This window comes from Paenibacillus thalictri (assembly GCF_004307995.1).
GTDB lineage: Bacteria > Bacillota > Bacilli > Paenibacillales > NBRC-103111 > Paenibacillus_AF > Paenibacillus_AF thalictri.
Map to the genome: position 1 here is coordinate 57,672 of NZ_SIRE01000018.1, position 115,343 is coordinate 173,014.

Sequence of the window (115,343 nt, forward strand, 5' to 3'; positions counted from 1 at the left end):
TATGTATCCAGTTCTCATCGATTTGCGGTACGCGACAGGTATAGTATGAACATTACTCCTCATAAAAAATCATCAATTAAAAGCAAAAAAAACCGCCGGCCGCCGCGGCCCGACGTTCCTCGGACCGCAGTTCCCGCGGGAGAGAAAAGCGTTATTCCAATGGCTGCCCGGATGCTTTGCGCAGCTCGTTCGCCAGCCAGTGCAAATAATCTTTCGATTGCTGATCGGTCGCTTCGTGCCATGCCGGACCAATCCACGTATTGATAATGGTTTGCGCTACTCCCGCATCAAGAGCCGTTGCTTGTTCAATGGCCATCCCTTTTTGCCACCCCCCGGCGTCTCCATTCGACTCGTCCAGATCAACACCGATTCCATTTACGACGATATCGTTCTGGTACTGGTACAAGTTGGCTCCGGTCAATCTGGCCCCTTGGCTCCAAGCATACGTCTGCCAAACCTTCTTGACGACGCCGCGGTCGAGCATGGCTTTGCAAACTTCGTATTCGCCGTACACTGCGCATTCATATCCCTTTATTTGCTGATCGAAAGCGCGCAGATATGCTTCAATTGCGTTATAGTTGGAAGCGGTAGCGTCAAAATCCACCGCGGCGTAAATGACTGAGCCTTTGGGCTGTCCGACTTCTTGTGCGTACTGCAGCGCCATAGCGCCGTCTTCAGCGCCGTTTGCGGCGCCGCCCAACGCGCGGTCCGCGGTGCGTTCAAAAACGGAAACGAGATACAATCCGGCATCGGTGCAAACCTGCGCTTCCGCAGCCGTCAGACGTTTCCCCGATCCGGGAGGAGCAAGATAGCGGCATACAAAAGCATAGCCATCCGCTTTGAATTTTCGGGCGAGCGCGGCTGTAAGCGGGGTTGCACAATCAAACCCTTTGGACATCGTTATCACCCCCATGATCGTACAGTATATTCACCTTCGTATGCAGCCCGTGCGGGCACTCAAGGAAGAGGAATTGTCCGGCCTGACGCCCCTTCATTGCTTTTACAGTTCTTTTGCGCTTCGCGCAGCGACTTGTTAAAATAGATACATTACGAAAATGGATGGGAGAGACGGGATTTTGAACTCAGCTATGCGCAGCGCCTTTATTGATATCGGTTCCAATACGATCAGACTCGTCATCTATGAACAGAATCCGTCCGGCGCTTTCCATGTTATTCACGAATGCAAGGAATCGGCGCGGCTTAGCCAGAAGATCGGGGACGATCAGGTGTTCACGGCCAAAATGATCGACGGGATCGTCCGAATCTTGCTGCAGTTTAAGGAGATATGCAAAGCTTATGAGGCAGCCGGCATTCGCGCTGTCGCTACGGCTGCGATCCGGAACGCCGCCAATACGCAGGACATTATCGCCGAACTGAAGAACCGGACCGGAATCACCGTTGAGCTGCTCTCCGGGGCGGATGAAGCACGAATCGGGTTTATCGGCGTCATACATACGCTGGACATTGACAGCGGCATTTTGATCGATATCGGGGGAGGCAGCACCGAAGTTTCCGTATTTCGCAATCGCCGGCTGCTGAACAGCGTTTCGTTCCCTTTCGGAGCTGTGAATACGGCAAAACGCTTTGCCGTTGACGGAGTTCTTTCGGCTGCTGCAATGAACGGGATCAAGTCAATGGTAACCAAGGCGCTGGAGGAACATCCGTGGCTTCAAGAGCATCACGGCCTGCCGCTGATCGGCCTTGGCGGCACGATCCGCAGCTTGTGCAAAATCAGTCAACGCCGCAGCAAATACTCGCTTCCGCTGACTCATCACTATATGATGAAAGCAGCCGAAGTCGATGAAATATATGCTTCGTTAGGCGTTATGTCCGCGGAGAAACGAAAGAAAGTCGACGGCTTGTCCAAGGACCGCTACGACATTATCATCCCGGGCCTTGCGATCCTTCACAGCTTGTTTCATGCCGCGCGCGCCTCTCATTATATTGTCAGCGGTTCAGGTCTGCGGGACGGGTTATTTTTCGAAAGTCATCCGCCGGACGAGCGTCTGTCGATTGCCGAGCGCAGCGCCAGAAATCTGCTGCTGCTCCATAATGCCGCGCCTTTGCCGCATGCGGAGCGTGTCAGCGGTTATACCGCCATTTTATTTGACGCATTGCAGGACAAGCACGGACTACCGCCGCGTTATCGTCTCCTGGCTTCCGTGACAGCGCTGCTTTACCGCATCGGGGTAGCCGTGAACTATTACAAGTTTCCGGTTCATTCCGCTTATCTTATCGCCCATTCACGGCTCGACGGCATCACACACCGCGAAACGCTGCTGTGCTCGCTGGCTGCCGATTATAAAACGAAAAAACGCACCCATCAATCTTATTTAAAACATAAAGATATTTTGCAGGAGCCGGATCTTGAACGGATCGCCCGGTTGGGAAGCCTTATTCAGCTCGCCGCGGCGCTTGATTGCGGACATACGATGACCGTCGAGGAGATGACTGCCTTAGCGGACAACAAAAAGCTGAATATCCGCCTGAAAGCCAAACAAACCCCCGCACTCGAAATTCGAGCAGCGGAGGCGCTGAGTAAAGATTTTAAAAAGATGTGGGGGTTGTCTCTTGTGATTCATGCCGATCCGCTCGAGCATGACCGCCATGTTTCCATGAGCTGATCTTCATAGCCGCAAATTGGCTGCGAAGCAGCTCTTCTTTTTGCTCTACACGCGTGTACAACCCGTTGGATTGAAGCAGACGGGCCTTGACGTTATCGTGCAGGCTCAGCTTCAAAATACGGGTCAGAATGCGCTGAAGCTTCTTATCGAATACCGGACAGAGCAGCTCGATGCGCCGCGTCAGGTTGCGTGTCATCCAATCGGCGCTGGATATGTACACTTCCGACTCTCCGCCGTTCTCGAAGTACATGAGCCGCGAATGCTCCAGGAAACGATCCACAACGCTGCGCACCGTAATCCTGTCGCTGAGTCCCGGCACTCCCGGACGCAAACAGCACACCCCGCGGACAATCAAGTCGATATGCACCCCGGCCTGGGAAGCGGCGTACAGCTCGTCGACCATTTCCTGGTTGGAGACCGAGTTCATTTTGGCGATGATATGAGCTTTTTTCCCGGCGAGGGCATGTTCCGCTTCCCGGCGTATCAGCGAAAACAGCTTGTCCTTCATGTCTGTCGGCGCGACGGCAAACGCCTGCCAATCATGCGGGGCCGAATACCCCGTAATTTCGTTAAATAGCGCCGAGGCGTCTTCACCAATCACGGAATGGGCCGTAAGCAGCCCCACGTCGGTGTACAGTCTGGCCGTGCTGTCGTTATAATTGCCTGTGCCCACATGCACATACCGGCGTAAGCCTTCCTCCTCTTGACGGACGATAAGCGTAATTTTGGCATGTGTTTTCAAACCGACAAGACCGTAGACGACATGGCAGCCTGCTTGCTCCAGCTTGCGCGCCCAAGCGATGTTCCGTTCCTCGTCGAACCGCGCTTTCAGCTCTACGACAACCGTAACCTGCTTGCCGGATTCGGCTGCCCTGGCCAGAGCTTGAATCATCGGCGAATTGCCGCTGACCCGGTACAATGTCATTTTGATCGCAAGCACCTGCGGATCGTAAGCTGCCTGACAGATGAAATCGGTAATTGCGTCAAACGACTCGTACGGATGATACAGCAGCACATCCGATTGCCTGATCCTTTCGAACATATCATCGGTTTCTTCGAATTCCTGCGGATATTCCGGTTCGATCGGTTCGTATTTCAAGTGCTCACTTCGCGGCAGCGCTCCAGCCAGCTTCATGCAATACGTCAAATCAAGCGGGCCGTCAATTTCGAAAATGTGCTCCGATATTTCGAACTCGTCTTTCAACTGCTCCAGCGCATAAGGATGAATGCCTTCCTGCACTTCCAGCCGGACCGGGGCCCCCCATCTTCTGCGGCGCAGCTCCTTTTCGATTTCCTCCAGCAGGTCTTCCGCGCCTTCTTCGTTTAAGGTCAAATCCGCATTGCGCGTAATGCGGAAGCCGTGTACGGCGACAGGGATATATCCGCTGAACAAAGTCTGGATATGCTGGGTAATCAAATCTTCCATTAAAATATATTCCTGCTTCTTGCTGTTTGTCCGAGCCGGAACGAGAATATACCGCGATAAGTTGGAAGGCACCTTAACGATTGCAAAATAAGCATCCTCGTCATCGTGTTCTTCGCCTTCACGATCCAATATGACCGCCAAATACAGCGCCTGCGAATGAACAAGCGGAAAAGGCCGGCTCTGGTCCACCGCCATCGGGGTAAGCACCGGAAAAATAATATCGTGATAATACGCATCCATCGTCTTTTTCTGCGATGCGTTCAAGCTTTCGTAATCTGTGTAAATAATGCCTTCCCTGGCCAGTACCCGGGAAATTTCGCGGAATGCCTTGTACTGCTCCGAAACCATCTTGGCAGTACGCTTCATAATCCGCTTAAACAGGCCGGCCGGAGTGTAGCCGGTAAAATCTTTTTTGGTGTAACCCGCTTTCAATTGATCTTTCACACCTGCGACACGGACGCTCATAAATTCGTCCAGATTGGAAGACACGATAGAAATAAACTTCATCCGCTCCAGCAGCGGGGTGCTCTGGTCTTGCGCTTCCTCCAGTACACGCCAGTTGAATTCGATCCAGCTTAAATCGCGGTTAATATAAATCGACGGCGACTCCCGGGGTACATGCTCTTTTACCGCGTTGGTCATGGAAACCTCCACTAATTTTGAGACGATAACCGACAGGTCTCGACGTTTTTTCACAAGCTTCGCTTTTATTTTACTATGGCAGCTTCAAGGCTTGGCGTTAAGTTTATGTAAACGATTATGAAAATGAATGAAAAATCCGATTCCCCGAGCATCTACCATCGCTTGAACATATGCACCTGGCCGTTTGCGATTTTTTTGCGGATATAAGCAAGCACAAGGGCTTTAAAAAAGGGGCGGGTCAGCGGAAATACGAGCAAAAATCCGACGATATCGGTAAAAAATCCGGGAGACATGAGCAGTACCCCGCCGGCAAAAATACAGATTCCTTCGACAATCGAGTCTCCTGGAATTTGCCCCTGCCTCAGTTGAACTTGCGCATACTCCCATACCCGGCGCGCTTCCCTTCTGGCAATAAAAGCGCCGACAAATCCGGTCAGCAGCAGCAGGGCGACCGTTTCCCACGCCCCGATGATTTTGCCGACGGTAATGACACCCCAAATTTCAATCGCAGGTACTATGATCATTAACGCAACCAGTGCCTTAAACATCGGTTTCGCTCCCTTTTTCTTTGTTCGCATTCAACAAAGCAAACAAATCCGGCGCTTCCTTATCGATACGCTGCGGCTTCCAGTTCCTTCCGACCCATACATGCCGGGTGCCGCCGCTGACAAGCAATTCCCCTTCCTTGCCGATCTCCGCATCCGCGATCCGAATCGCCGAATCTTGAACGGCAGGCAACCGCCTGATTTCCGAAGCGAACTCCAAGCGCACATTCGAATGGCTGACGATCCGCGTATAGATGCCAACTACATCGTCGTAACGCGCAGGTTGTCTGAAAGCCATGTTCGCCTCGGTTACAGGCAGCAGCAGCCCCCGCTCCTCCAGCGACTGATAAGTCATGCCCAACGCCCGGATGAGCTCGGTACGCCCAATCTCAAACCAGTTCAAATAATTGGCATGATAGACGACGCCCATTTGGTCCGTTTCCTGATAACGCACCCGTATCGTATGCTTGTGCCACATGCGCTGTCCTCCTTATGAAAATGGGGGGGCAAAACTTGCCGTCCCCCAGGCTGCTGAAAAGTGAAATCGCTCACCCTTCTTACAAAAAAAGAGCGAAACCGGAAATCCCGCTTCACTCTTTTATGCTTACACCGTATAACCAAACAGCCGTTTACAGCACTCTTGAACGACCGGAATAAATGACGCCGACTTCTGGATAAATCGACACTTCCGTGCCATCCGGAATCAGCTCCAGCACGCGATCGACGCCGACGATAACCGGTTTGCCCAGACTCAGGCCAACTACTGCAGCATGCGAGGTGATGCCGCCCGCCTCGGTAATCAAAGCCGCCGCCTTCTCGATGGCCGGGATGTAGTCCTTGTCCGTCGATACGACGACCAGAATGGATCCTTCGTTTACTCTTTCGATCGCTTCCTGCGCGCTTTTGGCAACAACCACTTTGCCTGTCGCTGTCTGCGTTCCGATGCCTTGGCCTTTGGCGATCATTTCGCCGATATGGTGCACCTTGATCAGATTTGTCGTTCCGGAGCGGCCAACCGGCACTCCTGCCGTAATAACGACCAGATCGCCAAGGCTTACATGGCCTGTTTTTACCGCACTGTCAACAGCCGCTTCGAACAGCTCGTCCGTCGAATTGCATTCTTCGCCCTTAACGGGAACAACTCCCCAAATCAGGCTGAGGCGGCGCATCACTTGCTCATTCGGAGTGACGGCGATAATCGGAGCTTTCGGACGGTATTTGGACACCATACGTGCCGTATAGCCGCTTTCGGTTGCGGTCAGAATCGCCCTTGCGTCCAGATCAAGCGCCGAGCTCGCTACCGCTTGGCTGATTGCTTCGGTGACTGTTTTTTGCTGCACCGCGCTTTGACGCAAGAAAATCTCGCGATGCTGCAGCGCCGTTTCGGAGCGCTCGGAAATGCGGGCCATCGTCTGTACGGATTCTACCGGATATTTGCCTGCCGCCGTTTCGCCGGACAACATCACCGCATCGGTGCCGTCGAAGATCGCATTGGCCACGTCGCTTGCTTCCGCCCGCGTCGGACGCGGATTGCGCTGCATCGAATCCAGCATCATCGTTGCCGTAATAACCGGCTTGCCGACTTGGTTACATTTTTTAATCATCGCTTTTTGCACGATCGGCACGTCTTCGGCCGGAATTTCCACGCCAAGGTCGCCGCGCGCAACCATCAGGCCGTCCGACACTTCCAAGATTTCGTCCAGGTTGTCGACGCCTTCTTGGTTTTCGATCTTGGAGATGATTTGAATATGGGAAGCGTTGTGGCGCTCCAAAATTTCGCGGATTTCCAAGACGTCCGCCGCTTTACGCACAAAAGAAGCGGCGATGAAATCGACGCCTTGCTCAATGCCAAACACGATGTCGGCGGCATCTTTTTCGGTAATGCCCGGCAGATTGATTTTCACGCCCGGCACGTTAACGCCTTTTTTGCCTCCAAGCAGACCGCCGTTTTTAATCAAGCAGTTGATTTCGCTGCCGCGAATGTCGACTACTTCCAAACCGATCAAACCGTCGTCGATCAGAATCGTGGATCCGATCTTCACGTCGCGCGGCAAATTGTTATAAGTTACGGAAACACGATCGGCATCGCCTTCGATTTGTTCCGTCGTTAACACGATGTGCTTGTCCTGAACGAGTTCGACCTTCTGGTCGCCTTTCAGCTTGCCTGTGCGGATTTCCGGACCTTTTGTATCCAGCAAAATCGCTACCGTCTTGTCAAGTTCTCTGCACGCCTGGCGTACGTTGTTGATCCGGTTGCCGTGTTCTTCGAAATCACCGTGGGAGAAGTTCAAACGAGCGACGTTCATTCCGGCTGTGATCAGTTTTTTGAACATGTCAACGGATTCGCTGACAGGTCCGATGGTACATACAATTTTCGTTTTACGCATGATTGCCCTCCTGAATATAAGTAAATCTGCCAATGTCTCTAAACTTCTTATATCTATCTTCGACCAACTCTTCTTCCGTTAATCGAAGCAATTCCTCTAAATGCCGCCAAATTGCTTGTTTGATCGCTTCCGCCTGCACAGTCGCGTCGCGGTGAGCGCCGCCTTTCGGCTCGGGCACAATCTCGTCGATGACGCCAAGCTCTTGAATATGATTTGCGGTAATTTTCATCGCTTCCGCCGCTTCCATCGATTTGGAAGCGTCCTTGTACAGAATGGAAGCCGCACCTTCCGGACTGATGACCGAATAAACGGCATTTTCCAGCATCAGCACGCGGTTGCCTACGCCTAACGCCAGCGCGCCGCCGCTGCCGCCTTCGCCAATGACGACACAAATGATAGGCACGCGAAAACCGGCCATTTCCAGCAGGTTTCTGGCAATCGCCTCGCCTTGGCCGCGTTCCTCGGCTGCATTGCCGGGAAAAGCGCCCTTGGTATCGATAAACGTAATGAGCGGACGGCGGAACTTGTCCGCTTGACGCATAAGCCGCAGTGCTTTGCGGAATCCTTCAGGGTGCGGGCTGCCGAAGTTGCGGGCGATATTGTCTTTGGTGTCCTTGCCTTTCTGATGGCCGACAACAGTCACAGGGATCCCGTTCAGCTTGGCGATGCCGCCAACGATGGCCAAATCGTCGCCGTACAAGCGGTCTCCGTGAAACTCAAGAAAATCGGTAAATATTTGCTGAATGTAATCGGATGTCGTCGGACGCTGTGGATGACGGGCGATTTGCATTTTTTGCTGGGTCGACAAATCGTTGTACATCTCATCTTCCAACTGCTTAAGCCTCTCCTCCAGCCGGGAGATTTCATCGGAGAAATCGATGTGTTTATCGGTGCCGAATTTACGCAGCTCGTCGATTTTGGCACGAAGCTCGATCAGCGGTTGTTCAAAAGGCAGTTCACCCGCCATAAGAGCTCGCCCCCTTTACTGAATGCAAGTCGAGAATTTTGGTCAGCATGCTGCGCATGTCCTTGCGTGCCACCACTTTATCGACCTGTCCGTGCTTCAAGTTGAATTCGGACGTCTGGAAATTGTCGGGCAGCTTCTGGCGGATCGTCTGCTCGATGACACGACGGCCAGTAAAACCGAAGGCTGCGCCAGGCTCGGCCAAAATAATGTCGCCCAGCATCGCAAAACTTGCGCTTACGCCGCCGAATGTCGGATCGGTAATGATGGAAATAAATAAACCGCCCTGGTCCGACAGCTTTTGAATGGCTGCGCTTGTCTTGGCCATCTGCATCAGACTGAGGATGCTTTCCTGCATACGCGCTCCGCCCGAAGTCGAAAATACGATGACCGGATAATTTTTTTGCATGGCGGTTTCGATCGCTTTAGTTACTTTCTCGCCGACAACGGAACCAAGAGAGCCGCCCATAAAATCAAAGCTCATCACGGCAACGACGGCCGGGAAGCCGCCGATTGTGCCTTCGCCGGTAATCACAGCATCATTAAGCCCCGTACCTTCGACCGCTTTCTCGTATTTCGCGGAATAATCCGGGAATCCAAGCGGGTCTTCGGACATCATATCGGCGTCGTACTCAAAAAAGCGGCCCTCATCCATCGTCATTTGAATGCGTTCCACCGCGTTCAATTTAAAATGATAGCCGCAAGCCGTACATACTTTTAAATTTTTGTCCAGCTCTTTGCTGAATTGAATGGTGCCGCAAAGCGGGCATTTATTCATCAAACCTTCGGGAATATCCCTTTTGGTCCGTTCCGAAGGAATGGTTGCATATTTGCGTTTTTTCTGAAAAAAATCTTTAATTGCCACGGATACACCTCACAGACATTTCTTTTCTTCGGGAAAACGGTCAGTAATCGGATGACGTCCTATGCAGAATCGAGTTCAGAACCTCCTGCGCTTCCTCAAGTTCTCCTTCAGGAACCAATATTTCAAATTGGTTTTTCGTCATGCTGATCGCTCTCACTTGAACGAGAAAGCCTTCTTCCGTCATCTTTTCTTTAATTCGTTCTGCAATTTTGGCCGTCGGTGCAATGTAAATCACCGTCCACATGAAAAAAGACCTCCTGTCCTGCAAATCGGAACCGTTACCCTAACGCCCGGTTGCCGCCGACATCAGTGCCAAATAGCCTGTCTTATAGACAGACTCATGCCATACAATGGATCAATGATATCACAACTTGCCTTTTTCCCGCAACAAAGCGCTTTATGCGTGACAACCGGGATATCGCCGATTTCTAGGTACAAATTCAAAAAGTCGGCTTTTCAGCACCAAGAAGGTTGCAAGAAGCTGAAGAAGGAGGAGCGGAGTTTATTAAGGGATGCTGTCCAAAAAATCTTTCTCATCCTCATGATCGTGTGCGATTCTGGCTGAAGCCGCCGCGGCAAGTCCACATACCAAATCGTCCAAAAATACATGAATGCCGTTCGCATGATCGTTTAAATCGCGGATGACGCCCATCTTCATCTTGTCCAAGTAGCCAAAGCTGGTGAGTCCAATCATGCCGTATACATGGACAATGCCCAGCGCCAGCGTTTCGTCGACTCCGTACAATGAAGCGTCCTGCTCCATGATCGTTTGCAGCGGCTGCGGCAGCAAACCTTGCTCCGCCAGCTCGTCAAGCGCAATGCCGGTGTACAGCGAATATTGAACCTCGCGTTTTTTCAACACGATCAGCACGCTGTCGGTGCATGTTTGCATAGTCAGCTTCGGGTTGTACGGTTTTTGCAGCTTCATCACGATATCTGCGACTTGATCTATGGTAACCCCGCGTTTTCGAAGCAGCTCAATGATCGGTTGAACGGACACCAGGAACGCCTCCTCCGGCACTTGCTTTTTATAGGTTCTATCATCATATGCCGGAGGGCTTGCCATTATTTCACTTTTACGGTTTCCTTGCCAAGCAGCGCTTCAATTTCGTGAAACAGCTCGGGAGACGGTTTTACGGCGTACATCTCGCTTAATCCGAGCATTTTTTGGCTGCTTTCATAAAATAAAATGACGTGTAGCGGGCCTTTGGCCTTCAGCAGCTGCTCTTTTAGCGCGGTCAGGACGGACGGCTGCTCGCGGTCGGCGGGGATCTTCACGAACACCCGCTGCGCGGATCGCGCCGCGGCCGCCGCCCGGGCTGATACGCCGGCGGAATCGGCAGCCGGCTGGCCGGTGCGGTAACGCGGCGGCGTGGGCGCACCGGCTGCGGGCCGCTCCGTGCCGCCAGGCGTGGCAGCGCCCGCTTGCGGGTCGCGGGCCGGCGGCTGTTGCGCGCGGGACGCCGCGTCCGCTTGCGAACCGCGAGCCTGCGCAACGCCCGGCTGGACACGCGCCGCTCCAGATTGCGCGCGGGACGCCGCGTCCGCTTGTGGGCCGCGGGCCTGCGCAACGCCCGGTTGGGGCCGCGCCGCTCCCGATTGTGCGCGGGACGCCGCGTCCGCTTGCGAACCGCGGGCCTGCGCCGCGCCCGGCTGGGGCCGCGCCGGAGCTTGCAGGCGCTTCGCTTTATCCAGCAGCTCCGGATCATCCAGCGACAGCGCGGTATCCGCCAGCAGCTTGACGTCCTCGTCGCCCGTTTGCACTTTGGCCCGGACCAACAGCAGACTGCCTTTTTGCACAAGCGAGCCGCAGCGTTTCCACGTTTCCGGGAAAAGCACGACTTCCACTTTGGCGATCCGGTCCTCCAGTTCGATAAACGCCATCGGCTGGCCTTTTTTGGTAACGATCGTTTTCAGCGAAACGACCATGCCGGCGACCGTTACATCGCTATGGTCGGGTTTCTCCGCCAAATAATGGATCGGCTCCGCTTCCAGCCGGTCGATAGTTTCCATGTAAGCGTCAAGCGGGCTGCCGCTAATATATAAGCCGACCAGCTCGCGCTCCAGTTCAAGCCGCTGAAGTGTCGTCATCGGAGCGATATTCGGGTATTCGACCTCCCAATTCGCCTCCTCGGTAAAACCAAGCAAAGTCAGCTGCAGATCGTCGCGTTCCTTACGCCACTTGACCGCCGCTTCGATTGTTTCATCGAGCATAGCGAGCAGCTGCGCCCGGTGTCCTGGCAAGGAATCCATCGCGCCCGCTTGAATAAGCGACTCGATCACACGTTTATTGCATACGCGCAAATCAATTCTGCGGCAGAAATCGAGCAGGCTCTCAAAAGGGTCCTCTTCCCTTGCTTTCATAATCGCTTCAATCGCATGGGTGCCGACATTTTTGACCGCAGCGAGCCCAAAGCGGATGGCGGAGCTTCTCCCTTCTTCGCGCCGGTCGCTATCGGAAGCAGGTTGCGCTGGGGAAAGCGAACCCGCAGCAGAATGAACCGCAGCTGTCGCTAATCGGTCCGTGGAGCCTTCGACCGCTCCATCCGAACCGCCGACCGGCTCGCCGGAGTTGTTATTCGCTGTTGCCGAGTCGCTACCGCCGGCAGCTTGCTTGGCCGGGGTAAATACAACGCCGCTTTCATTGACGTCCGGAGGCAGCACGGCGATTCCCATTCGACGGCATTCGTCGACATATTCCGCCACTTTGTGATGGCTGCCCATCACGGCCGTCAGCATCGAAGCCATGAACTGTACGGGATAATGCGCTTTTAAATAAGCCGTCTGAAATGCCAACACCCCGTATGCCGTCGCATGCGCCTTCGGAAAACCGTAATCGGCAAAACGGACGATCATATCGTACACCCTGTTGGCTTCTTCTTCCGAATATCCTTCCGAGATACTGCCCTTCACAAAATGGGCGCGCTGCTCGTCCAGCACCTCCCGTTTTTTCTTGCTGACCGCACGGCGCAGCAGATCGGCTTCCCCTAAGCTGAAGCCGGCCATTTTAGAGGCAATCTGCATGATCTGCTCTTGGTATACAATGATCCCGTATGTATCGGAGAGCAGAGGCTCCAGGCTGGGATGCGGATACTCCACCTCTATCCGGCCATGTTTACCCGCGATATACTTAGGAATAAACTCCATCGGCCCCGGACGATACAACGCAAGCACCGAGATGATGTCGGTAAATTCGTTAGGCCGTAAGTCTTTTAATACCCTTCGTACCCCCGACGACTCCAACTGAAAAATCCCCGTCGTATCGCCGCGTTCCAGCAACTGATACGTCGGTATGTCGCCGTCCATCGGAATTTGATGAAAATCAATCGCCTTGCCATGCTGCTCGCGTATCCACTGCAGCGTTCTTTCAATAATAGAAAGCGTGCGCAGTCCAAGAAAGTCCATCTTCAAAAGCCCGATCGATTCCAGATGCTCCATCGTATATTGCGTCAGCGCCGTCTGCTCGCCGCCTTCCTGCAGCGGCACATATTGCGTCAGCGGCTCCCGGGAGATGATGACGCCGGCTGCGTGCGTGGAAGCATGGCGCGGCATCCCCTCGACTTTCATGGCAATGTCCAGCAACTCGGCCGTTTTCGGCTGCTTTTCGTATAATATTTTCAACTCGGGGCTGATTTCGAGCGCCTCGCGTAATGTCACGCCAAGCTGATGCGGAATCAGCTTGGCTGCCTTGTCCACCTCATTGTATGGCAGCGCCAGCACACGCCCGACGTCGCGGACGGCGGCTTTTGCGGCCATCGTACCAAACGTAATAATTTGCGCTACATGTTCTTTGCCGTACTTGCCGACCACATAATCGATGACTTCGTCGCGTCGAAGGTCGCTGAAGTCAATATCGATATCGGGCATCGTTACACGTTCGGGATTCAAAAATCGCTCGAACAGCAGATTGTATCGTATCGGATCAACATCCGTGATCCTCAGCACGTACGCCACCAAACTGCCTGCCGAGGAACCGCGTCCCGGTCCGGTGGCAATGCCTTGCTCATGCGCGAAACGGATAAAATCCCACACGATCAGGAAATAATCGCTGAAGCCCATACTTTCGATGACGCCCAGCTCATATTGCAGTCTTGCCGTCACACGGCTGCGGAACTCCTCATCTTCCCATTCCGCCGATGCGCCGTAACGCTTGATTAAACCCTCACGGCAAATTTCGCCAAGGTATTGGCCTGCCGTCAAATGCTCGGGAATCGGCTTGAATTTTGGCAAAATGGAGCGGCCGAATTCGAGTTCGAGCTGACAACGATCCGCCACGATTCGCGTATTTGCGATAGCTTCCGGCACATGGGCGAACAGCTTTTCCATCTCTTCGCCGCTTTTCAAGTACAGCTGGCTGGAGCTGAACTGCAGGCGATCCTTGTCTTCGACCGTTTTGCCCGTGCCGATGCAAATCAATATATCCTGAACGGCGTGATCCTCCTGGCGGATATAATGAACGTCGTTTGTGGCAATAAGCGGGATGCCCGTATCAGCGCTCAGCTGGATCATCGATTGCATCACTTTTTTCTGCTCGATCATGCCGTGATCTTGTATTTCCAGGAAAAAGTCGTCGCCGAATATACTCCGGTACCTCAGCGCCGCCTTCTTGGCTTCATCATACCGGTCATGCACCAGGTGCTGGGAAATCTCGCTTCCCAAGCAGGAACTCAAACAAACCAGCCCTTCGGCATACTGCGCCAAATGCTCATGATCGAGGCGAGGTTTATAATGGAAGCCTTGCAAATGCCCGATGGAGACCAGCTTCATCAGGTTCTGATAACCCTGCATGTTCTTGGCCAGCAAGATCAGATGGTAGATCGGCTGCTCCTGCCGGGTCCCTTTGTCCCTGATCGACCCCGCCGTGTAATACACCTCGCAGCCGATAATCGGCTTGATGCCATGCTGCAAACAAGCCTTGTAAAAAGACACAGCCCCGTACATGACGCCGTGATCGGTCAGCGCTAAAGCCGACATCCCCAGTCGGGCGGCTTGCCCGACCAGATCCTCGATTCGTGCCGCTCCGTCGAGCAAGCTGTATTCACTGTGCACATGAAGATGGATAAACTCGTTCAATATGACCGCCCTCCCGTATCCAACGTCGCTTATGGCCGCACCCGGCCGCTTTTTTCTTCTATTTTATCATAATGGCGGCAGGGTGTCCCATACATTAGTAGTAATGGACGACCTTTGGACCTACATTTGCGGAAAGGATGTGCCGCATGTCGCTGTTTTGGATTAAAATGACGGAATGCTTTTTTGTAGCTTTCGGTGCGGTTGTCGGCGGAACGATGTTGTCCGGGATCGGCGCAGTGTTGATCTTGGAACCGCCCAGCAACACGATGCTGCGCATCTCCGAGAATATTAAAATATGGGCCCTCGTCGCCGCAGTAGGCGGTACGATCGATCCGCTGCGCGTCATCGAAAGCCATTTTCTCGACGGGCACATTTCCCCGGCCATCAAGCAGATCTTATTTTTTGTCAGCGCCTTTACCGGAGCTCAAATGGGGACATCGTTAATTCAATGGATTTGCAAAGGCGGGGGGGCGAGTTGAGAGTCCCACCTTTTGAATATTACTCCGGGCTGCTGAAGGGGCTTGGTCTGGTCATCTCCGGCGCGATTATCGGGAGCGCCTTATTTATGAACATTTATCAGCATAACCTCAACCTGGTCATCGAGCACAACCGGGAGCTGAGTAAAGAACGAGCCGAGCTGCTCGAAAAGGTGGAAACCAACAACAAGCTTCGCAACAAGCAAAGCGTTATCGGCGATATTAAAGTGATCGTCACGTCAGGTGACGCCGCGGAGATCGATAACATTGCGATGGGGGAGCTGGAAAGAAAAATCGAGCAGGATTTAAAAATCGTCATCGGCCAAAAAGTTTCCAGCTTCGAGGAAAACCCGCTGCTTTACGAAAAACTCATTTCCCAACGGATTTATCAAAATGTCTCCCAAAAGGACTACGCCGTTTCGGTCAAAACGATGGTGCTTACGCAAACCGAATTAAAGGTGTGGATCGTCGCCAAAATATGGAAAAATATCCCTTTAAGATAAACGCTTTGCCTGCTCCATATTGATCCCGCTTCCGTCAGTTCTGCGCTAATACACTCAGATCACTCCTCTTCCAAAACCTAAAACGCAAACAGCCGCCTCTTGCGAACAACGATCCTCTGTGAAAATCGCTGTTCAACAGAAAGCGGCTGCTTCTGTTAATATTTGCGCACCAAATCGGTGTATTCCGTCCAATGCCCTTGGATACGGATCGTTTGAACATCCGTTTCCTTATGTCCGTTTGCCCATATGCCTGTGAACGAAAAGGTATAGCTGCCGTCCGCAAGCTTTTCGAAATCTTCGCCCCTCAGTTCCCCGCTCCACTGCACTTTATCTCCGCTAGTTAAAGAGGCGTCCCGATTTGTGCGGCTCATGACGACAGTCACGGACACCGCGGGCACATTGGTTTTCGCTTCGAGTCTGAAGCCTTCTCCCGCCCAGAACATATCGTATGGACGCGGCCGCTCCGGATCCCCGCTTTTTGCGACGTTATAGCTTTGCCGGTGTTCATTCCACTTGTCAAAATGCTTCACAAATCCTTGCAGCGTCAAATCCCCGACAGGGATAGACTTGACCGCCGTATTGCATGCGCCGGAAGGATCACACACGGTCAGCGTTACGACATAACTTCCGGGTTGGCCGTCCGTATCCGAGCCGGAAAGGCCGGCATTTGGGGTGCTCTGGGTACTGCTGTAACCGCCGGGTCCGGAGATACTCCATGCGGCCGTCAACGGATCTCCGTCGGGATCAGTCGAACGATTCACGATGGCTATAACGTCGCCTTCGTATGCCGGATTGGGCGACCAGTCAAAATCTGCAACCGGCGCCCGGTTGATGTACATCCATACTTGCGGAGACCATGGCGATGCCGAGCCATATTGATCCCACACCATCACCCGTACTCTCAGCTTCTGTCCTGCAGGCAGGTCCTGCGCCGCCAGCCAACTGCCGCCGTTTGAAGTTGTGCCTTGGAATTGAACCCCGCTGTCCAACAACATGACGTTATTTGCTTCATTTGTTACCTGAATCTGAAAATACATAAATACCGTACCCGGATCGGGATCCGTTTGTGCCCAAGTGAACGTCGGCCGCTGCGTATTGACCAACGTCGGACTGCTTTCCGTGCCATAAGGGTACGACATATAAGCTGCCGGCGGGCTGTTGGTAGCCATCCATCCGATACCGCTCCATGGCGACCACATCTCTCCGTCGCTGACGCGAACTTGAACCTGGTATTTTTGCCCCATCGCCAGCAAATTGTCCAAGGTCCATGCCCAGCTTGTGTTGTAAGTGCTCATGTTTTGATTGAGTTTGCATTCGACACAACCTCCCCATTCGTTTTTCACGTTGAGGTCGAATACGCTGAACTCTGTACCCGGATCGGGGTCCGATTGATTCCATGCAATCGTCGGCTGCAAACTGACCGGGGTCGGATCACTGTAACTGCCCGTCGGGAACGTCAATTGCACATTCGGCGGATTATCCGGCGGCACTGCCGAATCGATGGCGATGGTTTGCTCGTACCAATCCGACCATGCCCCGTATTCGTCGGCTACAGCCATCGCTATGGTGTACGTTCCGGATTCCTGCGGACGTTCCAGTTTGCTCTGCGTCATATTGCCCGATGGTGTGATGTAGTAAAATTTTTTCTTGTAAATGCCATGGTTCGTAGCGTATCCGCTTTGGCAATTACCTACGTTATAGCAACGGTCCGGATCATACGAATAATCGGTCCACTGGATTAAGTGAGTAGTTGTATTGACGGCCAGCGTGAAATTAGATACCGGTCTGCGATGCACGATCAAATATTGCGTGTACCAATCCGCATATTTTGAATAGGCAGCATAGGTATTGTCGCCATAGGCCAGACGGTGATCCGGATGAGGGTCGTCGGGTACACGGTAATCTACCTTGTACACCCCAACTTTATCAAAACTTAATATCGGTGTGGTGAGCGTTTGGCCGTGGTGTGACGATAAACCTGACTTTCCATCGCCAATGTCTAAAAACTTCGTCGTATCCACGTGCTGGTACTGCCACTGTGTTGCCGGGTCGAAACGCGGATCGCTTTCCGGATCGGTGTAAGTTGTTTCGTAAGTGACTTCTGTATCAACGATAGCGACACCCGGGGTCTCCGTGAGAAGATCGGCATCACTCCACATATAGCTGATGCCTTTAAACTCCGTATTGTCGGCGGTTGAAAATACGCCCACTGTCCCTTGGGAAAACGTTCCGTCATAAGCGTCAATTGCAAGTCCGTTGTTCTCGTACACTTTGACATGCGTTCCAGAAAGCTTGACGCTGTAAGAAACCCATTGCTCATTCAGCATGGCGCGTGATGCTGAACCAAGCAGCGTTTTGCGGCCATTCACGATTTTCACAAGGCTAATCGTCTTTTTGTCGGCTTCGACGCGATACATATTTTTGTAATCTTGGATCCGGAAAGCTGCGCCTGCAGCCATGTCAACATAATCAAAATGATGATATTTAGCTGTCCATGATACAGTGCCGTTTGTGACCTGCTGAGACGCCGGATTTACTAACTGACCGAATGTGTAATACTCGTTGGTGACAGGGGTCTGTCCAGTTTCCGGGGTAAAAGTATAAATATTGTTCTTGTATTTCAAATAGCCGTCATCAAAAATATTGCGGTCATAAGGCGACGTCCAAATCGATGAAAGAGTATAGTCCATTTTGTTGCCGGCTACAGCATACTTGGCCCCCACATCGCCCATAGCCGGACTTGTTTGTGTAAATGTGTAGGCGCCATATTTAATGCAATTATCATTCGCATCTGACTGTAGGCACCAATTGGGATAAGTTATCTGTTCTTCATAATTGGTGATACCCCAGCCATTATTACCGACAAGAGGTACGTAGTAACTGCTTGGAAACTCTACACCGGCTGGCGCATTGCTCTGAGTAAGTCCGGTTTCCAGACTTACATATCCAAGGTAATTATTGCACCCATCCTCACTTGTAGAACAAAATGGGTCCGGGTTTGAATAGCTGGCACGCAACCAAAGCCCGTCAACGGATTGCACCTGACCTGCATTGGCGGGGATAACATTAGGCCGCACCATACTGGGTTGACCGGTATCGCCATCCCATTTGATCAGCGAGCCATTCATTATAGACATATAATCTCCGTATGGCGTAAGGAAAGGCGTTAAATATTGATCTATCAGCGGCGGGCCGTTCACACAGCTGGTCCATTGAACATGACACCAGCCGATTACATCGACCTTGCCGAAAGCTGGGATAATGTCATATGTTTCGGTTTTATAAGGGACAGTCTTGTTGTCTGACTTATATGACCTTATTGTACGAGTTGTCACATTGATATCTTTGTACTCCCCGTTAAACTCCAGCAACTTATAACCAATAAAACCTCCGGTTGAATAAGAAGGGTATGTGCCGGAATAAGTGGTGCAGCATCCATTTCCGTTATTTGTAACGCTGCCGCTAAAGCTTCCCGAGGCTTTTACTGTTACCGCACCATTTGCTAAGTCCGACAACTTATAACGAGACCAGCTCACACTTCTGCCTGCTGAATTATACCCGTTGCCGTAGACGTATGAACTATAAATGATTAGTTCTCCCAAGTCTCTGTCGTAAGTTGATTGTGTAGAATAACCTGTTGTGTTTTCCTGAAAGGAGCCAATCTTGATCGGCATATTGTAGGGACTCAGCAAGTAATAATCGATGTAACCATAACTGCCTGTTGATGCTCTGCCCAAAAACCAGTTGTTCCCTATATACATGCCAACAGAACAATTCGCGTCCGCCGGCGGGCATTTTATAAGTACCGGTGCGGATAACGCCGGAGTGCTAGGGAACGAATACGGAGCTACGGCAATTGGCCTTTTAGATGATACCAACGAGCCTGAGCTATTTACACGCCAATAATTTTTGATGGATGACTTGTCCAAGCTTGTGTTTGTCCAGGAAACCATCTGAGCAGGGGTGTAAGTCACAATGTTCATCGGGCTAGGTTCTGATGTGATGCCTTTCGCCGTAAAGGTAACTTCCGGATTGTCATTGATGACCTCAATGGTGTAGTCTTTGTAAGCGTCTTTTCCAAGACCGTCCTCTTTTGCATACACCCGGAAGCAATAGGTGCCGATTCTGGGCGGCTGGAATGCAAAATAATTGTTATCGTTTGAGATTAAATTTACGGTCGGATCGCAAGCACCGTTGTTCCAGTAGTCGTAACCCCACGTTGTTGTGTATACAGCAATATTGTCGCCGTCGGGGCTGTATGATGTGTTCCGGAAATACTTCGGCACCCGTGTAATGGGCGTACTGAACTCCAAATCAGGAATGGGCGGTATGTCCGGATACACGGTAATTTTATGCGTGGCTGCGAATAACGATTTTAACCCGGTGTTGTCGAATACGCTCAATGTGGCGGTAACTTCCCCCGGCGTATAATAAATGTCCTGCTTGTTCGTCCACTCGTCCCTGTTGTGATCGATCGTTCTGCCCGGTGCGGGAGAATAGCTGTTTTCGCCGCTTAACGCGGGTGTGAGCGTTTTTCCTTCTTTGACCATCGTGCCGCCGGTAATGACCGGGATGGGCTCGGGACCGATAACGTCGAGATACGTACAGGAGTTTTGCGACTTTGCCCCGAAGCTGTCCTTGGCAATTGCGCACACTTTAAAATAACCAACCTGATCGGCGGAAATGCCCGTATATTGCAGTTTGTTATAAGGGCTCGGCCAATTGTATTTCGTCGGCAATGCCTGCGTCCAGCTGTTGTGCGAGAAGTCCCACGTAATCGTTGTAGAATCGCCGTCCGGATCACTCATGCTTACGACTTTTAAATAGACGCCTTGACCTAAAACAACCGATGAGGTTTGGTTGCCCGTTGATGTGCTGTTCCACGCAATTTCCAGCAGCGGCGGGCGGTTTGACGGATCGGGTAAAATTTCGAATGTATGGGTCACTTCCGAATATGTGCTGCAATCGGTCAATATGGTCATTGTGACAATGACGGTTCCGGAACCAATACCACCGTCATACGATCTTGAGCCAGGATTGTAAAACAATGTGCGGGTCATAGATTCGGGACTTAATATATCGGACGTATAACCAAAAGTATCTTGAAGGAACTTGAATTTATGTCCTGCATAATGACAAGAGCCAGTCACTTCGATGTCCACAGGTGTCACGACTTGAGGGTTTCCCCAAGTAATCGTTGAGCCGCGGGAAAAGATAAAATCGCCTTTAATGCCCGGAGTTTCTGGAGGAGGTGCGCAGGACGCCGCTTGAGCTGTAAAGTATTCGTTCCGTGTGTTGTTCGCTTCGTCGGCTTCCAGAACGGTATTGGTTGAATCCGCAACGACGGTAAACGCTTGTGCAACAGTGGACGTAAATTTAAAATTGAACGTTTTCCCCTTCTCGGCTCCCGCGCTAAGACCATTCACCATCAAATAATCGACTTCGGTTCCGTCTCTCCGGAGTGAAACCCGGAATGTCGTACTTGTGGACCCTCCCTGATTTTTGACTTTGTAGGAAATCGCCACGGTATCCCCAACGCCATAACACCCGTTGATTAAAAGCTCAGAGACAATTAAATCCGGGTCGCCGCCTGTGCCGCTGCAGTTTTTGACGGTTATAATATGTATGGCCGTTAGGTTTAACCCTTGACCGGTGTATTTGGCGGTAATCGTGGCGTTCCCGGTGATGCTTCCCGAGCTGACGAGACCCGAACTGCTTACGTCGGCAATAGTCGGGCTTGAGCTTGACCAGATCAGATTTGCGTCTTGCCTTAACGTTATCACACTGCCGCTGTGCATTAGTAATGCATCAAGCTGCAAAGTGCCGGCGGTGCAGAGCTCGGAGCCACCGGTGATCGTTAAGTTGTCGGTGGCCGGAGCGTCTTTGTAGGTTACTTTGATGGAGTCGGGGTATTTGTATGTTTTGGCGGTAATGTCTACTGTGAATGCAGCGAAATAAATGATGATCTTTGCGCCGGGAAGGCCCAAATCTTTCGAATACAGGGAATTAGCATGGTCAAAGTCTTGACTATATATAACGGTGAAGTTATCAGCATCATCTACTTTTACCTTTTGTATTGTAGTTGTTGGATCAGATTTTCCTGGACCTATTTCTTCCGTACCGGGGATATCAGAAGTAGCATCCACATTTGGGTCAAATGTAATTGTAGAAGTATCTACCACAGAAGAAGGAATTTCTGTTCCTGTTCCTTCAAATTTATAGGGCATTTCTCTTATTGCACTTAGGGTTAGTCCTTTATCCGTCACATATGGAAACTTCGGCATATTAAAGCCATTGATGTTTTCATATAGAATCCCACCAGTCGGAACACATAAGCTGGTTCCAGATGTAGCAGGACTTGCTGGACACGAACCTCCATTCTCATACCATAGTACTCCGTGGGTGGAATCGCTTGGAGTATAACGATACCAAACGTAGTAACCTTGAGCTGTTGTATTCCCTTTAGATGAAACATTAATTATCTCACCGTCTAAACTTAATGTATCCTGCCATGATGACCTATCTGATGCTAGATTGATTTTTTTGAATTTTACACCGTCTTTTTGCAACCAAGCTTCATCGATTATTTTTCCATTAAGAGCAGGAATGATTATGGAGTTCGTGGTCATCGTACTCTCACTGCTATATATAGCCTGATAACCTGCTGAGGCATGGTTTGAATTGTACGCTAAAGTTATTTGTTCTTCATTGATTTCACTGGCTGCAAAGACTCTTTGAAGCAACGAATCGAGAACTTCTATCGGCCATAACTGGATTAACATAATAAATAACAACATAAAGATACTAATACTGCTGCTCTTCCTATATCTATTTATTTCAAGCCCCCCCCTTTTTTAATCATGTTGAATTTAATTAATATGTTCTAGGGGCTAATACATTTAAGATTGTTTTCATATAATTCGGATGGGGTGGACGTGCAGGTGCATATGTTTTTATTGCAATTTCTCCATTTGTCGTTAATCCTTTTTTAGGAAATAGATAAGCAGTTAGGAAGCCTGAATCAGTAAGAAGTTGTGCAACGGTGTTTAACTCTCCCTTATTAAAGGCTTTTAAATTTTTTGTACCAATACCTACGAATGTGACTGGCAAATAGTTCATGTTTTTGCTGTATATTTGTTCGTCTTTGTTGTATATAACTATACTTTTAATAAGCAATACATAACTATTCATAAAGTCCTTCACGGGATAGCTATTACCTAATCCATCCCATTTCAACTCCTCAATCGGCGGCAGCAGCTTCAAATTCGGGTCGTTTGGGTCCTCCAAGTCGATGGCAATCACTTGATCCAATTCCCCGCGATAATTTCCATCCGGTGTTTCCACAAACAAATTATCGGGGTCCCAACCGGTGATAGCGCCACCTCCGAAAAACTCGGGCATGACCGTAAACATATTGGTTTTTTTCATCAGCAGCTCCGCGTTGCCGACGGCGTATTTATCCACTTCCAGCCTCTCACCGGCGTTTTTCCTCAATATGCGATCAACAACCGTAACGGATTGCGCTCTTGTTGTCGCCTCACCCAATCCAAGCTCTCCACCGTTCAGCCCTTGAATTAAGCCTTGCTTCGCGGCATTAAAGACAAACGCTTTGTCATCCATGTACACTTCCGGTTTTTGCAGTTCCTTCATCGTAGCGCGGACGATGATTCTGGACATTTCTTGCCGAGTGATTGGCCCGTTAATGTCCTGGTTGAAATCCTCATACCGGTGAATCCCGGCTTGCACAGCCGTATTCAAGTATGGTGTATACCATTCATTGCTTGGACTGCTGTCGATTGGCAGCTTTAGCGCCGAAACGGCAAGTTTGATAAATTCGGCACGGCTGACAGTCCGATCCGGCTTAAACGTTCCATCTTCGTACCCATCGACATATTTGGCTTGTACAGCTTTCATAATTGAATCTTTGCTCCAATGATGATCGATATCCGCGAATGTGGCTGCACTTCGTACGGAATCAGGCTTCACCATGTATCCGGTAACCATTGCAGCGGCAAAAACAATTGCCAGCCATTTCTTCATGCAAGTAATCCTCCCCAATTTTGCGCTAGTGTCATTTGCTTTTTAGCCGGTTTTCCCCAATCCTCTACCCTTTACCTATACTTCCGTTTACTGGCGATAGGTTCGCAAACCACGCCATACAGCAGCTCCACAAAATCCATCCGCAGCGCGCCGAGCTCCCCGCGAAGCATGCGGTCAAGCACCTTTTTGTTGCCCATCGAAGGTTTATAATCGCGCGGCTCGGACATCGCATCGTATACATCGCAGACGGCCACGATCTGCGCCAGCACCCCGTTTCGCCTCGTTCCCGCCGGATAACCGCTGCCGTCTTCTCGTTCATGATGTCCGAGCACGGCGTCGACAATCAGCGAATCGCAGCCAAGCTCCTTTAACATAACGGCCCCGCTGTTGACGTGGCCTTTCACCCTATCGTATTCGTCTGCGGACAAACGGCCCGGTTTGGCCAAAATCGATTCCGGCACATGCAGTTTGCCGATATCGTGCAGCAGACCCGCTCGTACCGCTGCAAGTCTCGTCCCCAAATCGGTGCCCGCATGACAAGCCAGCTGGAACGCCAAATGGGAAACACGCAAGGAGTGGTAGTATGTTTCCTCATGATGCCGCCTTAAGTTTTTCATCAGCATATAATCGGGCATGAATACCAACCTTTCGATCCGTAAACAAAGCAGATCTTACAGCTTAGAAACAATATTACATAATTTTACCATTATGGTCTAGCATTTCCTTTGCCGTTAAAGAGCATTAAAAAAACCGCCCATCACACGATCAATTCGTGAATTGGACGGTTCTTCCGTTCATATTTTAACTTGTGAGTAATAATTTACCACATCATTTGATCTATGGCAAGCTCCAGCATTGATTTTTCATTACAAAATCGATACAGTTAAAAGAACGGTTTGCGCCAAAAAAGTACAAAGGAAGTGCCTTCATCCGATTATGGAAACAATACGGACCATTTTATTTGCGCTCATCATCGTCTCACTGGTCATATCGGTTTATTTCAGCTTTCGTTATCGGAGAGAAGCCGATCCGAAACGGCGCGGCATCTACGCCTCGAAAATGAATATTGCGATGGGGATCATGCTGATGATTATTGCGATCACTCAGCTCTTCTTTTTCACAGATTCGATAACACGAAGAATATTCGGGACGGTGTGCCTGCTGCTTGGCTTGTTTAATCTGTTCTCCGGCATCCGCAACTATTCGTTATTCTCCCGGAGCAAATAACTGCGCTGACTTAAGGCTGATCGATCACCTGGGCAGTCAGCAGCGCTTTGCACACAAGCGATTGGGCGTGGAAAATTTCCACGTCCATTTTGCTGAATTTACGGCTGACCTCGATAATTTTCGGCCGTATTTCCACGATACTGTCGATCTGCAGCGGCTTGACCATATAAAAGGACATGTTGTCCATCACCAGGTCGCTCTTTTTGATATCTTGCACGACACGGTAGGCCGCTTGCGACATCAGTGTGGTCAGCACCCCTTCCGACACCGAGCCGAAATGGTTGGTCATTTGCGGCGTAACCGTCCCGCGGAACACCAGTTGCCCCTGATTGTCCCTATCTTCGGCAAAGCCGCTCCAGATCAAATCTTCGAACGTCTCCCCGTTTTGCGGCTGTTTCTGAATATATTGCATCGCTTTGAGCACATCTTTGCGGCTGATGACACCGACAATTTTGCGGTTGCTGTCCACAATGGGCAGCAGTTCGATGCCTTCCCAAACCATCATATGCGCTGCAGTCGCGACGGAAGTCTGAAGCATGGCGGTGACCGGATTTCGCGTCATCAGCTTGTCCAGAGACTGCCCGGGAAGCGCTCCGACCAGATCCTTGGGCGCAACCATGCCAATCAAGCGGTTCCATTCATCAACAATGGGAAAACGGCTGTGTCCTGTCTTTTCACAAAGCCGCTGCCAATCTGTCAGCGTGTGGTGGCCTTTAAGCGTATATAGCGGCATCTCTTGTCCCATGATATCTTCGATCATGAGGATCTTCTTTTTGATAAGACGGTCGTAAATCGCACGGTTGATCATAGAGGCGACGGTAAATGTGTCATAGGTGCTGGAGATGATCGGCAAATTCAATTCGTCCGCCAGACGCTTCACATTGTCATCTGTGTCGAAGCCGCCCGTGATCAGCACGGCTGCGCCATGCTCCAATGCCCCGAGATGCGCCCCGCTCCGGTTGCCGACGATCAGCAAGCTGCCGGCATCGATGTACCGCAGCATCGCGTCTTGCTCCATCGCGCCGATAACAAATTTATTGAGCGTTTTTTCAAGCCCTTCGCTGCCCCCAAGCACGATGCCGTCCACCATATTGACGACTTCGGAAAAAGTCAGCTTATCGATGTTGTGACGCTGCTTTTTTTCCACCCGGACCGTTCCGATACGCTCCTTGGTGCTGACAAGCCCTTGATTGTCCGCTTCTTTAATGGCCCGGTACGCCGTACCTTCACTGACCCCAAGCGACTCGGCGATTTTGCGCACCGAAATTTTACTGCCGACCTTCAAACTCTCGATATATTTGATGATTTGCTCATGTTTAGTTGATGATGCGGTAAGCTCCTGGTCCATACCTGCTAACACCTCTGTTCGTCTCGTACAGTGAAAAACTGTAGTTCCATCATACCATAATAGGACTTTGAAGTAATATCTCTCCTACTTAACAACCAGGCTTGATGCGCATTATGTAAAAATAAAATAATATTTATGTAAAAATATGTTGAATCATACAGTTTATTGCTATATAATGGGCTCAAGCGACAAATTATACATAATATTCCATAATTTATATTGAAAAGGAGGTTTTTGATGATACTCGAACATACGCCGCTTGCCAGACAATTGGATATCGTCTTTAAGCAACTGAAGGAGGAGCTGAGCTATTTAAGCTCGGGCACACTTTTCATTCAAATTCGCAATAATTCGATCGGAAAGTTCGGTATCAGGCATTTTCCGATGGAAAGCAGAGGCAGCCAGTTGCAGATGACAGAAAAAGGACTTTCCGAAGCGCAGTTTATTTCTTTCCATCAAACGGCTAAAGAATCTTTAAAGTTTAAAAAATGGACTCATGGAGAAATATGCTTCGAATTCGCCCTTAAGCAAAACATGTTGTGTACAAGCATCCAATTCGAATCGAATTACAACATGGCAAATATCCTATCGAACAACGACAAAATATATTAAAGGATTTCCCCCGAACTCATCTTAATTATTATCATTTCAAAACAAAACCCCCGAATTCCATGGAGGCCGGGGGTTCTTATTCTTCAATTTGCTTATTTTCGAAACTGCAGTTGTTTCCGTTTGCCCCGAATCAGCTGTTCCAGCTGCCATTTCTTCATCCGTTTAATCCGGCTGTGTTCCTTGCGCGCTTCTTCATCGACGCCTAAAATTTCATGCAAATGGGCAGCAATAATCAGCAATGCAAAACAGATCCAAATTACCCCGAAAACAGTCGGCAGCGTCATGCCTTGTCCAATATCCAGTTTGGGAATGGCATAAAACAGCATCCCTAAGGCGATCGCCATGTAAACAATATGTTTGGTCCCCTTCACGGCTTTTCCACACCCCATCCTCCAGAACGATTTATGTTCCAAGCTTATGACCGGCTCCCGCAAAATAGAACCAGATCTTAAGGTTTTGCCGGATGAGAGCGGCTAACGCGCCACCTGCTTTTTTCTGCGGAATAACCACGAAATCTTTCCATAACCAGAAGCGAGCAGCCAAGGGACAATCAAAGAGAGCAAAAATCCCGCAATCACAAACAGATCGTAGCTAGTCTCCTGCACCCGCATAAAATGCGTCCGCCAATATGACAATACCGCCGGATGCACTAAATAAATGCCGAAAGAAGCGGCTCCCAAGCCGATTAATACACGTGCGAGCCCCGGCGTATGCGCCAGCAGCCAGCGGCCGATCCATATAAATGCAACGCATGCAAACATGGCATACAGCACAAAAAGCAAAGCGTACCACAAGCCTGATACAGCCAGCAGCTCCAACTGCTCGAGCTCAAACATCGCCGCAAATACGACACCGCATACCATGGCCAAGGCAATAACCCATCCGTAATAACGATTCATCCACGCAATGAAGGTTTCGTAATACATCCCAATCGAGCCGCCAAGCGCAAATAAGCTGAAATAATCGATACATAAGGACGAGAAGTGATCGATTCCCGGACCCCAGTGATTGTAACTGAATGCAGCCGCCTGAATGACCGCGCCGATCAGCCACAGCCACCGGCGGAACCACCCGAGTGCGGTGCAGCCCCACATGAGCAGCGGAAACAGCAGATAAAACTGCACGATAATAATGATGTAATACAGATGATAAGAAGCATCCGCCCAAGGCAGCAGGTCTAGAAATTCTTCCCCGTCGAAATGCAGCGGAACGCTGCTGTCGTTATACAGCCATTGATCGTAAAAATAATAAAACAAAGACCAGACCAGATAAGGGATTACGATTTGCTGAATGCGCCGCCGGTAAAAAACAAGCGCCTGCTTCCCGCTCCAATCGCCCGAGTACCGGTAAAACAGCACAAGCCCGCTTAACATTAAAAATACCGGTACGGCAAAATTGCTTAACTTATTAATCCCCAAATAAATGCTCTGTCCCGCTCCGCCGAGCTCCAGCTCAACCGTCGCTTCGGAGGTGCCATGTATGAGCAGAACCGCCAATATGGCAAAAGCTCGTACAATTTCAAGCTCTAATAACTTGGTTTTCGCCAAAGCCGTTCATACCCTTCCTAAGTTGTCGTACCCTTTCAAATTGTATCACAATCGCTAAACACATAGAAAGCGATTGGAATGTAATTAATAACACTTAAACTCCGCTTACATTCATCAGAATATTTACTTACAATCACTTAAAAATACTTATAAACACTTGTTAAAATGAATTAAATGTGGTTAAATGTAAGCAATCCAGTAAAAGGAAGGTGATTATCCTGTATCAGGAGGAGCGTTTGATCGCCATCGTCGAACACATGAAGATTCACCGGCGCATCAGCGTAGAAACAATCTGTGATTTGTATGGCGTCTCCCGGGACACCGCCCGCCGCGATATGGTGAAGCTGGAGGAACAAGGGACCATTTTACGGACCCGCGGCGGAGCGATACTGCCGACATTGTCCAAGGATATTCCCGCTTATGACAAACGGCTCGGCGATGAAACCGGCTCAAAGCGGGCCATCGGCAAACTCGCCGCTTCGCTCATACAGGATCGCGATTTTTTGCTGATGGATGCGTCCACTACGGTCCGCTTCGCCGCTGAAGCGATGTCAACCGAGAAAAACGTAGTGGTCACCAACTCCATTCATATCCCGCTTTCGCTCCCAAAAGATAAAGGCATTGCCGTGCATTTGCTTGGCGGCCAATTTAACCCGGATCACCATTTCATTTATGGGGCGCGAACGCTGGAAATGCTGCATGATTACCATGTCGATAAGCTGCTGCTCGGCATATGCGCGATCACACTCGACGGCTTATCCACTCCTTTTGAAGAAGAGGGTTACGTGATCCGTGAAATGCTGAAACGGGCAGACCAGGTCATTTTGCTTGCCGATCATTCCAAATTTGGGAAAAAGCAGTTTCATACCGTAGCGGGGTTTGAGCAGATCGATATTGTAATTACGGACCGGAAACCTGATCCGGCTTTAGAAGAGGTACTGAATAAACACGAGGTTCACATTATGCTTGCGGAGGAGACCATGCCATCATGATTAAGCTTATTATAAGCGATTTGGACGGAACGCTATTGTCCGAACACAAATCGGTGGAAGCTGCGGAAATTGAAGCCATTCACAAAGCGAAGCGGGAACAAGTACATTTTTCGTTGGCATCCGGCAGGATGCACTCCGAAATTGCCGCCGTTTTTCAAGAAATCGGGATGACGGGGCATATCGTCTCGCAAAATGGGGCTTTTATCCAGACCGCGTCCGGCCAAGCGCTGAGATCCGCTTATTTCGAACCTGCCTATGTGCACGGTCTGATGGAAGCAGGCTCAGGATTTGACGTGCTCTCTGTCATTTGCGCCTTCGATCGTTACATGACCCCTTCATGGAGCCCGGTTGCCGAGAAAATAAGCCGGCGCATGTTCTCGCCGCTTAACCTGCAGCCCGATGCATTGGAGCGGTTGGGCCTTGACCTGCATTGCAGCAAAATTTCTTATTTTGGTCCCATGCAGGAGTTGCTCCGTTTGCAAGCTTTAATCAAGTCCACTTACGGCAGCAAGGTCGATACGTTTATTTCGGACAGCGATTGTCTTGATGCGATGCCAAGCGGAATCTCCAAGGGCAGCGGACTGGCTATCCTGCTGGACGCACTGGGCTTACAGCGTGAAGAAACCGCCTGTATCGGCGATTCGTTTAACGATGTGTCCATGTTCGCCGAAGTCGGACATAGTTTTGCTATGGCGGGAAGCCATCCCGATGTGATGCGCCAAGCCAAATACAGCGTAAGCCGTGTAGCCGAAGCGGTTGAATGGGTGCGGCAATACAACAAGAATCAGTAAACCTGTGTTCAGCTAGGACGGGAACTCATATCAGTTCTACCGTATCATGCAGCGCTGCTATCCCTCCCTGAACCACCTTGGCGTAAACGCCGAAGTTCGCATCGTAAACTTCGGCGAGATGTCTGAGCAGCTTCGGTTCATAAGGCAGCTCGCTTTGAGCGAAGGTGGTCATCACACAACGTTCGGTCAGCTCCGTAATTTCCAGCACAACCTCGGTGCCAATCCGCAATTGTCTGCCTATCCAGCTATGCTCCAACGGTTCGTTGCCGATTACGTTCAGCAGCAGATTGGGACGGAAGCGGCGCTCGTCGATCCGCATATCCGGTAAAGCCCGGCGTAATGAACTTAAGGCCGCTTGGGTGAGAAGATGTACCGGCGCGGCGTCAAAATGCGATACCGCCGCTTCAGCCGCCAGCCGGACCGGTTGCCCCAGCAGCTGCGACAAGGCCAGATCCGTCTTGGGGCTCAGCCCGATACGTTTTGTCCCGTCGGGAAATTCGATGCCCAGTTTCCCGTCCTCGTAGAAGGAACGGAAGCGAAACAAACCGTCCATTTTTGTAAAACGCCGGGTCGTTTTACCGCTCCCGAATTTACCGTTGTGATCCCGCACCGCATACAACCTGTCGCCTTCCGCTCCGCGTTCGTTCAGAACCACCTGATCGCAGCTTTCGCCTTGCATGGATTTCACCGGATAACGCCAAAGCGCATCCACAGTACCGATCCGTTCGCCCATCCTCATCCCTCTCATTCCATTACGATATCGTCCGACTCATTTCGCTAAATGGCTTGCAGGCAATGCGTTTCTTCTAAATCTTCAATGCAAATATAGAGCCGGTTATCCGGTTGATTTCCGCTTGCACGGCATCCAGCTGCACTTTCCAGGCCCGCCCTTCTTCCAATGCGGCCTCCAATTCGACCACAGCGCTTAGCAGGCGTTCTGCCGCAAGGTTGGCCGCTACTCCCTTAAGCGTATGCGCCAATCTCCGTGTCATTGCATGTTCGCCCCGCTCTGCGGCGCTTTCTACCTTTTCGGCAAATTCCCTGTATTGCTCGTCAAACTTTCTAAGCACATATTGGAAAATATGCACTTTACCATCAAGCTGCTTTAAGGCGCGTTGCACATCGAGTCCGGCGATATGCTCCATACACCGGTAAGCCATCCACTTATCCAATATTTCCGTCAGGCGCTCTTCATCCACCGGTTTCGTCAATATATCGTTCATGCCCACTTTAAGGCACTTCTCACGTGCTTCTTTCATTGCATCAGCGGTTAAGGCAATCACCGGAATATGGTTAAACCGGTTATTTTCACGAATTTTCCTGGTCGTTTCATATCCGTCCATTCCCGGCATATGCAGATCCATAAAGACGAATTGCCAAGCTGATCTGTGCATCCAATCCAATGCCTCATGGCCATTCTCCGCGACGGTGACCGCGTAACCCAATCTTTGCAGAAGCTGGGAGATCACGATTGCATTGATTTCATTGTCTTCCGCCACCAAAATGCTGCCCTTAAGCTCCATTTCATGACCTGCGGCAATTTCGGAAGAGGCGTCCTCCACGGCTTCGGACCACTCCAACGGATGCACCATAGCCTGGAACGCTTGGAATAAGCTTAAGCGGCTTATCGGCTTGACAAGAACGGCCTCCGCTCTCAAATCTGAGGGCAGCTTAACCATTTCTTCATGTCCGAATACCGTCGTCAAAGAGATGACCCTGGTCGTATTCCGATCCAGCTTCCGCAGCAGGCCAAGCCATGATTCCATGCCGTTCATATCTTCCATTTCCATATCCATCAGCACATAATCAAACCGGTCGTGAAGACCGTCTACAGCAGGCTCAAGCCGCCTGATGAGCTCGGAATACGAAGCGACGGTTTCCACTTGGATTTGCAGCGACGCCAAGATGCCGGCGATGTTGTGCCGCATCAAAGGATGATCCTCGGCGACAAGCGCTTTTTGCCCGGACATGCCAAGCACCGCCGGTCGGACGATCGCCGAGGGCGATACCGCCAGCCGCAAAGTGAATGAAAACTTGCTGCCTCGGGCAAGCTTGCTTTCAACATGGAGAACGCCCCCCATGGACTGCAAGAGGTGCTGGCAAATGACAAGCCCCAGCCCTGTCCCCCCGAATCTCCGGCTTGTGGAAATATCGGCTTGAGAGAACGGGGAAAACAATCTGGCCTGCTGCTCCGGCGAGATGCCGATGCCCGTATCGGTAATGCAAAAATGGATATCGGCAAAACCTTGTTCCATCCGGTCCATCCGGGCCTCTATGTAAACATGTCCGCGATCGGTAAACTTGATTGCATTGTTGCATAAATTCAACAGCACCTGCTCCAGGCGGAACGGGTCCCCGATAAATTCCGCGGGAAGATCGTCCGAGGTATCGATAATGATCTCGATTTGCTTTTTCCCCGCCACCACACTTAACGTATCGGTCAGCCTGCGCAGCATGTCTTCCAGATCAAACGGCACTTCCTCCAATACGATTTTCCCCGCTTCGATCTTGGAGAAATCCAGAATATCGTTGATCGTGCTCAGCAGCGATTTGGAGGAAGAAGAGATTCGGTCCAAATAACCGCGCTGCACATCGGAGATTTCGGTCTTGCTCATCAGCAGCGACAATCCGATGATGCCATTCAGCGGGGTGCGAATCTCGTGGCTCATTCGGGCTAAAAATTGACTTTTCGCCAAATTCGCTTCAACGGCTTCTTTGCGTTTTTTCAAATCGGTGATATCGTGAAGAGTTCCGGTTACTCCGGCAATTTCTTTATTCGAGTCGTGAAAAGGCGACAGACTGACGACATAATCGCATTCGCGCTGATCGGATAACGTCATGGACAACTCGAATTTTTGCATCGTATTTTGCAGGACCGTTTGCTCGAACATTTCATCCCATCGTCTCGCATCTTCCTCGCCGAAAATATCCGCCAGCCGCTTTCCCATCAGCTCCTCCCGATCAAATCCGAAGGTGCGGCATAAGCTTTGATTCACCGAAGCGACAGTGCCGTCCGCATCAAAGCTGACGATCAGATCCTGTGAATTTTCTACCAGTATCCGGTATCTTTCTTCGTTCTCGCGGATTTTCCTTTCCGCCGATCTGTAGTCCGTCACATCCATAGCAGATCCGATGATGCCGGTCACTTCCCGATCGGAGTACACCGGATGCAGCGTAACCAGCATACTCGCTCCGACGTAACTTGTTTCAAAAGTAACCGTTTCCCCTTGCCAAACAAGCGCATACTTCTGCAGCATCAGCTCGGGATCATCCCATCGGGTGCTCTCCGCCCCAATCGGTTTGCCGATATAATGTTTGGGGTTCGTGCCGAACTTTTCCAGCAGCTTCCCTTCGATCAGCACATATTCGAACTTTTCGTCATGTTTGTTGATCATAAAAGTGAAACCCGGCTGCATGCGCAGCATCTCGATCATATCTCGCTCCATTTTGCCGACCATATGTTTATACTTGCGGGTTCGCAGCAAATACAGCAGGAATAAGGATACGAACATAATGCAGAAGGCTTGATACAGGAGATACGGCGCCAACGCTTCCCACGAAATCGGGTAATAATAAATAACCATTGAATAATAAGACAGCAAAATAAACGCCGAGCTGAGCAACCATTTTAAAAAGTAATTGGGTGTTTTGGCAAAAATGAAAGCGGTTCCCAACATGCTAATCAACGAGACGGCAATTTGTACCGTATTCCCGGCGCTGCCTTCGATAAATACCCGGGAGATCAGTATAATCACACCTGAAATGACAATCGATACGGTACCGCCCAAAAAACCGGATAAGAGCAAAGCGACCCCGCGAAAATTCAAATGCACCTGCTCGGTCAGTTCGACACCAAGGTAAATGAGCACCGTCCCCAGCACACCATGGATCGCTCCGACATATATTTTGTACAGCAGCGTAGGTTTTTCCAATTTGGTAATAATAAAAAACTGCTCCACGAATAAAACAAAAACAGCCAAAACGGCAAAATTTAAAATTAAATCATGCAACAGAGAAATCACCTTCCATGTTTTTACTAAAAAAAGCCGTACTTTCATCTTACGACGAAAGTACAGCCTTGTCATCAAGCTCATGCGATAAAATGAGATGTTTGGCTTTTTCTCCGTCAACAGGCATGCTGAACAAATACCCTTGGACCAGCCCGCAGCCGCACCGCTCCAAAGTATCCAAAACCTCCTCGTTCTCAACGCCCTCTGCAACGACCTGAAGTTTGAGATGGCGGGTCATCGTCACAATCGTATCAACGATCGCGGCGTTCACCGGGTTAAGGTGAATATCTTTGACGAAAGATTGGTCGATCTTCAGCTTGTCAATGGGGAATTCCTTCAAATAACTAAAAGAGCTGTAGCCGGTGCCGAAATCGTCGATCGCAATTTTCAGACCCAGTTCCTTCAATCCGCGAAGCGTATCCATCGCCATGCCTACATCCATCGTTGTGCTTTCCGTAATCTCGAGCTCCAGACATTCCGAAGCAAGCCCCGTTTCATGCAAAATCCGCATAATTAGCTCTTTCAAATGCGGATCGTAAAACTGCTTGGAGGACAAATTGACCGTTACCGTAATGGGGGACAATCCAGCGGATTGCCATGCTTTATTTTGCCTGCATGCTTCAGCGAGCACCCATTCCCCGATTTTTTGAATAATACCGGTTTCCTCGGCAATAGGGATAAATTCCACCGGAGGGACGCGCCCAAGTTCCTGGCTGTCCCACCGGATTAAGCTTTCCATGCTGACGATCCGCCGGGTCGCCGCATCAACAATGGGCTGGTAATAAAGCACAAACTCATTGTACTCGATCGCTTTGCGAAGATGCTGCTCGATTTTCATCCGGCGATGTAGCCGCTCGTTTAAAGACGAGCTGTAAAATTCATAATGGTTCCGTCCGTGGTCTTTAGCTGCATGCATCGCCATATCGGCGCATTTCAGCAAATTGTCGGCATCATTGGCATCAAAGGGATAATGGCTGATACCAACGCTTGACGTCATATGCAGTTCATAACCTTCCAGCTTGATCGGCTGCCGCACGGTGTGAATAATTTGCTCCGCCGTCTTGACCATATCCTGAGGGTTAACACCGGTAACCACAAATACAAAGGTGTCGCCGCCCACACGTGCGATCGTAGTTTCTTCCACGGTGCAGCGCTTCAGTCTTTTGGCCATGACTCTTAAGATGTAGTCGCCCGTTTCGTAACCCATGCCTTCGTTAATCAGTTTGAAATGATCGAGCCCGACACAAAATACCGCAAAAGAAGTTGAGTCCGCAGCCGACCGCTGAGTCACTTCATTCAAGATGACAGAAAGAAACTTGCGGTTAGGCAAGCTTGTCAAATGGTCGTGGTTCGATAAATAGTGTATTCTCTCTTCCGTCTGGCGCTGCTCTGTAATGTCCATAATCAGGCATACGACCTCGGAAACCTCCCCTTGACGCCACAACGGACGCAAGGTGGTATAAAAGTGTCTGCCGCGCCACGTTGATTCGAAATTGGTGAGGTTGTCTCCGCCCCATGCCTTTCCATAATGGTGAAGATGGGCAGTGACCAGCGGCTCCGGGAAAAAATCGATCAGTTCCTTGCCCACCACCTGGGCGGAAGTGATGCCGAACATATCGCCTTCGCACATGGAGTGGATAAATTTGCCGCAGTTCAACTTGAACTTGAGCACCAGACCCTTTTGCTGGAACAACGTTTTCTTAAGTTCCGTATGCGTCGCACGCAGATCATCTTCCAGCTTCATGCAATGGGTGATGGACTCCATCAGCACCTTAATCGTCAGCTCCTTAAAGCTGTTGAAGCCAGCCCCCCCAGAGGAAGGCGTTCTGCTGCTTACAGCCAGCTTGCAGCGCAACAGAAAATCCCGCTCCAGCATAGGATCCGGATGATCTTGAAACAACATGTCTTTATGAAAGTAATCGATCGCTCCCGCTTTCATTGCTTGTATCGTTTGGGGAGCGCCATCGCCCGTGTAACTGCTGAGCATGATGACTGGAACCGGATAACGGGCCATAATTTGTTTAAGAGCGGAAATGCCGTCCATTTCCGGCATTTCCACATCCATTACGATCAGGTCAAGGCGCAAATCTCCTGCGAGCTCAATCGCCTCGAGCCCATTGCTTGCCGTGCCGGCAATATAAAACTGCGGATCCTGATGAAACAAACCTGCTGTCATTTGCCTCATCAAGATCGAATCGTCAACGATAAGCACACCGTATTTGCCTTTATTATCAGACTCCAGATCCATGTTCTCCGCACACTTCTTTCTTAACATGATCGATGTCGAGCAAGATGACTGTTTCCCCGTTCAATTTGCATATGCCGCTGACGATGCCTCCCCCGGCGGCTCGGGTAACCGATTCCGGCGGCGCTTCGACCGCTTCTTCCGAAATCGTTCTGACTTCCAGCACACGGTCCACCCGCACGCCGATATCCCCGTTATTTCCTTCAATGACCATAATGTACCCCGCTCCGGGCGGAGCGATGTCATGTGCCGCCATTCGGCGGTTTAACTCGTAAACCGGTAGCAAATCGCCGCGCAGCTGTATCCAGCCCGGAACGCTGCCTCCTGCCGCCGTTATTTTCGAGACGGCCGGGGTAGGGATAATTTCTTTCACGCTGGAAATATCCAGCGCGTAGGTTTCTGATCCAATCGAGAACGTGACGGCCTTCCATTCATTGTGTCTGTCATGTTTCTCCGCTTCACGGGCCGTCCTATCGGCATGCCGTACCGCTCCCGTCCGGGTGACGATAGAATTGACATCCAGTATGAGCGCTACGCTGCCGTCGCCGAGAATGGTGGAGCCGGAAATGAAATCGGCTTTTTTGCCGTAATCGCCCAGCGATTTCATCACGATTTCCTGAATCGCCAGAGGCCGGTCGACAAGCAGGCAAAGCCGTTTTTCGGCCATACCGATCATTACCGCATACAGACGGCCTGATCTTGCGGTGCCGCCGTCTGCCGATTGAGACGTGTTCAACAGCCGGTTCAAACGAACGAGAGGCCATATTTCCCCGCGGACGGTGCATACTTCCTGTCCGTGGACAGTGGCGATTTCCTCCTGTTTTAGCCGCATAATTTCAATGACGTTGACCATCGGGAGAGCATAGGTGCTGTCACCCAATTGAACAAGCAGCGAGCGGATGATCGCCAGCGTTAGCGGCAGCTTGATCGTAAAAACCGTGCCCCCGCCAACCGTCGTATCGATGTCGATCAGACCGTTCAGCTTTTCGATACGTGAGCGCACGATATCCATGCCAACGCCGCGCCCGGAAATGTCGGATATTTGCTCGGCGGTCGATACACCGGACAGAAAAATAAGCGAGAGCCGCTCCTTATCCGTCATTTTCGCCGCTTCTTCTTTCGTAATGAAACCTTTCTCGATTGCTTTCCGGCAGCTTTTCTGCGGATCGATACCCCGTCCGTCATCGGCGATCGTAATGACTATCGATTCTTCTTGATGAGTCGCCTTCAGCACGATTTGTCCTTTGCGCGGCTTGCCCAGCTTTTCTCTTTCCTCCGGAGATTCAAGACCATGGTCTGCAGCGTTGCGCAGCATATGAATTAACGGATCGCTGATTTCTTCAATTAACGTACGGTCGAGCTCAGTCTCTTTGCCTTCAATTATCAGCTCGATCTCCTTGCCGGAACGCTGTGCCAAATCCCGCACCAGCCGGGGGAAACGATCGAATAATTGCTCGATGGGCAGCATCCGGGTTTTCATCATGCCTTCTTGAAGTTCGGCGATCACCCGGGAAATGTGATGGGTAATATCCTCCAGCAGCGCAATCTCGCTTTCACCTTTGAAACGGGCCCGCAGTTGCTTTCCTGCTTCCTGCAGCCGGGTTTGGTCAATGATGAGTTCTCCCACAAGATTAATAAGATGTTCAATCCGCTGAACGTCCACTCTCACCGTTTGGCTGCCGCGCGCTTTCGTTTCCGAACCCGCCGTTTCTCTGGCCTGCTCATCTTTACGGGCCTCCGATGAGGTAAGCGCAGCCGCCTCTATATTCCCGGCAATCGCCGGTGTTCGCCGGTCGCCGGTCAGCTCTCGGATATTCATATGCTCCAATTCTGTATAACCGGCCAACTTATGGCGAACCGTCTCCTGCTCCACGCCCACGTCCAGACTCAACGCGCAGGAAAATACGTCCGGGCAGGTCAAATCCATTTTCAGCTCTTCCGGTGTAGGCGAGCAGGCGAGTACCTGCCCAAGCTCTTTTAATGCCTCATATATCAACAGCGCTCTGGCGGCAGGCATATCGGTTTCCGCATGAAGCGAAAACTGCACGTTATGCACCATCCCGCCTTGATCCGCATAACTAGCAATAAGCGCCGCCTCTTCCTCCTGATAGACCGGCTCTGTCCAATTCGGCCCCGACTTCGTTGAGCCAGGCGGCTCAAGCTCCGCTGCCCCGAGCTTGCTCCGGCAATGTAAATGGAGCTCATCCATAAGCTGATGTACCGGCAATTCTTCATACAGCCCGTTGAAAAAATGTTCTCTTTGCTGCTTTAAGTAGTCTACACACCGAAACAATGTATCGACAACACCCGGGCGGAGCTGCATAGCTCCGCTGCGCAGCAGATCAAATGCGCTTTCAACCGAATGTGTGAGTTCTTTCATCTGTTCAAAACCCATGGCCGCCGAGGAGCCTTTTAGCGTATGCGCAGCCCGAAACATCGTCTGGATAATGGTCGGATCGCTGCCCTCCCGCTCCAGCGCAAGCAGTTGCTCGTCCAACACTTGCAGTTGCTCCTCCAGTTCGTCCAGAAACACATTCATATAAGGGGAGACCATATGCTCAATCAACGCTAATCCCTCCTTGATGCAACACGTTCTCCAGTTTCAAAATGCAAACCCATTCGTCGCCCGAACGGCCAATGCCTCCAATATAACCGCGGTCCGACAGCTTGGATCTGTGCGGCGGCGGACCGATTTCCGGAAATGAAATGACGCTGAACACCCGATCTACAAGCAATCCGACCACCGATCCCAATGACTGTACGATGACGATCCGGCTTAAAGCCGTCGTATCGCGCGAGGCAGCCAAAAACCGCTTGCTCAAGTTCATCACGGGAACGATTTTCCCTCTTAAATTAATGACACCAACGAGCTCCGGTTCGCTGTTCGGAATTTCAGTCACCGTCTGCAGGCGAATGATTTCCTGAATATCCCCAATGGGCAACGCATATTTCTCGTCGTTCAGTCCGATCTCAATATATTGTGACGGTTCCATGCTTCTTTGCCGCCTCCCATCTCCTCAAGCCTAAACAGTGAACTTGCTGACGGAATGGTTCAAGTCATCGGCAAGCTTGGCCAGCGATTGCGAGGAACTGGCCGTTTCTTCAGCCGCAGCCGCGGCTTGTTCGCTGACTGCAGCGATCGATTGAACGGACTGCATGACTTCTCCGGCTTGCGCGGACTGTTCTTCGCTGGCGGCAGCAATTTCCGACACTTGTTCGGTGGTTGCGCTTATCGTTTGCACAATGCTTTTGAACACCTGCTCCGTCTTTACTGAGATGGCCGCGGCTTCCCCTACGGCTGACACGCTTTGCTGCATATTGTGCTGCATTCCTCTAATAATAGAAGCGATCTGCTTTGTCGCCTCGCCGCTGCGTTCCGCCAGCTTCCGAACTTCATCGGCCACTACGGCAAACCCCCTGCCTTGCTCTCCGGCCCGGGCCGCTTCAATGGCCGCATTCAGCGCAAGCAAGTTCGTTTGATCGGCGATCTCGTCAATCACAACGATAATCTCTCCGATTTTACCGGAATCTTGCTCAAGCAAAGAAGTCTGTCTCGACAAATGATCCATATTGCGAATCGATTCTTGAACCGCTTCGGTCCCCTCTTCCGCGCTATGGCTGGCCGAACGTGAAAGCTCCGCTGCGGCTTCGGCATTACGCGCGATAGCGCTTGTCGCTCTCGTAAACTCCATGAACATTTCGTGCACATCTTGCGTAGATTGTGATTGCAGCGCATTGCCCGATGCAATTTCCTGCGTCGAAGCGGAGATTTGTTCCGCAGCCGCCGCCACGCTATGCGAGCTGATTGCTACTTCACCGATAATTTTGCGCAAGTTCTCAATCATCTGATTAAAAGCGATCCCGAGTTCCGTCAGTTCGTCTTTGCCATATAGTTTAGCTTGTTCGCGCAAATCCCCTTGACTGGCTTTGGCTGCGACGGCTGCGATCGCCCGCAAGCTTTTCAGCAGCGATTGAGAAATGACGATAGCGAGCCCGATGGCTATAATGACCGCGATCGCAGCTACGATAAATACGATGATTTGTCCTGTTTGATTGGTAGTCACCGTGCGATCGGCATCGGTTTTGGCGCCGTTCAGGTTGTATTCCGTCCATTTCTGCAGCAAAGCCATTACGTCCGCTGCGGTTGCAGACAGCTGCGTCATGCTGTCGCTTGTTTTTTCTTTATTTTTTTGTTTGATGGCATCTATTAAAATTTGGCCCTGTTTCGTATATTCAACCGATGATTTTTCTACGCTGGCGAAAATGGCTTTTTCTTCCGGAGAATTAAGAAGTGCTTCATATTCTTTTAATTGCTTCTGCAATTGGACCTGGACCGCCTTGAATTTGTCCTCCGATTGGCTGATTTTGACCGCATCCTCCGGGTAAATCAGCACTTGATAAATTGACAATCTCATATCGATTACGCTATCTTTCATCGCTGCTATTTTCATAATGCTAGGAATCCAATTGGACTGGATGTTGACCGCAGTTTGCTGTAAACCGCTCATTCGTGTAAGAGCAAAGATACTCACTCCAATCAATAAGATGACAACGATAAGGAAACTGCCGAACAATTTTGTACGGATCGATAATTTCATAGCAACGATCAACTCTCCCATTTGATAAGTGATTTTAATATGATCATAGTTTCCAGTTGTTTATACTTTTCAAGAAAATGTTTGCGGTAATTTATCTTATCAAACTAACACTTTCTTAATTTTTTTTTAATACAATTAGTAATTAAAACCTATTTCACCATATAGACAACATTTTATCGACAAAATATAATGAAATTATCAGTAAATGTTAAAAAAACATTTGGAAACTTTACCAAATGTTGACCACATATTGTTAGCTCGACGCCAGGGGGAACCAATGCATGACGAAGATATTATTAATCGAGGACGACGATATCGTTGGAGAAATGCTGTGTATGTATTTGTCGGAGGAAGCCTTTGACGTTAAGAGGGCTATTGACGGGCAAGAAGGTCTTTCGGATATTCACCAGTTTAACCCCGACTTGATCTTGCTCGATCTTGTGCTGCCGGACGCTGAAGGCATGGTGTTATGCTCGCAAATCCGCCTGCTCACACAAGCGCCTATCATCATAACTTCCTCCAAAAATTCGGTTTCCGACCGGATTCAGGCACTGACGCTTGGCGCCGACGATTACATGTGCAAGCCGTTCAGCATGCAGGAACTGAAAGCGAGGATTTATGCGATTTTACGTCGCGTCCCGCAAGGAAGCGCTTTATACTCCGAGCCGATTCCAACCCCCGAAACGTTAGAACCGTCCTCCGACATTCGTCTGGATTACGATCAACGAAGACTGGTTGTAAGGGGCGAATCCGTGGATGTGACATTCTCCGAATTTGAGATTATGCGTTTGCTTTACCAATCGCCAGGCAGAGTATACAGCCGGGATGAAATTATTAATGCAGTGAGAGGATTCGATTCCTACGTCAATTATCGCGCGATTGACGTACACATTACGAATTTACGCAAAAAAATCGAAACCAACCCGAAAGATCCGCAGCACATCAAAACGGTATGGGGTTTCGGCTACAAGTACATAGTACCTTCCACCTGATTGCACCTTCCTACATAAAAAATAAAAGAAGCGAGGAATCGCCGGCTAAGCTGCGGCAGTCCCTCGCTTCTTTTTATTGCTTTGAAGCCATCAATTCCAGTTCCGTCTCAACACGGAATACACGTTTGTTTAACACGGAAATTTCCGAATCTTTATTGACCAGCTTCCGGTCAACGCCTTGCAGCATTGCGTAAATATCGAGCGGTTGTCCTTCTTCGATGCGCACCACCGACTGGTGAATATCATCAACCTTTTGTTCAAGCCGGCGCTGACCGTCCTGCAACAACGATACGTCCTGCTTCAGCGCGGATACGTCCTGCTTCACTTCCTCCATGTCCGCTTTCAGCGCGGATACATCCTGCCTTACTTCCTCCATGTCCGCTTTCAGCCCATGCATTGCGGCTAAAATTTGTTTTAACAAATCCTCCATGTCCGCCCTCCCCTACACATATCATTTATTATAGCATACAGCGATCGGGGTTTTACATAATAACATCACCGGGCAGCGCCTGCCGACCGAAGGCGATTGCACAGTTTTTTTTCACCAAGGTATAAACGCCCTCATATGATAAAGCAGTTAGACGCTTATGCCCGTGGAGGCACCACGGGATAACTGTAAATTCTGTGAATTTACAGGACCGCCTTTCATTGCAAGAAGAAAGCCGGTGCTGGAAGGGGTTCAAGTCATGAAAAGAACGAAAATTAATGTACATGTGCAAAATTCCCGCATCTTTGCAGATGAACGAGTCGTTTTGCTTGGGGAAGCCATTATCAAAAAGTGGAAAGTTCCTGCAGGCCAAACATTAAGCTTAAAATTCGGCTCGGCCAAACATGACGTAAAGGTAGCTTCCATCTCGCACCCTTCCGCCATCCGCATGAGTGAGTCCCTTGCTTCCAAATTGGGGCTTTCGAGCGGCAGACAGGTTTGCTTCCAGTATAAACCCGCAGCCCGCACTATCCATATCGGTCCCTTAATCGGGGTAATGGTGAGCCGCGTGATCCCCGGATCGCCGGATCGCCCCTTTGGCACGATTACATCGTTTTGCCGCGAAATGACCGATGCATGCGAAGCGCATGGGGCGTTTGTTTACTTTTTTACGCCTGACGACATTACCTCACACAGCGACACCGTGAAAGGGTATACGTTCTCAAGCCGCTGGACAAAAAGCACCTTCCCGGTTCCTCACGTCATTTACAATCGGCTTACCTCGCGCCGGTATGAAAACCGCCCGGTCGTTCAGCAGTTTATGCAGTATGCCAAAACGCATCATCGTACCAGTATTTTTAACGAAAAATACTTAAATAAAAACGAAGTATTCGATGCGCTCAAAAAAGAATCTTCCATACAAGTATATCTTCCCGAGTCCCACTTGCTGAAAAATTCGCAAACCTTGAAATCCATGTGTTCGAAATACGCGACCGTATTTCTCAAGCCGATCACCGGGAGTCTCGGCAAAGGCATTATTCGGATCAAACGCCAGAGCGACGGCAGTTACATTTGCCATTTAACAAGCATCAACGGTGTCCGCAAACAATCCTATCCCGGATTCACCCAGCTGTTTTCCGCTTTATCGGGAAAAATCAAAACCCAGCGCTTTCAGATTCAGCAGGGCCTGGACCTGATTTCCGTCGCCGGCAGACCCGTCGACTTCCGCGCGTTAGTGCAGCGGGGCGAAACCGGACAGTGGGGAGTCACTTCGATCGTAGGACGGATCGCGGGAAACCATCACTTCGTATCCAACCTGGCCCGGGGCGGCTCCCTTACTACGGTGAAAGACGCCGTTTCGCGTTCAAATTCGGCCAATAAAGCAGGGGCGCTGCTCAAGCTGCAGCGCGCTTCGCTGCAGATCGCCAAAGGCGTGGAAACGCAAATCGACGGGCATTTTGCCGAACTCGGAGTCGATCTGGCTATGGATACAAGCGGCAGAGTGTGGCTCCTGGAGGTTAATTCCAAGCCGTCCAAAGACGATAACTCGCAGTTGTCCGTTGATAAGAAAGTTCGCCCTTCTGTCAGGAAAATGGTGCAATACGCCCGATCTCTTGCAAAATTTTAACTCACCCCGTCAACAAACGGAAGTGAAAGCTGAAGTTTTGACCAGCTTGGCGTTTTAAAGGAAGAGGAGGGGAACGACATGTCAGGCTTACGACAAAAACGTTATATCGGCATTATGACTTCGCTTGTACCGGGAACCATTCCATTTATGAATCAGAGCTTCTACCGCCAGCTCATCTTGCTTGGGGCCAAAACCGGACTACATGTGTTTGTTTTTCATCCCCGTTCCTTGGACTGGGAACAGCAAGCTGTTACTGGGTTCACCTTTAACGAGACGGAAAATGCCTGGCACAAAGCCCGTTTTCCGCTGCCGGAGCTGGTCTACGACCGGTGCTTCTTTACAAACCGCAGGCAATATCAGGAGTACAAGGAACAAATCGGTCATTTGTCGGATGGAAAACGTGTTCGTTTATTAGGTCACCGTCTTAAGGGCAAATGGGATGTGCATCAGATGCTGCTCGCCGAACCCGAGCTTAGCGCTTATTTGCCGGAAACATTGCCTTATGATGGTATCCGCTCGCTTTCCGGCTGGTTCGCCCGGCATACCGAGGCGATTCTGAAGCCGCAGAAGGGCTCTCATGGCAAAGGAATTTTACACGTGCGGCACAATCCGCAATCCGGACGATACTTCGTCAGGGGGCGTGACCGCCTTAACCATACTGTAGAACGCGTATTCGAGCGTTTTCCTACTTTTAAGCGCTGGCTTGATTCGTTGATTTCCGGCCGCAGCTATTTAATACAACGTTACTTGACGCTGACGACAGAGCGCGGCGATGCCTACGACGTAAGATCGCTGATGCAAAAAGACGGCACCGGCCGTTGGCGGCTGACAGGGATGGCCGTGCGCTGCGGACAGCGGGGAAGCATCACCTCCAATTTGCATGGCGGAGGGGAAGCCGCGGAAATAAGAGCCTTTCTCGCCGGACAGTTTGGCGAAGAGCGGTCAGCGGCGATCACCGCCGAGTTGGAGCACCTTTCGCATCTGCTGCCGGAAACGCTGGAGCGGCACCATGGCCGGCTTGCCGAGCTGGGGCTCGATCTGGGCGTTGACAAAGACGGCCGCGTGTGGATCCTCGAAGTGAACTCCAAACCAGGACGTTCCGTTTTCGCCAGATTGCAGCAAGATAAAGTTCGGTACCGTTCACTTAACAATCCGATTCGTTATGCCGCATTTTTATTGAATCACTACGAAGAGGGCTTTTCTGCCAGGAAAGCCCATTACATCCTTACAAGGCCAGCTTTTTCCGAAAGGAAAGCTATAGGAGGACAATCATGAGTTTGACAACCTGCACCGTACATGTGACGCAGCGTCCGGAAAGAGCTATTTATGTCACAAGCGAGCTCGCAAGAGCGCTACGACTCGGTAAAGCCAAATCCGTCACTTTAAAGCTCGGTATCAAGCACACCAACGCGCAGCTTAAAATATTGAAAAAAGACGGTAAACATGCCTACTTTCCGAGCACGCTCGCAAATGCCATTAAAATCCCGCAAAACAGTTCCTGCATGGTCATGTGCAATAACGGCAGGGACATTCAGTTCGGACCGCTTATCGGCATCATGACAGGGGTAACCGGAAGCGGCACGCGTCCCTTCGGATCGCGTACGGAGCTGATTCGCTCCTATATCAGCGCAGGAACGGACCGCTCGTTCATGTTTGCATTTTCACCGCAAAGCGTAAATTGGTCGCAAGAAACCGTTGTCGGTTATTTCCTGCGCAAGGAAGGCGGCTGGACGCGCAAAACGGTACCGCTGCCCGACGTCATTTACAACCGGCTGCCCAGCCGGAAAGCCGAAAAAATGGCTTCCATGGACAGCTTCAAACAACGCTTCCTGCGCCGTGGGATTTCGCTGTTTAACTGGAGTTTCTTTGAAAAATGGGATGTTTACAACCTGCTGGAAGGCACTGATGCGTTCAAGCATGTGCCCGAATCGCACATCAATCCGACCTCATCGCAAATTAAAGATATGCTGGATAAGCACAAATTCATTTATTTGAAACCGACAGGCGGATCTCTTGGTATCGGCATATACCGCGTAACTTACAACGCCAAACGGGGATACTATGCAAGGTTCCGCCGCAGCGGCAAAAACGTGCTGCTCCGCTTCAATAAATTCGAAGGTTTGATGAATCTGCTCAACCGTCAAAAAGGAAGATTAAACCACTACGTCGCACAGCAAGGTATCCGGCTGATTGAGATCGACAGCTGCCCGATTGACTTCCGTTTCCACTTGACCAAAAATATTAACAACCAATGGGTTGTCGCCGGAATTGGGGCGAAAAAAGCCGGAAAAGGCAGCGTGACCACACACGTGCGGACCGGCGGGCAATTAATGACGCCCGAGCAGGTGCTCAAGCAAATATTCGGCAGCCGCGGCGACCAAGTGCTCGATACTGCTAAAGAAACAGCGATTAAGTTAGCCGAATCGCTTGAGAAGAAGCACCGCCATATGTTAGGCGAACTTGGCTTCGACATCGGCATCGACCAAAACGAAAAAATTTGGATGTTCGAAGCGAATTCCAAACCTGGACGCTCCATCTTCAAGCATCCTGCATTGAAAGGCCAGGGGAAAGCGACAGTGAACCATATTTTCGAATACTGCCAATATTTAAGCCGATTTCGTCCGAGGAGGGAAGCTTGAGTGGACGCCTCTCTTCATGAAAAAGAAAAAAAGCAAAAAACAACACTTGCCATTCTCACTTATGACGATGGCAAAAGAATTTTTAGAGGCAATAGGAAAAATTTCGTAGATTTGATCAAGACGGGGGAAGACCATGGGGTCGACGTCTATGTAACAACGACAGACGAACTCAAGCTCTCCGGTTCGCAAATTGTCGGGTACACCTATGACGAAGTGCACAAAAAGTGGAAAAAGGGTCTGGTGCCGCTCCCCAATGTGGTTTACAACCGGATTCCGTTCCGAAAATTCGAGCTGCTGCCCGAAGTGCAGCAGACGATTCAGTCGTGCCTAAAGCATGGGAAAATTCATTTTTTTAACCCGGCCTTTTACAATAAATGGACGTTGTTCGAATGGCTCAGCAAGTCAAAGGATACCAAAGCAATCGTCCCGGTCACGCAGAAATTAACAAACAGCGACGAATTGGAAAAAATGCTGCAGAAGCACAAATCGCTTTATTTAAAGCCGGTACGCGGCAAAGCCGGGAAAGGCATCATGAAGGTATCGTACCGGAACGGGAAAAACCAAACCGGAGAATACCAGCTTTCCATTCAGGAAAAAACGCGGAGCCACATCTCCAGGCACTCCTCCGTACAGCAGCTGTGGTCGCAAATCCGCGAAATGTCGAGCGGGAAAGATTATATTATGCAGCAGGCCATCCAGTTAGCCCATTATAAGCAGCGGCCCTTTGATCTCCGGGCGTTGATCCAGAAGAACGCCAAGGGCGAATGGAGCGTAGCCGGGGTCGGCGCGCGGCTGGCCGGGAAGCGGAGTATTACAACCCACGTTCCGCGGGGCGGCTCCATCGACAATCCGCTAAAGCTGCTTTCCGCCACATTTGGCCTGGGAGGCAGCAGGAAAATTATTAAACAGACGAAGCAAACGGCCATCATTCTCGCCAAACAAATCGAGAAGGCTTCGGGGCAGACCATCGGTGAAATGTCCATGGACCTAGGTGTCGATACCTCGGGCAATATATGGTTTTTTGAGGCTAATGCCAAACCAATGAAGTTCGATGAACCACATATCCGTAAAAGATCACTACAAAATTTAATTCGGTATTCACTGTTCTTATCAGGCAATAAAAAAGCAAAACGGTCCCCAGAAACCGCCGCAGCCCGAAAAAAAACAGTGAATTTGCGGAGCCGCAAACCAAATGCCCTAACCCAGAAAATTTTGGCGGCAATTAAAATATGAATGTAACCAGGCAAACGTAAAAATATATTGCAGTTTGCATTATTTAAAATAAGCGGGTGATGTCCTTGCCTCAGTTAAGGCTTGGCATATTAGCTATTTATTTAAGCGACAATCGGCTGGAAGAAAGATCTTATTTCCGCAAGTTATGCATTCAGGGCAACCGGCTCGGCATCGAATCGGTCGTATTTACTCCCGATGATGTCGATGAAGCGAAAAATATGGTCCATGCGCAATATTACGATACGAGTTCAAGGGGATGGAAACGCAAGTGGGTCCCCTTGCCCCGAATCGTCTACGATAGATGCAGGTATCATGGAATCCAAACGTACCGTAAGCTTACACAATTCCGCAACCGCCATAAGTTTCATTATTTAAGCCGGCCCTTGGGCAACAAATGGCGGCTTCATCAGATCTTATCGGAGAACGATAAAGTAAGGCCGCATCTGCCGCAAACGCAGCGCTACAAAGAACCGAAAGATTTGAGGCGCATTCTGAAAGATCACCGCGTCGTTTTCATGAAACCGATCAATGGAACGGGCGGCAGAGGCATCGTACGTGTGGAAAGTCTGGACGGCAAAACATTTATGATCCAGGGGCGCGACTACTATCGCCGCATCCTTTCGCCACGCCGCGTAACCGAACGGCAAATTCCTAAGGTGATTGCCGGCTGGCCGCAAAAAGACCGCTATCTGGTGCAGCAGGGCATTCCTCTGACGCTGAAAGACGGGCGCGTTCATGATTTTCGCATGCTCGTTCAGCGAAACGGCGGAGGCGATTGGGAGATCACCGGCTGTGCCGGGCGGATCGGCCCCTCCAAATCCGTCACTTCAAATCTCCATGGAGGAGGCAGTGCCGTCCCCATGGAGAAGCTGCTGAAATCCCGATTCACGAACCTCCAGAAGGTCGAGAAAATTAAATCCGAAGCTTATCAGCTTGGCATCGATACCGTCGAACACTTGGAAAAACATTTTGGCACCTTCTGCGAGGCAGGTATCGATCTGGCCGTTGATCCAAGCGGGCATGTATGGCTGCTGGAAGTCAACCCAAAGCCGTCGCGGGAAGTGTTTTATAAAATCGGCGAGCAGTCGACTTACCGCAAAGCGATTGCCCGGCCGCTCGAATTTGCATTGTGGCTGTCTAAGCAAAACAAATCCGCCAAACGCGACAGCGAGAAAGAAAAGGCGCAATAACGGGGTCTTAAGCAAAAGCGGCCCATACTAAAAACCGTCAGGGAAAATCATTCCTGGCGGTCCTTTTTTTGTGCGAATGAGCTGCTTTTTGCGCCTTTGTTGGGGAGTAGCAGGAGGTTCCGCCGGCTTAAAAAACCTTTTTGACGCCTTGCTCCGATTTGAGAATTTCAACCGCCTCGCGGAAGCGAAGCGAATGCACAACCTCCCTCTCCCTTAAAAATCGCAACCCGTCTTGAATATCGACATCATCGGTCATATCGATCAGCCACTGGTATGTGGCGCGCGCCTTCTCCTCCGCCGCAATGTCCTCGTAAAGATCGGCAATCGGATCGCCCTTGGCTTGAATATAGGTGGCCGTCCACGGAACGCCCGATGCACTCTGATAAAAAAGCGCACGATCGTGGGCCACATAATGGTCGTCAAGACCGGCAGCCTTAAGCTGTTCGATGGTCGCGTCTTTCGTTAATTTGTACACCATCGTCGCAATCATTTCCAGATGCGCAAATTCCTCCGTTCCAATGTCCGTCAATAATCCAATCACCTTATCCGGAATCGAATAGCGCTGATTCAAATACCGCAGCGCCGCCGCCAGCTCTCCGTCCGCTCCGCCGTACTGCTCCAGCAGCAGCTTAGCCATGCGCGGGTCACATTTGCCTACCCTGACCGGATACTGCAATTTTTTTTCATAAATCCACATGGCTTTGTCCTCCTAAGAAGCTTTCCGAAGGAAAGCTTTACATCGTAAGCATAAGCTGAAGCTTTCCGAAGGAAAGCTTTACATCGTAAGCATAAGCTGAAGCTTTCCGAAGGAAAGCTTTACATCGTAAGCATGAGCATTGATTGCCGCTTTCGCAAAGCACGCTGCGCAAGGATCCTCGAACATGCTGCCAAGCTCCCTTACACCTGCCACGGCCACGGCGGTTCCGCCCATTGCCACGGGTACCTGGAGAAGCTGCGGAATTGCAGCAGCGGTCCGAATTGCGCTTCGTACTGGTATGCAAGCTGATGCCTCTTTTGCGCAAATTGATTAAACTGCTGAATGGCGGCCTGATCGGTCGGATGCGTATCCAAATACAGCGTCAGCTCCACAAGCACAAAGTCCACGGCCTGCAGCTCATGAAGCAGATGATAGTACTCCTCGGATAGCTGATTTTGCACCATTAGCCCTCCTTTCACTTGGCTATTTTCTTGGCTCGTAAGGACTATACAAGGCAGGCCACAGCGTTCCGTATCTTAAGGCGTCATGGGGTGAAAATTGCGGCAGGCCCGGCGGTTGGAAGGAGATGTACAGCTCCGGCGGAGTGGAATACAATTTTACGGTCATTTGGGGGCAGGGATCATGCGGACTTATGTACGGGTAATACACTTTTTCCTGGGTGTACACATGCCATCCTCCTCTTTTGCACGTTCTTTCCTATCTATACGAAAGAGAGGATGTCCATTATGAGCGATTTAGGAAATATTATCGGGTTTATGTTTGATAGGAAACGCAATATAATACACGGTTCCCTTACCTACCTCGCTTTGGATATCTATTTTTCCGTCCATATTTCGGATAATGCTAAACGATACCATGGTGCCTAGTCCGGTCCCTTTGTTTTTCGTCGAAAAATATGGCGAGCCCAGTCGGCCAAGCTGCTCCGGCGTCATACCTACGCCCGTATCGCTGACGGTGACAACCGCCGTTTCTGTATGCTGCCGCAATTGAAAAGACAGTTCTCCCCCGCCCGACATCGCTTCGATCGCATTTTTGCCGATATTCACCAGCGCTTGGCGCAGCTTGTACCGGTCTCCAGCGATATAAACCGGGACGTTATCGTTTGAGGTAGCGTGGACTTGGACATTATTATAAAGGGCGTACGTGGAAAGCACGTTGGAGACATACACCATTTCATCCTTCATATCGATCAGTTCGATAAGATCCGGTTCCGGTTTGGCTAATGATAAATAATCCGTAATAATGAGCTGGGCGCGGTCCAATTCCTCGAGGCATATTTTTTGATAAAACTCTTTCCGCTTCTCATCTGCTCCGCTAGTACCGAGCAGTTGAATAAAACCTCTGACCACCGTGAGCGGATTCCTGATTTCATGGGCGACGGAAGCGGCCATCTCGCTGACCACCTTAATCCTCTCGCTTTTCACAATTTCTTCCTGCATGTAAAAATATTTGCGGATCAGCTCAATCAAATAAACGTATATCCCAGTAATAACCGCCTGGAAGGCGTAACTCATCAGCACGCTGAGCGACCCCACGTACAGAAGATTCAAAGTATCGGTAAGAGACAAATACAACGTAAAAGTGATGCATTTAATAAGCGAGCAGGCCACAATGGCCGCTGCGATTTTTTTGTATAATGTCAACCTGTCGTATGTTTTCAAGATGACATACATGATAAAAAGGGTCGGAAGCAGCGAAAGCGCATAGATCAAGTTGTTTGGACTCCCTAATATGAAACGGTATACGATGACCGTCGCATACAACCATATGGATATAGGCAATCCACCATATACAGAACCTACGGTTAGCAGAACGGAACGCATGTCATAGATCAGCCCGTTCACATTCACGGGAAAAGCCATACTGAAAATAAGCGTTAATGTAAAATAAACATACATCAACCAGCGGTGGATGCTTGGCTTCTTATGCATCTTGTATGTGTAGGGATACAAGACAAGCGGAATAAAAATAATGAAGAGATTCAGCAGAAAATCTTTATAGTAATTCAGCATGTTTGCACCCTTGTAAATTGAAATTATTGAAGTTCATTTCTATTTTACAATATTTATACAATGAAGATATTTATATTTTCTTATATATTTGGCTTACACACTAAAATAAGCTCCGTTTTGCAAAGAAAGGAGTTTTAGCATCATGTTGAGAAAAATGTTAACGACCGTTGTTATTTGCTCGGCGATGACGGCCGGCGCAACCGCCTTGCCTTTTTCGCAAACGGTACAAGCCGCCGCGGCTTCCACTTCCCTCAGTCAAGGTATGTCGGGTAGTCAAGTGACCCAGCTTCAAACTAATCTGAAGCTGCTTCAATATTTTACATATCCGAACATCACCGGTTATTTCGGATCGATCACCGCACAAGCCGTCAAGCAGCTTCAGAAGGCGTACAGCCTGCCTGAAACCGGTGAAGCGGATGCGAAGACGCAAGACACGATCGCGCGGGCGCTGACCAAAAAAAGCATCGTCCAGGACAGCTATAAGTACCTGAAGACGCCATATGTATGGGGAGGCGTGAGCCCTCAGACGGGCTTCGACTGCTCCGGATTTATCTACTACATGTTCACTACCCATGGGGTTGCGATGCAGCGCACTTCCTCTGACCAACTGTTCAAAATGGGCAGCGAAGTCAGCCGCGCCAATCTGCAGACGGGGGACCTCGTCTTCTTTAGCATCAGCACGCCCGGCGTTGTCGATCATGTCGGCATCTATGTCGGAGGCGGGCAATTTATTTCGGCCACCCGCTCCATGGGCATCTATGTGCAATCGCTTGATAACAACAGCTACTGGACTCCACGGTATTTGGGAGCAAAACGGATATATTAAACGCAATGAAAAAGCAGAGGTCCATGATCGCCATGGTTCCCCTGCTTTTTTAGCCTAATTTGATATTAAATTGTAAAATGCCTACGCGGCGCAGCGCTTGATAAATGATAATCACGACCGGGCCGAGAATGAGGCCGATAACGCCGATCAGCTCGAACCCGACATACATGCTGATGAGTGTGGCCAGCGCATTGATGCCGACAGCGTCGCCAATGACCTTGGGCTCCAGCAAACGGCGGGAAACGGCGATGACCAGCAGCAGTATGATCAATCCGATTCCCAGATGCGGGTCGCCGGTCACAAAGCAATAGATCGCCCAAGGCACAAGCACCGCGCTTGTTCCGAGCACCGGCAATATTTCAACTACAACAAGCAGCAGCGCGACGGCAAGCGGATAATCGACTCCCAATATGAGCAGTCCGCTCAAAGCTACAATATATGTAAGCATGCCAAGAATGATTTGGGCCATCAGAAAACCAAGCAGCGCTTTTTTCAAGTCGGACATTACCGTTACGATTTTGGGACGCGACAGCTTATCAAATAAGTTCAAGAAAGCTTCGTATATGCGCGGAAGACCAAAACACATCAAATACAGCGCAATCAAATACACAAACATAAATATGAATAAACTTGGAATCGTCTTGGCTACATTCAGGAAATAACCCGATATGGCCGTCACGATATGGTTCAGATTGTCCGTCAGCCCTTTCACGCCGGTCTCCAGCCAGCCTTGAAGCTGGTCGGCGATATCCGGGGGAAGCGACTGATAGAACAGGAGCGTCTGGTCGGCGGCATCCTGCAAATAAGCGTTGGCGTTGTTTAAGTATTCCGGCGCCCGCTTCCAGAACTCAATCGTTTCGGAGACGATCTTAAACCCGATAATATACGTGAGGCCCAAAGCCACCGTAGTGAAAAAGGTACAGACAAACGCCGCTGCCGTCAGACGCCCGACCCTTAAATACTTCATCAATAAACCGATCAGCCGTTCCAGAAAAATAGCGGTCAACAGCGCAAGAAGAAATGGGAAGCCGATCGTAAACAGGCCGTACAAAAATACAAGTCCTAACACCATAAAGGCGATCATTCGAAGCGACATCGTGAACCTTGACACCTCACTCTCGACTGCTTTGTTCCGTACCTGCGTGATCTTGTTGTGTATCTGCCCGATAAATAGATACGCGCACAATGCGTAAACGTTTCGCTTCAGCAACTTCAAAAACAAATCCGTCGTGCTCCACCTTTTTTCCTTTGGTCGGGGTACCCTCCAGCTTTGTGAACAGCCAACCTCCGATGGAGTCTACTTCGTCATCCTCCAAATCGATCTTGAGCAGCTCGTTTAAGTCCTCAATCAACGTTCGCCCCGCTACCGACCACGTATCGCCAATCGTTTCAATATGCGGGCGCTCCTCTTCATCGAACTCATCATGGATTTCACCGACAATTTCCTCAAGGATGCCTTCCGTCGTCAGCAGTCCCGCAGTGCCTCCGTATTCGTCGATAATGATGGCGAGCTGCGAATGCCGTTTCTGCATCAGCTTCAGCACCTTGCTGACTTCCATCGATTCCGGAACGGTCAGAATTGGACGCAGAAACTCCCGCAATTCATGCGGTTCATCAGGGTCGGCGGTCAGCAGGTCGGTAATATGAACGAAACCGATAATGTTGTCTTTATCGTTGACCGCAACCGGATAACGCGTATGTTTTGTTTTATACACAACCTCCAGTGTATCTTCAAAGCTCCATTCGGTAAAAAGACAGTCCATGTCCGTACGCGGCATCATAATTTCCCGGGCCAGCCGGTCGGAAAACTCGAACACATTGTCAAAGAGGGCCATCTCGTCTTTGTCGATGTGACCGCTTCTTGCGCTTTCATCCATCAGTAAGCGGATTTCCTCTTCCGTATGAGCCGCCTCGTGTTCATTGGCCGGCTCGATGCCGATCCATCGCAAAATTCCGTTCGCCGCGCCGTTCAACAGCCAGATTACAGGCCGGAATATCTTATAAAACCAGAGCAGCGGGGGCGACAGCCATAATGAGGCAACCTCCGCTTTCTGAATGGCAAACGATTTCGGAGCGAGCTCCCCCAACACGATGTGCAAAAAAGTGATCGCCGCAAAGGAAACGCCCACCGATAGCGGTTTGCTGAATACGCTGTTCTCCACATGCAGCATTTCCAGAAACGGATCGACGATCAGATGAGAAACCGCGGGTTCGCCGACCCAGCCCAAACCAAGCGACGCCAATGTAATTCCGAGTTGTGTCGCCGATAAATAGGCATCCAGATGCTTAGTTACGGTTAAAGCGTACTTCGCTTTGACGCTTCCTTCATTGACCAACTGCTGCAGACGGCTGGCGCGCACCTTAACCAAAGCGAATTCCGCAGCCACAAAAAAACCGTTCAGCGCGACCAAGACAAGTACAATCAGTAAATTATATATAATCGAGCCGAAATCGAATCCGTCCATATGTAGCGAATACCTCTCCTTTTCCGCGGCAGCAAGCTCAATGTGGCAAGTCTGACAAATTCAGACCGTACTATCAGCTTTTACCGAAAAGAAGCATCCTAAGCATGGAAGGTCAAAATTGATGTCTGCAGCGAAGCACCTTGTTACAGAATAGCTTTTCGCTCCATGAAATTAACATCCTTATAATAAGAATCGACAACAAGCAGGTTTGGTCCGCAGCACCCTGCTGCCGGGCAATGGCAATTGACCGTCCGGTTCAGCGGATGCTCCTCCCAGCGGGCAAACACGCTGCTGAGCGTATCCCGGTGAATGTTACCCAGCGGCGGGACATCGGAGAAATCCGTGACATACACATCCCCCGTAAACGTATTTACATTCAACCGGTTGCGGCCGTCCGGATCGTTCCGTACCGTCAAATTTGGCTCGCTGCGCAGCCGTGCGAGCAGCTTGCGATCCTCTTCATTTGTTCCGCATGCATAAAACGGAAGCGTCCCCAGCAGCATCCACAGCTGTTTATTGCGCTGGTCAAGCAGGTTACTAATCGCGGAACGGGTTTCTGCGAGCGATAAAACCGGCAAATTGGCGGCAAAAGCGCTCGGGTACATCGGATGCACCTCGTGACGGCGGCATCCCATCTCGGCGATCAGCCGATGGATAGCAGGCAATTTGTCATGCGTCCGATAGTTAATCATCGATTCCGCCGATACAAACAAACCGCCTTTGCTTAACGCTATCGTATTTTCAACCATCCGCTCGTACAGCTTCTCCGCCGTAGCCCTGCTGACGGTACGATCCGTGCGGACAAACCCGACCTTGAAGAAATCGTCGGCACTTAAATAATTAAAGGAAATATGCATGACATCCAGATAAGGCGCAATCAATTCGTAGCGGCCCAGATCAAGCGTCAAATTGGAGTTGATCTGCGATCGGATACCGCGGTCGCGGGCATATTTAAGCAGCGGCACGATATATTCGCGCACCGTCTTTTCATGGTAGGAGGGTTCTCCACCTGTAATGCTAATCGTTTCCAGCTGTTCGATTTCATCCAGCCGTTTCAGCACAACCGCCAGCGGAATCCGCGGCCCTTCGGTCAACGTCAGCGACTCCCCGACGGCGCAATGCTCACAGCGCATGTTGCACAAATTGGTTACCGTCAGTTCGACGCTTGTCAGTATATGCTTTCCGTAACGCTGTAAAGAACGAATCGGATCCCACGGATCGTATTCGGGAGATAACGGTGTTAGAGTATGGGGAGGAATGATTTTGTTTATCATGATATAGGCTCACTTCCGATTTATGCAAACTTAAGATTATTTCTTTATTTTAGCCTAGGTCGGCGCAAAAGGAAACCTTGAACGCAGCAGGCCTGTCCAGTTGCGGCGGACAAACGAAAAACCGGCCCTCTCGGGCCGGCGTCATGTCAGTAAGCTCAATTTTACATCGTTTACTTCGGTGATGACCAAGTTAAGCCGCTTCGATAAATCCACTTCATACGGTGCGTCTAACTCCTGATCATCGGCATCCTGTAAAATGCGGATAATGGGCCGCATCGGCGCAGATGAATTCAGATCGACGACAATGCCCGATTCCCCGGAGCTTAGACGGACAAGAACGCCGATCGGATAGATCGCGATCTTATCCCGGAACAACTCCAGCTTCTGCTTCTCATATAACGTGCCGCTGCCGGTAAATAACACCTCAAGCGCCTGATGAGGCAGCATTGCATTCCGGTATACCCTGTGTGTCGTCATGGCGTCGTATGAATCGGCAATGCCGATCCAACGTGCGTATTCATGAATATCCATACCCTTCAAATTGCGGGGATAACCGGACCCGTCGATCCGCTCATGGTGCTGCAAGGCGCAATGCGCCGCCAGCAGCGGGATATTCGGCTCATCCTTGAGCAATTGAAAGCCGTATTCGGCATGCCGCTTAATGGTAGCATACTCCGAATCGGTCAGCTTGCCCTTTTTCTTCAGCACATCGGTAGGCAGCTGCGTTTTGCCGATATCATGAAGGAGCGAACCTAGTCCGATGGTCATCAGCTCATCCCGGGAAAATCCGTAAGACATCGCCAGCATGGTCGTGTAAATACACACGTTCAGCGAATGCTGGTACAAATAATCGTCCATAACAGAGATGTTCGTGAGCATAATCATCGCATCTTTATGATCGCTTAGATCGTCAATGATCATGGTCAAAATATTTCGGAACTGTTTCCCCAGCTGGTAGGTGCTGACCGCCTTGCGTTTGACCGTATCGTCCATTACCTTGCGGAACGTGTTGCGAATCTCCATTGTAGCGCGGATGCGCGTCTCATCGGTCAACAAGTCTTGAAAATAGATGTCGTTCGTGCGTGGATCGTCAATATATAAAAAGTCGATGCCATGTGCAGCAAGCCGACCGATCAGCGTCTCCGTCAACTCCACTTGCTCTCCGAGCAAAGTGAGTCCATCTTCGTTGTATATACGCCTACCTAATCTCATGCCAGGACGAACCTTGCTGATCGGCATTAACAGCATACAAGCAACCACTTCCACTTTCTTCTATAAATTAGATTAAAGCCTCAAGATTAGAGTAAGCTATTCTATGAAAAAGAGCAATATATTCCAACAAATTTAATCGACATTGTTTTCCATAACCTTGTATACAAATCGACTTTTTTATATAAAAAGTCCCAGTGTCCCCCTAATAAAAGGAAACGGACACCGGGATAAAGGAACTAACATTTAGGTTAAAAGACTTATTTACTTACCGCCATCCAGATTGCAAATAGAATAGCTACGACAAACCGGTAATAGGCAAAATAAGTGAGCGATAATTTAGACACAAGTTTAATAAACGTCACAACCGCCAGTAAAGCAACGATAAACGAAACGATAAACCCGACTCCGAAGAACAGGAATGAACCTGACAAGATCACTTTATAACTTGTCAGCATCTCGTATCCGGTAGCCGCGAACATCACCGGTATCGCGATGAGGAATGTGAAATTAGCTGCCGCTCCGCGTGTTGCGCCTGCAAGCATCCCGCCCGCAATGGTCGCGCCCGCACGGGAGAAACCCGGCCACAGCGACAAGCACTGGGCGATGCCGATAAACAAAGACTGCTTATATGTCAGCTGGTCCATATCGGTTGCCGTTATGGCAGGCTGTTGTTTTTCCGCGATGATCAAGAACACGCCCCCGAGAATAAGTCCGATCAGCACCGTAGTCGGCGAAAATAAATAGTCTTTAATAAAATGGCGCCCGATAAAAGCAAGGAACAGCGCCGGCACAATGGCGATTAAAATATGAATCAGGTTTAATCTCTGGCCTTTGGATTTGCCTTTGACATCATCGCTTAATCCGAATAACCGCATGATTCGTCTCCAATAAAGCAGGACTACCGCCAGAATGGCTCCAAGCTGGATAACGACCTCAAACGACTTCATCATCTCGTCTTCTTCCGGTATGTGCAGCAGGGCTTGCGCCAAAATCATATGCCCGGTCGACGATACAGGCAAAAATTCAGTCAACCCTTCTACGATACCGATAATAAAAGAAACCCATAAACTATACATAATTGCCTCCATCCTTAAAGGAAGTGCTTATCACAACGTTTCTATTTTATCGTGATCGCGCCCAGGAAACAACTATTTTCAAGGGTGAAGGATAAAGCTTAATATTTGCGTTAAACGGCATGCCACCGCTTCACCGCACTGTCTCGAATTGCCCCGGTGTTAAGAAGCTGGCGTTCAAGCACATCCCGGATGAACTGAGGCAGAAAAAAGGAAACATCCGTTCCTTGGCTTAGCGGCGCATACCCCGCTCCGAAAGTAAACATATCAAACGTGCCGACCACATAACTTTTGCCCGGCTGCAGCAGTTCGCCGCCTACCCGCACTTCCTTGATTTTATGATAACTTGGCCCCTCCGGGTCATATTCGACACTCGCTCCGTCCAAGCAGAGATTCCCCAGCACCTTGCCGCGAAAACCGAAGCCATACATTCTCCGCTCCTGAAACTCGGGTATAAGCGACTCCTCCAATGCCTGAAGAATATGAGCCCCCGAGAGCAGCATGCGGCAAGGATTAATCGGCGACGGGCAAATGTCCAGCAGCCGGTTTTGATCGACTTTGCCGGAGGATAACCCTTCGAGCAATACCCCGGAGTTAATGATGCCGATCTCCGCCCCCACCCAGGAACGGATTCCGCCCGCCAGCAGATTGCCCAGCCGCGATTCGCCGCTCCAATCGACGTCCAGCGGTTCAGCCAGCTCGCAAACGACCTGGCCCAGTTTCACCTTTGCCTCCTGCGCATATGTTTCACGGATGGAAAGCAGCTTTGGCGCATCGCTGAGCGCGGAGACGTCTTGGCAGTAGCCGGATACGTTCATTATATGGCGCTGCTGCGGATCATAGCTGATCTCCATAACGCCGACATATTGCCCGTGTTTGCCCGCGGCCCCGAGATAGGAGCCGCCGATACGCAGCGGTTCCTCCAGCAGATGGTGCGTATGGCCGCCCAAAATCAGATCGATGCCTTCGATCTGATTCGCCATTCGCTCATCATTTTTTAATCCGAGATGGGACATGACGATCAGTACATCCACCACCGGACGAAGCTGGCCCGCCAGCTCCTTCACGACAGCCAGCGGTTCTTGAATATCCCAACCCAATAAACGGTAATATTCCGTAAAGTATGCGGTAACGCCGATCAAGCCGATACGCAGCCCGGCCTTGCGGACGACATAATATGGCAGCAGCCATGAAGGCAGCTTACCGCTTTCTTTGCGCGGCAGATTACTTCCGATAATGGCAAAATGGGCGTCACTGTATACGGACTCCAACATTTCCGATGTAAATGTGAGTCCTTCGTTATTACCGAGTGTTACCGCATCGTAGCCGGTTTCGTTCATTACCGCCACATTGGCGGCGCCGCCGCTTCCTTCGGTTTCCGGCCACATACGGTCCATATGATCTCCGATATCAAGCACAAGCAGATGATCTTCACCTGCCGCTTGCCTTTGGCTTTCGATAAAGGAGGCGATTTTCGGCATTTGTTCAAAATGGCTATGTATATCGTTCGTGTGGAGGACGATAAGTTTATGCAGCGGAGCCATGAAATCTCCTCCTTATACGTCGTAATTTCATATTCTAACCGTGGCTGCGCACCGCGTAATAAGCGCGGCAGCTCCTTAGAATCATACGCCTATTATATCACTAACCTTTTAAAATATGGTATGCTATTACAAAAAGCGGAGGGGGCTGTTCATGCTTATTCAAGTGCATTTTTTTGCCGGGCTGGCTGAATCGGTCGGGACACGGCTGCTGCGGATCGAGCTGCCGGATCAGGACATGACCGTTTCGCAGTTGAAACAGCTGATGTGCGGGCAGTATCCCGGTGCCGCTGACAAAATCAATCAGGCATTTGTCGCCATAAATCAAGCCTATGCGAGTGAGGACCTGCTCATTCATCAACAAGACGAGATCGCGTTGATCCCGCCTGTATCGGGCGGCGAAGAATCCGGGAGCGAAACCGGCGGGCATGCCCAGCCTATGTATGAAATTACCTATGAGGCCATATCCGTGGATGCCGTTACTCATAAAGTCATCCATCCGAACCATGGAGCGGCGCTTACTTTCACCGGTACAACCCGCGAGTATACGTTCGGACAGCGGACCGTCCGTTTGGAATATGAAGCTTATGTGCCGATGGCTCTGCGGACCATGGAGCAGATCGGCGAAGAAATACATGTCCGGTGGCCGGGGACTTTGTGTGCAATGACCCACCGGCTCGGCAAGGTCGATATCGCCGAAATCAGCGTCGTTATAGCCGTATCGGCTCCGCACCGGGCGGATTGCTACGAGGCGAGCCGGTACGCTCTGGAACGGCTCAAGCAAATTGTGCCGATCTGGAAAAAAGAAATATGGGAAGACGGTTCCGAATGGAAAGGCCATCAGCTCGGCCCTTGGAATCCTACGGCGCCTGTCGATGAACATAAGGAGAGTTAGTCCATTGGATCATTCAGCAACGTCTTCATACACCGAAAGATATTCCCGCCAAATGCTGTTTGCCCCGATCGGCCCATCCGGGCAGGCTTCGCTTTCCCGGGCCAGAGTGGCGATCGTTGGCATGGGCGCGCTTGGCACCGTTTTATCCAACCATATGGTGCGCGCCGGAGTCGGCTATGTCAGGCTAATCGACCGCGACTTTGTTGAGCCCAGCAATCTGCAGCGCCAAATGCTTTACGACGAGGAAGATGCCGCTTCATCTTCGCCTAAAGCCGTCGCGGCGGCTGAACGATTGAGGAAGATCAACTCGCTTGTCGATATTGAGCCCATCGTGACAGACCTGAACAGAACGAACGCAGAAGAACTACTTGGCGGGGTTGATATCATATTGGACGGCTCGGATAATTTTGCTGTCCGTTTTCTTATTAACGATATCAGCTTAAAGCTTGGTATTCCTTGGATTTATGGCGGCGCCGTCAGCTCGCGTGGCGTGTCGATGACCGTGCTCCCCGGAGAAACCCCTTGCTTACGCTGCATGTTCGGCCAAGCACCGGCCCAAGGAACTGCCGAAACATGCGATACGTCTGGGGTGATCGGCCCGATTATCCATGTTGTCGCATCCCATCAAGCAGCAGAAGCGCTTAAGTTGCTCGTCGGGGACTTGGAGCATCTTAACCGCAAAATGATGCATTGGGATTTGTGGCACAATCTGTTTTCCTCTATCGACGTAAGTGGAGCCCGCAAACCGGATTGTCCAGCCTGCGGACTTCATCATCTGGAATATTTAGAAGCCGACATCGAAGGGGAGACGATTCAATCGCTTTGCGGCCGCAATTCCGTGCAAATCCAGCCGGTTGAACCTGCATCGCTTAACTTGTCCGAACGTGCCGAACTGCTTCGCCCCCTCGGCAAAGTAGAGCTGAACCCTTTTCTGCTGAAATTTCATATCAATGAAGAGCAGAAGCTGGTTATTTTCCCCGACGGCCGCTGTATCGTGCAGGGAACGGACGATATTGTGACAGCCAAAAGCTTGTACAGCCGATATGTCGGTATGTGAAAGTTTCGGTTGTGACAGCCTGTACTTTTAAGAAGCGACACGTTTAGCTTTTAGAAACGTTTTTTGCCAGTAAGCGGTGTTGATCTCCGAGATTTGCACCCCATCCTTTGGTTTGGGGCATGCGTGGATCATTTCGCCGTCGCCCATATAAATGCCTACATGGCCGACCGTTTTATTGGATTTAAAGCGCCCCGGCACATAGAAGAACATTAAGTCTCCTTTACGGAGGCTTTTTCTATTTACCGAACTTCCTTGCTCGGACTGGCTCCTGGCCGTTCGTCCCAAATCAATGCCGTATTTGCTAAATATATAGTCGGTAAAAGTCGAGCAATCGAAACGCCCGGTTTCCGGATACGGCCCTGTGCCGAATTTGTACTTCACGCCAAGATACTGCTCCGCTTTTTGGATCAGTGAATTTGTATCTATATTTTTCATTACAGGAACGGCATCTTGCTCCCATCGGTTCCAAGAGGCCATCACCGGAGCGGTTTGTCCAGTCGGATCAAATGATAACTTCGGTTTGCCGTTCGGCTTTGCAGTCTTGAACGGATCAAGCGGATCATCGGCAAACTCCAGATCAGCAGGCCCTCGTGTAGTATCTTCTATATTTTCAACCGCAGTCCCCGAAGGATGCAAAACGACTTGTCCATCCTCAATCGTGCTGTTCATATCCTCTTTAAACAAGTCGGCTATAGCCTGCACGGGTATATAAACCGTATTTCCTTTCAGCACCGGCGCATTTTGAAGAGCGACTTCTTTATTTTGCAAACGCGCCGTTGGCGTGTTCATTTTAAACTCATATTCCGCGCCGAAGTCACCGATCCGATACGTTTGCGTGGAAGGATCCCAATCCGACTGATACTGCAAGGCTTCGACCAATTGCTGCATGGACACATACTTAATGCCATCGAATTGCACAACCGGCAGTGACTTCGGCTCCTCACCGTTTAACGCCCTGTAATCCGTAGCCGGCGCTTGCTGCATCTTGATTTCGTTCATGGGCGAAGAAGACTGCGGTTTCTCGGGAACAGCCTCATTTTTTTGGGCGCAAGCGCTGGTGAATGTTAATGCGATTGCTACGGACAGCATAACCGTTTTTCGGTTTCGCATATGTAAGGAAAACCCCCTAGTGATTAATAGTCTTCCATAGCATGAGGAAACCGTAGTGGAAATATGCATACATCCGGCTCCAATGGTATAATATGAAGGTGCGTATTCAGAACGCAAATTATATTGCTTTGGAGCGAAATCGAAATGAGTTCATATCCGTTCAGTTCGTCAAACGAGAGTCCCAACGACCGGTTTCGTTATACTTCACCGCCGTCCGGCTTTGCCCTTGCCGGCCGCATCCTCGGCATTATCGCTATCATCATGAATGCGTTATTGCTCCTGCTGCCGATTGGCCTGATTTTAGGCATTTTGTCGTTAGTGTTCAGCTCTTATGCTTATAAGCGTTCCGGCACGGGGCTTGGCGGGCTGCTTGCAGCCGGGGTTTCTTTTTTTATCGCCCTGCTGTGGCTGATCAGTCTAACCGTACCGTTTCTTGTCGACCCGACGATTTCTCCTTTTTGACGAAGTTCTCTGCCCGGTTACATACGGATGACATATTGTCTCCCGCCGATAACGGCCCTTATGTGAGACTGCCCGGTCTGTAATCGAAATTGCCGGTAATAGTCAAAATCCAGCTGTTTGTAGCGGTCATCCAAATAAGCCGATTGTTTGCTGTCCTTCACCCGGAATTTATTTAATTCGTCGATCATCCCCTGAGCATCCCTGATCCCGATGCCGTGCCCGTAATATTTCCCGTCATCCAATAAAACGACGTTTTCACCCCGCCACCAAGGCGTTTTAGGCGAGAAATCGGAGTTTTCGAAATAAAGCACATCTCCCGGAGCGGCTGTCTCCTTGGTTGACCTGTCCAGCAAACGCAGATTGTTGTTTAGATGCCAATCATACAACAGCAAATCGGCAAATAAGGTATCGAACTGCTTCGGACCAATCGTATCCAACACCGCTTTATATAAAACGATGGATATGGCGGTTGCGCATTCGAAGGCGTACTTTTTTCCGTTTGTAAAAATATCGTTAAGTGCTTCATGAGGAGTTATTCCATCCTTAAGCATGAATCCTCCAAAATCCGTCACCTTCCAGAAATCCTCATTTGCTTTGGACTTGGTAAAGTTGGCGAATTTAGCTCCGCTTGCACTCAGCTGCCTTGCCCCATCAACGATACGGCCGCGCAATTTCAGCTCAAACAACAGCTCATCCAAGGAATCGTAGCGGCGTTCATAAGCATTGCTTTTCATCTGCCGGTATATATTCCGCTCCGATTCAGAAAGCTTACTGTCGTCAAATTCGGCTATTGGGCTTCCAGCGACAATGATCATAGACCCAACCTCATTTTTTATTCATTTTCCTCATTGTATGGGCGCCAAATTGAATGTGTGCCAATCCATCAGGCCCTTCGGGGCTTTCCGAATGCAGCTTCATGAAATTTTAAACTTTACTTACGCAAAAATGTATGAAAACTCACAGAATTAAAAACCTCGCTGTTGTAGAATAATGTCGAATACGACTGCTGAGGTGACTTTCATGAATCATCAAGGTGTGACGAGCGAGGAACTATCGCTCCTGTTGTCCAGTCCTCCAACTTTACCTAAAGATGAACCGGATCTCGGCAAAGAACAGGAAAGCGATTATTTGCCCAGAAGCAAACGCCGGAGAAAGAAAAAACCGTTGTTATCCAAATAAAAGAAAAACAGAAGATTGATCATAAAAAAATCCCCGCTAGCCATAAGCCAGCGAGGATTTTTTTATTTTTAACAGCTTAACCGATACTGCCTTCCATTTCGAACTTAATGAGTCGATTCATCTCAACCGCGTATTCCATCGGCAGTTCTTTGGTGAACGGCTCGATGAAGCCCATAACGATCATTTGCGTTGCTTCCGCTTCCGACAAACCACGGCTCATCAGGTAGAAGAGTTGGTCCTCGGATACCTTGGAGACGGTCGCTTCATGCTCAAGCGTGATGTTGTCGTTTAAGATTTCGTTGTACGGAATCGTATCCGACGTCGACTTGTTGTCGAGAATGAGCGTGTCGCATTTGATGTTCGATTTGGAGCCTTGCGAGTTGCGTCCGAACGATGCCAGACCGCGGTAAGTGACTTTACCGCCGTGTTTGCTGATCGACTTGGAAATGATCGTCGACGTCGTGTCCGGAGCCAGGTGCGTCATTTTCGCGCCCGCATCCTGGTGTTGACCTTTGCCCGCAACGGCGATGGAAAGCACCATGCCTTTGGCGCCGCGGCCTTTAAGCACAACAGCCGGATATTTCATCGTCAGCTTGGAGCCGATATTGCCGTCAACCCATTCCATCGTTGCATTTTCTTCGGCAACCGCACGTTTTGTTACCAGGTTATAAATGTTCGGCGCCCAGTTCTGAATCGTTGTATAACGGACGCGGGAGTTTTTCTTACAGATGATTTCAACAACCGCGCTGTGCAGCGAGTTGGTGCTGTATACCGGAGCTGTACAGCCTTCAACGTAATGCACAAAGCTGTCTTCATCGGCGATAATCAACGTACGTTCGAATTGGCCCATGTTTTCCGAGTTGATACGGAAGTAAGCTTGCAGCGGGATTTCCACCTTCACGCCCTTCGGCACGTAGATGAAGCTGCCGCCCGACCATACGGCACTGTTCAACGCGGCGAATTTATTGTCGGCAGGCGGGATCACCGTGCCGAAATACTCTCTGAAAATTTCCGGATGCTCGCGAAGCGCAGAGTCGGTATCCATAAAGATAACGCCTTGCTCTTCAAGCTCCTTCTGCATGCTGTGGTAAACGACTTCCGACTCGTATTGCGCGGAAACGCCGGCGAGAAACTTTTGCTCCGCTTCCGGAATACCAAGCTTGTCGAACGTTTCTTTAATTTCCGTAGGAACCTCTTCCCACGTTTTTCCTTGCTTTTCGGACGGTTTGACATAGTACTGGATATCGTTAAAATCCAGATCGTCCAAATCTCCGCCCCAACGCGGCATCGGCATTTTGAAAAACTGTTCCAGCGATTTCAAACGAAATTCGAGCATCCAGTCCGGCTCGCCTTTCATCTTGGAAATCTCGGTTACGATTTCTTTGGTCAGGCCTTTGCCGCTTTGGAAAACGGCTTTGTGCTCATCGCGAAAGCCATATTTATATTCTTCCATTTCAGGCATTTGTTTTGCCATGTTGCGATTCCCTCCTTAGTGGTTATTGCTTTGCTTGTTCGACGCCTTTGCGCAGAGCGTTCCAAGCAAGCATCGCACATTTGATGCGGGCCGGGAATTTATTGACTCCCGACAGCGCCTCGATATCTTCATATTCAAACTCGACGTTTTCGCCCTTCATCAGACCGGAGAAATTCTCGGCCATCTTGAGAGCTTCTTCGAATGTCTTGCCCTTCACGGCATCGGTCATCATAGAAGCGGAAGAAAGGCTGATTGAGCAGCCTTCTCCGGTAAACTTCGCATCTTTGACTATGCCGTCCTCCACCTTCATGGCCAGCGAAATGCGATCGCCACAAGTAGGATTGTTGAGATTGATCGTTACCGCGTCGCCGTCGAAGCTGCCGCGGTTCCGCGGATTTTTATAGTGATCCATGATGACACGGCGGTACAAATCATCCAATTGCATGGCCGAAGTACTCCTTTGTTTTTAGTAAGGCCGCAATAAACCGGTCAACGTCATCTTCGTTATTGTATAAATAAAAGCTGGCTCGCGCCGTAGCCGATACTTCAAGCCATCTCATCAGAGGTTGGCAGCAGTGATGTCCGGCGCGTACGGCCACGCCTTCGGCGTCCAGAACCGTGGCTACGTCGTGAGGATGAATATCCCCTAAATTAAAGGTAATAAGTCCGGCGCGGTTTTCCCGGGGCCCATAAATCGAAACACCTTCGATTTGGGTAATCCGCTCCATCGCATACGCGGTTAGCTGCTTCTCATGTTTGTCGATCTCACCCAGGCCGATCTCCGTCAGAAAATCGATAGCCGCGCCCAAACCGACAGCGCCGGCGATGATTGGCGTACCACCTTCGAATTTCCACGGAAGCTCTTTCCAAGTGGACTCGTACAAGTCCACATGGTCGATCATTTCGCCGCCAAATTCGACAGGCTCCATTTTTTCAAGCAGCTCTTTTTTCCCGTACAAAGCGCCTATTCCCGTAGGGGCACACATCTTATGACCGGAAAACGCGTAGAAATCGCAATCCAGCTGCTGCAAGTCCACCTTCAGATGAGGTGTGCTTTGCGCTCCGTCAACGAGGATTTTGGCCCCGTGGCGATGAGCGATTTCAGCGATCTGTTTCACCGGATTGATAACGCCAAGCACGTTGGAGACGTAAGTGACTGCGACCATTTTTGTTTTATCGGTAATGGTCGCTTCGACATCCTCCAGACGGATCGTGCCGTCCGCTTGAAGCGGTATATATTTAAGCGTAGCGCCGGTTGCTTTCGCCACCTGCTGCCATGGGATCAAGTTGCTGTGATGCTCCATTGGCGTAATGACGATTTCGTCGCCTTCCCGGCATACGCTTCTAGCATAGCTTGCCGCAACCAGATTGATCGCAGTCGTGGTGCCGCGTGTAAAAATAATTTCCTCGGTCGATCTGGCATTCAGAAACCGGGCCACTTTCTCGCGCGCGCCTTCATAAGCGTCGGTTGCGCGCGATCCCAGCGTATGCACCCCGCGGTGCACATTGGAGTTATCCCATTCGTAATATTTCTTTACGGCCTCAATAACAGATACCGGTTTATGTGAAGTAGCCGCATTGTCCAAGTAAACAAGCGGATGACCGTTTACGTCCTGGTGGAGAATCGGAAACAGTTTTCTGATCTCAGACGTCTTCATTGTCCGAGCTTCCTTTCCACGGTAGATTGCAGCTGCTGCTGCACCTTTTCCAGCGGGATTTCCGCTACTACCGGCGCTAGGAACCCATAGATGATTAAACGCTGCGCTTCCGCTTTCGGAATGCCACGCGACATCAAATAGTAGATTTGCTCCGGATTCACTTGGCCTACGGAAGCGGCATGACCGGCCTTAACGTCATCTTCGTCGATCAGCAAAATCGGATTGGCGTCGCCGCGCGCTTTCGGGCTGAGCATCAGCACACGTTCGGTTTGTTGACCGTTCGCTTTGGTCGCACCCTTCTCGATTTTGGTAATACCGTTGATGATGGCTGTCGCTCCGTCTCTCATCACGGCGCGGGTAATCATATCGCTGGTAGAGCTTTTGCCGAAATGGATCGCTCTTGTCGTAACGTTCAGCTTCTGTTCGCCGGTGCCGACACAAATCACCTTCGCATCGGAATTCGAACCGTTGCCTTTCAGAATCGACGTCGTATCCGACATGACGTTGCCGTTGTTCATTTCGCCGACAGTCCAGTAGATGCTGCCGTCATTGTCCACATTCGCGCGGCGGTAAGTCAAATCGGTTACCGATTCGTCCATGCTGTGAATGGATGCAAAGTTTACGGTTGCGCCAGATTTCACAACCACCTCGACAACGCCGTTCTGCACGAGGCCGCCAAGATTGCCCGCTGCCGCGTAATTGTCTACATAAGTGACTGAAGAGTTCGCTTCGGCCACGATCAGCACGTGCGGCGAGAAACTTGCTTCCGCATCCTCAGCCAAGAACAGCGCCTGCACTGGAACCTTCACTTCCACGTTCTTAGGAACATAAAGGAACACGCCGCCGCTCCATAACGCGGCATGTAGCGCAGTCAGACGATTCTCGTCTTTTGCGACAACACTCATGAAATACGTTTTGACGAGATCGGAATGCTCTTTCAAAGCATTCTCCAAACTTGTAAAAATAACGCCTTTATGTTTAAGCTCATCCGACACGTTCTCATAAACTACGGAAGAATCGCGTTGGATCAGCAAATTATCGGCATTTCCTTCGCCATCATGCAGCAATGATTTAGCATGCTCAGGCAGCTCTTCAACCGATCCGATCGAAGCCGCTTGCTTATATGAACCAAACGATTGAAGGTTCCAGCGGTCAATTCTTGTTTTCTCCAGAACCGGAAGTTCCAGTTGGGCCGCAAGCTCAAGAGCTTCCGTGCGTAACGCAATCATCCATTCGGGTTCCTGCTTCGCTTTAAAACTTTCAATGACCCGGCTCGGGTCGACGGGAAGAATGGTTTGGGTACTCATTGGTTGTTCGTCTCCTCCCCTGATTAATATTTTGGTGCGGTCGTATTCATCGGGATTTTAAACTCTTCCGTGTCTTGACCTACCGTTTCATCAACAATGCCAAGTTCTTCTTTAACCCAATCGTAACCTTCGTTCTCCAGACGTTCAGCCAATTCCGGCCCGCCGGATTTCACGATACGTCCCTGCATCATGACATGGACAAAATCCGGTTTAATATAGTTCAGCAAACGCTGATAGTGAGTGATGATGAGGAAACCGCGGTCTTCGCTTCTCATGGCGTTTACGCCGGTTGCCACGATACGCAAGGCGTCGATGTCGAGGCCGGAGTCGATTTCGTCCAAAATGACAAGACGCGGCTCAAGCAGCAGCATTTGCAAAATTTCATTCCGCTTTTTCTCGCCGCCGGAGAAACCTTCGTTTAAGTAACGATGAGCAAACTCAGGATTCATTTCCAATTCCTTCATCTTTGCTTCCATCAAACGGATAAACTTGATCAAAGAGATCTCTTGGCCTTCCTCACGGCGTGCATTAATAGCGCTGCGCAGGAAGTCTGCGTTCGTGACGCCGGCGATTTCGCTCGGATATTGCATGGCCAAGAACAGCCCGGCTCTCGCTCTTTCGTCGACACCCATTTCAAGAATGTCTTCGCCGTCCAGCGTAATGCTGCCGTCCGTCACTTCGTATTTCGGATGTCCCATAATCGTTGAAGCCAGTGTACTTTTACCTGTACCGTTAGGACCCATGACCGCGTGTACTTCGCCGCCCTTGATTTCAATGCTGAGCCCCTTCAAAATTTCCTTGCCTTCGATAGTTGCCTTCAATCCGTCTATCGTAAACTTTGGTGAGTTCGCCATCTGAATCGATTCCTCCATGCTATTTTTAAGTAATTTTGAATTTGAATACTGTATTACTTAAGAATCATTCTAATCTTATTGTAAAGTGATTCTCAGTGATTCTCAATAGTAATTTTATAATAACTGACCGGGTAAATCAATAAAGCCGGCAACTTAGGCGCCGGGTTCTATGCACTTTACGTTTTAATGCCCAAAATCATCTTGATTTTGTCGGCTTCCCGGGCAAAAGCGGCGTCGTCCAACACCGGACGCTTGTCCAGATCGGACAATTCGGCTTCAAGCTGAATCCATGAACGGCAGCCATTGTAACTGTCTACTATAGGAAGTGTTGCCGGATGGTTAAGAGAATACACTCGGAGCAGCATGATATGTAAAGGATTTTTTCGCTTCCATTTAAGCCGTTCCTCTGCGAAATGATCCGTCCATATGTGAAAAGGAGCCAATTTGTCCAGTTCCGGCTGCTCCGACACTTCAATATCAAGCGCCAATTCGGCAAAAGTATCGATGGTGACAGTCGTTTGCTGCGGGTTCCAGCCGCTTAACGTCCCGTCCAGCATGTCTTGGTATTCGGGCTTGATTAATTCTTTCCTTTGGTGCTCAAACGTCGGGAACAGAAAAAACCGGCTGCTCTCAATTTGGAAATGTTTTGTCTCCTCGCGGATGCCCCCTTTGCGCATAATCAAAATTTGACGGCCCTGCTTAAGCGCATCGACGGCGACCGCCCACTCTTTGAGCGCAATCGGATGTATTGTCATTTACCAGCCTCCGTTCGCTTTACCTATCATCCGAACTATTATAATGCGTACAAAGTTGTAAAGCAATTGCCATCGGCAAATGCACATGCGCATCTGGCTGTAATTGGACTGCATAATTACCGCCCCGCGATGCAACCTAATACGGCAACACCATTCTTTCAAAAAGTGAGGTTGAGGAGCTATGCGCGAAGGACTGATTCCTACTGTGCTTGGAACTGCCGTCACTGCCTCCGGCGTCGCTTTGAGAAACAAGTACCCCATGGCGGCCGCAGCCGCTGCAGGCTTCGGACTGGCACATGTCGTATTGGGTGCGATCGATTTGGTGGAGCACCGCCACAACGCCAAAAAAATGTTCTGACAAACATAACGGCGTATGTGCACAAGAAAGGGATGGCCCGAAGCGGCCATCCCTTTCAACATGATCGTATATTAATTGCCTGCTGCATACATATTCGGACTGATCCGGTCGTACTGAACATAATTGACTTTCATCGGATTGGCATGATTCGTGGAGGAACTGCTGCTTTCCTCGGTAAGTCCAAGCACGGCGATCACGGTAATAGCGGCGATAGCGAACACAATGCGCTTTAATACATTCATCGGCATACCCTCCAATAAGACGGTTCTATTATTTATTGTAACGGGTTGGATTATGCCTGTATTATCGCGGGATGAAGGTTTTGTAAAAATATCCGTTCACGCAATCCCGATAATACAAAAACAAAGAGACGATTGCGCATATAGCGGAACGTCTCTTTGTTGTTATAGCGTGAAAACGCGAAAACCAGCTTCCATAATTTCGTGAAAACCGTGCGAATCCAGCAGAATCGATTGTCTTTCGCCGCGGCGCAGGCGCAAGGTAAGCTTAATACCTCACGCGCAGCGCCTCTCATGTAGAGGCAGCTAATAGCCGCTTAGTGCTGCACTATGAGCGTCTTTCTCCCTTTTGCGGCTGCAGCTTGGCGAGCTGTTCTTCGAGCAGTTCCAGCGGCTTCCGCACCTGCTGGACGTAAGGGTAAGTTTCCCCGATGCGGTTATAGATGTTCGCGGCATCGGCAAACCTCCCGACCGACCTGGCTATATCGGCCAATGTAACATCGGCCTTCCATTTGGCAATTTCGTGATCGGGAGCAACGTTGCCGCGGTATGTGACGAAATCGTCCTTGGATTGGCGAAGCAACTGCTCCGCTTCCCGGATTTGCGCAAACGCCTTGTTCATCTTTGCGGTAGCCAAATAAAACTTCGCATCGGGAAAGTCCGGGTAACGCTCCAGCGCCTGAAGGCATACTTGTTCCGCTAACGCCCATTCCTTGCGGGACAGGCGGATTTTCACCGTCAGCATGTAGACGTCAAGCATTCTTGCAAAACTCGGCTTATTGCGCGCGGTCAGCTCCGCTTGAGCCAGTGCCTCCAAAGCCTGATCCGGCAACCCGGCAGCCAGCGATTCGCGGCCGTAGAACACCCACCAGCCCGGATTATCGGGCTCCTCCTGCACCATCATGCCAAGCAGCCGGAGATTGCGCTGAATTTTATTTTTGTGCTGCATTACAGCCTGCTCGTACCCGTCGTGATGCAAGCGGATGCGGACCGCTTTTCTGAAAGCCGGCGCGGAATACAAGTCTCCCTCAGCCGGACCGACTTGCTCGTGCACCCGACCGTGATACTTTACATTGTGGCGAAGCGAGAACATCCGCGTCTGTGAAAATTCGTGCAGCACGGTCCCCTGCACCTGATTCATCTGCCAAATGTACAAAATCGGCGGCACTCCGATAGCATCAAACAGTCCCGCCGCCTCGCGGACGGCGCTGCGGTCATCAGGATGCAAATACTCGTCCGCATCGACCCACAGCACCCAATCGGTATGCATATGGGCCAATCCTTCGTTGCGCAGCTCGGCAAAGCTGTCCTTCCATGTCGTACGCACGACCCGTACGCCGGGAAAAGACTCGGCAATCTCAACGGTACGATCTTTCGATTCACAGTCCACTACCACAATATCGTCGGCAGCGCCCTCCAAACTGGACAAACAGCGGTGAATCGTACGTTCGTCGTCACGGACGAGTACACCGATAGTTACAGTTACCTTCTTCACAGCAAGCAAAGCCGCAATGTCTTCACGCTGCGGTCCGATCGGCGTCATCTGCAATTGCTGCATGATGCCGGCAACCCAGCTTGCTTCAGGATCCAGCAGCCAAGCCCGGTTAAACACTAGCTGCGCGGCAGCGCCGTGCCCTTGATGCAGCAGCGTTTCGCCAAGCAGTACCCACAGCTGCGCCGCCAGCGGCTGATCGCGGAGCTCCTTCACGGCAAGCCGCTCCGCTTCCTCGAAACGCTGTTCTTTCAGATTAGCAACGATGTGCTCCCACCGTCCCTGCGCTTGCTCTTGACGGTTCAAAGAATCATCCGTACTCTGCACATGAGGCCCCATCATCAAGCCGGCCCCTGCGGCCCCTGCACGGTGCCTGTGAGCGGATAAGGAATGTTGTACTCTGTTGCCGGCATAATATTCATATCCGAGTCAAAATAGGTTTTAAGCTGGAACGAGGATACCCCGCTGCCTTCCTGCAAAATAGTAATATTTAACGAACCCGATATGTAGGCCTCCGCTTGCGCGTCGCCGCTAGTTACAGTTAATCCCGTATCTTCGTTGTAATACTCCTGCGCTTCATTTTCATAAGCATCTCCAAAAGGAGACGGAATCCACTTGACCGGATACGGACCGTCCATTCCGCTATAGTAGCTTCCCGTCACCAAGACATTGAACTGGTCGATAAAACCGACGGGAATCCATCTGACATTGTCGCCGCTGCATTCGGGGTAACCGTTTATGCACTCCCGCTGCGTATAGGTTCCTGTCACTTTTACCGGAACCGGCGTGTTTGTCAAATATCCGCTGCTGTTCACAAAAACAGTCGCATCCTCCGAGGAAGAATCATAAGTGAGCTCAAAGGAAGGATTGTTCGGAGCGGCAACGGCCGTCACCTCCGAAGCACCGGTGCCGGATTCGACTTCATAGCGCCATGTCATGTCGTGCAGCGTCAACGTGCTTCCCGGCATCAGCTGCTTATCGGCTGGTTTCGTATCAAAAATTGTAGGCTCAAAAGTAAAATCGTGGGAAAACGTTCTTCCCAAGCCATCCATGGCTGTAACAGTGACAACAGAACTTCCGGTAGCCAGCGAAGGCGATGCTGTCGCATTAATATTCACCAAATTGCTCGGATTCACCGTCAACAGATTGTTGTAATCGTTCTTTTCTTCTACGGTATAAATAAGCGGTACCGTCGTATCGAACGCAGCGTTTAAATCGACAACCGCTCCCGAGGTCAGTGTTGTCGAGAGCTTATACTGGTCCGGAATCGTTAAGTATTGCTCCGGCAGCGGCTTAGCATAATAAATATAATTATCCTTAAACAACCCGTTAGGGGCTGTCGCCCGGACGTTAAGCTCTATGCCGTTAATGTCGTTCAAATCGGTGATATAGCTGATCGCTTCACCGTAGAAAAAAACCGTTCCGCCGGAAGTTAAAACGGCTTTGTTGCCATCCGATAAGTAAGCCCCATCGCCAACGCTAAACGTAACGTCCGTTACCTCGTAGGTCAGACCCGTCGCTCCGGTAAACAAGCTGCCCGCGTCCAGAGGAACCGACATGTGCCACAAGTCGTCGGGCGTGAAGTATCTTGTTTCTTCGGAGTAGACCTCATGAATCGGATTAGTGTCCGATAAAACGGTATAATTGGCCGATGCTTTGTTCCCATTTTGGTTCTGTGCTGTAACGGTAAACGTCGCCGTCGAGCCCGAAGACATGCCGGATATGGAAACACCGCCTGAAATAAGCGAGACGCTTGCCGCCCCCACCACGTTGGAGAAGGTATACGTCAAATTAGAATAGTCTGGCAAAGTGAAGTTGTCGTCCAAGTAAATAGTTTGACTTCGTGAATACACAATATTTTCTTTCCTCGCAAAGGTCGGAACAAACGAATACGTTGTCGTTGCGGAAAGGCCTGCCGGGTCCTTGGCCGTAACGGCAAAGGTGACCGGACCGTTGGACAGCAGTGCCGAGCCGTCCTTAGGCGAGGAGAAGGAGAGTGTCCCTGTATTTTGATCGATCAACGCCGTGACCGGATTGCCTGCCGAGCCGAGCTGGATCGTACTTGTTTGAATGGCGCCTGAAGAAAACGAATACGCCAGCATATTGCCGTCCGGATCGCTGAAATTGTCGGTCAGCCTCACGGTAGGGAAAACCCCGGTAGAGTTGTAGTAATAATAGACGTTTTTGCTTACGCTCTGCGCAACAGGCGCATGATTGACCGGGGCTGATCCCGGCACGATGGTATAAATCATCGTGGCGGAAGCGCCACTATTATCCGCCGCTGTAACGGCAAACGTGCTCGATGAAGTGGACGTGGACGACAACGCTCCCGAGAACAACAGTACCGATGAAGAAGCGATCAGCGCGGAAATCCCGTTCACTGAAGGCGGCGTAACGCTATACGTCAGCGGATCGCCGTCCGGATCGGAGAAATAAGACGAAACGTTAAACGAAGCCGGTGTAGTTCCCGGCAGTGCATAAGCGATGTATGTACTGGTCGTCACCGTCGGCGGACGGTTCGGAATGATGGACACAACGGCTGTTGAGGACGCGCCTGACGTATTTTTCGCCTTGACGGAAAAGCTTGCTGCACCAACCGGACTGCCTTGGAACACAACCGAGTTGTTTTCGATTCTAGCAGATACCCCGCCGGCGGAAGACGGACTGATAGAAAACTCGAGAGATTCGCTCAAACTAAAAAAACGGGAAAGCGGGACCGCCGGTATGCTTTCCGTTCTAATATACATTTCGTAAGTCGCGGAAACGACCGTAGGCGGAACCGCCTTAGGAAGAACTACAGGCTCGACGCTGCTAAGCAAAGTTCCGATATCGCTTGAACTGTAGTTTGTGCCCGGATTGTTCGCAGCAAAGTTGCGCACGTCGCCGATATCCAATCGGCCGTCTGTTCCGGCATCGAGCACGTACACGGAAAAGGTGGAGGAAGCCGTAAGATTGGCGCCGCTCACCGTGAATACCGCTTTACCAGGCTGAAGCAATAGCAAGTGCAGCATGGAGCCGCTTATTTTTGCAGACACATAAGATGTGCCTTCTTCGCTGAATTGATAGGAACCCGCTGTGCCTAGGGCAGCTGCCAAATCGATCACAAGCGTTTCCCCGGGCAGCCCTATTTTGTCGCCAAGCGTGGCAAACGTCTGTCCCGACTGCGCGGATGCATACAATGGCGGCGCAGCCACAAGCGTAGATACGGCCATGAGCATGGACAACGTTTTGGGGATGGAAGATTTGCCGCTTAGTAATTTCATAATTCACCTCTTCATTACAATAAATGGTCATTAGCTTATTCTATCATGACATCTACTCGATTGAGAACGGTCTGGAGTCATATCCTTCCAAAAATGCTCAACTTTTTTCAATTTTTTGCCTCTTCTTTTATCTCTTTTATTTTAAATCTGGTAAAATATCGATAGCCCAATTCACAAAAAGGATGGCAAACCATCATGCGTTATGTATGCATTCACTTTACCAAAAACTTTGCCCGAACTTTTTTTGGGGCTTATTACGATCCTGCTTCGATCGTTACGGCTGCCTGGGATGATGACAGCGACATCCGGCTCAGTGACGCTTGCTTCACCTTCGAACAGATTCGCAAGGCGCTTCCCGCAGATTGGACGCCGGACATGATCTGGGTCTGGTCGCCCGAGCATAACGGCAATCCGGCCGGATTGTTCCGTTCGGGAATCCCGGTTATCGGGCTGGTTAACGATTGGAAGACGGGTATAGAGCATCTGCAAACATCAGCGGCCTGCTACGATTACATTTTCACCGAGCAAAAAGGCGTGGAGCTGCTGCGCCGGCTCGGCTGCCGCAACGCCGGATATGTGCCGCTGCACGGCTTCCATTCGGCTCTTCATCCCCGGGAGATAACGCCGGGCTCGGAAAGGGACATCGACGTTTCCGCTTTCATCGAACCGCACCGTTTAAGAGAACCGGACATCGCTTATTGGCTCAAAAAGCTTTGCGCTTTGCGTGAACAAGGGATTTTGGTCCAAATTCACAGCATGCCCGAACATTCTCCTGCTCGCATGGACCTGATGAACCGTTCCAGCATCGTACTCGAGCGCTCGTCCCGCGGAGAAGTGAGCCGCAGCGCCTATGAAGCGGCCGCAGCGGGGGCACTGCTGATGCATGAGGACGGCAACACAGAAGCCGAACTGCTCTGGCAGCCGTTTATCGACTACGTGCCTTACACGGAGGCAAACTTTACGGCGCTGATTCAGACTTATTTGCAAAATAGCGCCGCCAGAGCCGCGATTGCGCTCTCGGGGCAAACCGCCGTCCGCGAACACGGCAGCTATACGCGGCATTTCGAGCTGATGAGCACTATGCTGCAACAACAGCTCGATCCGGAAAGCAAACCGGCGCATGCCAGATTCCAGAACCGACCCCACGAGCTGCTGCGAGCCGAACTGATTCAGCTGTATTCGGCGATAAAAGGCCGTACACACGCACAGCTGGATCGGCTGCTCGCGCAACATCCGGAACCGGCTGAAGCAAGCGAAAAAACGTGGCTGCTTAATGCCGCCGGTTGTATTCGCATGATGCGGCTCGACGAAGACGAAGTGACGCAGAAGCAGCAAGCGCAGGTGCTCCATGATTCGATGAACGATTGGAATGCCGCGCTGCAGCACGATCCCGCCGCCGTCATTCCGGCCTTCAACCGGCTTGGCGCGATGTCGATCACCGGCAACCCGGATACGGTGCTGCAGTTGTTTGAAGACTTCAAGAGCCGCTGCTTGAATGCCTCGCCCGCCCGGAAATCGTTTGAAGGGCTGCTGTTACCCGCAGGTATGGAGGATGTGTGCCTTGAGCGCTCGCTCATCTTAGCCGAGTATGCCGTTATGCATGAAACGATTAACCGTTTGTGTACACTGCTGCTTTCCAAAGCGTATGCCTTCAAAGGAAAGGCACATATGGCGCGCAGCGAATGGCAGCTCGCCTACGATGCTTACCGGGACAGCCTTGCCTGCCGGCCCAGCTCTGCGGAAGCCCGCTATCAGCTGGCGGTTGCCGCAAACAAGCTGCGGCTGCCGGATGAAACGGCAAATCAGCTAAAGCTGACGCTCCAGTATGCCCCGTTCCACTGGAATGCGGTACTCAATTTATGCAGCCTCTACCGGCACCTGGGGAAGCAAGAAGACAGCAAGCAACTGGCCAGGGAATACCGCCATGTCGCGCTGTCGGTTCCGGCCTTCGAGAAATGGCTGGAGCAGCTTACGCCTTATGTAGACAACAGATAACAACTGGCTAAAAAACGAACGCATTACGCCCAAACGGGTTTAAATTAAAAAACGGACGGTCCACCTAAAGTGAACTGTCCGTTTTTTTATCGGCCGGTCTTACATTGCCGTTCATTGCCCGTTAAGACATACCACATTAGCTATTGACTCGCAGAATATATAATCTACGGATTGGCAGCTACAGTGAACGTATACAGCTTGCTATCGCCTTTTTCCGTTATCACATGGATCGTATAGACGCCATTAGGAACCGGCTGGTTAAAATAAACTCCGAAAGACCAGGGCAGAGTATTTTCCACCGGATATTGGTTAGGTTTGATGAAAAATTCTTGGTTGGAATCAAACATATACGAAGGCTGGGTCAAATATAAACCGGCGCTATTTTTGAAACTAAAACGTACTTCTCCAATATACACAAAACCATCCGGATCGGAAGCAGTCCCTTGAATTTCAAAATAATCAATAGGCTCGTTAAACGGTCCCATTGGACTAATGAACAGTACGGTATTTCCCGGTATATCCGGTACCGCCGACCACATAGCTCCGTTGTTTTCATAAACGATAGGCGCTATTGGCGTGCTGGCAACGCTTCTAATGTCCTTACTGAAAAGCAGCCGATCGCCGGAAGTTAATTCCCTGCTAAATCGCAGCTTCAATTGCTTTTGATCATTGCTTAATTCATAAGCATTAAAGCTTTGATATTTAATCGGCGTTTCTCCTCCAACAATATAAACTTTGTCTTGCCAAGGATTCCCTTCTCCTTCAAATCCTCTCTCAACAGGCTTGTTGAATTGAATCGTTACTTCATTCCCGCTATTTGTAATGGAAGTTACAATAGGCGGTTGATGATCCAAAAGGAAAACGTTATCCGCCAATGTCACCCGCGCGGCATCATAACCGACAAACGCGCTTGCCATAATGTAATAGGTTTCTCCCATCTCCGTATCGGATAAACTCAGTAAGGAAATATTCCGGCTCGGGAATGTCAGAGGCACGCCATATACATACACGTCGCTCGTGATATAAAGTTTATCGATTAATGGATCGTTTAATGCCGCTTGTAGCGACAATCCATCGTAACCGATAAAAGCGATACGACCACCCGCAGCATCCAATGCAAAATACTTGTAATTCGACCCAGGTTCGTATAACGAACGTATGACGCCGGAGTAGCCCTCAATATCAGATATTTCAATCGTAGAAACAAAATCTTGACTTAAAGCATTTTGAAGCGTATATCCGCTATCTCCGGCAACCGAAACGATATTGATGACTGGCTGACCTGAATCGAAATAACTTAACGTTGGATTACCGTAAAATTCACTGGCCTTTAATGTATGAGGCGAATCGCCGGTTATATTCAAGTATCCCAAATAAAGTTCTTCATAAGAATTATCTTCCAAAACCGGGGTTGAAATATCGGCTTTCAGAACGACTTGCCCGATGGTTTGATCTTCGGCTGCCGCCGCGAGTTCCGACAAAGTGGATACCTCAATCGAACGGCTCATATTGATGTCCTTATTCCACTCAAGATCGTTAATGTTTCCTGTCTTGGGAGACGTAAAAGCTCCTTCAGCCCAGGCCGTCAATGATATGGTAGACCCCGCTAATACATTGGGAAACGTATATCGTCCTGCCGAGTCGCTAATGGAAGTAAAGTATCGTCCGCACACCGAAAACGGTTCTTGGAATAGTTCAAAGTAACATAACTGTACCTTTGCTCCTGGCAGTGGATTATTTAAATAATCGCTGACAATGCCTGTAACTGTCGTAACCTCGCTGCCCTTCAGCAAAATTACGGTCGGTCCTGTTAAGCTGCCTTCCCCAATCGTCTTAAAGGAATACGTGGGAGAAGATACGAATCCGGATGCCGTGTCCGGCTCAGCTGTCAATTCATAAGTTCGATCCGAAATCACGCCTGGAAAAGTATAGATGCCGTTTGCGTTCGTTTGAGCTGTCCGCACCGTATTGAGATATTTAAAGCTGATCTTTACGCCGCTTACGGGAGCATAGTTTGAAGCAACCACCTGACCCGAAATGTTGACAATATGCTGGCCTTCCGCAATTAAATAAATGGACTCCAAAGCCGTATTGTTTGCCGTGATGTTGACAATGCGGTTATTTGTAATGTATGTCGCCGCAGAAACGGAAAGCATCTGAGCCCCCGGGCTGATGTGATCGATATAAAAAGTCCCGTTTACCCCGGATATGGCTGTGTAAGTACTACCTGTAACGGAAAGCTGGGCATTGGCAATCGGCATGCCTTCCGCGTTGTAAACAGTGCCTTGCAATGCGCCGTATTGAACAACTTCCCCTGTACCTCCGGGCAATTGAACGGTTGTATCGGTTGTCACACCCGCAATAATCTCTACCTGTTTCTCGGCGGACCCGTATACGCTAGAGGTTACTTTTACGTTTTGTAAACCTGTCTCCAGATTATCGAATCTGAACTTGCCCAATGAATCCGAATATGTAGCTTGAGCGACTCCCGTCACTTGAACAGATGCGGCGGATACCGGCAGCCCTGAATAATTAACGATCGTCCCCGTAAGAGTTCCCGTAGTAGCTCGAGAAAGCCTGATCTCTCCCAACGGGGTAACAGCGCCCGAAATTATATTAAAGGAATTTGTCATTACATCCGCAAATCCGTCCTTATGAACGGAAGCCTGGATTTTGAAAGAAGCCGGCACATTGTTGACCACAAACGTACCGTCAGCCAAACTGACTGCCTGATAGATGCCGTTAACCGTCACATTGGCGCCCTCTAACGCCCCGCCGTTGCTATCGACAATTTTGCCGCTGATTTTACCGAAAACACCTGCTGCCGAACCCAAGGAACCCGGGATGTTGGGATCCACGGGGCTAACCATAGACGTCAATTGAGCAACTTCGTTTGCAGTAAGATTTCTGTTATTGTTGAGAAACCTGACGATATCATCTACACGGACACCGTCGCCGGCTGTATCGACAATACCTCCAGCCCATACGTAAACAGGCATGACCAAATAGACCAATGCTGTGCAAAGCCATATTTTAATTTTTATTGACACCGAATCCTCTCCCTCTATATTTATAAGAACCACTTATGAAGAGCTCTGGTCTCCTTTACTTATTAAGTACACAGTCACCATCATTTTACAATATTATGTATGAATCTGCTTTAAATTTTTTAATAGAAATGTATATTTGCAACAAAAAAAGCACCCCACTTGCGGGATGCTCCGTCTTACATCGCATGAAGCTGCTTGGTGCGCGAGGCGATAAAATACCGCAGCCGGCGCAGATCCTGGTCGGTAATCCATTGAATGGCCGCGCAGTAGCGGATGGATTTTTCCATAAAATGCGCGTAGCTGATCGTTACTGTCGGAGTAATAACGGCAGGGCCCAACGAAATCGACGCGTTGTACAGCGTATTAAATTCCATGTTGATGTCGTTGTTGACAAAGCCGATCCCAAGCGGACTGACATCGACAACCCGCATTGGAAAAATGGTACGTTCCCGCGTTAAGGTTGCAAAAGCGTTTAACTTGTAGCTTGTATAAGTGACAGCCTCGGAATCGTATTCTGCCAATAACTCGCCGTTTCGCTCGGGTGCGTATAATTTAAACAAATCCGAATTTGCGGCGGCAAGCAGCACTTTCCCCCGGTCGGCGTGAATGACTCTCATCTTCTGATTCCGGTTAAAGCCGGATACCGTCAATATATCTTCACACTGAAATTTCGTTAAAGCCGGCTGGTACAAGATCACTTCCATCCATTCGGCATCCTCCCGAAGCAATCCTGCCCGGCATTTCTTGCCATTATGCAGCAATTGAATCTCCTGCATGGCGTTCCACCTCCCCGTTGAATACTTCTTTATTATAAGTGTCACTCTTTTAATAAGTTTGAGGTATATATTAAAAATCTATTAAGCTAGCGAAAAAAATGTCGATAAATATAATAGAATACTAGCCATAAAATATGGACACAAATTGTTCATTGTGAAAATGTTGTTAAAAAAGAGGAATTTTTGTCGGTTTTGTCGAATTTTCCATTATGCTCTTTGATCGACTCCTTACCTCAACATATCGACGGAGGAAATGAAAATGAGAATGTCAATCGTCACAAAAATGGTGCTGGGTATAACCGTTGTTTCCCTTATGACCTACGGCACAAGCGCATTTTTTATTTTTTACTTAAAACAATGGATTGCTCCGAACACGGCGGACTGGCTTTACAACTCCATCATTTACTTGCTGGGGGTATTCTGGACGGCTTTCCTCGGCTGGCTGGCGGCAAGATGGCTGACAAGACCGCTGGTTACGCTGGCTAAAGCTTCGGCTTTAGCAGCAACCGGCAATCTGCAAGTACGCATTCCCGAACATCGCTCCAACGACGAACTTCGAGATTTAAGCGAATCGTTCCAGACGATGATTGCCAGCTTGAGGCTCACGATTCAGGAAATTTCCACCGGCGCCACCACGACCACGCAATCTGCGGAGACGTTGACCCATGCGATCTCGGAAGCGACGACACAAATCGAAAGCATCTCCGAAGCCGTGGACAATATTCATCAAGGAACGCAGCGCCAAGCCGATTCAGCCAGCCGTACGCTCGCTTCCGCCGAGCAGATTCTGACCGATGCAAGAACGATCAATCAGAAGTCGCAGCATACGATGGAAATGTCGGGCGCTATGGTGCAAACCATGGGAGAAAGCGGGCATATTGTGGAACAGATGGTCGAGGGGATTTTGGAGCTTTCCCGCTCCAATGAAGTTTCTTTAAATTATGTTAACCAGCTGGAGCAGGATGCCGTCGAGATCGGGGAAATCACTCAGGCCGTTCGGGAAATATCCGAACAAACCCATCTTTTGGCGCTCAACGCCTCAATTGAAGCGGCACGGGCAGGCGAGCAGGGGCGCGGCTTTTCGGTCGTAGCGATGGAGATTCGCAAGCTGGCGGAGCAAAGCGCGGATTCCGCCAATCGCATTCAAGAGCTGATCTACCGTATTCAACAGCAAATTCAGGATACCGTTGCCAGCATTAAAGAACAAGCCGAGCTGGCGAGCCGCGATTCCTCTCAGGGGATTCATGTGCGCGAGGCGCTTGTCCATATGAGCCAGACCGTAAACGAATCGGCGCAGGCCATACGCGAGATTGCAGCGACGGTGGCAAGCCAGACCGAACATATCGAACACACTTACCGCGAGATGGATGCAGTGACCCGCATCACGCTGGACATCACCGAAGGGGCGAAGATGATCTCGGCGGCGGCGCAAGGGCAGACGGCTATTATGGAGGAAATTTCCTCCTCATCGGAAGTATTAAAGCATCAAACCGATGCGGTCAAAAGCAAATTCGGCAAATTTAAAATGTAGCCTCCCGCACAAACAAAGCAAATGGACCGTAAAGGACGAATCCTTTTACGGTCCATTTTATTGTTATCCCGATACGATCATGACATTGGCATATGGCACGACGTCTCCCGTCCGGATCACGGCGCGGGACTCGGGACATATTTCTTTAAAACGCTGATGCGAAACCGCGACCAGACGCACGTCCGGAAACAGCGTTTGCAGTTCCGCGTATCGCTCGGGGCTGGCCTCTATCATCTCATCGGTGACGATGATGCGGTCGATCACAAATTCGGAGTGAACCGCCCGCAGCACGTCGACAACCGTAGGAATGCCGTCCACAAGCGCCAAATCAAGCCGTTCCGGCCCTGCGGGCACCGGAAACCCCCGGTCGCATACGGTCAGGATGTCGGTATGTCCGGTTTCCGCGAGAATCCGGTTTAGGGCAGGGTGCAGAATACCTCCGCGTTTCATACCATCTCCCTCCCTTGTTCCGCCAATACCTGTTCGCGCTGCTCCAGCGTAATTTGCTCGCGCAAGCCGGGGCATTCCCGTTTCATATAAAACGTTTCGGTCCCGTCAACAACCGCCACCGAAACAAGCTCCCATCCGGCCAAACCAAGCTCGGGAAGTTCGGTACGGCTGGTGCTGATGCAATACTCCCAGCGCTTCTTCATGCCTTGCCTCCTCCGAGCTGCAGGGCGACAATACGGGCCGGCGCACCGCTCGATTCGCGGATTTTCATCGGCAGCGCCATGATGTGCCATTGTCCTTCGGACAACTCCGGGTAATCGAGCTGCAGCCCTTCGGCAATCCAAATGCCTGCGCCCAGCACGGTCCGGTGCGTGTTTTCATTTTCCTCGCCTGTGCCGCCTAAGCTCGGATGATCAATGCCGATGCCTTTAACCTTTTTCTCGGCGATAAGACGCGCTCCATCCGGATGCAGAAAAGGCGAGCCGTACACCCATTCTTTGGTCCAAGCCCGCTTCTCGCCCCAGCCGGTGTACAGCAGAACGATGGAATTTTCATTCATGCGGTCCAAATAAGGCGCGAGATCAGCGGGTGTGATCGGCTCCCGCGCGCCCTTGATCCCGGCCAGCGGAATATAAACGCATTCCCCTTGAAAACGTTCGACCGGATATTCATCCAAATCGGTGCGGAACTCCTCCATATGCGAAGGAGCGTCCATATGCGTACCCGAATGGGTCGTCATGGTGATACGTTCCATCTTCCAACCGTCGCGGGGGCCGATAAATTGATACTCAAATTTCGGCGGTTCAAAAATCGGCAGATTGGGGCAGTTCGGATACAAATCCTGAGTCAGATCGAGCATTCGGCTGATATTCATCGTCCGTCTCCTTGTGAATGGAATTACCCGTTAGAGCAACACCGGCTTCGATTACAAGCTGGGGCCGATCCGGTTGATGCTGAACTCGGTATGACCGAGGATCTCGGCTTTGGTCAGCTTTCCTGCGGCTACCTCTTTAATTTCCTGCCAAACGCGGCGTCCAGCCTCTTCCAGGCTTAATGTGCCGGAAAGCATATCGCTGACGTCGACGTCCATATTGTCGGTCATCCGTTCATACATCCGCTTGTTGCCGGTCAGCTTGATGACCGGAATCACAGCCGAGCCGGTCGGTGTGCCGCGTCCGGTCGTAAAGATAACCAGATGCGCGCCGCCGGCGGCCATGCCGGAAACACATTCGATGTCGTTGCCCGGCGAATCCATAAAATACAACCCGTGCCGCGGAATGTCTTCCGCATATTCGATCACGCCGCGAATCGGCGAAGTGCCGCATTTGCTGATGCAGCCAAGCGACTTTTCCTCAATGGTCGAGAGGCCTCCGGCGATATTGCCGGGACTCGGATTCCCGCCGCGCATATCGGCGCCCATGCGGTCGACCTCTTTCTCAAAGCGGTCAACGATATGGTAAAGCCGGTTAGCCGTCTCCTCGCTTGCGCAACGCGCCGCCAGCACATGCTCGGCTCCGATAATCTCTGTGGTTTCGCCGATCACGACGCCGCCGCCTTCGGCGATTAGCAGGTCCGCCGCTTGGCCAAGCGCCGGATTGGAAGCCAGCCCGCTGGTCGCGTCGGAGCCGCCGCATTTGACGCCGATAATCAGCTCGCTGAACGGGATCGGCTCCGGCTGCATGTTGTCCAACTGCGCCTTCATGTTCCTTGCCAGCTCGGCGCCATATTGAATTGCTTTCACAGAGCCGCCGACGGACTGGATATCGAACACTTCAACCAGCTTGCCAGTAGAGCGAATTTCCTCGGCCAACGCTTGCGGATCGACCACCTCGCAGCCAAGGCTGATGATGATAACCCCGCCGACGTTGGGATTTTTGCCGGTACCCGCCAGCACGTCAAAGGTCCGCTGCTTATCGGCGCCAATTTGGCTGCAGCCGTGCTGGTGCGGAATAGCAACCGTCTCCGGCACCATCTGGGATATGCGGCTGCATACCTGATTGGCACAAATGACGGTAGGAATAATTAACAGATGATTTCGAATACCTACAGAGCCGTTTACTCTGCGGTAACCCAACATATGATCCAAGGGAACATGCACCTCCGAAAATGAGCAAGCTTAATCAGAAAAATCGTTTAGCCGGTTGTCTTAGCTTGGTCTCCCCGCCCCCGAATGCCTTCCACATTGTGCACATGCACATGGTATCCGGCGCTGATCGCTATGGTGGTACGGCCGATGACTTCGCCGTATTTGCGGACATCCGTGCCCGGAGCGATGTCCAATATCGCAAATTTATGTCCAAAAGGAACCGGTTCCTGCAGCGTCAGCTGTTTGGCTTCGTCCCCGACCCGAAACGTAACCGTCGAACCGGCCTGCAAATCCTTGATCGCCGTCGCTACATGGTCGTTCGTATCCATGACAAGCGCATCCGCGCCCGCTGCAATAGGAGCTGCCATTCCATTCATCCCCTTCAAGTAAATTCGACGGCGTTACTCTGCAACAAAACGGTTGGTCAACGAACCAAGCTTGTCGATTTCGATCGTAACCACGTCGCCGTCTTTCAAGTACACTTGTTTGTCCTCAGGATACCCGAGCACAACACCTTCCGGCGTTCCCGTCAAAATGATGTCCCCCGGCACAAGCGTCATATGCTGAGATATGTAGCTGACGATTTCGTCGCAATGGAAAATCATATCCGACGTATTCGAGTTCTGCCGCACTTCACCGTTGACGATACAGCGGATCCCCAGATCGTTCGGATTGCCAACCTCGTCAGCCGTCACCAAATACGGTCCAAGCGGGCTGAAACCGTCGCACGATTTGCCGAGCAGCCATTGGTTTGTTCTCATCTGCAAGTCGCGGGCGGATACGTCGTTGACGTTGCAATAGCCGAATACATGGCTCAGTGCGCTTTCCTTATCCACATATTTGGCGGTTTGGCCGATGACGATGACAAGCTCGGCTTCATAGTCCACCTTGCTCGACACTTTCGGCAGCGGCACATCGTCGCCTTGGCCGTTCAGCGTATTGTTGAATTTATTGAACAAAATCGGATATTCCGGAATTTTGGCATTGGTCTCTTCGGCATGTTTTCTGTAGTTCAAGCCGACACAGATGATTTTATTCGGGTTAGGCACGCAAGGTCCGATTTTTACATCCGACTCGCTTTGTACAAAAGCGCCGCCTTGTCCGGCCGCGTTCGCAATAAACGACTGCAACGCTTCAAGCGCTGCCTGTCCGCCGTCAATCACTTCATGAATCGATTGCGGCACGCCGGAGGCGCCAAGAGCCTGCACAGCCTGCGCTACATTAATGATACCTTGTTCCGTTTTAACGCCTAATTGGGATTGCCCGTTTTGGATGATGTTCAGCAGCTTCATAAAAAATGATTCCTCCTATAATGTAAGGTATGGTGAAATCAAGCGTTTTTTCCGAAAGTCACACCGCCGTCAATGTACAGCGGCGAACCCATCATAAATTTCGATTCGTCGGACGCAAGGAACAACGCCGCCTTAGCTACGTCCTCGGGACGGCCGAGATCCCCGCTGAGCTGGCGTTTTTTCAGCGACTGGATCGCTTCTTCGGGATCGTCATACGAGGTGCGCAAATAATTTTCCACAAATGGAGTCAGAATGGTTCCCGGCAGCAGCGCATTGACGCGAATGCCGTATGGCGCATAATCCACTTGCATCGATTTGGTAAGCGCCAGTACGGCGCCTTTGGTCGCCGAATAAGAAGCTCTGCGGCCAAGACCGATTTCCGCGATACAAGACGACATGTTGATGATCGCTCCCGATTGGCGCTCCATCATATGCGGCAGCACGTATTTGGACGGAAGGAACACACCTCTGATGTTGACTGCGATGACGCGGTCCCACGCCTCCGGCTCAACTTCATGAATAGCGCCGACACCGCTGATTCCCGCATTGTTAAACAACACGTCGATGCGGCCGTATTGAGCGATTGCCGTGTCGACCATCGCTTTCACGGAGTCGGGGTTCGTCACATCCGCTTGGATAAACGACGCCTCTCCGCCGGCAGCGCGAATTTCCTCAACCGTTTCGTTGCCCTTGTCCTCCTGCAAATCGTTGACGATGACAACCGCACCTTCACTGGCAAACAGCAGCGCGGAGCTTTTCCCGATGCCGGATCCCGCTCCAGTGATCAAAATGACTTTGCCCTGCAATCTCATACACTCACTCCTTTAGCAACAGGTAATGGAACTTGAAATCCCTTCATGTTAAAACGGTGCTGCAATAGCAAGGTTATGACAAGCTGCCATGGGAGAGCCGCCGGGCAAGCGAGCCAATTTCGCGGATCGCAAGCTCCTTCTTTTCTTCCCATACATGCTGGAACATCGAGCAGCTGATCGCCGCAATCGCAATGCCGCGCGAATCGAATACAGGCGCAGCCACACAGCAAAAACCGACCACCGCCTCCTGCAGATCGAAGGCGTAGCGGACGCTGCGGATTTCCGCAAGTTGGCTGTGCAGTTCGCTTCTGGTTCGGATCGTATAAGGCGTCATCTGCGGTTCAAGCGCCTCTTCGCTAAAAAGAGCGTGAAATTCGCTTTCGGGAAGCGCCGACAGCAGCGCTTTACCTAACGCCGTAGCGTGTGCGGGAAACTTCTTGCCGGGTTCAGAAGCAAGGCGGACAGGAGATGGAACTTCTTCTTTGGCCAAATACAGCACCTCGCGTTGTTCCAGTTTGGCAAGCTGAATCGTCTCCCCGAGCTTCGTTTTGGAGACGGCGGCTTCTTTGCGGAACAAGTCGATCAGGCTGTACTGTTTAAAAAAGGCGTTTCCAATCAGCCCAAGCCGCGCTCCCAGCGAATAGGTCCCGTCTTCCTCGCGTTGTACCCACTCCAGCGATTCCATGGTCGCCAGCAGCGAAAACATCGAGCTTTTATGAATATCAAGCCGCTTGGACAGATCGATCAGCTTTAAAGCGGCGGGCTGCCCGGATATTTCCTGCAGAATGTCGTTCGCTTTTTCCAAAGCGGGTACCCAATATTTCTTTTCCATTCAGGTCCCCCAAGATGTGCAATTTGGTTTTCTATAATAAACCAAGGTTTATTATCCAAAATGATCGTACCATGTGCTAAAGAAATTTGTCAATTCACATTTTGCCGTCAGCTTCTTATCATAGACATCCCATTTTTTTCAAGTACAATAAGGGGTTATACAGGATTTCATAAAAAAGGAGTGAGTGATACGATGCCATTGCCGATGATTCATCTTGCCGTCGCATTTGAACTTTATTCCGGTGAAGCGGCGCCGCCTGCTCCCGAATTTTTGCTGGGCAGCATTGCCCCCGATGCCATTCATATGCGCAGCGGCACAGGGCGCAACGACAAAAAGTTTACCCATCTGATCGGTGAAGACGGCCGATTCTCGGAAAGCGCGGTCGAGCACTTCTATATGAACCGGCTTTATGCGGAGGAGCGAGGTCCTGTACGGCAATTTCTCCGCGGTTACTGCGCCCATCTGCTAGCCGACGCTTTATGGCTGCCCAACATCTTCATTCCATTCAGCGCTAAAGCGGACGCCCATCCATCGGAAAACCGGTCGGAAAAGGAAATCCGCGCGCTCTACTACAAGGACACCGATCAAATCGATTTTGACATGTACCGTCAGTCGTCATGGCGTCCCGCCGCCTGGAAGCTGCTCGAACAAGCGGAATCGCCGGAATGGGCTCCTTATTTGTCCGCGGACGAAATCGCAAGGTGGAGACGCCGTGTGATCGATTGGTTTGAGCAGCCGGAGAACGAACCAGGAACGACGCCGCAATTCATTACCGGTGCGATGGCTGCCGGTTTTATAAAGGAAGCCGCCGCTTATGTGGCAGATAAATTTAGCGAATGGGACTTGCGGCTGCCGGAGTCGAGGCGGATGCACGTTTAGATTTACCTTTTGACAAGCGGCAGACCGTGTTGGCATTACATAAGAAAAAAAGCAGCAGACCGCCTCTCCGATAAAGGAGATGAACGGTCCGCTGCCGTGTTGTTTAATCAATCCGGTGATTCGCTTAAGTCCGCTTATGCTTCGCCGGGTTTGACGGCGACGATACGGAGCCTTTTGTAATCGATATGCCACGCTCCGTCGTAAAACAGCCGCGGTTTGATCATTTCCGCGATTTTGCCGCATGCCTCCGCAATGTCCGCTTCGCTTAACCCTTTGAAAAAATCCCCGCCAAAGCTGGCCAGCCAGTGGTTAATGCCCAGCTCTCCGTCCTTCATACGGGTTGGCCGGTCGAAATGGAGCGCATAAGTCACCCGAAAACCCTGGTGCTCCAGCACCTTGCTGTATTCGCCGATGCTCGGGAAATACCATGGATTACGCGCGCTAGCGTCGATCCCGAACTGCTGCGTAAGCACTTGAACCATTGCATTCAGCACGGTCTCTACGTTGCTCTGCCCGCCAAACTCGGCGACAAATCTCCCGTCCGGCTTCAGCGCGTCCCATACGCACGAAACAACCCGCTCCGGACGATTCATCCAATGCAGCGCGGCATTGGAAAACACCGCATCAAACCGTTCCTCCACAGTAAATTGCTCGGCATCGCCGACAAAAAAGCGGATTTCGGGGTACTGCTTGCTTGCGCTCTCAATCATCGGCTGCGAATAGTCCATACCGATGACTTGCGCTCCGAGATCGGCTATTTCTTTGGTCAAATGGCCGGTACCGCAGCCCAAATCCAATATCGTCTCCCCCTTTTGCGGGTTCAACAATTCGACGACTCCTTTTCCAAGTTCCGCCACCATGCCCAATTTATGATCGTACAATTCCGGCTTCCATACGTTGGATGAGCTCATAACTTCATCTCCCTTCCCGTTATAAACTTATCATCGCACATTGAACATTATCATAGAAATATATAAAAATTATTAATTTTATAGGTATTAACTATAAAATTAATAATGCATAATAGCATACAAAAAGAACCAGCCTCAATTAGACCGGCTCTTTATCGGAGAAAGGTTGTTTAATTGTGTTTCTTCAGAGCCTCAATTTTAGATTCGGATAACCCTGATGCCTTAGCTATGATGGAGATATCCACTCCAAGGCTAAGGAGTTCGGCGGCCATTTGAACGGCTTTCTTTCGCTCGCCTTCAGCCAACGCTCCTTCGATCATAGAAGCTTCATCATGCAGATATTTTTGTCTGTCCTCATATAATCGGCGGGCTTCCGCATCCTGACTAAGAAACTCCAATGTATCCATCGCTTTTTTCAATACAGGCTCATTCATCATCAGCACCTCCCAATTAGATTTATCGACACCTTTCAGAAACAACAGCCAGTTCACCAATCCGCCGCTCTTGACGGGAACAGCGTGGTTATCCAGCTTGGGCAGCTCCAGAAAGTGCAGTTCCATATCCTCGATGAGGGGAATTCCGCTGCGGTCTTCGCGTAAATGAAACACATTGTGATATTGATCGTTCGGCAGAAGGGAATAATTCAAAATGTTGATGGTTACGCACTTTTTCAATACTTTATAGGATTGGCCTTCTTGTAGCTGTCCACTATACAGCTTGCTCCAATAAAACATCGTACGCTTCTCAGTGTCGTATTTGTTAAATAGCTGCATCTCGACATTTATCAGTTCGCCATCTGCTGTTTTGCCGCGAATATCTAGAATTGATTGCTTATCGCGGGGAGTGTCCTTCTCTGTATAAGGATTCAGCAGAATAATTTCCGTCAGCGGCGGCTTACCAGCCTCAATGAATGTAGTGTTCAGGAATGCAAGCAAAACATCTCGGTTTTCTTCACTGCCAAAGATACGTTTAAATAAAAAATCATTTCGAGGGTCAAGCAGTTCACTCATCCGCGATCAACTCCATTCATTATTATTATATCACGCGGCCAAGTCCTTAGACACACAAAACAGACACACTTTGTGGTGTGTCGGGCATATCAGAATCATGGAGTTGTCAAAAAAGGTGCAGTTTGAAAACACCCTCATACAGAAATCCCGTTTCTTGAAAGCTAGGTTTCCAGAATTACTGTGATTTGGTTGAAGAAATGACATCACAATGGAATGCTATAAATTCAAAAAAAAACGGGAACACTCGTTCTTATTTCGATTATCTGTTATTATAATTGTATGACTTATCCAATATTGGATTTTTGGGAGGTGAAAGAATGGCGGTAAAACATACTCCGACAGGCATAGTGCACAGTGGGGTCAAAGGTGGTAGAACTGGCTGTGGTTTTAATACCAATGAGAATCCTACTCATTGGGTTGACAGTCACTCCACGATCACTTGTGACAAAAACGGTTGCAAAAACTAGTCATTATTCGGCAGGAGCCCGCTCTCGTGATAGATGAGCGGGCTCTTTCTATTGGATGGGGGGAAATCGTTGCCGAGGGGAGCCCAAACGAGGTGATGCTTACCACAGTTAACCCTAAAACCTTACCATTCGATTTGAGTGATAAAATCAAGTTTACGTTCTGCATGTTCGAAGGTAAGGTCATTCAAGTCAAAAGGGCGATTTAGGCAACAGCTACTTGTGATAGGGATGGTTGTGGATGATGCGATAAGCCCGGTCCATCTGGCTAAGAGAGAGCCGTTCATCGGCTTGTGGGAGGTCTGAGCCAATAATAAAGGCTACTTGTGAACTTCCTGAGACTCCCCAGCTGTTGATCTTGTCAGCAAATGATTCCGACGAGATGGTTGGTTTGGTCGGGGTTACGAGAACCGTGAAGCTACTGTCAGCGAGTTTAGCAGACAGTTGCTCACGGTTCTTAAGCATGAGGAGTTGGGTTTTACCGTATCGAGTCAGGCGCTTCTCGTACTCCTTGATGGCATCGAGATAGAACTTCTCGAGCTTGGTTTGGATAACGTATATGTCAAATTTGGCTATGGTGTTGAAAATGATTCAAAGCGTGTTTGACTGGGAAACATCCAAGTACAAATAGCAGCCTCTAATCGGCGGTTGACTGCTTTGCCTTTCCGATGTCGGCGTCTTTAGGGCTGCTGTGCTTGTGGGAAAGGACGCTTTTCTCCAACCGAACATGGATAAGCTCCGTTTGCAGGTCTTGTTGTATACGGTGAATCGACATCAGCACATCTTCAACAGTTAACGTGTCCAGTTCGGGGCCATGCTTGTGTACGGTATGCAGGATGTAGGATTGTATAACGTCGAGCGTTTCGATACGCCTGCATAGCTGATTTTCTTCTGTTACGAACTGCTCGTACACTTTCAATACTTCGCTCATCTCTGTCACCTCCCGAGGACAAAACAGCTATCTTGTCTCTCGGGTTCATTTTTTTCGGCTCTCCGGAAGATTTCAATTGCGATTAAGCCGAAGCGCGTTTGTATTCGCAAGGATAACAATTCAATCTGTCTATTTTGCTGTAGTCTCAATATAAATAGAAGAGCTTCCTTGACCGTCTCGGTATGTATACCATATCCAGTACCAAAGCCATTTTCGCAAGTGTTGATACGCTGTACGATCAGCTTTTGGACTTGGAGAGATAAAAGTTGTTAATTAACTGGTTATTTGTATAATATTGAGTAGATTTTAAACATTGGAATTAATTTCAAGGGAGGAGTTTATTCTTGCCTTATCAAACCGATGAAAGAATAAAAAGCTATCTAGATACCAACCAATTACATAGAGAACAAATGTGTAGAGCAATTCTTGCTATTGATAAAAGGTTCAGTGAAGTGCGACCTCGTCATCCGCGAGGTGGCCCTGATGGTGGAAGAGATATTGAAGCAATCTATAGGGACAACCAGCTAGCATATGGAGCTATCGGTTTTGTAAATCAGGCAAACGATTCTGAGGAACAGAAAAAAACGATAAAAGCGAAATTTGAGAGTGATCTGAACAGCGCTCTTAGTGCAGATCACAAACCCAGTGTCTTTGTATTCTTTACCAATATCAATCTAACAATAGGAGAAAAGGATGCCCTTGTAGATAAGGCGAAGAAGTCTGGAATTTTGTTCTGTGAGATTTTAGATAGAGAACGACTCAGGATTGCATTAGATAGTCCTGATGGATTTTCAATTAGATTTCAATATCTTAACATATCACTATCCGAAGAAGAACAGGCGAGTTTTTTTGCTCGTTGGGGAGACGATATCCAGTCAGTGATATCTACAGGATTTCAACGAATAGAAAGTACCTTGAATAGGGTTCTTTTTCTACAAGAATATAATGATGCATTGTCTCATTTTACACTGTCTTTTGAATTGGACAAAATTTATCCCGCAGAAGCTATAGGCCATTTTAGACTGTTTTGCTCAATGTACCTGAAAGAGCCCAAACAAAAGATTATATCAGTATTATTTGGGTCTTCAGATAAATCCACTAGAATGAGAACTGATTTAGGAAAAGATTTCACCGAACAAAGATCAGGTATTAAATACGGAATAGGCGGCGGCCAATGGGAACAATATATTGATCTTGAAGAGAACGGCAATGATGACTCGGAAGAAGAAAAGTATGAGTGTGTTGGCTCTTCTTCCTCAATTGGTAGAAATGAAATAGAATTTTTACCTATTTCTTATAGTAAAAGTAGTTTTATAAGACTTTTTCCAAGTTTAACTCTGAGAGATTTAGATGAAGCGATGTTCCTACCTTTTGTAAATAAATTTTTGGCAGAAAAATTCAAGGCAATACATATTTATTCAAATGGTTACAAACTTCAGGAAATTAGCAGTTCTGAGTATTATATTGACGAATCTAAATTTGATCCCGGATTTCCAGTAAAATTTACTGAGGATGAACTTAATGACCCATGGGTTAGAATTCGACCTAAAAATGCCTCTACATTTCACATTAGATTTTTTGAAGAAACTCCAAAGAGAATGTATATTCCCAATCAAATAGTAAATAGCCTAGAAAATCGAAAAAACAGTTCTGCGGATAGTTAGAAGAAAATAAAAACATATCACGAGACAAGGGAAGCTTTTACCAAAATAGCCGAGGCGCTTCCTCGACTATTTGCGTTGCCGAAGCCCCCGCCGCGGTGAACCGTATCACAAATAACGCAAAAGCACAAAACCATTTCCGATCATGGGAGAGGTTTTATGCTTAAACGACTGTTAAAAAAAATCCTTGAACGAGTCTTGTGCGGTTAAGAGGACATATATTAGGTAGTGCAGAATTGTTGAGAATAGCGAAAAAAAATAAAAAAGTTGCTATCTGCTGTAGATAGCTTTATAACTAATATTATAATAATTATTATTTAATATTAATTATATTTTATGAGGAGTGATAAGAATGGATATGACTAATGCAAACGCTGGAAAATGTCCTGTAATGCACGGCAGTGCTACTAGTCACCAATCTAGCGGTACGACGAATAAAAACTGGTGGCCCAACCAATTGAACTTGAACATCCTTCACCAGCATGACCGAAAATCAAACCCAATGGGCGAAGAGTTTAATTATGCAGAGGAATTCAGAAAGTTGGACTACCAAGCTCTTAAGCAGGATCTTCGCGACCTAATGACTAACAGTCAGGATTGGTGGCCAGCCGACTACGGACATTATGGTCCATTCTTTATACGTATGGCTTGGCACTCCGCAGGCACCTACCGTACGGGTGACGGCCGCGGCGGGGCCGGCACCGGCACGCAGCGTTTTGCTCCCCTTAACAGTTGGCCTGACAATGGCAACCTCGATAAAGCGCGTCGACTGCTATGGCCAATTAAGCAAAAGTATGGCAACAAGATCTCTTGGGCCGACTTGTTCATTCTAACGGGTAATGTCGCTATTGAATCCATGGGCGGCAAGACATTCGGTTTCGGCGGCGGACGCGCGGACGTATGGCATCCGGAAGAAGATATCTACTGGGGTGTCGAAACGGAATGGTTGGGTGACAAGCGATACAAAGGCGATCGCGAGCTTGAGAATCCGCTTGCCGCTGTTCAGATGGGCCTTATCTATGTGAATCCGGAAGGTCTGAACGGCAACCCGGACCCGCTTGCAAGCGCTCGCGACATCCGCGAAACCTTCAAACGGATGGGAATGAACGATGAAGAAACCGTGGCTCTCGTGGCCGGAGGGCATACGTTCGGCAAGGCACATGGTGCAGGAGATGCTGCACTTGTTGGAGCAGAGCCAGAAGGAGCTTCTATTGAAGCACAAGGCTTAGGTTGGCTGAGCAAGCACGGCTCCGGCAAAGGTCGCGACACCATCACTAGCGGCATTGAAGGTGCTTGGACTGCGAATCCAACACAGTGGGATAATGGTTTCTTCGAGATTCTGTTTGGGAATGAATGGAAACTCACGAAGAGCCCGGCAGGCGCGCATCAGTGGGCTCCCGTAAACCCTGCTGAGGAGCATCTTGCACCGGATGCAGAGGATTTATCCATTCGTGTTCCGACGATGATGACCACTGCGGATATGGCATTGCGTGTGGATCCGGCATACGAGAAAATCTCCCGCCGTTACTATGAGAATCCAGTAGAGTTTGCGGATGCCTTTGCTCGTGCATGGTTCAAACTCACGCACCGTGACATGGGTCCTCGCGCAAGATATCTAGGCCCGGAAGTTCCCGAAGAAGTTCTGATCTGGCAAGATCCTGTGCAGGCGGTTGATTATGAATTAACAGACGCAGAAGTAGAAGATCTTAAATCCAGGATCCTAGACTCTGGACTTACGGTCGGCGAACTGGTAACAACGGCTTGGGCTTCGGCTAGTACTTTCCGTGGCTCCGATATGCGTGGCGGCGCGAATGGTTCCCGAATCCGTCTTGCTCCACAGAAGGATTGGGAAGCGAATCAGCCGAAACAACTTGCGAAAGTCATTTCTATACTGGAAGCCATTCGAGATGATCTGGACAAAAAAGTAAGCTTGGCTGATTTGATCGTATTAGGCGGCAGTGCCGCAGTAGAAAAAGCCGCGCTAGATGCAGGCTTTGATGTGACCGTTCCTTTTGCTGCCGGACGCGGCGATGCAACTCAAGAGCAAACCGATGTAGAAAGCTTTGCAGTGCTGGAGCCGGTCGCCGATGGTTTCCGCAACTATTTGAAGAAGCAGTACAGCGTAAGCCAAGCTGAGCTCCTGTTAGACAAGGCGCATCTGCTAAACCTTACTGCGCCGGAAATGACTGCGCTTGTTGGCGGCATGCGCGTGTTAGGTACAAATTTCGGCGACACCAAACACGGCGTATTCACCGATCGCGTAGGCACGCTCACGAACGACTTCTTTGTTAACTTGCTTGATATGGGAGTACAGTGGAAACCTGCAGACGGGGGCGTATACGAAGGACACGACCGCAAAACAGGCGAAGTCGTGCGTACAGCAACTATCGTTGACCTTGTGTTTGGTTCAAACTCCGTTCTGCGTGCCATTGCGGAAGTTTATGCTCAAGACGATAACAAAGAAAAGTTTGTGCGTGACTTCGTCGCTGCCTGGGTAAAGGTAATGAATGCAGATCGTTATGACCTTAATTAAGGCGACCACGGGGCGAGTCTCCAAACCTAATATGCGTAATCTGAACATATAAAGCAAAGAGCGGCATTCGTTACTGAATACTGCTCTTTGCTTTTGTATTATCTAAATTAAAGTCGAGGAAAAAGAAGGTAAACGATGGCGTTCATGAAGGGCTGCACATTCCTCCCCAGCAGACTTATTGCATTGTGTTCGCCCGGATCATCCATTATGATAAGCCATATAAACCGGTCATTCTCCGGAAAGGAGGAACTTCATGAAACGATATATTTTTATGATCGTGGTATCCTGCATGTCGATTCTTCTCCTGCTTTACGGCGTATGGGACGCTTATCAACCCCGGGTCGGTCCGATCGGCAACGGCCCTGACGATTCCGTCATATTGAAGTGGTTTCTCCTGCACATCCTGTCGCCCGTCTGCTTTCTGCTAACGGCCATCATCGGAATTTATCAACTCAAGAAGAAAAAATGAAAAAGCTTCGGATTGAAGCTTTTTCATAGGTTCATATTGTTTATTGGAAATTCGAAACGCCCCGATCTTGCCGCTGCCTTTGGCATAGCTCGCTCAGGGCGTTTCAATGCTATTTACGGCACGATAATCGCAGCGTACACTTTGCCGGGGCCGTGGATGCCGATGGTCAAATCGTTTTCAATATCGGCGCTGCGGCTCGGGCCGGTAATCAAATTCAGCGACGACGGATAATCGAGCGGAGCTGCGACGGAGCCGGTTACTTCGGCGAACGCCTCGCCCATGCGGGTAACGAGCTGGTCCGCGCGGAACACCGCGAACAAAATTTCCGTGAGCAGGCTGACCGAACGCCCGCGTTCCCGCGCCGCCTTCAGCACCAGCGTGCCCGTGTTCGCGACAGCGAAATCGGGCCACACGAGCCCGAGCTGGCACCGCTCGGTCTTGCGCAGCAGCTCGCCGCGCCCAGCCCAGCGCGAGGCCGCGGCATCGCCGCTGTCGCCGTTGCTCGGCGCGTCGCCTGCGTTTGCGCCGCTACGCTCGCCGCCAGCCGCGCGGCTATCCGCGGCAGCTACGCTCGCGCCCGCGAGCGAGCCGGCTTCGCCAGGCTGCGCAGCCGCGTCCTCGCGCCACGGCACGACCTCGACGCCGGCGCGCGCCAGCGCCGCGTCGACGCCAAGCTGCGCGAGCCCCGCGTGCTCCCAGCGCGATGCCCGCTGCACGCCGAGCTCGGCGGCGATCGCTTGCAGCCATGCGCCGATCTGCTCGGCAGCCTCATGCTCGCGTACGACAAGCGTCTTGCCGGTCAGCGCCGACCAATTCTGCGCGAACAGCTCGACCTGCTCATCTTGCGTCAGCCGGATGTCCTTATAAAACTGCGGCGCGCCACGAAACGGATGCGCCGGAGCTTCAGTGAGTGGCGCGCTGCGCCCCAATCGGCGGGCGATATTCCCCATAAACGCCTCGCGGCCGCGCATGCTTCCTTGCGTATGCTGTGTACTCATCTGCTGTCCCCTCCGTTCGAACGCTTTCCATCAGTGTCCGCCGTATGTCCGCTTGATTGGTTGACTGTCGGACCGCCGGCGCTGTCACCCTGCCGTTCCTGAAGCTTTGAGTCGGCGGCTTTTCGTTTCCCCGCTGCCTCTCCGCTCTTTAACTCGCGCTGCAGCTCTTCCCAGCGGTCGCGGAACGACCGCTTTGGCTTCATCGGGAACGACCGCGACTGCGTCCAGCCCGCCATCGGACCCGGCCCCTGCTTGATCCACCCTTTCGTGATAAAAGGCAGCTGCGCATAATAAGCCGACTTCGTCGCCAGCTTGTATAACGTCACATTGCCAAACGTCGTCTGAAACGATTTAAAAGCAAGCCGCTCCGCCAGCGGCGTGAGGCCGAGCTTCACCTTACGGGCCCGCAGCTGCACCAGCATGTCGTGCAGCGGGATTTTGACCGGGCACGCTTCGTAACACGCCCCGCACAAGCTGGACGCGTAAGCGAGCTGGCCCGCTTCCTTCATGTCCTGCTGCAGCAGCGGCGTCAGCACGGCGCCGATCGGGCCGCTGTATACGCTGCCGTACGTGTGCCCGCCGATATGGCGGTACACCGGGCAGACGTTCAGGCATGCCGCGCAGCGAATGCAATGCAGCACTTCCTGGAACACCGGATCGCCGAGCTGCGCCGAACGTCCGTTGTCCAGCACAATCAGGTGCAGCTCATCCGGTCCGTCCAGCTCTCCCTCGCGCCGCGGTCCGGTAATCATCGACGTATATGTCGTCAGCTTCTGTCCGGTCGCGCTGCGCGCCAGCATGTTCAGCACCACTTCCAGGTCGTCGTACGTCGGCACAAGCCGTTCCATGCCCATGATGACGACATGACATTTCGGGATGGTCGACACCATCCGGCCATTGCCTTCGTTGGACACCAGCGTAATCGCACCGGATTCGGCCACGCCGAAATTGCAGCCGGTCAGCCCGATATCGGCCTCCAGGAAATAATTGCGCAGCTTCCGCTTGGCGTAGCCGGCAAGGATCTTTGTTTCCGGCTCAAACGTTTCGCCAGCTTCTTCGGAAAAAATATCGGCGATTTGCGCTTTGTTCTTATGAATCGCCGGGATAATCAGATGCGACGGCGTCTCCTTGGCCAACTGCAAAATGTATTCGCCAAGGTCGGTTTCGATCGCTTCAATGCCGTGCTCTTCCAAGTGATGATTGAGATGGATCTCCTCCGATACCATCGACTTGCCCTTAGCGACCAGTTTGGCCTTGCGCGCTTCGGCGATTTCCATAAACGTCTTGACCGCTTCATTCCCGCCGCTGCAAAAATAAACATGCCCGCCGGCCTTCTGCACATTGTCCGTAAACTGCGTCAAATAATAATCCAAATGGTTGATCGTATGCTCGCGTATGGCGCGGGCCCTCGTCCGCCAATCTTCCCAATTGCCGAAAGCGTCGGAGGCGGCCAGCTTGCCCGTCTTCAGCTTATCGGTCGTAAATGCGACCGCTTTGCGCAGAAATTCGTTCGCCAGCGCTTCCTCCGTCCGCCGTTTGAGCCCCGTGCCGATCAGTTCCTTCTCACTTGCCGCTTGTCTCACCGCGTTTCACTCCTTCCTCCAACAGCTGCGCCAGATGCATGACGCGTACCGGTTGGTTTTCCTTGTTCAGGCGGCCGCCGATATTCATCAGGCAGCCCATATCCGTGCCGACAAGCACCTGCGCTCCCGTTGCGCAAACATTCATCGCCTTCTCGCAAACCATCGCTTCCGACATATCGGCCATTTTGACCGCAAATGTGCCCCCGAAACCGCAGCAATCTTCTTTTTTCGGCAAATCGATCATCTCAAGCCCCTTAACACGACTCAAAAGCTCCGTTGGCTCAGTTTTGACGCCAAGCAGCCGGGAAGCGTGACAGGAAGGGTGGTAAGTAACCTTCTCAGGAAATTCCGCCCCCAGATCGCGCACCCCCAGCACTTGCACCAAAAACTGCGAAAACTCGTACGTCTTGGCGATCAGCTTCTCCGCTTTCTCCTTCCACTCCGGCTCCTCCGCGAACAACATCGGATAGTAATGATGGACCATACCCGTGCAGGAACCGGATGGAGATACGACGTAATCGCTTGCATCAAATGCGCGGATCAAACCGCGGGCCACCTCTCTGGCCTCGTCATGGTAACCGCTGTTAAATGCGGGCTGGCCGCAGCATGTTTGCGTTTCGGGAAAGTCGACCTCGCAGCCGTAGCGGTGCAGCAGACGGGCAACGCTTTCACCCACCTCCGGATACAGCTGATCGGCCAGACACGTGATAAATAAGGAAACTCGCATCGTACAACCTTCTTTCGGAAAATAAAAATCAAGATCACCTATATGGTTATCAGGTTATCAGATAAGTTAACAAAAGAAAAGAGGGAACTTCATCAGCGCCGTAAAAACGCGTTCCCCCGAGCTTATTTTTTCAAAAATTTCAGCAGCACCTGCTCGACGTGGAACAAATGCTTGCGCATCGCTTCCTGCGCTCCGTCCGCGTTCTGCCTGAGCACAGCCTCATAAATATCGCGATGCTCGCTCCACAGCTGGGTGGAGACGGTTTTGCTGGCGTACATCTGCAGTCTCCTTGTTTCCCGGATCGCCGTCTGCATCTGGTTTGAGATCGTATCGACCAGCCGCAGCATGATCGAATTGTGCGCCGCCCGCGCGAGCGCCAAATGAAACTGCAAATCCGAGCGCTCTCCCTCCTCCTCGTCGCCAAGATGGTCGCTCATCCGCCGGATAATCCGCTCGAGTTCGGCAATGTCCTCGTCCGTCCTTTTCTCCGCGGCCAGCCCCGCAATGGATATTTCCAGCGCTTTGCGCGCTTCGATCAGCTCGATTACCGTCTCGCGGTTCATCAGCAGCGATTGAAAACCCGGCAGCTCGACATCGTCCGGCTCAATACGCCGCACGTAGCTGCCTTCGCCTTGGCGGATTTCGACAAGCCCTTTTGCTTTCAACGCGCTTAGCGCCTCGCGCACGGTGGACCGGCCGACCTGAAACTTCTCCGAAAGCTCTTTGCCTGAAGGCAGCTTGTCTCCCGGCTTCAGCGTACCGCCGACAATGAGCTGCTCCATCTGATCGGATATGACTTCATATATTTTACGTGTCGATATTTTGCTGAGTTCCATATAATCCGGCCAGCCTCGCTTTCGTCATACTGCTTATTTGCTTTTATTATACGGCGGCCTACCTCAATTCGCCAAATCGGCAATAACAAAAAGGAACATTGCCACTGAAGCAAGGTGGCAGGCAAGAGGCTCCAAGCAAAAGTGACGTTTACAAAAAATAAATCGAAACATGATGTTCTGCTAATATAAATGAACTATGATCAAGATGTAATCTCTTTGTTCCATATTTTACTATTTTAGGGAGAGTGCGTAACGTGAAGCTTATAGTAATGGGAGACTTGCATTATCACGAAGTTGATGGAACGGTACCAGAATGGCAAGAGATGCGTAATGATTTCTATCAAACATTTATAGCTCGATTTTTTGAATTTGAAGCGGATGCCTACATTTCATTAGGGGATTTAACGAATTATGGGTATTCCTCGGAGCTGCAGGAAGTTTACGGGATGATTCGGCAATACGGCAAACCTTTTTATCATGCATTGGGAAATCACGATCTGTATGCTCAAAGCAGAAGGGAGGTTCTCGCCATAACCGAGCAAGCTCGCTATCATGCTGTAACAACGGAGCAGGCGGTGCTTGTATTTATAGATACGGCCAAAGAGATGGATTTCGAGGATTGGGGAGGCTGGGTTGACGAAGAGCAATTGCAATGGCTGGAAGGCGTTGTAAAGACATCGGGCACAAAACCGCTCTTGGTATTTGCTCATCATCCCGTGCACAAAACGACCGCACATTCGGACAGACCTAAGGGCTCCATACATCCCGATATCGATATGTGGAAAATCTTGAACATGAAGCAAGGAACCGGGATATATTTTAACGGTCATACTCATATCGATTCCATTGTAAAGCAGAACAACTGGACCTTCGTTCAGCTGTCTGCCTGCCTTGACCAGACTAGCTTGCGAATCGTGGAGATTGACCAGGATGAGATTTCTATTTCTCCTGTCGACATAACGGATAGGATTCTCATAGAGAGCGTAGAAACTTTGTACAACAATATGAAACACTTTAAACATAGTCCACATGCACGTGGAGAAGAATCGGATCGGGGATGTGTTGTCCCCTTACTGTCGGCAGCGGAACGTTAATAATCTGAATTAACAGGAGCGTTAGCAAATGAAGAGGCATAGGGGCGATGAAGGCAAACGATTATTAGACAAATTACATACACACCGGATGGTGGCTTCCATCAAAGAGCCGAAGCAGATTGAAATTGCTTTATCACTCAAAAACCAGCTATCCGGCGTCTTTCTGCTAACTGGACATATTGGGGTCATTAAGGGCTATGTAGATTTGTTTAATCATCATGACATGCCGGTGTTCCTGCACTTGGAGAAGATCGGCGGTGTAAGCACTGACTCTTATGGTCTTGATTATTTGGCTAAAGCTATTAAACCAACCGGGATTGTCACCACGAAAATAAATGTTGTTAAAACAGCGAAAAAATTAGGATTAGTAACAATTCAACGGTTCTTTCTTATGGATACCGATGGACTGGACAACATATGCAAAAGCCTTTGCCAAATTGAGCCCGACATTGTAGAAGTAATGCCGGCCCGTATTCCGGAAATGATTGGGGAAATTAAGAAGTTCACAGCTCTTCCAATTATAACCGGTGGCTTGTTGAGTGAACGAAACCACATAAAGGAATGTCTTAGTGCTGGCGCAACTGCGGTATCTTCATCCAAATCCGAGCTGTGGCGTGATCCCTATGCTCATAAATTTGCATAATTCTTACAATGGAATAACACACAGTTAATAATCAGCGGTTAGGATATAATTATGAAAAGTAAATAGCCTTAGGTTGGAGTGAAGGAGAAGCCTTATGAGCTGCTGGCGTAAAGCCAGTGGCTGTAAGGCTTCTTTGTTTTGCAAATCCATATTAAAAATCAGGAGGGTTTCAAATGTTAAAGAGAAAAAGTATATCCATTCTTTCGTTAAGTGCGGTTATGATGCTGTCGGCATGCGGTTCTGAAGCCACAAGCGGCAAGGCCAGTAATTCAGCTTCGTCAGGTGAAAAAATCGTCATAAAGTATTGGACAGCCAATGGCGGGAAAATTGAAGAAGCTAAACAAAACCTCGTGAAAAAATTTAACGAATCGCAAAACCGCATCGAAGTGCAAGAAGCGAATCAAGGAAGCTACGACGAGCTTCATGCGAAAGTGCAAGCCGCATTTGCTGCCGGTAACGCGCCTGCAGTAAGTGACCTTGAAATCTCATCCACCGGGGCGTTTTCCCGTTCTGGCATGCTGGTAGATCTGACACCTCTTGCCGCAAGAGATGAGGCGCAAGTCAATATTAAGGATTTTAACCCGGGTCTTATGGGAAATGCTTATGTGGATGGTAAGCTTTACGGTCTTCCTTTTATGCGCAGCACCCCGATTTTATACAAAAATGTCACGATGTTAAAAGACGCTGGCCTCGACCCTTCCGGTCCCAAAAGCTGGGCGGAATTTGAACAGTATGGCCGTGTGTTGAAGTCGAAGGGCAAGACACCGATGACGCTGCCGGTAGATATTTGGAATTACGAGGCGCTGGTAGCTCAAACCGGAGGGAAAGTACTGAGCGATGATCGGAAGAAAGCTTTATTTAACTCTCCTGAAGGGGTTGCGCCTGTAGAATATTGGAAGAAAATGTCTAATGATGGCTTGATCAAGTTTGCAGTGGGGAATACAGCGGGCGCTGACGCAGGCAAGGATTGGGACAACCAAATCTCTGCTTTTAAGTTCGGATCTACTGCGGGTGTTGCTGCGGCCATTGAAATTGCGAAAGGAAACAAATTTGAAGTGGCTACCGATTTTATGCCTGCTAATAAATCCTATGGTGTTCCAACTGGCGGGTGCCACCTGATCATAACGTCGAAGGTAAGCGAGAAAGAAAAAGAGGCGGCTTGGGAATTTATTAAGTGGATGACATCCAAGGAAAATACAATTTATCAGCATAAGTATGTTGGATACCTGCCAAATCGTCTCTCTGCTTTACAAAGCGACGAGTTGCAAAGTTACTACAAAGAAAATCCGCAATACAAGGTAGCTTCGGATCAATTAAAGTATGCCGTAGCTCGTCCGGACGCAACAGCATACCCGGAAGTTGCGAAAGTCATGCAAGATGCGATTACCAAAGCGATCATTGACCCGAATGTAAAGCCGCAGGACGCCATGAACGAGGCCGCGGAAAAAGCAAATAAACTGTTAAGCAAGTAAGTTCATTTTCAAGCGAGAGGAGGAGTTCGTGTGGCGGAAATCATATTGCGAAATATCTCCAAAATGTATAAAGACGAAACGGTAATTAGCGATTTAAACCTTACGATTAAAGACGGATCGTTTACGGTTCTCGTAGGTCCTTCCGGCTGCGGCAAGTCAACGACCTTGCGGATGATTGCAGGTCTTGAGAAAGAAAGCGGCGGTGAAATATGGATTGGCGACAAGCGCGTGAACAATACTCAGCCCGGACTTCGGGACGTGGCGATGGTTTTCCAGAATTACGCGCTTTATCCGACGATGACCGTTCGAGAGAATATTGAGTTCGGACTAAAAAACAGAAAGGTTCCCAAGCAAGAACGGGAAACCTTGATCCGTGATATATGTGAAATTGTTGCTCTAACGCCATATCTGGATAAGAAACCTCAAAACCTGTCCGGAGGGCAGCGTCAGAGGGTTGCACTTGCCAGAGCGATGGTCAAGAAACCCCAGGTATTTATCCTTGATGAACCGCTCTCCAATTTGGACGCAAAGCTGCGCGGTCAAATGAGAACGGAATTGATTCAGCTTCATCAGAGGCTCAGAACGACCTTTGTCTATGTAACCCACGATCAAGTGGAAGCCATGTCGATGGGGGATGAAATTGTTGTGATGAACAAAGGGGTCATTCAACAAGTCGATTCACCTATGAAGCTCTATAACGATCCGAATAATTTGTTTGCCGCCCAATTTATCGGTACACCGGCCATGAACATCCTTAGCTTCGGCGATGTTCATGGCTTGAAGGTAGAGACGAGGGCCAGGATCGGTTACGTCGGATTTCGAGCTGAGCAAGTGCCGATGGGCACGGAGCATCATATGGAAGGATTGGAAATAGAAGGGGAAATCGTCACCCGAGAGAGCTTGGGCGCGGAAAATATTTATCAGATCAAGTCGGCCGCGGGTACATTTTTTGCGAAAACGTTCATTTCACCTTTGGAGACGGCAGTTCGTATCAAGGTCGTCATTCCATATAACGTTCTTTATTATTTCGATCCGGAAGGCCAAAGAATACGCGGGCTGGATATGCCGCAGACGAAGAGCCTTGCGGTTGCCGGCGGAGCAATACGATGACGATGTGGGAAAAGCTGCGTCCTTATGCAATGGTTGCCCCGGCCATCACGGTTTTCTCGGTATTTTTTATATATCCGATCATGTATATGATCTATTTAAGCATGTACGATTGGAATTTTATTAGTCCAACCAAAACATTCGTCGGCTTGGAAAACTTTATTGACCTCTTGAAAGAGAAAGAATTTATTCAGGTCATAGCAAATTCCACCATTTATACGATTTTAACGGTTACGTTTATCATTGTTTTCTCTTTGTTATTAGCCCTCTGGCTGAACAGAACCGGAGCACTGTACAGCTTTGTTCAAGGCGCGATCTTCAGTCCGCATATCATTGCCTTGGTATCCATCGCCATGATCTGGGGTTGGTTAATGGATCCGGAGTATGGTTTATTAAACTGGATTATCGGTTTGTTTGGCTTTGGGAAGCTGGCATGGCTTTCCTCTCAGAGCACGGCGCTCATCTCGCTTGTTATTGTTGCCGTGTGGAAAGGGCTTGGTTATAACACGTTAGTGTTTATCGCCGGACTGCAAAGCATTCCGAAGGATATATACGAAGCCGCTTCTTTGGACCGCTCAAATCCTTGGACTACCTTCTATAGGCTGGTTCTCCCGATGTTGTCGCCGACCCTATTTTTTCTGATTATTATCAATATGATCGGATCGTTTCAAGTGTTTGAGACGATCGCAATCATGACTCAGGGCGGGCCGGTCAACGCCACGAATACATTGGTTTTTTATATTTATGAGTATGGGTTCCGGTTCTTTAAAATCGGCTACGCCTCTGCCGCAGGGGTGGTCCTGCTTGTCATTGTCGGGGGCTTAACGATCATTTACTTCAAGCTGATGTCAAAACGCGTCCATTATCAGTAAGAAAAACTTCTGATCGGAGTGGGTCCATTGAAAAGTGCGGAGCGCACGCTGGATATTCAGCGCACATTAATTCATGTAGACAACAAAGAAGAAATGGCTGTGAAGATGATCAAAATCGCAGTTCGCGTAGTCAATTTAATTGGCTTGCTGCTGCTCGTGCTCATCTTTGCCATGCCATTTGCCTGGATGCTCTCTACTTCTTTAAAAACACTGCCGGAAACGATGATTTTCCCTCCCAATTGGATTCCAAAGCATTTTGAATGGAGCAATTTTGCCAAGGCGTGGGTTTCAGGGCCGTTTTTGCATTATATCATGAATAGTTTAACGGTTTCAGCAGGTATCCTCGTCCTGCAGATGCTGACCATCATCCCGGCGGCTTATGCATTTGCGCGGTACCGATTCAAGGGGTCCGGCTTTTTATTTGGGATGGTTATGATCACGCTAATGATTCCGGCTCAGCTGATCTTTCTGCCTGTTTATTTGCAACTGAGTGTATGGAAGCTGCTTAATACGCACCTTGCCCTTATCCTTCCGTTTGCATCCAGCGCTTTTGGCATATTCCTCTTGAGGCAATCGTTTAAACAAGTGCAGGAGGAGCTGCTCGAAGCGGCGAGACTGGATAGCGCTAAAGAATGGCAGATCATCCTGAGAATCATGGTGCCATTGGCCAAACCGGTGCTGGCGACCTTTGCCCTGTTCAGCTTTATTGCTCATTGGAATGATTATTTCTGGCCGCTCGTCATGACGACAGATGAAACTGCACGTACCTTGCCTTTGGGGATTGCGAAGATTCGGCAGGAAGCAGGAATAGCGAACTGGAACGTACTTATGGCCGGGAATATGATCCTGGTAACGCCGATTCTGATCGCATTTTTCTTTGCACAACGGCAAATCATCCGCGCATTTGTATACACAGGAGTGAAATAAGCAGTGAAGGGGAGACAATCGAATGAATGAAATTGTCGCCCATCGAGGGTGTTCGGGGAAAGCGCCCGAAAATACGTTAGCTGCATTTAAGCTAGATTTGGCTGAATCGGCCTAGGCGATCAGCCGAGCGAGTCACTCTACCCAAGCATCTGCAACATTCCCACGCTACATCAGCCCCCGGTATTTCTCGCGATAGGCTCCGGGAGTGACGCCGACGGTTTTGCGGAAGGTGCGGATAAAATAATTGCCGCTGGCAAAGCCGACAGCGCTGCCGATTTCCTGAACGGAAAGCAGCGTATGCCGCAGCAGCCGTTTGGCCTCCTCCATCCGGATAAAATACTGATATTTCAGCGGGCTCATCCCGGTATGTTTCCTTAAGCAGCGGGCGGCATAATCGACGTCGAAATGCAGCTCGGCCGCCAGCCGTTCCGCCTGAAACGGCTCGGCAAAACGGCTCTGCAGAATTTGCTTCACCTGCTCGCAAACCGCAAATGATCTCGACGATTGCCGCGACCGGAGTCCTGCCTGCAGCAGCGCCAGCAACCGTGCCAGCAGCGTGTGCAGCATAGCGGCGTTCTCATGGCACAACGATTGATGAAGCCGCGCCATCTCATCCAAAACCGGCAGCAGCGCCTGCATATCCACCTGCCCGAATTTCGGCAAATACAGAAACTGCTCGTCGGGCGTATGGTCGTAATCGGTCCCTTGACGAAGCATCGACGACCAGGGGATCCGGCGGTGCTCTATGGTCTCGATGCGTGCATCGTGCCGGAAATGCACCCAATAAATTTCCGTCGGCTCGGTACAAGGGGCATGTCCGTGGTGGGACCGTCCCGGTTCCAATAGGAGCATCTCGCCGGCACCGATGCTGTAGGGCTGTTCGTCTTCGGTCATATGCATCACGCCTTGTTTGACCAGCAGCAGGTCGAAGACCGGAAAACTGCGGCGAAAATGCTGCCCTCCCACAGGCCAAACCGAATGACCGACCGTAAGAAGAACCGGCATGGGCGGAATTGTCAGCTGCAAGCAGATCATGTTGTCGTCTGCCACCTCCCGTTAATCGCACCTTGCTCTTTGTCTTAAGAATACCGTTGAAGCGCTTTCGGTTCAACGGTTTTATTTACAACCGACCGCCTTTATCCGGCGATACATTTACAGTATTTTAGTCGAAAATGTGCTATAGCTGGTCGTCCCGCTGCCTATTTCCGCTCCGCACCAGGTTGTATATTTATATTGCAAGCATGTATACAGCACCCACCGAGGAGGGGTAATGATGAGATTTCGCCAGGTCCATCTTGATTTTCACACATCCGAGCTAATTTCAGGCATCGGCAAGCGTTTCGACCAAGAGCAGTTTCAAAGCATGCTGAAGCTGGGACATGTGGACTCAATCACTATTTTTTCAAAATGCCATCACGGCTGGGCATACCATCCTTCCGTTCACAACGAGATGCACCCGGGTCTTGAATTTGATCTGCTGGAGGCGATGATTGAAGCGGCGCACGAAATTGGTGTCAAAACGCCGGTATACATATCTGCCGGCCTTGACGAAAAACTTGCGCTGCGCCATCCGGAGTGGCTGATCCGCGATTTCAACGACCACACGAATTGGGTCGACGGCTTTATGAAGCCAGGTTATCATCAATTTTGTCTGAACTCCCCTTATCTCGACTTATTGCTTCGCCAGGTGGACGAAGTCGTCCGCGGATACGATGCCGACGGTATTTTTCTGGACATTGTCGGCGTGCGCCCGTGTTATTGCCATACGTGTATCAACGCTATTCGCAAGCAAGGCGGAGATCCGCGCGATAAAGAAGCCATGCTGGCCATGTGGGAGCGCACTTACGCCAACTATTGCGCTCGCGTGCGGGAAACGATCGACGCGGTGAAGCCGGGCTTGCCCGTGTTCCACAATGGCGGGCATATCCGCCGGGGACGGCGTGATTTGGCGCGGATGAATTCGCATCTGGAGCTGGAGTCGCTGCCGACGGGCGGCTGGGGATACGACCACTTCCCGTTGTCCGCAAGATACGCTCAAGGACTTGGCATGGAATTCCTTGGCATGACCGGCAAATTTCATACCACATGGGGTGAATTTGGCGGTTACAAGCACCCGAATGCGCTGCGTTATGAAACCTCGCTTAGCATCGCAAACGGAGCCAAATGCTCGATCGGCGACCAGCTTCACCCCGAAGGGCTTATGGATGAAGCGACGTATCGGCTGATCGGGGCCGCTTACCGGGAAATCGAACAAAAAGAAGCATGGTGCGAAGAGGTTGCAAGTATCGCCGATATCGGCCTTTTGACGTTGGAAGCGCTGCAGGCGCACAGCGAAGAAAAAAAGGGAGACCGGGCCGCAGGGTCCGATGCTGGCGCCATCCGCATGCTGCTGGAGGGCAAATGGCTGTTTGACGTCATCGATCTGGAAAGCGACTTCCAGCGTTACAAGGTCATTATTTTGCCCGACCTTGTTACGATCGACGAAGACTTGCAGGCTAAATTCAACCGTTTCATCGCTGCTGGGGGAAGGGTGCTTGCCACAGGTCGCTCCGGACTTAATGCGGAGGGGAATGCATTTGCGCTCGATTTTGGCGCGGAATGGGTCGAGGCAAGTGCCTGCCGTCCCGATTATTTCCGTCCGCATTTTGAACTGCAAAACCTTGGAACGGCATCATTTGTCTTCTATTCGGAGGGCCAGTCCATCAAGCTGACGGACGGGACGGAGCTGGGACACCGGGAACAGTCTTATTTCAACCGGGAAGCATTTGCCTTCTGCTCCCACCAACATACTCCCAGCGCGCTGCGGCACGACGGTCCCGGGATGGTTGAGAGCGGCAGCGGCATTTATATCGCGTGGAATGTGTTTGAAGACTACGCGGCCAAAGGTAGCCTTGCCTTAAAAGAAGTTGTGACCTACGCGCTGAACAGGCTGCTGCCCGACAAAACGCTAGCCACAGGGCTGCCGGCGCAGGGGATTGTTACCTTGATGCATCAGGAGCGGGAAAACCGCTATGTAAATCATCTGTTGTACGCCTCTCCGGTGAAACGCGGCAGCGGCGTTGAAGTGATTGAAGATATGATCCCGCTCTACGACGTGCCGGTGAGCTTAAGACTGCCTTCCGAGGCGAAAAAGGTATATTTGGCTCCGCAGATGACGGAGCTGCCGTTTGATACGTCGGACGGCTGCATCCATTACACCGTTCCCCGGCTGGAGTGCCATCAAATGGTTGTCATCGATGTGTAATGTAATCCGCGTAACGAAGAAATCCGCCTTATCCGCACTGCCAAGCGCACAAAAGACTGCCTGTAAAACAGGCAGTCTTTCTACATCATCTTTCGTACCGCGTCACGGCCTGTTGTCCCTTTGACGATTCCCAGCGATTCGGCCTCGTACGTAACGGATTCCAGCGGCGCATCGAGCAGCTCCTCCAAAGTGCGTACCCCGACGGCTCTGCCCGCTATGATACGGCGGTCCTTGAGACGCTCGTTCAGCAGCCCGACATCCAAAGCCCCGCACATGATGTATCCCTTATCCGTGGTTACGACGATCAGCGTTGTTTTCGGCAGTTTCACCTCGATGCCAAGCGCGGTATGCCCATCGATTTCGATCGGCTCCATTCTCATCATCTTCATGCACCTCCTAACCATAAATCGCATTAAGGCTGATTCTACCTTCATCATATGTTTCGGATACATAACTAGTAACGAATGAAGCAAAAATAGGCAGTCCGGTAAGCCGCTAGACGCAGTATACTTAGAACAACGGTGCCGAAGACGCACCCCGTCTAGTCGTAAAGACCAATTTTGACGGACCGGGACAATTCCAAGTTCTTCTGTCTCCGGCTTATGAATACACTCCCTAATAGCGTTTCATTTCCATGCTAAGGGAGTGATCATGTTGAATTGTTCGTTCAAAACCAAACTATGTGTGCTTGCGTTAAGCTCAAGTCTGATGCTTCCCGCAGCGGCAAGTGCCGCGACAGCAGGAGATTCGGCAAGCCAGCCCGCTGCCCCTGCGTTTCAGACCATTTTTTCGGTAATCCAAACCAATGTAAACGGCGTGTTTATCCCCGGCAATTTTGTGATAAACCAAGATTCAAGAGCTGTTTATGCTCCTGGGATCGGTTATATTGTCGTCAATAAAGATACGCGTCTGCCCCCGGGATCCTATTATTTAAAGCCCGCAAGCTCAGTAAAATAACGATAAGCGGAAGCCGTTTTGGGCATTAAAACCATCCGCCGGGAAACATTGAAATGCTCTCTCAACTAGCAAGGAAACAACTTTCTTCGCCGGAGCGGAAATATTTCTTTGCTGCCGGCATGAATCATCTGGAAGTGAAAGGGAAAACAAATGAATGCGCCGTCCATTGTCAGCTACAGCTAACAACGGACGGCGCACTCATAGGAGGCCGCTGAAAAAAGCAGCTTAGGTGAGCGAAATCATGCTGAAGAAGCGCCTTCGGCCTTTTCTCGATTCGAACGAAGCAATAAACGATATGATTACGGTTTGCTGACCGGAGTTGCTTTTCCTAAATATTCCTCCAGCGTAATGCCCCGCTTTGCAATTTCCTTAGCCATCTCCGTGCCTACGTACCTTAAGTGCCACGGTTCATACTGATAACCGGTAATGCTCTCTTTCCCCTTCAGATAACGGATGATGAAGCCGTAATCCGCCGCGTGGTCGGCAAGCCATTTGGCTTCCTTCGTATCCCCGAAGCAATCCGTAGCCGCACATTTCCCCGAGGAACCGGATACGTCAATGGCAAGCCCTGTCTCATGTTCGCTTTGCCCCGGTTTGGCGCTGTATTTGTTCGCCGCCTCTTCCCCGTCGGCTTTGACATAATTCGAGTACACAGACTTTTGCGTCGCATAAGAACGGTACGCCGATACGCCTGCGAGCGGCAGCTTGTCGTCCGCCGCGGCTTTGAACAGCTTCTCCAGCGCTTCCGCCGCTTCCTTGCGCATTTTTCGTTTTTCCAGTTTTTCTTTAAAAATAAAAGGAACGTTAGGATCAACCAAATCCTGCGGCTCATAATTGTCCGGCAGCTTGTACATTTTGTTTACGAGTACGGCTCTATCCGTTGGATTGGCGACTACTTGCACCGATTTGCCGGCATCTCCCGGCGCGCTTGGCTTAGATGCTGCAGGATCGGACTGAGGTTTTTGCGCTGCGGAATCAGGCTGAGGTTTCGCAGCCGCATCAGGCTGGGATTTGGGAGATGCAGTTCCAGCCGGAGGCGTGGCTTCCGGAGCGGCCTTGGCAGGCGGGGTGCTTGTCTGCTGCTGCGTTGCGCCTGCTGCGGATTGCGCCGGAGTTTTGTCGTTTCCGCCGCAGCCGGCCGCCGACACGACAAAACCTGCCAGCAGCAGAAACGAAGCGGATTTTACATACTTGTTCATTTTGCTACCTTCCTATCCTCATCTGTCATTTCCATCCCTATAGTACACCTTAACGCGCCCCGAAGGCAAAAGGTTGCTCTCCCCCGCCGGTTGCCAGCAAAAAAAGATAAGCCTTCGGAACTAAGCTTGAATCAGAGGGGAGAAGCAGCTGGCCGTTTTATTCAAATATGTGCTGTATGTCCTATTCTTACAATTAACGGCATGTTATAGTAAAATAGATATGTATATCGAACTAGGGAAAGGGGGCCGCCGTCATGAAAGACAACCAAGAGAGCCAAGCGAAACAACGTTTTCTTTTCAATGTGGACATTTTAATCGAAGGGGAAACGAACGGACGCGCCCTGGAAACGCTGCTACATCTTTTAAACTCGAATCAGATTCAGGATTACAACATCAGATCGGGCATCGAGCTAGGCAAATGGATCCAGGTCGCCATTAAAGAGGCGCGGAAAAATGTAACCAAAGAATCAGCAGCCAAAACCCAGGAAAAAGTGCAGCAGCCAAACGTGGAGCCGACGAAAAAAAAGTCCGCCGATCACGAGTATTTATACCAGCAGTTGGAAAAATTCAGGGAAAATAACATGCTCATCCGTGTAACGGTTTTAAAAGGAAAAGGCATCAAGCTCAGCCTGCCTTGCCGGATATTGAATTTTGACCCTGCTGCGGAAACGGTGACGGTATATCACGTGGACGAAAAGAAGGTATATTTGTTCAGGATCAACGAAATCGACGATGTAGAAGTCAGCTGAACGCCGCTGCAGCCAACAAAAGCCCGAGAAATCGGGCTTTTGACTATTTAAAGTCCCTCGTATGACGCAAATACGCTTCCAAAACCACTGTGAAAGTGGGCTCGGAAGCGTATTTGTTGTGCTTATTCATATAAGTGTGGAACCGTTTGGATTATCCATATCCTAAATGATCTCCGGCACATCGTCCGTTTTCCCGGCTGCCGTCGTCTGCATGCGATGAAGCAGCTGCTCCATCTGTCGTTCGCCAACCGGCGGGCTGAACCAGTATCCTTGAATTTCGTTGCAGCGGTTTTTGTGGAGAAATTGCAGCTGATCGGCCGTTTCCACGCCTTCCGCGATCACCTTCATTTTCAAATGATGGGACATCGCTATAATCGAAGCGACAATCGCCGCATCGTTCGGATCGGACATGATGTCGCGAACAAACGATTTGTCGATTTTCAGCTTGTCGATCGGAAATCTTTTTAAGTAATTCAGAGAGCTGTACCCGGTTCCGAAATCATCGATGCTGATGCTGACGCCAAGGTCCTTCAGCTCAAGCAGCAAATAAGCGGTGTAGTCGACGTCCATCGTGCTGCTTTCGGTAATTTCAAGCTCCAGATAAGCCGGGTCGAGTTCCGTCTCCTCCAGCACTTCGCTGATGATTTCCTTCAGGTTATGCTGCAGAAATTGCCTTGTCGATAAATTGACGGAAATCGGAATCGGGTCAAACCCTTGCTGCTGCCATGCTTTATTTTGCCGGCAAGCTTCGCGAAGCACCCATCGGCCAATCGGTACAATCAATCCCGTCTCCTCGGCAAAAGGAATAAATTCCGACGGCGGAACAACGCCCTTTACCGGGTGATGCCAGCGGACCAGCGCTTCCATGCCGATGACACGGCCGGTTTCAATATCCATCTGAGGCTGATAATAAAGCAGCAATTCCCCTTGCTGGAGCGCGCGCCGCAGTTCATTTTCCAAAGTAAGCCGCTTTAAGGACACGGTTTTCATATCGGCGTTGAAAATT

Annotated in this window: 99 protein-coding genes (1 of these 99 only partly in view); 33 read left to right on the forward strand and 66 right to left on the reverse strand. The window is 50.2% G+C overall.

Features of this window, described 5'->3' with window-relative positions; translation table 11 throughout:
- Positions 1-151 precede the first annotated feature (151 nt).
- Positions 152-898 carry a DUF1906 domain-containing protein gene (locus tag EYB31_RS23875; RefSeq protein WP_131015943.1) on the reverse strand — a complete coding sequence of 249 codons (747 nt, stop codon included), beginning with the start codon at positions 896-898 and terminating at the stop codon, positions 152-154.
- Between the two features lie 178 nt (positions 899-1,076).
- Here EYB31_RS23875 and EYB31_RS23880 point away from each other — a divergent pair, with 178 nt between their 5' ends.
- Positions 1,077-2,624 (forward strand): Ppx/GppA phosphatase family protein, encoded by a 1,548-nt coding sequence (locus EYB31_RS23880; RefSeq protein ID WP_131015944.1) that lies wholly within the window; start codon positions 1,077-1,079, stop codon positions 2,622-2,624.
- Here the strand turns inward: EYB31_RS23880 and ppk1 are convergent.
- From ppk1 to EYB31_RS23925, 9 genes are all read right to left on the reverse strand, one after another.
- The gene (gene ppk1 / locus EYB31_RS23885; RefSeq protein ID WP_131016071.1) at positions 2,548-4,692 is read right to left on the reverse strand and encodes a polyphosphate kinase 1; all 2,145 of its coding nucleotides are present in this window, start codon (positions 4,690-4,692) and stop codon (positions 2,548-2,550) included. The two genes, EYB31_RS23880 and ppk1, sit on opposite strands and share 77 nt — an antisense overlap.
- Before the next feature lie 152 nt (positions 4,693-4,844).
- Positions 4,845-5,240, reverse strand: a complete 396-nt coding sequence (locus tag EYB31_RS23890; RefSeq protein WP_131015945.1) for an FxsA family protein — start codon at positions 5,238-5,240, stop codon at positions 4,845-4,847.
- Positions 5,233-5,715, reverse strand: coding sequence for an acyl-CoA thioesterase (locus tag EYB31_RS23895; RefSeq protein ID WP_131015946.1), 483 nt, complete (start codon positions 5,713-5,715; stop codon positions 5,233-5,235). Before EYB31_RS23895 ends, EYB31_RS23890 begins: the two co-directional genes overlap by 8 nt.
- A gap of 151 nt (positions 5,716-5,866) precedes the next feature.
- Entirely contained in the window at positions 5,867-7,624 is a 1,758-nt protein-coding gene (gene pyk / locus EYB31_RS23900) for a pyruvate kinase (RefSeq protein WP_131015947.1), read from the reverse strand.
- Positions 7,617-8,591 (reverse strand): acetyl-CoA carboxylase carboxyl transferase subunit alpha, encoded by a 975-nt coding sequence (gene accA, locus EYB31_RS23905; protein ID WP_131015948.1) that lies wholly within the window; start codon positions 8,589-8,591, stop codon positions 7,617-7,619. Before accA ends, pyk begins: the two co-directional genes overlap by 8 nt.
- Positions 8,581-9,453: an acetyl-CoA carboxylase, carboxyltransferase subunit beta gene (accD, locus tag EYB31_RS23910; RefSeq protein WP_131015949.1), complete on the reverse strand. Its 873-nt coding sequence runs from the start codon at positions 9,451-9,453 to the stop codon at positions 8,581-8,583. The genes accA and accD overlap by 11 nt, the downstream gene beginning before the upstream one ends.
- A gap of 40 nt (positions 9,454-9,493) precedes the next feature.
- Positions 9,494-9,697: a glutamate decarboxylase gene (locus EYB31_RS23915; RefSeq protein WP_131015950.1), complete on the reverse strand. Its 204-nt coding sequence runs from the start codon at positions 9,695-9,697 to the stop codon at positions 9,494-9,496.
- 261 nt (positions 9,698-9,958) lie between these two features.
- Positions 9,959-10,453: a phosphatidylglycerophosphatase A family protein gene (locus EYB31_RS23920; protein WP_131015951.1), complete on the reverse strand. Its 495-nt coding sequence runs from the start codon at positions 10,451-10,453 to the stop codon at positions 9,959-9,961.
- A 65-nt stretch (positions 10,454-10,518) separates the two neighbouring features.
- A complete protein-coding gene (locus tag EYB31_RS23925; RefSeq protein WP_131015952.1) occupies positions 10,519-14,526 on the reverse strand; it encodes a DNA polymerase III subunit alpha in 4,008 nt (1,335 codons plus the stop codon).
- Between the two features lie 146 nt (positions 14,527-14,672).
- Between EYB31_RS23925 and EYB31_RS23930 the strand changes: the two genes are divergently transcribed.
- Positions 14,673-15,005: a YtrH family sporulation protein gene (locus EYB31_RS23930; RefSeq protein WP_131015953.1), complete on the forward strand. Its 333-nt coding sequence runs from the start codon at positions 14,673-14,675 to the stop codon at positions 15,003-15,005.
- Positions 15,002-15,505, forward strand: a complete 504-nt coding sequence (locus EYB31_RS23935; RefSeq protein ID WP_131015954.1) for a sporulation membrane protein YtrI — start codon at positions 15,002-15,004, stop codon at positions 15,503-15,505. Before EYB31_RS23930 ends, EYB31_RS23935 begins: the two co-directional genes overlap by 4 nt.
- Positions 15,506-15,660: 155 nt before the next feature.
- Here EYB31_RS23935 and EYB31_RS23940 read toward each other — a convergent pair whose 3' ends face one another.
- The 3 genes from EYB31_RS23940 to EYB31_RS23950 form a co-directional block, all read right to left on the reverse strand.
- Complete coding sequence (locus EYB31_RS23940; protein WP_165452580.1) at positions 15,661-21,492, reverse strand: CARDB domain-containing protein; 5,832 nt, start codon at positions 21,490-21,492, stop codon at positions 15,661-15,663.
- Positions 21,493-22,378: 886 nt separating this feature from the next.
- Positions 22,379-23,545: an S-layer homology domain-containing protein gene (locus EYB31_RS23945; protein ID WP_131015956.1), complete on the reverse strand. Its 1,167-nt coding sequence runs from the start codon at positions 23,543-23,545 to the stop codon at positions 22,379-22,381.
- A 71-nt stretch (positions 23,546-23,616) separates the two neighbouring features.
- Positions 23,617-24,180, reverse strand: a complete 564-nt coding sequence (locus EYB31_RS23950) for an HD-GYP domain-containing protein (RefSeq protein WP_131015957.1) — start codon at positions 24,178-24,180, stop codon at positions 23,617-23,619.
- Between the two features lie 301 nt (positions 24,181-24,481).
- Here EYB31_RS23950 and EYB31_RS23955 point away from each other — a divergent pair, with 301 nt between their 5' ends.
- A complete protein-coding gene (locus EYB31_RS23955; protein ID WP_131015958.1) occupies positions 24,482-24,772 on the forward strand; it encodes a YtpI family protein in 291 nt (96 codons plus the stop codon).
- Positions 24,773-24,782: 10 nt separating this feature from the next.
- Here EYB31_RS23955 and EYB31_RS23960 read toward each other — a convergent pair whose 3' ends face one another.
- Entirely contained in the window at positions 24,783-26,120 is a 1,338-nt protein-coding gene (locus tag EYB31_RS23960) for a DRTGG domain-containing protein (protein WP_131015959.1), read from the reverse strand.
- A gap of 237 nt (positions 26,121-26,357) precedes the next feature.
- Here EYB31_RS23960 and EYB31_RS23965 point away from each other — a divergent pair, with 237 nt between their 5' ends.
- Positions 26,358-26,732 (forward strand): O-methyltransferase, encoded by a 375-nt coding sequence (locus EYB31_RS23965; protein WP_131015960.1) that lies wholly within the window; start codon positions 26,358-26,360, stop codon positions 26,730-26,732.
- 92 nt (positions 26,733-26,824) lie between these two features.
- Here EYB31_RS23965 and EYB31_RS23970 read toward each other — a convergent pair whose 3' ends face one another.
- Both EYB31_RS23970 and EYB31_RS23975 read right to left on the reverse strand, forming a co-directional pair.
- Positions 26,825-27,103: a hypothetical protein gene (locus EYB31_RS23970; RefSeq protein ID WP_131015961.1), complete on the reverse strand. Its 279-nt coding sequence runs from the start codon at positions 27,101-27,103 to the stop codon at positions 26,825-26,827.
- Positions 27,104-27,205: 102 nt separating this feature from the next.
- The gene (locus EYB31_RS23975) at positions 27,206-28,279 is read right to left on the reverse strand and encodes an acyltransferase (protein WP_131015962.1); all 1,074 of its coding nucleotides are present in this window, start codon (positions 28,277-28,279) and stop codon (positions 27,206-27,208) included.
- Between the two features lie 209 nt (positions 28,280-28,488).
- On the opposite strand from EYB31_RS23975, the gene EYB31_RS23980 reads away from it, so the two are divergent.
- The gene (locus EYB31_RS23980) at positions 28,489-29,271 is read left to right on the forward strand and encodes a DeoR/GlpR family DNA-binding transcription regulator (RefSeq protein WP_338119987.1); all 783 of its coding nucleotides are present in this window, start codon (positions 28,489-28,491) and stop codon (positions 29,269-29,271) included.
- Positions 29,268-30,062 carry a Cof-type HAD-IIB family hydrolase gene (locus EYB31_RS23985; RefSeq protein ID WP_131015963.1) on the forward strand — a complete coding sequence of 265 codons (795 nt, stop codon included), beginning with the start codon at positions 29,268-29,270 and terminating at the stop codon, positions 30,060-30,062. Before EYB31_RS23980 ends, EYB31_RS23985 begins: the two co-directional genes overlap by 4 nt.
- A 25-nt stretch (positions 30,063-30,087) precedes the next feature.
- Here the strand turns inward: EYB31_RS23985 and EYB31_RS23990 are convergent, their stop codons facing one another.
- From EYB31_RS23990 to EYB31_RS24015, 6 genes are all read right to left on the reverse strand, one after another.
- On the reverse strand, positions 30,088-30,795 hold the full coding sequence (locus EYB31_RS23990) for an MOSC domain-containing protein (RefSeq protein ID WP_131015964.1): 708 nt from the start codon (positions 30,793-30,795) through the stop codon (positions 30,088-30,090).
- A 73-nt stretch (positions 30,796-30,868) separates the two neighbouring features.
- Positions 30,869-34,072 carry a response regulator gene (locus EYB31_RS23995; RefSeq protein ID WP_165452581.1) on the reverse strand — a complete coding sequence of 1,068 codons (3,204 nt, stop codon included), beginning with the start codon at positions 34,070-34,072 and terminating at the stop codon, positions 30,869-30,871.
- 49 nt (positions 34,073-34,121) lie between these two features.
- Positions 34,122-36,320: an EAL domain-containing protein gene (locus tag EYB31_RS24000; protein ID WP_165452582.1), complete on the reverse strand. Its 2,199-nt coding sequence runs from the start codon at positions 36,318-36,320 to the stop codon at positions 34,122-34,124.
- Positions 36,304-38,883 carry a chemotaxis protein CheW gene (locus EYB31_RS24005; protein ID WP_131015967.1) on the reverse strand — a complete coding sequence of 860 codons (2,580 nt, stop codon included), beginning with the start codon at positions 38,881-38,883 and terminating at the stop codon, positions 36,304-36,306. The genes EYB31_RS24000 and EYB31_RS24005 overlap by 17 nt, the downstream gene beginning before the upstream one ends.
- Positions 38,876-39,310 (reverse strand): chemotaxis protein CheW, encoded by a 435-nt coding sequence (locus EYB31_RS24010; protein WP_131015968.1) that lies wholly within the window; start codon positions 39,308-39,310, stop codon positions 38,876-38,878. The genes EYB31_RS24005 and EYB31_RS24010 overlap by 8 nt, the downstream gene beginning before the upstream one ends.
- 30 nt (positions 39,311-39,340) lie before the next feature.
- A complete protein-coding gene (locus EYB31_RS24015; protein WP_131015969.1) occupies positions 39,341-40,936 on the reverse strand; it encodes a methyl-accepting chemotaxis protein in 1,596 nt (531 codons plus the stop codon).
- A 260-nt stretch (positions 40,937-41,196) separates the two neighbouring features.
- On the opposite strand from EYB31_RS24015, the gene EYB31_RS24020 reads away from it, so the two are divergent.
- Positions 41,197-41,907: a response regulator transcription factor gene (locus EYB31_RS24020; RefSeq protein WP_131015970.1), complete on the forward strand. Its 711-nt coding sequence runs from the start codon at positions 41,197-41,199 to the stop codon at positions 41,905-41,907.
- Positions 41,908-41,980: 73 nt separating this feature from the next.
- Here EYB31_RS24020 and EYB31_RS24025 read toward each other — a convergent pair whose 3' ends face one another.
- Positions 41,981-42,337 (reverse strand): hypothetical protein, encoded by a 357-nt coding sequence (locus tag EYB31_RS24025; protein WP_131015971.1) that lies wholly within the window; start codon positions 42,335-42,337, stop codon positions 41,981-41,983.
- Between the two features lie 256 nt (positions 42,338-42,593).
- Between EYB31_RS24025 and EYB31_RS24030 the strand changes: the two genes are divergently transcribed.
- The 5 genes from EYB31_RS24030 to EYB31_RS24050 all read left to right on the forward strand — a co-directional run bounded on the left by EYB31_RS24030 (position 42,594) and on the right by EYB31_RS24050 (position 49,023).
- Positions 42,594-43,961 (forward strand): YheC/YheD family endospore coat-associated protein, encoded by a 1,368-nt coding sequence (locus EYB31_RS24030; RefSeq protein ID WP_131015972.1) that lies wholly within the window; start codon positions 42,594-42,596, stop codon positions 43,959-43,961.
- A gap of 78 nt (positions 43,962-44,039) precedes the next feature.
- Positions 44,040-45,236: a YheC/YheD family endospore coat-associated protein gene (locus tag EYB31_RS24035; RefSeq protein ID WP_131015973.1), complete on the forward strand. Its 1,197-nt coding sequence runs from the start codon at positions 44,040-44,042 to the stop codon at positions 45,234-45,236.
- Positions 45,233-46,600, forward strand: a complete 1,368-nt coding sequence (locus EYB31_RS24040; RefSeq protein ID WP_131015974.1) for a YheC/YheD family endospore coat-associated protein — start codon at positions 45,233-45,235, stop codon at positions 46,598-46,600. The genes EYB31_RS24035 and EYB31_RS24040 overlap by 4 nt, the downstream gene beginning before the upstream one ends.
- A 111-nt stretch (positions 46,601-46,711) precedes the next feature.
- Positions 46,712-47,833 carry a YheC/YheD family endospore coat-associated protein gene (locus EYB31_RS24045; RefSeq protein ID WP_240762784.1) on the forward strand — a complete coding sequence of 374 codons (1,122 nt, stop codon included), beginning with the start codon at positions 46,712-46,714 and terminating at the stop codon, positions 47,831-47,833.
- A gap of 59 nt (positions 47,834-47,892) precedes the next feature.
- Complete coding sequence (locus tag EYB31_RS24050; protein ID WP_131015976.1) at positions 47,893-49,023, forward strand: YheC/YheD family endospore coat-associated protein; 1,131 nt, start codon at positions 47,893-47,895, stop codon at positions 49,021-49,023.
- Between the two features lie 127 nt (positions 49,024-49,150).
- Here the strand turns inward: EYB31_RS24050 and EYB31_RS24055 are convergent, their stop codons facing one another.
- The 4 genes from EYB31_RS24055 to EYB31_RS24070 all read right to left on the reverse strand — a co-directional run bounded on the left by EYB31_RS24055 (position 49,151) and on the right by EYB31_RS24070 (position 51,753).
- Positions 49,151-49,720, reverse strand: a complete 570-nt coding sequence (locus EYB31_RS24055; protein WP_131015977.1) for a manganese catalase family protein — start codon at positions 49,718-49,720, stop codon at positions 49,151-49,153.
- Positions 49,721-49,920: 200 nt separating this feature from the next.
- Positions 49,921-50,184, reverse strand: a complete 264-nt coding sequence (locus EYB31_RS24060; protein WP_131015978.1) for a spore coat protein CotJB — start codon at positions 50,182-50,184, stop codon at positions 49,921-49,923.
- A gap of 19 nt (positions 50,185-50,203) precedes the next feature.
- Complete coding sequence (locus EYB31_RS24065) at positions 50,204-50,347, reverse strand: spore coat associated protein CotJA (RefSeq protein WP_131016073.1); 144 nt, start codon at positions 50,345-50,347, stop codon at positions 50,204-50,206.
- Positions 50,348-50,475: 128 nt separating this feature from the next.
- Positions 50,476-51,753 (reverse strand): ATP-binding protein, encoded by a 1,278-nt coding sequence (locus EYB31_RS24070; RefSeq protein ID WP_131015979.1) that lies wholly within the window; start codon positions 51,751-51,753, stop codon positions 50,476-50,478.
- A gap of 142 nt (positions 51,754-51,895) precedes the next feature.
- On the opposite strand from EYB31_RS24070, the gene EYB31_RS24075 reads away from it, so the two are divergent.
- Positions 51,896-52,579 (forward strand): C40 family peptidase, encoded by a 684-nt coding sequence (locus EYB31_RS24075; RefSeq protein ID WP_131015980.1) that lies wholly within the window; start codon positions 51,896-51,898, stop codon positions 52,577-52,579.
- A 49-nt stretch (positions 52,580-52,628) separates the two neighbouring features.
- On the opposite strand, the gene ytvI is transcribed toward EYB31_RS24075, so the two are convergent.
- From ytvI to EYB31_RS24105, 6 genes are all read right to left on the reverse strand, one after another.
- Positions 52,629-53,675 carry a sporulation integral membrane protein YtvI gene (gene ytvI, locus EYB31_RS24080; RefSeq protein WP_131015981.1) on the reverse strand — a complete coding sequence of 349 codons (1,047 nt, stop codon included), beginning with the start codon at positions 53,673-53,675 and terminating at the stop codon, positions 52,629-52,631.
- A 16-nt stretch (positions 53,676-53,691) separates the two neighbouring features.
- The gene (locus EYB31_RS24085) at positions 53,692-55,044 is read right to left on the reverse strand and encodes a hemolysin family protein (RefSeq protein ID WP_131015982.1); all 1,353 of its coding nucleotides are present in this window, start codon (positions 55,042-55,044) and stop codon (positions 53,692-53,694) included.
- Positions 55,045-55,187: 143 nt separating this feature from the next.
- Positions 55,188-56,318, reverse strand: coding sequence for a radical SAM/CxCxxxxC motif protein YfkAB (gene yfkAB, locus EYB31_RS24090; RefSeq protein WP_131015983.1), 1,131 nt, complete (start codon positions 56,316-56,318; stop codon positions 55,188-55,190).
- Positions 56,319-56,459: 141 nt separating this feature from the next.
- On the reverse strand, positions 56,460-57,530 hold the full coding sequence (locus EYB31_RS24095; RefSeq protein ID WP_338119983.1) for an HD-GYP domain-containing protein: 1,071 nt from the start codon (positions 57,528-57,530) through the stop codon (positions 56,460-56,462).
- A gap of 257 nt (positions 57,531-57,787) precedes the next feature.
- Positions 57,788-58,606 carry an undecaprenyl-diphosphate phosphatase gene (locus tag EYB31_RS24100; RefSeq protein WP_131015985.1) on the reverse strand — a complete coding sequence of 273 codons (819 nt, stop codon included), beginning with the start codon at positions 58,604-58,606 and terminating at the stop codon, positions 57,788-57,790.
- A gap of 110 nt (positions 58,607-58,716) precedes the next feature.
- Positions 58,717-60,147 carry a bifunctional metallophosphatase/5'-nucleotidase gene (locus tag EYB31_RS24105; protein WP_131015986.1) on the reverse strand — a complete coding sequence of 477 codons (1,431 nt, stop codon included), beginning with the start codon at positions 60,145-60,147 and terminating at the stop codon, positions 58,717-58,719.
- A 151-nt stretch (positions 60,148-60,298) separates the two neighbouring features.
- On the opposite strand from EYB31_RS24105, the gene moaD reads away from it, so the two are divergent.
- Together moaD and EYB31_RS24115 are read left to right on the forward strand one after the other, a co-directional pair.
- Entirely contained in the window at positions 60,299-61,039 is a 741-nt protein-coding gene (moaD, locus tag EYB31_RS41295) for a molybdopterin converting factor subunit 1 (RefSeq protein WP_131015987.1), read from the forward strand.
- Between the two features lie 52 nt (positions 61,040-61,091).
- Positions 61,092-62,096, forward strand: coding sequence for a ThiF family adenylyltransferase (locus tag EYB31_RS24115; protein WP_240762800.1), 1,005 nt, complete (start codon positions 61,092-61,094; stop codon positions 62,094-62,096).
- Between the two features lie 27 nt (positions 62,097-62,123).
- Here the strand turns inward: EYB31_RS24115 and EYB31_RS24120 are convergent, their stop codons facing one another.
- The gene (locus EYB31_RS24120; RefSeq protein WP_165452584.1) at positions 62,124-63,206 is read right to left on the reverse strand and encodes a C40 family peptidase; all 1,083 of its coding nucleotides are present in this window, start codon (positions 63,204-63,206) and stop codon (positions 62,124-62,126) included.
- A gap of 144 nt (positions 63,207-63,350) precedes the next feature.
- On the opposite strand from EYB31_RS24120, the gene EYB31_RS24125 reads away from it, so the two are divergent.
- Positions 63,351-63,668 carry a hypothetical protein gene (locus EYB31_RS24125; RefSeq protein ID WP_131015990.1) on the forward strand — a complete coding sequence of 106 codons (318 nt, stop codon included), beginning with the start codon at positions 63,351-63,353 and terminating at the stop codon, positions 63,666-63,668.
- A gap of 17 nt (positions 63,669-63,685) precedes the next feature.
- Here EYB31_RS24125 and EYB31_RS24130 read toward each other — a convergent pair whose 3' ends face one another.
- The gene (locus EYB31_RS24130; protein WP_240762786.1) at positions 63,686-64,483 is read right to left on the reverse strand and encodes a protein-glutamine gamma-glutamyltransferase; all 798 of its coding nucleotides are present in this window, start codon (positions 64,481-64,483) and stop codon (positions 63,686-63,688) included.
- A 205-nt stretch (positions 64,484-64,688) separates the two neighbouring features.
- Here EYB31_RS24130 and EYB31_RS40345 point away from each other — a divergent pair, with 205 nt between their 5' ends.
- The gene (locus EYB31_RS40345; protein WP_165452585.1) at positions 64,689-64,847 is read left to right on the forward strand and encodes a hypothetical protein; all 159 of its coding nucleotides are present in this window, start codon (positions 64,689-64,691) and stop codon (positions 64,845-64,847) included.
- A 76-nt stretch (positions 64,848-64,923) separates the two neighbouring features.
- Here EYB31_RS40345 and sufB read toward each other — a convergent pair whose 3' ends face one another.
- From sufB to EYB31_RS24160, 6 genes are all read right to left on the reverse strand, one after another.
- A complete protein-coding gene (gene sufB / locus EYB31_RS24135; RefSeq protein ID WP_131015991.1) occupies positions 64,924-66,321 on the reverse strand; it encodes a Fe-S cluster assembly protein SufB in 1,398 nt (465 codons plus the stop codon).
- Positions 66,322-66,343: 22 nt separating this feature from the next.
- Complete coding sequence (gene sufU / locus EYB31_RS24140; RefSeq protein WP_131015992.1) at positions 66,344-66,766, reverse strand: Fe-S cluster assembly sulfur transfer protein SufU; 423 nt, start codon at positions 66,764-66,766, stop codon at positions 66,344-66,346.
- Positions 66,753-67,979, reverse strand: coding sequence for a cysteine desulfurase (locus EYB31_RS24145; protein WP_131015993.1), 1,227 nt, complete (start codon positions 67,977-67,979; stop codon positions 66,753-66,755). The genes sufU and EYB31_RS24145 overlap by 14 nt, the downstream gene beginning before the upstream one ends.
- A complete protein-coding gene (gene sufD, locus EYB31_RS24150; protein WP_131015994.1) occupies positions 67,976-69,286 on the reverse strand; it encodes a Fe-S cluster assembly protein SufD in 1,311 nt (436 codons plus the stop codon). Before sufD ends, EYB31_RS24145 begins: the two co-directional genes overlap by 4 nt.
- 23 nt (positions 69,287-69,309) lie before the next feature.
- Entirely contained in the window at positions 69,310-70,140 is an 831-nt protein-coding gene (sufC, locus tag EYB31_RS24155) for a Fe-S cluster assembly ATPase SufC (protein ID WP_131016075.1), read from the reverse strand.
- A gap of 176 nt (positions 70,141-70,316) precedes the next feature.
- On the reverse strand, positions 70,317-70,895 hold the full coding sequence (locus EYB31_RS24160; RefSeq protein WP_131015995.1) for a DUF1802 family protein: 579 nt from the start codon (positions 70,893-70,895) through the stop codon (positions 70,317-70,319).
- A gap of 181 nt (positions 70,896-71,076) precedes the next feature.
- On the opposite strand from EYB31_RS24160, the gene EYB31_RS24165 reads away from it, so the two are divergent.
- Positions 71,077-71,253: an asparagine synthase gene (locus tag EYB31_RS24165; protein WP_131015996.1), complete on the forward strand. Its 177-nt coding sequence runs from the start codon at positions 71,077-71,079 to the stop codon at positions 71,251-71,253.
- Between the two features lie 71 nt (positions 71,254-71,324).
- Here the strand turns inward: EYB31_RS24165 and EYB31_RS40350 are convergent, their stop codons facing one another.
- The 3 genes from EYB31_RS40350 to EYB31_RS24175 all read right to left on the reverse strand — a co-directional run bounded on the left by EYB31_RS40350 (position 71,325) and on the right by EYB31_RS24175 (position 76,247).
- Positions 71,325-71,495: a hypothetical protein gene (locus EYB31_RS40350; protein ID WP_165452586.1), complete on the reverse strand. Its 171-nt coding sequence runs from the start codon at positions 71,493-71,495 to the stop codon at positions 71,325-71,327.
- Between the two features lie 325 nt (positions 71,496-71,820).
- Positions 71,821-73,326, reverse strand: a complete 1,506-nt coding sequence (locus tag EYB31_RS24170) for a glycosyltransferase family 2 protein (RefSeq protein ID WP_131015997.1) — start codon at positions 73,324-73,326, stop codon at positions 71,821-71,823.
- Positions 73,326-76,247: a hypothetical protein gene (locus EYB31_RS24175; RefSeq protein ID WP_131015998.1), complete on the reverse strand. Its 2,922-nt coding sequence runs from the start codon at positions 76,245-76,247 to the stop codon at positions 73,326-73,328. Before EYB31_RS24175 ends, EYB31_RS24170 begins: the two co-directional genes overlap by 1 nt.
- Before the next feature lie 195 nt (positions 76,248-76,442).
- Here EYB31_RS24175 and EYB31_RS24180 point away from each other — a divergent pair, with 195 nt between their 5' ends.
- Entirely contained in the window at positions 76,443-78,242 is a 1,800-nt protein-coding gene (locus tag EYB31_RS24180; protein WP_131015999.1) for a glycosyltransferase family protein, read from the forward strand.
- Between the two features lie 164 nt (positions 78,243-78,406).
- On the opposite strand, the gene EYB31_RS24185 is transcribed toward EYB31_RS24180, so the two are convergent.
- Both EYB31_RS24185 and EYB31_RS24190 read right to left on the reverse strand, forming a co-directional pair.
- Positions 78,407-81,292: a carboxypeptidase-like regulatory domain-containing protein gene (locus EYB31_RS24185; RefSeq protein WP_131016000.1), complete on the reverse strand. Its 2,886-nt coding sequence runs from the start codon at positions 81,290-81,292 to the stop codon at positions 78,407-78,409.
- Between the two features lie 176 nt (positions 81,293-81,468).
- Positions 81,469-82,068, reverse strand: coding sequence for a hypothetical protein (locus tag EYB31_RS24190; protein ID WP_131016001.1), 600 nt, complete (start codon positions 82,066-82,068; stop codon positions 81,469-81,471).
- A gap of 259 nt (positions 82,069-82,327) precedes the next feature.
- Here EYB31_RS24190 and EYB31_RS24195 point away from each other — a divergent pair, with 259 nt between their 5' ends.
- Positions 82,328-83,599 (forward strand): methyl-accepting chemotaxis protein, encoded by a 1,272-nt coding sequence (locus EYB31_RS24195; RefSeq protein WP_165452587.1) that lies wholly within the window; start codon positions 82,328-82,330, stop codon positions 83,597-83,599.
- Positions 83,600-83,662: 63 nt separating this feature from the next.
- Here EYB31_RS24195 and rbsD read toward each other — a convergent pair whose 3' ends face one another.
- The 8 genes from rbsD to EYB31_RS24235 all read right to left on the reverse strand — a co-directional run bounded on the left by rbsD (position 83,663) and on the right by EYB31_RS24235 (position 89,071).
- Positions 83,663-84,049 (reverse strand): D-ribose pyranase, encoded by a 387-nt coding sequence (gene rbsD, locus EYB31_RS24200; protein WP_131016003.1) that lies wholly within the window; start codon positions 84,047-84,049, stop codon positions 83,663-83,665.
- A complete protein-coding gene (locus tag EYB31_RS24205) occupies positions 84,046-84,252 on the reverse strand; it encodes a hypothetical protein (protein ID WP_131016004.1) in 207 nt (68 codons plus the stop codon). The genes rbsD and EYB31_RS24205 overlap by 4 nt, the downstream gene beginning before the upstream one ends.
- Positions 84,249-84,923 (reverse strand): cyclase family protein, encoded by a 675-nt coding sequence (locus EYB31_RS24210; protein WP_131016005.1) that lies wholly within the window; start codon positions 84,921-84,923, stop codon positions 84,249-84,251. The genes EYB31_RS24205 and EYB31_RS24210 overlap by 4 nt, the downstream gene beginning before the upstream one ends.
- 51 nt (positions 84,924-84,974) lie before the next feature.
- Entirely contained in the window at positions 84,975-86,126 is a 1,152-nt protein-coding gene (locus EYB31_RS24215) for a UxaA family hydrolase (protein WP_420819468.1), read from the reverse strand.
- 56 nt (positions 86,127-86,182) lie between these two features.
- A complete protein-coding gene (locus tag EYB31_RS24220) occupies positions 86,183-86,503 on the reverse strand; it encodes a UxaA family hydrolase (RefSeq protein WP_131016007.1) in 321 nt (106 codons plus the stop codon).
- A 33-nt stretch (positions 86,504-86,536) separates the two neighbouring features.
- Positions 86,537-87,427, reverse strand: coding sequence for a fumarylacetoacetate hydrolase family protein (locus EYB31_RS24225; protein WP_131016008.1), 891 nt, complete (start codon positions 87,425-87,427; stop codon positions 86,537-86,539).
- A 38-nt stretch (positions 87,428-87,465) separates the two neighbouring features.
- Positions 87,466-88,239: an SDR family NAD(P)-dependent oxidoreductase gene (locus EYB31_RS24230; protein WP_131016009.1), complete on the reverse strand. Its 774-nt coding sequence runs from the start codon at positions 88,237-88,239 to the stop codon at positions 87,466-87,468.
- 73 nt (positions 88,240-88,312) lie between these two features.
- Positions 88,313-89,071, reverse strand: a complete 759-nt coding sequence (locus EYB31_RS24235) for an IclR family transcriptional regulator (protein ID WP_131016010.1) — start codon at positions 89,069-89,071, stop codon at positions 88,313-88,315.
- Positions 89,072-89,263: 192 nt separating this feature from the next.
- Between EYB31_RS24235 and EYB31_RS24240 the strand changes: the two genes are divergently transcribed.
- Positions 89,264-89,950: a zinc dependent phospholipase C family protein gene (locus EYB31_RS24240; protein ID WP_131016011.1), complete on the forward strand. Its 687-nt coding sequence runs from the start codon at positions 89,264-89,266 to the stop codon at positions 89,948-89,950.
- 134 nt (positions 89,951-90,084) lie between these two features.
- On the opposite strand, the gene EYB31_RS24245 is transcribed toward EYB31_RS24240, so the two are convergent.
- The 4 genes from EYB31_RS24245 to EYB31_RS24265 all read right to left on the reverse strand — a co-directional run bounded on the left by EYB31_RS24245 (position 90,085) and on the right by EYB31_RS24265 (position 93,266).
- Entirely contained in the window at positions 90,085-90,861 is a 777-nt protein-coding gene (locus tag EYB31_RS24245; RefSeq protein WP_131016012.1) for a class I SAM-dependent methyltransferase, read from the reverse strand.
- A gap of 170 nt (positions 90,862-91,031) precedes the next feature.
- A complete protein-coding gene (locus EYB31_RS24250; RefSeq protein WP_131016013.1) occupies positions 91,032-91,871 on the reverse strand; it encodes an Rpn family recombination-promoting nuclease/putative transposase in 840 nt (279 codons plus the stop codon).
- A 680-nt stretch (positions 91,872-92,551) separates the two neighbouring features.
- Positions 92,552-92,926, reverse strand: a complete 375-nt coding sequence (locus EYB31_RS24260) for a 23S rRNA (pseudouridine(1915)-N(3))-methyltransferase RlmH (RefSeq protein ID WP_206105495.1) — start codon at positions 92,924-92,926, stop codon at positions 92,552-92,554.
- Positions 92,927-92,972: 46 nt separating this feature from the next.
- Complete coding sequence (locus EYB31_RS24265) at positions 92,973-93,266, reverse strand: hypothetical protein (protein WP_131016016.1); 294 nt, start codon at positions 93,264-93,266, stop codon at positions 92,973-92,975.
- 344 nt (positions 93,267-93,610) lie between these two features.
- Between EYB31_RS24265 and EYB31_RS24270 the strand changes: the two genes are divergently transcribed.
- The 3 genes from EYB31_RS24270 to EYB31_RS24280 all read left to right on the forward strand — a co-directional run bounded on the left by EYB31_RS24270 (position 93,611) and on the right by EYB31_RS24280 (position 97,929).
- The gene (locus tag EYB31_RS24270) at positions 93,611-94,930 is read left to right on the forward strand and encodes a hypothetical protein (protein ID WP_131016017.1); all 1,320 of its coding nucleotides are present in this window, start codon (positions 93,611-93,613) and stop codon (positions 94,928-94,930) included.
- Positions 94,931-95,285: 355 nt separating this feature from the next.
- Positions 95,286-97,460: a catalase/peroxidase HPI gene (gene katG, locus EYB31_RS24275; protein WP_420819469.1), complete on the forward strand. Its 2,175-nt coding sequence runs from the start codon at positions 95,286-95,288 to the stop codon at positions 97,458-97,460.
- A gap of 253 nt (positions 97,461-97,713) precedes the next feature.
- On the forward strand, positions 97,714-97,929 hold the full coding sequence (locus EYB31_RS24280) for a hypothetical protein (RefSeq protein WP_131016019.1): 216 nt from the start codon (positions 97,714-97,716) through the stop codon (positions 97,927-97,929).
- A gap of 113 nt (positions 97,930-98,042) precedes the next feature.
- Here EYB31_RS24280 and EYB31_RS24285 read toward each other — a convergent pair whose 3' ends face one another.
- The 4 genes from EYB31_RS24285 to EYB31_RS24300 all read right to left on the reverse strand — a co-directional run bounded on the left by EYB31_RS24285 (position 98,043) and on the right by EYB31_RS24300 (position 102,073).
- A complete protein-coding gene (locus EYB31_RS24285; RefSeq protein ID WP_131016020.1) occupies positions 98,043-98,927 on the reverse strand; it encodes a LutC/YkgG family protein in 885 nt (294 codons plus the stop codon).
- Positions 98,924-100,510: a LutB/LldF family L-lactate oxidation iron-sulfur protein gene (locus EYB31_RS24290; RefSeq protein ID WP_131016021.1), complete on the reverse strand. Its 1,587-nt coding sequence runs from the start codon at positions 100,508-100,510 to the stop codon at positions 98,924-98,926. The genes EYB31_RS24285 and EYB31_RS24290 overlap by 4 nt, the downstream gene beginning before the upstream one ends.
- Entirely contained in the window at positions 100,491-101,237 is a 747-nt protein-coding gene (locus EYB31_RS24295) for a (Fe-S)-binding protein (RefSeq protein WP_131016022.1), read from the reverse strand. Before EYB31_RS24295 ends, EYB31_RS24290 begins: the two co-directional genes overlap by 20 nt.
- 122 nt (positions 101,238-101,359) lie before the next feature.
- Positions 101,360-102,073 carry a FadR/GntR family transcriptional regulator gene (locus tag EYB31_RS24300; protein ID WP_131016023.1) on the reverse strand — a complete coding sequence of 238 codons (714 nt, stop codon included), beginning with the start codon at positions 102,071-102,073 and terminating at the stop codon, positions 101,360-101,362.
- A gap of 254 nt (positions 102,074-102,327) precedes the next feature.
- Here EYB31_RS24300 and EYB31_RS24305 point away from each other — a divergent pair, with 254 nt between their 5' ends.
- The 6 genes from EYB31_RS24305 to EYB31_RS24330 all read left to right on the forward strand — a co-directional run bounded on the left by EYB31_RS24305 (position 102,328) and on the right by EYB31_RS24330 (position 108,188).
- Positions 102,328-103,167 carry a metallophosphoesterase family protein gene (locus EYB31_RS24305; RefSeq protein ID WP_131016024.1) on the forward strand — a complete coding sequence of 280 codons (840 nt, stop codon included), beginning with the start codon at positions 102,328-102,330 and terminating at the stop codon, positions 103,165-103,167.
- 28 nt (positions 103,168-103,195) lie between these two features.
- A complete protein-coding gene (locus tag EYB31_RS24310) occupies positions 103,196-103,810 on the forward strand; it encodes a glycerol-3-phosphate responsive antiterminator (protein ID WP_131016025.1) in 615 nt (204 codons plus the stop codon).
- 173 nt (positions 103,811-103,983) lie between these two features.
- Positions 103,984-105,282 (forward strand): ABC transporter substrate-binding protein, encoded by a 1,299-nt coding sequence (locus EYB31_RS24315; RefSeq protein ID WP_131016026.1) that lies wholly within the window; start codon positions 103,984-103,986, stop codon positions 105,280-105,282.
- 30 nt (positions 105,283-105,312) lie between these two features.
- Positions 105,313-106,392 carry an ABC transporter ATP-binding protein gene (locus tag EYB31_RS24320; protein ID WP_131016027.1) on the forward strand — a complete coding sequence of 360 codons (1,080 nt, stop codon included), beginning with the start codon at positions 105,313-105,315 and terminating at the stop codon, positions 106,390-106,392.
- A complete protein-coding gene (locus tag EYB31_RS24325) occupies positions 106,389-107,261 on the forward strand; it encodes a carbohydrate ABC transporter permease (protein WP_240762788.1) in 873 nt (290 codons plus the stop codon). Before EYB31_RS24320 ends, EYB31_RS24325 begins: the two co-directional genes overlap by 4 nt.
- A gap of 105 nt (positions 107,262-107,366) precedes the next feature.
- Positions 107,367-108,188, forward strand: coding sequence for a carbohydrate ABC transporter permease (locus tag EYB31_RS24330; RefSeq protein ID WP_420819470.1), 822 nt, complete (start codon positions 107,367-107,369; stop codon positions 108,186-108,188).
- Between the two features lie 165 nt (positions 108,189-108,353).
- Here the strand turns inward: EYB31_RS24330 and EYB31_RS24340 are convergent, their stop codons facing one another.
- Positions 108,354-109,238: a helix-turn-helix transcriptional regulator gene (locus tag EYB31_RS24340; protein WP_165452588.1), complete on the reverse strand. Its 885-nt coding sequence runs from the start codon at positions 109,236-109,238 to the stop codon at positions 108,354-108,356.
- Positions 109,239-109,461: 223 nt separating this feature from the next.
- Here EYB31_RS24340 and EYB31_RS24345 point away from each other — a divergent pair, with 223 nt between their 5' ends.
- The gene (locus EYB31_RS24345; RefSeq protein WP_131016078.1) at positions 109,462-111,432 is read left to right on the forward strand and encodes a beta-galactosidase trimerization domain-containing protein; all 1,971 of its coding nucleotides are present in this window, start codon (positions 109,462-109,464) and stop codon (positions 111,430-111,432) included.
- 80 nt (positions 111,433-111,512) lie between these two features.
- Here EYB31_RS24345 and EYB31_RS24350 read toward each other — a convergent pair whose 3' ends face one another.
- Both EYB31_RS24350 and EYB31_RS24360 read right to left on the reverse strand, forming a co-directional pair.
- Positions 111,513-111,815 carry a YunC family protein gene (locus tag EYB31_RS24350; RefSeq protein ID WP_131016029.1) on the reverse strand — a complete coding sequence of 101 codons (303 nt, stop codon included), beginning with the start codon at positions 111,813-111,815 and terminating at the stop codon, positions 111,513-111,515.
- Positions 111,816-112,688: 873 nt separating this feature from the next.
- Complete coding sequence (locus EYB31_RS24360) at positions 112,689-113,588, reverse strand: M15 family metallopeptidase (protein WP_131016031.1); 900 nt, start codon at positions 113,586-113,588, stop codon at positions 112,689-112,691.
- Between the two features lie 254 nt (positions 113,589-113,842).
- On the opposite strand from EYB31_RS24360, the gene EYB31_RS24365 reads away from it, so the two are divergent.
- Entirely contained in the window at positions 113,843-114,337 is a 495-nt protein-coding gene (locus EYB31_RS24365) for a hypothetical protein (RefSeq protein WP_131016032.1), read from the forward strand.
- A gap of 162 nt (positions 114,338-114,499) precedes the next feature.
- On the opposite strand, the gene EYB31_RS24370 is transcribed toward EYB31_RS24365, so the two are convergent.
- Positions 114,500-115,343 carry the end of a putative bifunctional diguanylate cyclase/phosphodiesterase gene (locus EYB31_RS24370; protein ID WP_240762790.1) on the reverse strand. It continues 1,073 nt past the right edge of the window, so only the last 844 of its 1,917 coding nucleotides appear in the window; the start codon falls outside the window, past its right edge — the gene reads right to left on this strand; its stop codon occupies positions 114,500-114,502.

Coding starts and splice junctions, on each gene's coding strand:
- EYB31_RS24365 (WP_131016032.1), top strand. CDS start 113,843: ATGAAAGACAACCAAGAGAGCCAAGCGAAACAACGTTTTCTTTTCAAT.
- EYB31_RS24105 (WP_131015986.1), bottom strand. CDS start 60,147: ATGGCTCCGCTGCATAAACTTATCGTCCTCCACACGAACGATATACAT.
- EYB31_RS24325 (WP_240762788.1), top strand. CDS start 106,389: ATGACGATGTGGGAAAAGCTGCGTCCTTATGCAATGGTTGCCCCGGCC.
- EYB31_RS24125 (WP_131015990.1), top strand. CDS start 63,351: ATGAGTTCATATCCGTTCAGTTCGTCAAACGAGAGTCCCAACGACCGG.
- rbsD (WP_131016003.1), bottom strand. CDS start 84,049: ATGAAACGCGGAGGTATTCTGCACCCTGCCCTAAACCGGATTCTCGCG.
- EYB31_RS23930 (WP_131015953.1), top strand. CDS start 14,673: ATGTCGCTGTTTTGGATTAAAATGACGGAATGCTTTTTTGTAGCTTTC.
- EYB31_RS24000 (WP_165452582.1), bottom strand. CDS start 36,320: ATGGATCTGGAGTCTGATAATAAAGGCAAATACGGTGTGCTTATCGTT.
- EYB31_RS24025 (WP_131015971.1), bottom strand. CDS start 42,337: ATGGAGGATTTGTTAAAACAAATTTTAGCCGCAATGCATGGGCTGAAA.
- yfkAB (WP_131015983.1), bottom strand. CDS start 56,318: ATGATAAACAAAATCATTCCTCCCCATACTCTAACACCGTTATCTCCC.
- EYB31_RS24190 (WP_131016001.1), bottom strand. CDS start 82,068: ATGCAGGAGATTCAATTGCTGCATAATGGCAAGAAATGCCGGGCAGGA.
- EYB31_RS24220 (WP_131016007.1), bottom strand. CDS start 86,503: ATGGCAGCTCCTATTGCAGCGGGCGCGGATGCGCTTGTCATGGATACG.
- pyk (WP_131015947.1), bottom strand. CDS start 7,624: ATGCGTAAAACGAAAATTGTATGTACCATCGGACCTGTCAGCGAATCC.
- EYB31_RS24315 (WP_131016026.1), top strand. CDS start 103,984: ATGTTAAAGAGAAAAAGTATATCCATTCTTTCGTTAAGTGCGGTTATG.
- EYB31_RS24360 (WP_131016031.1), bottom strand. CDS start 113,588: ATGAACAAGTATGTAAAATCCGCTTCGTTTCTGCTGCTGGCAGGTTTT.
- EYB31_RS24075 (WP_131015980.1), top strand. CDS start 51,896: ATGTTGAGAAAAATGTTAACGACCGTTGTTATTTGCTCGGCGATGACG.
- EYB31_RS24235 (WP_131016010.1), bottom strand. CDS start 89,071: ATGGAAAAGAAATATTGGGTACCCGCTTTGGAAAAAGCGAACGACATT.
- katG (WP_420819469.1), top strand. CDS start 95,286: ATGACTAATGCAAACGCTGGAAAATGTCCTGTAATGCACGGCAGTGCT.
- EYB31_RS24345 (WP_131016078.1), top strand. CDS start 109,462: ATGAGATTTCGCCAGGTCCATCTTGATTTTCACACATCCGAGCTAATT.
- EYB31_RS24280 (WP_131016019.1), top strand. CDS start 97,714: ATGAAACGATATATTTTTATGATCGTGGTATCCTGCATGTCGATTCTT.
- EYB31_RS24015 (WP_131015969.1), bottom strand. CDS start 40,936: ATGGGAGAGTTGATCGTTGCTATGAAATTATCGATCCGTACAAAATTG.
- EYB31_RS24250 (WP_131016013.1), bottom strand. CDS start 91,871: ATGAGTGAACTGCTTGACCCTCGAAATGATTTTTTATTTAAACGTATC.
- EYB31_RS24215 (WP_420819468.1), bottom strand. CDS start 86,126: ATGTTGGGTTACCGCAGAGTAAACGGCTCTGTAGGTATTCGAAATCAT.
- EYB31_RS24170 (WP_131015997.1), bottom strand. CDS start 73,326: ATGATGGGGCCTCATGTGCAGAGTACGGATGATTCTTTGAACCGTCAA.
- EYB31_RS24165 (WP_131015996.1), top strand. CDS start 71,077: ATGCGCGAAGGACTGATTCCTACTGTGCTTGGAACTGCCGTCACTGCC.
- EYB31_RS24030 (WP_131015972.1), top strand. CDS start 42,594: ATGAAAAGAACGAAAATTAATGTACATGTGCAAAATTCCCGCATCTTT.
- EYB31_RS24265 (WP_131016016.1), bottom strand. CDS start 93,266: ATGAGCGAAGTATTGAAAGTGTACGAGCAGTTCGTAACAGAAGAAAAT.
- EYB31_RS24160 (WP_131015995.1), bottom strand. CDS start 70,895: ATGACAATACATCCGATTGCGCTCAAAGAGTGGGCGGTCGCCGTCGAT.
- EYB31_RS23875 (WP_131015943.1), bottom strand. CDS start 898: ATGTCCAAAGGGTTTGATTGTGCAACCCCGCTTACAGCCGCGCTCGCC.
- accA (WP_131015948.1), bottom strand. CDS start 8,591: ATGGCGGGTGAACTGCCTTTTGAACAACCGCTGATCGAGCTTCGTGCC.
- EYB31_RS23890 (WP_131015945.1), bottom strand. CDS start 5,240: ATGTTTAAGGCACTGGTTGCGTTAATGATCATAGTACCTGCGATTGAA.
- EYB31_RS40345 (WP_165452585.1), top strand. CDS start 64,689: ATGAATCATCAAGGTGTGACGAGCGAGGAACTATCGCTCCTGTTGTCC.
- EYB31_RS23915 (WP_131015950.1), bottom strand. CDS start 9,697: ATGTGGACGGTGATTTACATTGCACCGACGGCCAAAATTGCAGAACGA.
- EYB31_RS24205 (WP_131016004.1), bottom strand. CDS start 84,252: ATGAAGAAGCGCTGGGAGTATTGCATCAGCACCAGCCGTACCGAACTT.
- sufB (WP_131015991.1), bottom strand. CDS start 66,321: ATGGCAAAACAAATGCCTGAAATGGAAGAATATAAATATGGCTTTCGC.
- EYB31_RS24070 (WP_131015979.1), bottom strand. CDS start 51,753: ATGCTGAATTACTATAAAGATTTTCTGCTGAATCTCTTCATTATTTTT.
- EYB31_RS23985 (WP_131015963.1), top strand. CDS start 29,268: ATGATTAAGCTTATTATAAGCGATTTGGACGGAACGCTATTGTCCGAA.
- sufU (WP_131015992.1), bottom strand. CDS start 66,766: ATGCAATTGGATGATTTGTACCGCCGTGTCATCATGGATCACTATAAA.
- EYB31_RS24195 (WP_165452587.1), top strand. CDS start 82,328: ATGAGAATGTCAATCGTCACAAAAATGGTGCTGGGTATAACCGTTGTT.
- EYB31_RS24240 (WP_131016011.1), top strand. CDS start 89,264: ATGCCATTGCCGATGATTCATCTTGCCGTCGCATTTGAACTTTATTCC.
- EYB31_RS24060 (WP_131015978.1), bottom strand. CDS start 50,184: ATGGTGCAAAATCAGCTATCCGAGGAGTACTATCATCTGCTTCATGAG.
- EYB31_RS23990 (WP_131015964.1), bottom strand. CDS start 30,795: ATGGGCGAACGGATCGGTACTGTGGATGCGCTTTGGCGTTATCCGGTG.
- EYB31_RS24225 (WP_131016008.1), bottom strand. CDS start 87,427: ATGAAGCTGCTGAACATCATCCAAAACGGGCAATCCCAATTAGGCGTT.
- EYB31_RS24020 (WP_131015970.1), top strand. CDS start 41,197: ATGACGAAGATATTATTAATCGAGGACGACGATATCGTTGGAGAAATG.
- sufC (WP_131016075.1), bottom strand. CDS start 70,140: ATGGCGAACTCACCAAAGTTTACGATAGACGGATTGAAGGCAACTATC.
- EYB31_RS24065 (WP_131016073.1), bottom strand. CDS start 50,347: ATGACCGTAAAATTGTATTCCACTCCGCCGGAGCTGTACATCTCCTTC.
- sufD (WP_131015994.1), bottom strand. CDS start 69,286: ATGAGTACCCAAACCATTCTTCCCGTCGACCCGAGCCGGGTCATTGAA.
- EYB31_RS24145 (WP_131015993.1), bottom strand. CDS start 67,979: ATGAAGACGTCTGAGATCAGAAAACTGTTTCCGATTCTCCACCAGGAC.
- EYB31_RS24350 (WP_131016029.1), bottom strand. CDS start 111,815: ATGATGAGAATGGAGCCGATCGAAATCGATGGGCATACCGCGCTTGGC.
- EYB31_RS24330 (WP_420819470.1), top strand. CDS start 107,367: ATGATCAAAATCGCAGTTCGCGTAGTCAATTTAATTGGCTTGCTGCTG.
- EYB31_RS24130 (WP_240762786.1), bottom strand. CDS start 64,483: ATGATCATTGTCGCTGGAAGCCCAATAGCCGAATTTGACGACAGTAAG.
- EYB31_RS24310 (WP_131016025.1), top strand. CDS start 103,196: ATGAAGAGGCATAGGGGCGATGAAGGCAAACGATTATTAGACAAATTA.
- EYB31_RS24040 (WP_131015974.1), top strand. CDS start 45,233: ATGAGTTTGACAACCTGCACCGTACATGTGACGCAGCGTCCGGAAAGA.
- EYB31_RS24230 (WP_131016009.1), bottom strand. CDS start 88,239: ATGAGATTGCAGGGCAAAGTCATTTTGATCACTGGAGCGGGATCCGGC.
- EYB31_RS23945 (WP_131015956.1), bottom strand. CDS start 23,545: ATGAAGAAATGGCTGGCAATTGTTTTTGCCGCTGCAATGGTTACCGGA.
- EYB31_RS24085 (WP_131015982.1), bottom strand. CDS start 55,044: ATGGACGGATTCGATTTCGGCTCGATTATATATAATTTACTGATTGTA.
- EYB31_RS23950 (WP_131015957.1), bottom strand. CDS start 24,180: ATGCCCGATTATATGCTGATGAAAAACTTAAGGCGGCATCATGAGGAA.
- ytvI (WP_131015981.1), bottom strand. CDS start 53,675: ATGTCGCTTCGAATGATCGCCTTTATGGTGTTAGGACTTGTATTTTTG.
- EYB31_RS24035 (WP_131015973.1), top strand. CDS start 44,040: ATGTCAGGCTTACGACAAAAACGTTATATCGGCATTATGACTTCGCTT.
- EYB31_RS40350 (WP_165452586.1), bottom strand. CDS start 71,495: ATGAATGTATTAAAGCGCATTGTGTTCGCTATCGCCGCTATTACCGTG.
- EYB31_RS24295 (WP_131016022.1), bottom strand. CDS start 101,237: ATGCGAGTTTCCTTATTTATCACGTGTCTGGCCGATCAGCTGTATCCG.
- EYB31_RS24055 (WP_131015977.1), bottom strand. CDS start 49,720: ATGTGGATTTATGAAAAAAAATTGCAGTATCCGGTCAGGGTAGGCAAA.
- EYB31_RS24120 (WP_165452584.1), bottom strand. CDS start 63,206: ATGCGAAACCGAAAAACGGTTATGCTGTCCGTAGCAATCGCATTAACA.
- EYB31_RS24210 (WP_131016005.1), bottom strand. CDS start 84,923: ATGAATATCAGCCGAATGCTCGATCTGACTCAGGATTTGTATCCGAAC.
- EYB31_RS24300 (WP_131016023.1), bottom strand. CDS start 102,073: ATGGAACTCAGCAAAATATCGACACGTAAAATATATGAAGTCATATCC.
- EYB31_RS24095 (WP_338119983.1), bottom strand. CDS start 57,530: ATGAGATTAGGTAGGCGTATATACAACGAAGATGGACTCACTTTGCTC.
- EYB31_RS24010 (WP_131015968.1), bottom strand. CDS start 39,310: ATGGAACCGTCACAATATATTGAGATCGGACTGAACGACGAGAAATAT.
- EYB31_RS24050 (WP_131015976.1), top strand. CDS start 47,893: ATGTCCTTGCCTCAGTTAAGGCTTGGCATATTAGCTATTTATTTAAGC.
- EYB31_RS24115 (WP_240762800.1), top strand. CDS start 61,092: ATGCTGTTTGCCCCGATCGGCCCATCCGGGCAGGCTTCGCTTTCCCGG.
- EYB31_RS24285 (WP_131016020.1), bottom strand. CDS start 98,927: ATGAGTACACAGCATACGCAAGGAAGCATGCGCGGCCGCGAGGCGTTT.
- EYB31_RS23960 (WP_131015959.1), bottom strand. CDS start 26,120: ATGGACCAGGAGCTTACCGCATCATCAACTAAACATGAGCAAATCATC.
- EYB31_RS23955 (WP_131015958.1), top strand. CDS start 24,482: ATGGAAACAATACGGACCATTTTATTTGCGCTCATCATCGTCTCACTG.
- EYB31_RS24175 (WP_131015998.1), bottom strand. CDS start 76,247: ATGAAATTACTAAGCGGCAAATCTTCCATCCCCAAAACGTTGTCCATG.
- EYB31_RS24245 (WP_131016012.1), bottom strand. CDS start 90,861: ATGAGCTCATCCAACGTATGGAAGCCGGAATTGTACGATCATAAATTG.
- EYB31_RS24100 (WP_131015985.1), bottom strand. CDS start 58,606: ATGTATAGTTTATGGGTTTCTTTTATTATCGGTATCGTAGAAGGGTTG.
- EYB31_RS24180 (WP_131015999.1), top strand. CDS start 76,443: ATGCGTTATGTATGCATTCACTTTACCAAAAACTTTGCCCGAACTTTT.
- ppk1 (WP_131016071.1), bottom strand. CDS start 4,692: ATGACCAACGCGGTAAAAGAGCATGTACCCCGGGAGTCGCCGTCGATT.
- moaD (WP_131015987.1), top strand. CDS start 60,299: ATGCTTATTCAAGTGCATTTTTTTGCCGGGCTGGCTGAATCGGTCGGG.
- EYB31_RS23965 (WP_131015960.1), top strand. CDS start 26,358: ATGATACTCGAACATACGCCGCTTGCCAGACAATTGGATATCGTCTTT.
- EYB31_RS23895 (WP_131015946.1), bottom strand. CDS start 5,715: ATGTGGCACAAGCATACGATACGGGTGCGTTATCAGGAAACGGACCAA.